Annotated in this window: 89 protein-coding genes, 18 pseudogenes and 1 riboswitch; of the genes and pseudogenes, 49 read left to right on the top strand and 58 right to left on the bottom strand. The window is 70.7% G+C overall.

Features of this window, described 5'->3' with window-relative positions:
- Positions 1–271 precede the first annotated feature (271 nt).
- Complete coding sequence (locus tag ACFY3N_RS20425) at positions 272–877, bottom strand: lytic polysaccharide monooxygenase (protein WP_390818078.1); 606 nt, start codon at positions 875–877, stop codon at positions 272–274.
- Between the two features lie 1,392 nt (positions 878–2,269).
- Between ACFY3N_RS20425 and ACFY3N_RS20420 the strand changes: the two genes are divergently transcribed.
- The 3 genes and pseudogenes from ACFY3N_RS20420 to ACFY3N_RS20410 all read left to right on the top strand — a co-directional run.
- On the top strand, positions 2,270–3,043 hold the full coding sequence (locus ACFY3N_RS20420) for a calcium-binding protein (protein WP_390818077.1): 774 nt from the start codon (positions 2,270–2,272) through the stop codon (positions 3,041–3,043).
- Positions 3,044–3,300: 257 nt separating this feature from the next.
- Complete coding sequence (locus ACFY3N_RS20415; protein ID WP_390818076.1) at positions 3,301–4,188, top strand: hypothetical protein; 888 nt, start codon at positions 3,301–3,303, stop codon at positions 4,186–4,188.
- Positions 4,118–4,364: pseudogene (locus ACFY3N_RS20410) on the top strand (IS5/IS1182 family transposase); the annotation flags it as partial. The gene ACFY3N_RS20415 and the pseudogene ACFY3N_RS20410, both read left to right, overlap by 71 nt.
- A gap of 166 nt (positions 4,365–4,530) precedes the next feature.
- On the opposite strand, the gene ACFY3N_RS20405 reads toward ACFY3N_RS20410, so the two are convergent.
- Positions 4,531–5,061: a hypothetical protein gene (locus tag ACFY3N_RS20405; protein WP_390818075.1), complete on the bottom strand. Its 531-nt coding sequence runs from the start codon at positions 5,059–5,061 to the stop codon at positions 4,531–4,533.
- A gap of 370 nt (positions 5,062–5,431) precedes the next feature.
- On the opposite strand from ACFY3N_RS20405, the pseudogene ACFY3N_RS20400 reads away from it, so the two are divergent.
- A pseudogene (locus tag ACFY3N_RS20400) lies at positions 5,432–6,142 on the top strand (IS256 family transposase); the annotation flags it as partial.
- A 771-nt stretch (positions 6,143–6,913) separates the two neighbouring features.
- Here the strand turns inward: ACFY3N_RS20400 and ACFY3N_RS20395 are convergent.
- Complete coding sequence (locus tag ACFY3N_RS20395) at positions 6,914–7,492, bottom strand: DUF6461 domain-containing protein (RefSeq protein ID WP_390818074.1); 579 nt, start codon at positions 7,490–7,492, stop codon at positions 6,914–6,916.
- A gap of 313 nt (positions 7,493–7,805) precedes the next feature.
- Between ACFY3N_RS20395 and ACFY3N_RS20390 the strand changes: the two genes are divergently transcribed.
- On the top strand, positions 7,806–8,273 hold the full coding sequence (locus ACFY3N_RS20390; protein WP_390818073.1) for an SRPBCC family protein: 468 nt from the start codon (positions 7,806–7,808) through the stop codon (positions 8,271–8,273).
- A gap of 915 nt (positions 8,274–9,188) precedes the next feature.
- Here ACFY3N_RS20390 and ACFY3N_RS20385 read toward each other — a convergent pair.
- The 3 genes from ACFY3N_RS20385 to ACFY3N_RS20375 all read right to left on the bottom strand — a co-directional run bounded on the left by ACFY3N_RS20385 (position 9,189) and on the right by ACFY3N_RS20375 (position 11,045).
- On the bottom strand, positions 9,189–9,455 hold the full coding sequence (locus ACFY3N_RS20385) for a DUF6199 family natural product biosynthesis protein (RefSeq protein ID WP_390818072.1): 267 nt from the start codon (positions 9,453–9,455) through the stop codon (positions 9,189–9,191).
- Positions 9,456–9,749: 294 nt separating this feature from the next.
- Complete coding sequence (locus tag ACFY3N_RS20380) at positions 9,750–10,184, bottom strand: transposase (protein WP_390818071.1); 435 nt, start codon at positions 10,182–10,184, stop codon at positions 9,750–9,752.
- Positions 10,185–10,757: 573 nt separating this feature from the next.
- Positions 10,758–11,045, bottom strand: coding sequence for a helix-turn-helix domain-containing protein (locus tag ACFY3N_RS20375; RefSeq protein WP_390818070.1), 288 nt, complete (start codon positions 11,043–11,045; stop codon positions 10,758–10,760).
- Positions 11,046–11,110: 65 nt separating this feature from the next.
- Here ACFY3N_RS20375 and map point away from each other — a divergent pair, with 65 nt between their 5' ends.
- On the top strand, positions 11,111–11,893 hold the full coding sequence (gene map, locus ACFY3N_RS20370; RefSeq protein WP_390818069.1) for a type I methionyl aminopeptidase: 783 nt from the start codon (positions 11,111–11,113) through the stop codon (positions 11,891–11,893).
- Between the two features lie 166 nt (positions 11,894–12,059).
- Here the strand turns inward: map and ACFY3N_RS20365 are convergent, their stop codons facing one another.
- Entirely contained in the window at positions 12,060–12,434 is a 375-nt protein-coding gene (locus tag ACFY3N_RS20365) for a winged helix-turn-helix transcriptional regulator (RefSeq protein WP_390818068.1), read from the bottom strand.
- Between the two features lie 77 nt (positions 12,435–12,511).
- On the opposite strand from ACFY3N_RS20365, the gene ACFY3N_RS20360 reads away from it, so the two are divergent.
- Positions 12,512–12,922 carry a RidA family protein gene (locus tag ACFY3N_RS20360; RefSeq protein ID WP_390818067.1) on the top strand — a complete coding sequence of 137 codons (411 nt, stop codon included), beginning with the start codon at positions 12,512–12,514 and terminating at the stop codon, positions 12,920–12,922.
- Between the two features lie 240 nt (positions 12,923–13,162).
- On the opposite strand, the gene ACFY3N_RS20355 is transcribed toward ACFY3N_RS20360, so the two are convergent.
- Together ACFY3N_RS20355 and ACFY3N_RS20350 are read right to left on the bottom strand one after the other, a co-directional pair.
- Complete coding sequence (locus tag ACFY3N_RS20355; protein ID WP_390818066.1) at positions 13,163–14,125, bottom strand: alpha/beta hydrolase family protein; 963 nt, start codon at positions 14,123–14,125, stop codon at positions 13,163–13,165.
- 142 nt (positions 14,126–14,267) lie between these two features.
- Positions 14,268–14,459, bottom strand: coding sequence for a hypothetical protein (locus tag ACFY3N_RS20350; protein ID WP_390818103.1), 192 nt, complete (start codon positions 14,457–14,459; stop codon positions 14,268–14,270).
- Here ACFY3N_RS20350 and ACFY3N_RS20345 point away from each other — a divergent pair.
- Positions 14,368–14,890: pseudogene (locus tag ACFY3N_RS20345) on the top strand (TetR/AcrR family transcriptional regulator). The gene ACFY3N_RS20350 and the pseudogene ACFY3N_RS20345 overlap by 92 nt on opposite strands.
- Positions 14,891–15,376: 486 nt before the next feature.
- Here the strand turns inward: ACFY3N_RS20345 and ACFY3N_RS20340 are convergent.
- From ACFY3N_RS20340 to ACFY3N_RS20325, 4 genes are all read right to left on the bottom strand, one after another.
- Positions 15,377–15,610, bottom strand: a complete 234-nt coding sequence (locus ACFY3N_RS20340) for a hypothetical protein (RefSeq protein WP_390818065.1) — start codon at positions 15,608–15,610, stop codon at positions 15,377–15,379.
- Positions 15,611–15,695: 85 nt separating this feature from the next.
- Positions 15,696–16,487 (bottom strand): hypothetical protein, encoded by a 792-nt coding sequence (locus ACFY3N_RS20335; RefSeq protein WP_390818064.1) that lies wholly within the window; start codon positions 16,485–16,487, stop codon positions 15,696–15,698.
- A gap of 184 nt (positions 16,488–16,671) precedes the next feature.
- On the bottom strand, positions 16,672–16,944 hold the full coding sequence (locus tag ACFY3N_RS20330) for an IS3 family transposase (RefSeq protein WP_390818063.1): 273 nt from the start codon (positions 16,942–16,944) through the stop codon (positions 16,672–16,674).
- On the bottom strand, positions 16,941–17,240 hold the full coding sequence (locus tag ACFY3N_RS20325) for a transposase (protein WP_390818062.1): 300 nt from the start codon (positions 17,238–17,240) through the stop codon (positions 16,941–16,943). The genes ACFY3N_RS20330 and ACFY3N_RS20325 overlap by 4 nt, the downstream gene beginning before the upstream one ends.
- A 44-nt stretch (positions 17,241–17,284) precedes the next feature.
- Between ACFY3N_RS20325 and ACFY3N_RS20320 the strand changes: the two genes are divergently transcribed.
- The 8 genes and pseudogenes from ACFY3N_RS20320 to ACFY3N_RS20285 all read left to right on the top strand — a co-directional run.
- Entirely contained in the window at positions 17,285–17,461 is a 177-nt protein-coding gene (locus ACFY3N_RS20320) for a hypothetical protein (protein ID WP_390818061.1), read from the top strand.
- A gap of 109 nt (positions 17,462–17,570) precedes the next feature.
- Positions 17,571–18,404 (top strand): ADP-ribosylglycohydrolase family protein, encoded by an 834-nt coding sequence (locus tag ACFY3N_RS20315; protein WP_390818060.1) that lies wholly within the window; start codon positions 17,571–17,573, stop codon positions 18,402–18,404.
- A gap of 83 nt (positions 18,405–18,487) precedes the next feature.
- A complete protein-coding gene (locus ACFY3N_RS20310; protein ID WP_390818059.1) occupies positions 18,488–20,689 on the top strand; it encodes a glycoside hydrolase domain-containing protein in 2,202 nt (733 codons plus the stop codon).
- Positions 20,690–20,716: 27 nt separating this feature from the next.
- The gene (locus tag ACFY3N_RS20305) at positions 20,717–21,034 is read left to right on the top strand and encodes a hypothetical protein (protein ID WP_390818058.1); all 318 of its coding nucleotides are present in this window, start codon (positions 20,717–20,719) and stop codon (positions 21,032–21,034) included.
- Between the two features lie 44 nt (positions 21,035–21,078).
- Positions 21,079–21,660, top strand: a complete 582-nt coding sequence (locus tag ACFY3N_RS20300) for a twin-arginine translocation signal domain-containing protein (RefSeq protein WP_390818057.1) — start codon at positions 21,079–21,081, stop codon at positions 21,658–21,660.
- Positions 21,661–21,752: 92 nt separating this feature from the next.
- Positions 21,753–22,271, top strand: a complete 519-nt coding sequence (locus ACFY3N_RS20295) for a hypothetical protein (protein ID WP_390818056.1) — start codon at positions 21,753–21,755, stop codon at positions 22,269–22,271.
- Positions 22,272–22,351: 80 nt separating this feature from the next.
- Positions 22,352–22,528 (top strand): hypothetical protein, encoded by a 177-nt coding sequence (locus ACFY3N_RS20290; RefSeq protein ID WP_390818055.1) that lies wholly within the window; start codon positions 22,352–22,354, stop codon positions 22,526–22,528.
- Positions 22,516–22,736: pseudogene (locus tag ACFY3N_RS20285) on the top strand (IS5/IS1182 family transposase); the annotation flags it as partial. The gene ACFY3N_RS20290 and the pseudogene ACFY3N_RS20285, both read left to right, overlap by 13 nt.
- 836 nt (positions 22,737–23,572) lie before the next feature.
- On the opposite strand, the gene ACFY3N_RS20280 reads toward ACFY3N_RS20285, so the two are convergent.
- Positions 23,573–23,938, bottom strand: a complete 366-nt coding sequence (locus tag ACFY3N_RS20280; protein WP_390818054.1) for a WD40 repeat domain-containing protein — start codon at positions 23,936–23,938, stop codon at positions 23,573–23,575.
- 55 nt (positions 23,939–23,993) lie between these two features.
- On the opposite strand from ACFY3N_RS20280, the gene ACFY3N_RS20275 reads away from it, so the two are divergent.
- Entirely contained in the window at positions 23,994–24,227 is a 234-nt protein-coding gene (locus ACFY3N_RS20275; protein ID WP_390818053.1) for a hypothetical protein, read from the top strand.
- A gap of 15 nt (positions 24,228–24,242) precedes the next feature.
- Here the strand turns inward: ACFY3N_RS20275 and ACFY3N_RS20270 are convergent, their stop codons facing one another.
- On the bottom strand, positions 24,243–24,623 hold the full coding sequence (locus tag ACFY3N_RS20270) for a transposase (RefSeq protein WP_390818052.1): 381 nt from the start codon (positions 24,621–24,623) through the stop codon (positions 24,243–24,245).
- 361 nt (positions 24,624–24,984) lie between these two features.
- Positions 24,985–26,082 (bottom strand): amidohydrolase family protein, encoded by a 1,098-nt coding sequence (locus tag ACFY3N_RS20265; protein ID WP_390818051.1) that lies wholly within the window; start codon positions 26,080–26,082, stop codon positions 24,985–24,987.
- Positions 26,083–26,271: 189 nt separating this feature from the next.
- Between ACFY3N_RS20265 and ACFY3N_RS20260 the strand changes: the two genes are divergently transcribed.
- Positions 26,272–28,185, top strand: coding sequence for an MMPL family transporter (locus tag ACFY3N_RS20260; protein ID WP_390818050.1), 1,914 nt, complete (start codon positions 26,272–26,274; stop codon positions 28,183–28,185).
- Here ACFY3N_RS20260 and ACFY3N_RS20255 read toward each other — a convergent pair.
- Complete coding sequence (locus tag ACFY3N_RS20255; RefSeq protein WP_390818049.1) at positions 28,127–28,837, bottom strand: metallophosphoesterase; 711 nt, start codon at positions 28,835–28,837, stop codon at positions 28,127–28,129. The genes ACFY3N_RS20260 and ACFY3N_RS20255 overlap by 59 nt on opposite strands.
- A gap of 113 nt (positions 28,838–28,950) precedes the next feature.
- Between ACFY3N_RS20255 and ACFY3N_RS20250 the strand changes: the two genes are divergently transcribed.
- Both ACFY3N_RS20250 and ACFY3N_RS20245 read left to right on the top strand, forming a co-directional pair.
- Positions 28,951–29,142: a hypothetical protein gene (locus tag ACFY3N_RS20250; protein ID WP_390818048.1), complete on the top strand. Its 192-nt coding sequence runs from the start codon at positions 28,951–28,953 to the stop codon at positions 29,140–29,142.
- A 496-nt stretch (positions 29,143–29,638) separates the two neighbouring features.
- The gene (locus tag ACFY3N_RS20245; RefSeq protein WP_390818047.1) at positions 29,639–30,280 is read left to right on the top strand and encodes a lipoprotein; all 642 of its coding nucleotides are present in this window, start codon (positions 29,639–29,641) and stop codon (positions 30,278–30,280) included.
- 9 nt (positions 30,281–30,289) lie between these two features.
- Here ACFY3N_RS20245 and ACFY3N_RS20240 read toward each other — a convergent pair whose 3' ends face one another.
- Together ACFY3N_RS20240 and ACFY3N_RS20235 are read right to left on the bottom strand one after the other, a co-directional pair.
- Positions 30,290–30,730 (bottom strand): Lrp/AsnC family transcriptional regulator, encoded by a 441-nt coding sequence (locus ACFY3N_RS20240; RefSeq protein WP_390818046.1) that lies wholly within the window; start codon positions 30,728–30,730, stop codon positions 30,290–30,292.
- 5 nt (positions 30,731–30,735) lie between these two features.
- Positions 30,736–32,094, bottom strand: a complete 1,359-nt coding sequence (locus tag ACFY3N_RS20235) for a transaminase (RefSeq protein ID WP_390818101.1) — start codon at positions 32,092–32,094, stop codon at positions 30,736–30,738.
- 138 nt (positions 32,095–32,232) lie between these two features.
- On the opposite strand from ACFY3N_RS20235, the gene ACFY3N_RS20230 reads away from it, so the two are divergent.
- The 4 genes and pseudogenes from ACFY3N_RS20230 to ACFY3N_RS20215 form a co-directional block, all read left to right on the top strand.
- On the top strand, positions 32,233–32,877 hold the full coding sequence (locus ACFY3N_RS20230; protein WP_390818045.1) for a TetR/AcrR family transcriptional regulator: 645 nt from the start codon (positions 32,233–32,235) through the stop codon (positions 32,875–32,877).
- Between the two features lie 7 nt (positions 32,878–32,884).
- Positions 32,885–33,667: an SDR family NAD(P)-dependent oxidoreductase gene (locus ACFY3N_RS20225; protein WP_390818044.1), complete on the top strand. Its 783-nt coding sequence runs from the start codon at positions 32,885–32,887 to the stop codon at positions 33,665–33,667.
- Positions 33,668–33,687: 20 nt separating this feature from the next.
- Entirely contained in the window at positions 33,688–34,728 is a 1,041-nt protein-coding gene (locus tag ACFY3N_RS20220) for an NAD(P)-dependent alcohol dehydrogenase (protein ID WP_390818043.1), read from the top strand.
- A 274-nt stretch (positions 34,729–35,002) separates the two neighbouring features.
- Positions 35,003–35,198, top strand: a pseudogene (locus ACFY3N_RS20215) (roadblock/LC7 domain-containing protein); the annotation flags it as partial.
- Between the two features lie 324 nt (positions 35,199–35,522).
- Here ACFY3N_RS20215 and ACFY3N_RS20210 read toward each other — a convergent pair.
- Positions 35,523–35,663: pseudogene (locus ACFY3N_RS20210) on the bottom strand (hypothetical protein); the annotation flags it as partial.
- 137 nt (positions 35,664–35,800) lie between these two features.
- Positions 35,801–36,523: pseudogene (locus ACFY3N_RS20205) on the bottom strand (transposase); the annotation flags it as partial.
- Between the two features lie 289 nt (positions 36,524–36,812).
- Between ACFY3N_RS20205 and ACFY3N_RS20200 the strand changes: the two are divergent.
- Positions 36,813–36,956: pseudogene (locus tag ACFY3N_RS20200) on the top strand (IS5/IS1182 family transposase); the annotation flags it as partial.
- A 115-nt stretch (positions 36,957–37,071) separates the two neighbouring features.
- On the opposite strand, the gene ACFY3N_RS20195 reads toward ACFY3N_RS20200, so the two are convergent.
- The gene (locus ACFY3N_RS20195; RefSeq protein ID WP_390818042.1) at positions 37,072–38,172 is read right to left on the bottom strand and encodes a serine hydrolase domain-containing protein; all 1,101 of its coding nucleotides are present in this window, start codon (positions 38,170–38,172) and stop codon (positions 37,072–37,074) included.
- Positions 38,173–38,786: 614 nt separating this feature from the next.
- On the opposite strand from ACFY3N_RS20195, the gene ACFY3N_RS20190 reads away from it, so the two are divergent.
- Positions 38,787–39,236, top strand: coding sequence for a hypothetical protein (locus ACFY3N_RS20190; protein ID WP_390818041.1), 450 nt, complete (start codon positions 38,787–38,789; stop codon positions 39,234–39,236).
- Positions 39,237–39,426: 190 nt separating this feature from the next.
- Here the strand turns inward: ACFY3N_RS20190 and ACFY3N_RS20185 are convergent, their stop codons facing one another.
- On the bottom strand, positions 39,427–40,593 hold the full coding sequence (locus tag ACFY3N_RS20185; protein ID WP_390818040.1) for an alpha/beta hydrolase family protein: 1,167 nt from the start codon (positions 40,591–40,593) through the stop codon (positions 39,427–39,429).
- 10 nt (positions 40,594–40,603) lie between these two features.
- Positions 40,604–41,584, bottom strand: coding sequence for a helix-turn-helix domain-containing protein (locus ACFY3N_RS20180; RefSeq protein WP_390818039.1), 981 nt, complete (start codon positions 41,582–41,584; stop codon positions 40,604–40,606).
- Between the two features lie 236 nt (positions 41,585–41,820).
- On the opposite strand from ACFY3N_RS20180, the gene ACFY3N_RS20175 reads away from it, so the two are divergent.
- Positions 41,821–42,123 (top strand): hypothetical protein, encoded by a 303-nt coding sequence (locus ACFY3N_RS20175; protein WP_390818038.1) that lies wholly within the window; start codon positions 41,821–41,823, stop codon positions 42,121–42,123.
- Positions 42,124–42,276: 153 nt separating this feature from the next.
- Here the strand turns inward: ACFY3N_RS20175 and ACFY3N_RS20170 are convergent, their stop codons facing one another.
- On the bottom strand, positions 42,277–42,468 hold the full coding sequence (locus ACFY3N_RS20170; RefSeq protein WP_390818037.1) for a hypothetical protein: 192 nt from the start codon (positions 42,466–42,468) through the stop codon (positions 42,277–42,279).
- An 80-nt stretch (positions 42,469–42,548) separates the two neighbouring features.
- Between ACFY3N_RS20170 and ACFY3N_RS20165 the strand changes: the two genes are divergently transcribed.
- On the top strand, positions 42,549–42,890 hold the full coding sequence (locus ACFY3N_RS20165; protein WP_390818036.1) for a hypothetical protein: 342 nt from the start codon (positions 42,549–42,551) through the stop codon (positions 42,888–42,890).
- Here ACFY3N_RS20165 and ACFY3N_RS20160 read toward each other — a convergent pair.
- Positions 42,880–43,683 carry a nucleotidyltransferase domain-containing protein gene (locus tag ACFY3N_RS20160; protein WP_390818035.1) on the bottom strand — a complete coding sequence of 268 codons (804 nt, stop codon included), beginning with the start codon at positions 43,681–43,683 and terminating at the stop codon, positions 42,880–42,882. The two genes, ACFY3N_RS20165 and ACFY3N_RS20160, sit on opposite strands and share 11 nt — an antisense overlap.
- Positions 43,684–43,758: 75 nt before the next feature.
- Here ACFY3N_RS20160 and ACFY3N_RS20155 point away from each other — a divergent pair, with 75 nt between their 5' ends.
- A complete protein-coding gene (locus ACFY3N_RS20155) occupies positions 43,759–43,896 on the top strand; it encodes a DUF5999 family protein (RefSeq protein ID WP_390818100.1) in 138 nt (45 codons plus the stop codon).
- Between the two features lie 411 nt (positions 43,897–44,307).
- Here ACFY3N_RS20155 and ACFY3N_RS20150 read toward each other — a convergent pair whose 3' ends face one another.
- The gene (locus ACFY3N_RS20150; protein ID WP_390818034.1) at positions 44,308–45,153 is read right to left on the bottom strand and encodes an NAD(P)H-binding protein; all 846 of its coding nucleotides are present in this window, start codon (positions 45,151–45,153) and stop codon (positions 44,308–44,310) included.
- 97 nt (positions 45,154–45,250) lie between these two features.
- Between ACFY3N_RS20150 and ACFY3N_RS20145 the strand changes: the two genes are divergently transcribed.
- Together ACFY3N_RS20145 and ACFY3N_RS20140 are read left to right on the top strand one after the other, a co-directional pair.
- Complete coding sequence (locus ACFY3N_RS20145; RefSeq protein WP_390818099.1) at positions 45,251–45,841, top strand: TetR/AcrR family transcriptional regulator; 591 nt, start codon at positions 45,251–45,253, stop codon at positions 45,839–45,841.
- 216 nt (positions 45,842–46,057) lie between these two features.
- A pseudogene (locus ACFY3N_RS20140) lies at positions 46,058–46,315 on the top strand (WYL domain-containing protein); the annotation flags it as partial.
- On the opposite strand, the pseudogene ACFY3N_RS20135 reads toward ACFY3N_RS20140, so the two are convergent.
- A pseudogene (locus tag ACFY3N_RS20135) lies at positions 46,255–46,554 on the bottom strand (Tn3 family transposase); the annotation flags it as partial. The pseudogenes ACFY3N_RS20140 and ACFY3N_RS20135 sit on opposite strands and share 61 nt — an antisense overlap.
- An 88-nt stretch (positions 46,555–46,642) precedes the next feature.
- On the opposite strand from ACFY3N_RS20135, the gene ACFY3N_RS20130 reads away from it, so the two are divergent.
- Positions 46,643–47,248, top strand: coding sequence for a dihydrofolate reductase family protein (locus ACFY3N_RS20130; RefSeq protein ID WP_390818033.1), 606 nt, complete (start codon positions 46,643–46,645; stop codon positions 47,246–47,248).
- 98 nt (positions 47,249–47,346) lie between these two features.
- Here the strand turns inward: ACFY3N_RS20130 and ACFY3N_RS20125 are convergent.
- The 3 genes and pseudogenes from ACFY3N_RS20125 to ACFY3N_RS20115 all read right to left on the bottom strand — a co-directional run bounded on the left by ACFY3N_RS20125 (position 47,347) and on the right by ACFY3N_RS20115 (position 49,428).
- Positions 47,347–47,870 (bottom strand): annotated as a pseudogene (locus ACFY3N_RS20125) (transposase).
- A complete protein-coding gene (locus ACFY3N_RS20120) occupies positions 47,867–48,301 on the bottom strand; it encodes a winged helix-turn-helix domain-containing protein (protein WP_390818032.1) in 435 nt (144 codons plus the stop codon). The pseudogene ACFY3N_RS20125 and the gene ACFY3N_RS20120 overlap by 4 nt, the downstream one beginning before the upstream one ends.
- A 137-nt stretch (positions 48,302–48,438) precedes the next feature.
- Positions 48,439–49,428 (bottom strand): aldo/keto reductase, encoded by a 990-nt coding sequence (locus ACFY3N_RS20115; protein WP_390818031.1) that lies wholly within the window; start codon positions 49,426–49,428, stop codon positions 48,439–48,441.
- Between the two features lie 691 nt (positions 49,429–50,119).
- Here ACFY3N_RS20115 and ACFY3N_RS20110 point away from each other — a divergent pair.
- Complete coding sequence (locus ACFY3N_RS20110; protein WP_390818030.1) at positions 50,120–50,917, top strand: DUF427 domain-containing protein; 798 nt, start codon at positions 50,120–50,122, stop codon at positions 50,915–50,917.
- Between the two features lie 21 nt (positions 50,918–50,938).
- On the opposite strand, the pseudogene ACFY3N_RS20105 reads toward ACFY3N_RS20110, so the two are convergent.
- A pseudogene (locus ACFY3N_RS20105) lies at positions 50,939–51,159 on the bottom strand (RidA family protein); the annotation flags it as partial.
- Positions 51,160–51,349: 190 nt separating this feature from the next.
- On the opposite strand from ACFY3N_RS20105, the gene ACFY3N_RS20100 reads away from it, so the two are divergent.
- On the top strand, positions 51,350–51,733 hold the full coding sequence (locus ACFY3N_RS20100; RefSeq protein ID WP_390818029.1) for a hypothetical protein: 384 nt from the start codon (positions 51,350–51,352) through the stop codon (positions 51,731–51,733).
- On the opposite strand, the gene ACFY3N_RS20095 is transcribed toward ACFY3N_RS20100, so the two are convergent.
- Both ACFY3N_RS20095 and ACFY3N_RS20090 read right to left on the bottom strand, forming a co-directional pair.
- A complete protein-coding gene (locus ACFY3N_RS20095; RefSeq protein WP_390818028.1) occupies positions 51,730–52,479 on the bottom strand; it encodes a 3-keto-5-aminohexanoate cleavage protein in 750 nt (249 codons plus the stop codon). The two genes, ACFY3N_RS20100 and ACFY3N_RS20095, sit on opposite strands and share 4 nt — an antisense overlap.
- Positions 52,480–52,526: 47 nt before the next feature.
- Positions 52,527–52,658: a hypothetical protein gene (locus tag ACFY3N_RS20090; protein WP_390818027.1), complete on the bottom strand. Its 132-nt coding sequence runs from the start codon at positions 52,656–52,658 to the stop codon at positions 52,527–52,529.
- Between the two features lie 622 nt (positions 52,659–53,280).
- Here ACFY3N_RS20090 and ACFY3N_RS20085 point away from each other — a divergent pair.
- The 3 genes from ACFY3N_RS20085 (at position 53,281) to ACFY3N_RS20075 (ending at position 57,282) form a co-directional block, all read left to right on the top strand.
- Positions 53,281–53,856: a hypothetical protein gene (locus ACFY3N_RS20085; RefSeq protein WP_390818026.1), complete on the top strand. Its 576-nt coding sequence runs from the start codon at positions 53,281–53,283 to the stop codon at positions 53,854–53,856.
- Between the two features lie 194 nt (positions 53,857–54,050).
- Positions 54,051–55,244 carry a serpin family protein gene (locus ACFY3N_RS20080; RefSeq protein WP_390818025.1) on the top strand — a complete coding sequence of 398 codons (1,194 nt, stop codon included), beginning with the start codon at positions 54,051–54,053 and terminating at the stop codon, positions 55,242–55,244.
- A 694-nt stretch (positions 55,245–55,938) separates the two neighbouring features.
- The gene (locus ACFY3N_RS20075) at positions 55,939–57,282 is read left to right on the top strand and encodes a DUF3500 domain-containing protein (protein WP_390818024.1); all 1,344 of its coding nucleotides are present in this window, start codon (positions 55,939–55,941) and stop codon (positions 57,280–57,282) included.
- 451 nt (positions 57,283–57,733) lie between these two features.
- Here the strand turns inward: ACFY3N_RS20075 and ACFY3N_RS20070 are convergent, their stop codons facing one another.
- The 4 genes from ACFY3N_RS20070 to ACFY3N_RS20055 form a co-directional block, all read right to left on the bottom strand.
- Entirely contained in the window at positions 57,734–58,711 is a 978-nt protein-coding gene (locus ACFY3N_RS20070) for a CU044_5270 family protein (RefSeq protein ID WP_390818023.1), read from the bottom strand.
- A complete protein-coding gene (locus ACFY3N_RS20065; protein WP_390818022.1) occupies positions 58,708–59,304 on the bottom strand; it encodes an RNA polymerase sigma factor in 597 nt (198 codons plus the stop codon). The genes ACFY3N_RS20070 and ACFY3N_RS20065 overlap by 4 nt, the downstream gene beginning before the upstream one ends.
- Positions 59,305–59,657: 353 nt before the next feature.
- A complete protein-coding gene (locus ACFY3N_RS20060) occupies positions 59,658–59,780 on the bottom strand; it encodes a hypothetical protein (protein WP_390818021.1) in 123 nt (40 codons plus the stop codon).
- A gap of 455 nt (positions 59,781–60,235) precedes the next feature.
- Positions 60,236–60,916: a TetR/AcrR family transcriptional regulator gene (locus ACFY3N_RS20055; RefSeq protein WP_390818020.1), complete on the bottom strand. Its 681-nt coding sequence runs from the start codon at positions 60,914–60,916 to the stop codon at positions 60,236–60,238.
- A gap of 101 nt (positions 60,917–61,017) precedes the next feature.
- Here ACFY3N_RS20055 and ACFY3N_RS20050 point away from each other — a divergent pair.
- Positions 61,018–61,982 (top strand): annotated as a pseudogene (locus ACFY3N_RS20050) (NAD(P)-dependent alcohol dehydrogenase).
- Positions 61,983–62,610: 628 nt separating this feature from the next.
- Here the strand turns inward: ACFY3N_RS20050 and ACFY3N_RS20045 are convergent.
- A complete protein-coding gene (locus tag ACFY3N_RS20045) occupies positions 62,611–63,039 on the bottom strand; it encodes a DUF5958 family protein (RefSeq protein WP_390818019.1) in 429 nt (142 codons plus the stop codon).
- A gap of 571 nt (positions 63,040–63,610) precedes the next feature.
- Here ACFY3N_RS20045 and ACFY3N_RS20040 point away from each other — a divergent pair.
- From ACFY3N_RS20040 to ACFY3N_RS20030, 3 genes are all read left to right on the top strand, one after another.
- On the top strand, positions 63,611–64,003 hold the full coding sequence (locus ACFY3N_RS20040) for a beta/gamma crystallin domain-containing protein (RefSeq protein ID WP_390818018.1): 393 nt from the start codon (positions 63,611–63,613) through the stop codon (positions 64,001–64,003).
- Positions 64,004–64,606: 603 nt separating this feature from the next.
- Positions 64,607–65,092, top strand: a complete 486-nt coding sequence (locus tag ACFY3N_RS20035) for a peptidase inhibitor family I36 protein (protein WP_390818098.1) — start codon at positions 64,607–64,609, stop codon at positions 65,090–65,092.
- Between the two features lie 261 nt (positions 65,093–65,353).
- Positions 65,354–65,917: a dihydrofolate reductase family protein gene (locus tag ACFY3N_RS20030; protein ID WP_390818017.1), complete on the top strand. Its 564-nt coding sequence runs from the start codon at positions 65,354–65,356 to the stop codon at positions 65,915–65,917.
- Positions 65,918–66,340: 423 nt separating this feature from the next.
- On the opposite strand, the gene ACFY3N_RS20025 is transcribed toward ACFY3N_RS20030, so the two are convergent.
- The 7 genes from ACFY3N_RS20025 to ACFY3N_RS19995 all read right to left on the bottom strand — a co-directional run bounded on the left by ACFY3N_RS20025 (position 66,341) and on the right by ACFY3N_RS19995 (position 76,172).
- The gene (locus tag ACFY3N_RS20025; protein ID WP_390818016.1) at positions 66,341–68,029 is read right to left on the bottom strand and encodes a thiopeptide-type bacteriocin biosynthesis protein; all 1,689 of its coding nucleotides are present in this window, start codon (positions 68,027–68,029) and stop codon (positions 66,341–66,343) included.
- 39 nt (positions 68,030–68,068) lie between these two features.
- Positions 68,069–69,991, bottom strand: a complete 1,923-nt coding sequence (locus ACFY3N_RS20020) for a TOMM precursor leader peptide-binding protein (RefSeq protein WP_390818015.1) — start codon at positions 69,989–69,991, stop codon at positions 68,069–68,071.
- Entirely contained in the window at positions 69,988–71,745 is a 1,758-nt protein-coding gene (locus ACFY3N_RS20015) for a hypothetical protein (protein ID WP_390818014.1), read from the bottom strand. Before ACFY3N_RS20015 ends, ACFY3N_RS20020 begins: the two co-directional genes overlap by 4 nt.
- A complete protein-coding gene (locus ACFY3N_RS20010; protein ID WP_390818013.1) occupies positions 71,742–72,902 on the bottom strand; it encodes a lantibiotic dehydratase C-terminal domain-containing protein in 1,161 nt (386 codons plus the stop codon). Before ACFY3N_RS20010 ends, ACFY3N_RS20015 begins: the two co-directional genes overlap by 4 nt.
- Complete coding sequence (locus tag ACFY3N_RS20005; protein WP_390818012.1) at positions 72,899–75,586, bottom strand: lantibiotic dehydratase; 2,688 nt, start codon at positions 75,584–75,586, stop codon at positions 72,899–72,901. Before ACFY3N_RS20005 ends, ACFY3N_RS20010 begins: the two co-directional genes overlap by 4 nt.
- Positions 75,587–75,702: 116 nt before the next feature.
- A complete protein-coding gene (locus ACFY3N_RS20000; protein ID WP_390818011.1) occupies positions 75,703–75,921 on the bottom strand; it encodes a thiazolylpeptide-type bacteriocin in 219 nt (72 codons plus the stop codon).
- 53 nt (positions 75,922–75,974) lie between these two features.
- Positions 75,975–76,172 (bottom strand): thiazolylpeptide-type bacteriocin, encoded by a 198-nt coding sequence (locus ACFY3N_RS19995; RefSeq protein WP_381224036.1) that lies wholly within the window; start codon positions 76,170–76,172, stop codon positions 75,975–75,977.
- Positions 76,173–76,833: 661 nt separating this feature from the next.
- Between ACFY3N_RS19995 and ACFY3N_RS19990 the strand changes: the two genes are divergently transcribed.
- Positions 76,834–77,109, top strand: a complete 276-nt coding sequence (locus ACFY3N_RS19990) for a hypothetical protein (RefSeq protein WP_390818010.1) — start codon at positions 76,834–76,836, stop codon at positions 77,107–77,109.
- 178 nt (positions 77,110–77,287) lie between these two features.
- Here ACFY3N_RS19990 and ACFY3N_RS19985 read toward each other — a convergent pair whose 3' ends face one another.
- Together ACFY3N_RS19985 and ACFY3N_RS19980 are read right to left on the bottom strand one after the other, a co-directional pair.
- Positions 77,288–78,820, bottom strand: a complete 1,533-nt coding sequence (locus ACFY3N_RS19985) for a carboxylesterase/lipase family protein (protein ID WP_390818009.1) — start codon at positions 78,818–78,820, stop codon at positions 77,288–77,290.
- A gap of 796 nt (positions 78,821–79,616) precedes the next feature.
- Positions 79,617–79,753: pseudogene (locus ACFY3N_RS19980) on the bottom strand (GNAT family N-acetyltransferase); the annotation flags it as partial.
- A 747-nt stretch (positions 79,754–80,500) separates the two neighbouring features.
- Here ACFY3N_RS19980 and ACFY3N_RS19975 point away from each other — a divergent pair.
- Together ACFY3N_RS19975 and ACFY3N_RS19970 are read left to right on the top strand one after the other, a co-directional pair.
- Positions 80,501–80,983: pseudogene (locus ACFY3N_RS19975) on the top strand (ATP-binding cassette domain-containing protein); the annotation flags it as partial.
- Between the two features lie 52 nt (positions 80,984–81,035).
- The gene (locus ACFY3N_RS19970; RefSeq protein ID WP_390818008.1) at positions 81,036–81,929 is read left to right on the top strand and encodes a hypothetical protein; all 894 of its coding nucleotides are present in this window, start codon (positions 81,036–81,038) and stop codon (positions 81,927–81,929) included.
- A gap of 369 nt (positions 81,930–82,298) precedes the next feature.
- Here ACFY3N_RS19970 and ACFY3N_RS19965 read toward each other — a convergent pair whose 3' ends face one another.
- The gene (locus tag ACFY3N_RS19965) at positions 82,299–83,513 is read right to left on the bottom strand and encodes an MFS transporter (protein WP_390818007.1); all 1,215 of its coding nucleotides are present in this window, start codon (positions 83,511–83,513) and stop codon (positions 82,299–82,301) included.
- 54 nt (positions 83,514–83,567) lie between these two features.
- On the opposite strand from ACFY3N_RS19965, the gene ACFY3N_RS19960 reads away from it, so the two are divergent.
- The 3 genes and pseudogenes from ACFY3N_RS19960 to ACFY3N_RS19950 all read left to right on the top strand — a co-directional run bounded on the left by ACFY3N_RS19960 (position 83,568) and on the right by ACFY3N_RS19950 (position 85,396).
- The gene (locus tag ACFY3N_RS19960) at positions 83,568–84,311 is read left to right on the top strand and encodes an AraC family transcriptional regulator (protein ID WP_390818097.1); all 744 of its coding nucleotides are present in this window, start codon (positions 83,568–83,570) and stop codon (positions 84,309–84,311) included.
- A pseudogene (locus ACFY3N_RS19955) lies at positions 84,233–84,577 on the top strand (DUF664 domain-containing protein); the annotation flags it as partial. The gene ACFY3N_RS19960 and the pseudogene ACFY3N_RS19955, both read left to right, overlap by 79 nt.
- Positions 84,578–84,811: 234 nt before the next feature.
- Positions 84,812–85,396, top strand: a complete 585-nt coding sequence (locus ACFY3N_RS19950; RefSeq protein ID WP_390818096.1) for an exonuclease domain-containing protein — start codon at positions 84,812–84,814, stop codon at positions 85,394–85,396.
- A 483-nt stretch (positions 85,397–85,879) separates the two neighbouring features.
- Here ACFY3N_RS19950 and ACFY3N_RS19945 read toward each other — a convergent pair whose 3' ends face one another.
- Together ACFY3N_RS19945 and ACFY3N_RS19940 are read right to left on the bottom strand one after the other, a co-directional pair.
- Positions 85,880–86,557, bottom strand: a complete 678-nt coding sequence (locus ACFY3N_RS19945; RefSeq protein WP_390818006.1) for a hypothetical protein — start codon at positions 86,555–86,557, stop codon at positions 85,880–85,882.
- Between the two features lie 691 nt (positions 86,558–87,248).
- Positions 87,249–88,508 (bottom strand): MFS transporter, encoded by a 1,260-nt coding sequence (locus tag ACFY3N_RS19940; RefSeq protein WP_390818005.1) that lies wholly within the window; start codon positions 88,506–88,508, stop codon positions 87,249–87,251.
- Positions 88,509–88,786: 278 nt separating this feature from the next.
- On the opposite strand from ACFY3N_RS19940, the pseudogene ACFY3N_RS19935 reads away from it, so the two are divergent.
- Positions 88,787–89,029 (top strand): annotated as a pseudogene (locus ACFY3N_RS19935) (IS5/IS1182 family transposase); the annotation flags it as partial.
- Positions 89,030–89,198: 169 nt separating this feature from the next.
- Here ACFY3N_RS19935 and ACFY3N_RS19930 read toward each other — a convergent pair.
- The 6 genes from ACFY3N_RS19930 to ACFY3N_RS19905 form a co-directional block, all read right to left on the bottom strand.
- A complete protein-coding gene (locus ACFY3N_RS19930) occupies positions 89,199–93,065 on the bottom strand; it encodes an NACHT and WD repeat domain-containing protein (RefSeq protein ID WP_390818004.1) in 3,867 nt (1,288 codons plus the stop codon).
- Positions 93,062–93,484: a hypothetical protein gene (locus tag ACFY3N_RS19925; RefSeq protein WP_390818003.1), complete on the bottom strand. Its 423-nt coding sequence runs from the start codon at positions 93,482–93,484 to the stop codon at positions 93,062–93,064. Before ACFY3N_RS19925 ends, ACFY3N_RS19930 begins: the two co-directional genes overlap by 4 nt.
- A gap of 650 nt (positions 93,485–94,134) precedes the next feature.
- Positions 94,135–94,530 carry a (2Fe-2S) ferredoxin domain-containing protein gene (locus tag ACFY3N_RS19920; protein WP_390818002.1) on the bottom strand — a complete coding sequence of 132 codons (396 nt, stop codon included), beginning with the start codon at positions 94,528–94,530 and terminating at the stop codon, positions 94,135–94,137.
- Positions 94,511–95,332, bottom strand: coding sequence for an ABC transporter ATP-binding protein (locus ACFY3N_RS19915; RefSeq protein ID WP_390818001.1), 822 nt, complete (start codon positions 95,330–95,332; stop codon positions 94,511–94,513). The genes ACFY3N_RS19920 and ACFY3N_RS19915 overlap by 20 nt, the downstream gene beginning before the upstream one ends.
- A complete protein-coding gene (locus ACFY3N_RS19910) occupies positions 95,329–96,342 on the bottom strand; it encodes an iron chelate uptake ABC transporter family permease subunit (protein ID WP_390818000.1) in 1,014 nt (337 codons plus the stop codon). Before ACFY3N_RS19910 ends, ACFY3N_RS19915 begins: the two co-directional genes overlap by 4 nt.
- On the bottom strand, positions 96,339–97,391 hold the full coding sequence (locus tag ACFY3N_RS19905) for an ABC transporter substrate-binding protein (protein ID WP_390817999.1): 1,053 nt from the start codon (positions 97,389–97,391) through the stop codon (positions 96,339–96,341). The genes ACFY3N_RS19910 and ACFY3N_RS19905 overlap by 4 nt, the downstream gene beginning before the upstream one ends.
- Positions 97,392–97,446: 55 nt before the next feature.
- Positions 97,447–97,623, bottom strand: a riboswitch (cobalamin riboswitch).
- A 64-nt stretch (positions 97,624–97,687) separates the two neighbouring features.
- Between ACFY3N_RS19905 and ACFY3N_RS19900 the strand changes: the two are divergent.
- A pseudogene (locus tag ACFY3N_RS19900) lies at positions 97,688–97,910 on the top strand (IS5/IS1182 family transposase); the annotation flags it as partial.
- A gap of 85 nt (positions 97,911–97,995) precedes the next feature.
- On the opposite strand, the gene ACFY3N_RS19895 reads toward ACFY3N_RS19900, so the two are convergent.
- Positions 97,996–99,597 (bottom strand): SpoIIE family protein phosphatase, encoded by a 1,602-nt coding sequence (locus tag ACFY3N_RS19895; RefSeq protein WP_390818095.1) that lies wholly within the window; start codon positions 99,595–99,597, stop codon positions 97,996–97,998.
- Positions 99,598–99,811 lie beyond the last annotated feature (214 nt).

Raw genomic sequence — 99,811 nt, 5'->3', positions numbered from 1 at the left:
GGATATTTACGGGGTGCTGCCATGGTGCTGGTGGTTCTCCTTCGCCAGGACCGTAACCCTGGCATCAGGGACTCCACAAATCTCAGTACAGCTCAGGGAGCCGACTACCGTGCGACTGCCGCGCGATCGAGTGTGTTCATACCAGGAGCACAGGGAGCCCCGTCGGAGCAGGGTGACCAAATGGGTCACCTGCCCCGACGGAGCTCGGTCGGCCGGGCGGCGGGTTACCGACACCCGGCCTGGGCCGGTGCCCTGTGCGGCGCTCTGCGGCTCAGCCGAAGTTCACGTCGCTGCACCACATGTAGGCCTGGTCGAGGTGCGAGGCCTGCCAGATCACGAACAGGATGTGGTGTCCGGTGTAGCCGGAGGTGTTGACGTTGAAGCTGATGTTCTGTGCCGGGGCGAAGCGGCCGGTCTGCGTGATGAAGTCGAGGTTGCCCCAGCCCAGGGTCTGAGTCTTGGGGTTGAAGCCCTGCTTGCTCACGTAGACCCTGAAGTAGTCGGCACCGTGGGACGCCTGGTCGTACAGCTGGACCGTGAAGTTGTTGCTGATGTTGGTCGTCTTCCACTGCCCGGGCTTGTCCAGGCTGGCGTTCCTCGAGAGGTTGTTGCTGCAGAGCGTCCCGTCGGGAGTCCGCGCCTGGAACTGGCCACCGAGGCCGTCGCGGAGCGCGCTCATCCAGTTCCACATGGTGTCGGGGTTGGCCTGGAACGCCTGATAGCACATGGGGTCTTCGGTCTGCATGGCCGGGCTCGTGTGGTTGCTGCCCCACGTCTTCCAGCACTGGTACGCGCGGGAGGCGGGGTTGACGATGGTGCCGTGAGCCTGGGCGGGGGCCGACCAGGTCAGTGCGCCGACAACCACGGCGAACACCATGACGAGCGCCTGGAGATACCTGCGGAGGGAAGACCGCGAACGCCCGGTTAACGGACTCTGTTTACGCATGTGGGGGAACTCCTTCCAGTTGCAAGACTGTCATGGGAGCGCTCCCAACGGTACGTCTTCTGGGTGAAATGTCAATGAAACAAACAGAGTTGATTACAGGGTGGGCTGTGAGCAGGGAATCTGCCGTGAGTCGGGAGTCGGAACCGCTCCCGGGACCGGAAAGCGAGGATTCGGCCTGGACCGGTGTGCGGGGCGATGCCGGGGAGGGGCGTTCACGGCGTGGCAACGGGACCCGTTTCTGGCGTGAGGGCTGTCCAGTTCCACAACGAGATCCCAGGTCTCGATGGTGTGCTTCCGTACACCCGAGTCGGCCTCGCCGGGCAAGTTGCCTGGTAGCAGCTGTGACTGTATGGCGCATCGGGCGGAGAACGCGACCGATGGCATGCAGCGGGAACGTGCCTGCTCCTCGGATCTGAACCGACGGCACTGGAGCATGGATGCCGTAGCGAGGGAAGCCACCAGCAACGCAGATCGGTCTCGGCGCGCTCCAACTCACCTGAGCCGCCACTGCGGCCCCAAGAAGCTCGCGGGCCAGGTGCCGGAACACTTCCCGGTGGACCGTCAGCCAGGCCATGGAGAAGAGGCCTGGCTGATCACGCCCGGGTCCGTTCCACGTTTGCTGACGCGGCTGTTCCATGCAGGGCTGCCCCGCGGTGAGTGGACGGCATGGGCTGCGGCTTGGCCGTCGCCAGTTCCCCGCTGGTGATGGTTCCCGCGCCGAGCCCTCCGTCCTCACCCACGTAGCGGCCACCAGCTCGACGATCCGGCGGTAGTCCACCGCGAGCACCTCCACGGTCGCCGCCTCGTGCCAGTGCGACACGACAGTCCTCGCGCCAAGGGCCTCTTCGACCACCGCCGATACCGCCCCGCGCACCCGCAGCGGGCACTCCCGCCGCGCCCGGAACGGCCAAGGCCTCGACGAGCTCCTCCCGGTCGATCACCCGACGCTCCAACACCGCTTCTGCCTCGGCGAATCCGACCGCGATTCGTTCCGCCCGAGGGCGAAGCTCCTCCGCCCGCACCCGGGCAACCGCCTTCCGCTCCTCCGGCAATCCCAACCATCGACCGCTTCGGCCGACTCGCCTTCGCTGAGCTGGAATTGAGCTGGCGAACCCTGCCATGGCGGCACCGGGAACATGCCTGATCAAAGAAGCCCGACCATCACATCCGGAGAGACATCGGTCTACCTCGACGCCGCGTCAATTCGCGGTCTTGCGGATCCTGGCCAGCAGGGGAGACTGCCTTTAGACCGGGTCCGCCCGGTCCCCGGCAGCAGCACGCCAAGCAGGTCGGGCCATCGTCACGCCACCGAGATGAGGTCTCATGAACCGAAACCGAGCCACCGTCGGCGCGGTCGCCGTGACCCTGTTCACCGCCGGCCTCGCCATCGGCCCGGCAGCCGCCGCCACCGCCGCCGCCGAGGCGAAGGCCCGCGTCGGAGCCGACTGGGCAACCCAGTCGATCGTCTTCACCGGTGCTGCAGCACAGACCAACAACCTCAACATATTCTCCATGTACACCAGCGACGGGATCCGGCGGATCGGCTTCAGCGACGTGGTTCCGCTCGAACCGGGCGACCACTGTGCGTACTCCAGACCCGAGGACACCACCTCCGTCGTCTGCGAACTGCCCGCCGACAGCCCCCGGCCCGACAGGATCGACGTCTTCCTCGGCGACGGCAACGACACGATCGCCGCCTTCACCCCCGGGATCGGCACCGTCAGCGGCGGCCCCGGCGACGACGAACTGCACGCCCACACAGCACGCACGGTGCTGGGCGACGCGGGGAACGACATGGTCATGGGACCCGCAGCCCTGCACGGCGGCGACGGCATGGACCACCTGATGGGTGACAGCAGCAACCAGCAGATGTGGGGCGGCCGGGGCGACGACATGATCGAGGGCTACGGCGGTGACGACACCGTGCACGCCGGCCCCGGCGACGACCACGCCATGGGCGGGGACGGCCGCGACATCGTCCTCGGTGGCCCCGGCAACGACACACTGGACGGCGAAGGCGGCGACGACCTCGTCTGCGGTGGCACCGGAAAGGACATCCTCGAAGGCGGACCTGGCCGCGACATCGTCCTCCCGTAAGTGCGCCTCCGTGCCCGAAGGCCCTGGTCCGCGGCGCGAACAGCGTCGCGGGCGCCGAGCCACCGCCCTCGGCGGCCCGCCACCCGAGCCGCGTCAACCGCGAACGCCGCAGACGGCAGGCCCCTGCGCGAGACTGACGGCACAGAGATCCGGGTCCGCCGGCCGGCAGCCGGGCGCAAGGACCGGGACAACTTCATCTCGGGCAAGAGCAAGCAGAACGCGGTCAAGACCACGGTCGTCACGGACAGGGAGGCCGCGTGCTCTTCTGCAGCCGGGCCAGGCCCGGCAACTGCGCGGACATCATCCACGCCCGCCAGTCAGGGCTGGTCAGGCTCCTGGCCAACGGCCCCGCGGTCGAGATCCTTGCCGACGCCGGCGACCAGGGACTGAGCGCCCAGACCGGCGGCCGGCGTCCACATCCGCTCCATCCCGGAGAAGATCACGCGCTGCATCGACAACGGATGGTTCGCCCCCCTCTCACCGATGCCGTGCGTCAGCTGCTCGAGCTCGACGGGCCGGCCTTCCGGCGGCGCATCGTCGCCGACGCCGCACGGCGGGACGCCCGGGACGATGCGCTGTGCCATCCGCCGGTCCTCAACCGGTGGCGTGACCAGCTCACCGAGGCCCTGGCCGAGATGGCTCCGAGCGCGGACAATCCTCACACCAAGTACCTGCACGACCTCACCCTCACGAGCCGGCCGCGAAGCGCCGCACGGCTCGGGCGACTTCACGATCGCCGGCGCCTGTTCGCCACCCTGCTGCAACGCCGATCGGAGGCCATCCGGCTGATCACCGCGCTCAACGACGGGATGTCCCTGGCCGAGCGCCGGGACCCCGGCTACGAGCTGCTGAAGAAGACCGGGGACCAGGCCTACGACGAGCTCGTCCGCCGCCACCCCGGCCTCTACCGGTACATCCGCACACGCCTGGCCCGGTACGAGACGCGCTACGGGCGCCTGCAGCTCACCGAGCCGAGGGCCAACTGCGTGCCCGGATCTACGACGAGCTGGACCGCATGCGCGCAGCACATCCGGCCTCGGTCCCGCACCGCACCGCTGACGTCCCGCGGGGGCCAGGTGTGCGAAGGACACCGTGCTCGTCGTGGACGGCACCCTGATCCCCGCCCGCAACCACTCCATCGCTGAGCGGTCGAAGAACTGCCGATACTCCACCCACCGCCAGGTCGTCATCGACGCCGATTTACGGCTGGTCGTCGTGGTCGGCCAGCCACTGACCGGAAACCCGCAACGACTGCCGGACGTGGGAGGAGCCCAATGGCCAGGACAGTCCCGGAAGCCTGCGGCCGGGCGGGGCCAGAGGCGGTCTTGAGCAGGGTGGCTGGCAGCGTCTTCCGGTCTCTGTTCCGCCGGTCACCGCTGTGTGGTCGGGCCGGTTCGACCGGCAAGGAGGGTGCGGTTTCGTGGCCCGCGGCTTTTCTGTCGGCGGCAAGCCGGGGTCGGCGGCGGCGCCGCCGCGTGTCGTGGCCGTCAGCCTCGTCGCCGGTCTCCCCACCAGGGAAGAATCGCGGGCAGATCGCCGAGCCCGCGAGAAGGTCTCTTGGGCATGGGCGTTTCGCCGTCATCGCCGTCCCAGCGGCGGCCGTACTGGTCTGGCAAGGTCCCCCAGCCCCAGTACGGCACCGGGCGAGAGGGGGTCTCGCCGAGTTCCTGAAGCGGATCAATGCGACGGTCCCCGACCGTGCACAGGTGTGCCCAGCTGTCCCCCAGGTCGAAGACGTAGGCGAACTGCTCGCCGACCTTCAGTTTGCTGAGCGTGGTGGAATGGCCGTCCAGCGTGTCCTCGGGGGCTTCGCCTTCCCACCACTGCAGTGGGCTGACGCCGGTCTGGTCGGCCAGTGTGAACATGTGCAGGTGGGCCAGGTCCCAGCGTCCGAAAGCCAGATCGATGGCTTCGGCGAGCTGGGCGAAGGAATGGGTGCGCGCCGCAGCGAGAACGCGGCCGGGCCACGGCCACAGGTCCGCTCCGTGTCCGGAGACCAGCTCCACACGGATGGACAACCAGGATCGTGACACGCTGCCGTGTTCCCCTTTTCGCAACCGCTGCTGGATCAGGAACGAGGCTACAGAAATCACCACCGGGCGGGGCCCGGGACGTCTGCACGGATTCACAGCATGATCATGACCAGGTGGTGTGGCGTTGTATGGGGTCAATACGGCTGAAGAAAGCTCCGATGAGGTCTCGACTGCAGGACGGGTGGGGGTGACCGTGGACGGCGTCCCGCTGTGTGGTGTAGGGGATCTCCGCGGTTGAGTGCGCGGGGTCTGCTCCCTGGAGTGCACCGTCTGCCGGTGTCTGCTCCCTGCTCAAGTGGCAGGCCACCGTACAACTGTCCGAGGTGAACGGGCAGTTCGAGCCCAGGGGTGCACGGTGGCCTTGTCCCGGCATGACCTGCTTCGCCTGCTTGAGTCACTACGTTCGGCCGATGGTCTTGAGCTCGTCCGCGAGGTCGCCGAAAGGCTGCTGCAGGAACTGATCGAGTCCGAAGCCACCGCGAAGATCGGCGCCGAGTGGGGCGAGCACACCGACACCCGCACCACCTGGCGCAACGGGCACCGCGAGAAGACGATGACCACGCAGGCCGGCGACCTCGAACTCGCGATCCCGAAACTGCGGGCCGGTAGTTTCTTCCCCAGCCTGCTGGAGCGCCGGCGCCGCATCGACCAGGCCCTCCACGCGGTCGTCATGGAGGCCTACGTCCACGGCGTCTCCCCCCGATCGGTCGACGACCTCGTCAAGGCCCTCGGCCCCGACACCGGCATACCCAAGAGCGAGGTCTCCCGGATCCGCACGGACCTGGACGAACAGCTGGACGCCTTCCGCACCCGGCCGCTGGACCACATCCGCTTCCCCTGCCTGTTCCCCGACGCCACCTACGTCAAGGCCCGTGTCGGCCACCGCATCGTCTCCCAGGCGATCGTGATCGCCACCGGCGTCACCCAGGACGGCGGCCGCGAGATCGCCGGCGTCATGGTCGGCGACAGCGAGACCGAAGCCTTCTGGGCCCAGTTCCTGAGTCACCTGCGCGAACGCGGCCTGAGTGACGTCCACCTGGCCACCGCGGTCCTCACCGAACTCCACGATGAATGGATCGCCTTCCCCCGCCGCCACCTCTCCAACGAGAGCACGGACGCCCTTCTACACCACGACAAAGGACATGGTCACGTCGAATACACCTACTTCGACAGCGAGGGCAAGATCGCCGGTACCGCACTGTTCGCCACCGCCCAAGAAGATGGACCTGTCCGTCACGAGCCTGCAGTAGAGCGAAACCGGCCAGCTCGTGATGCTGAAGTCGACGGGTGACCTCCCGCCGCTGACCATCACCTGGACCACCAAGTGCGCACCCACCTGCAGTCCCGGCAGCACCACATCGTGGACCAAGCAGCCGATCAGCGTGGGACAGCGCCTGGAGAAGGCGTACACGATCTCCGACACACCCGCGACAACATATGACTACCTCGACGTGACCTACGAACTCGACATCGACGTTCCCGACGCCGATCAGCTGGGACTCCGAAGTACGCTGCGACGACAAACTCTCCATCGCCAACACCTCCGGCTGTGTCGTGCTCTGGACCACCCCACCCTGTTCGTCTCCCGCGCCGACTACGGGTCATCCGTCGACACGATCACTGGGCGCAGCAGAATCTCTCCGGGCACCGGGACTCAAGAACACCGGCACACCATTGCACCGGCTTCAGAAGGACTCAGACCAGAAGGCCAATCGCCAGGCGATCTGCGGCACGACCAAGTTCACCAAGGAATCATTGATCGGTGCCTACGGAAACTTCGCCCAGAGCGCGCGTCTGGCTGAGGGTGACCCTCTAACCGGCAACCGCTGCCGGCTGTTCAGTCGGCCCGTACGGGAACGACGACCGTCGGCAGCGGCCCCGCCACTTCCCGCGGGTCCACCGCCAGGCCGAACTCACTCTCCAGCGCCTCCAGAGCGGCAGCCGGGTCGGAGAAGCCGTCATCCGGCTCGTCCAGGAAGAAGCCGACCCGCTCCAGGGCCTGGTTGAGCCCGTCTGGCTCCTTCCCGGACGCCGGGTCGAACCTCCATGAGTCGAACAGGGCGAGGATCTCCCCGTCATGGGCATGCGCCACGCGAACGGGACCGGCGATGAGCTGCCACACGGACACCGCTTCCGTACTCCTGGACAGCTCCTTGAGCACCGGCTTCCTGAACGGGACACCCATCTGCGGAAGCGCATCGAACACATACGCCCAACCCGCCCCATCCGGGCAGTACACCCGCACCGCCCAGCTGTCCGGGCCGAAGTGCTCAGCCACACCGTCGATGGGATACCGGGGCAGCGGATCCGGGCCGACGGCACCCAGCCTGGCCAACACGTCCGCCTCCCCCAGACCCCGGACCGCGGCCACACAGAACCACTCGTCCCCCAGCACATCGAACAACGTGGAAGCCATCACGACCCGCGCCTTCCCGGTCAGTATCCGCCTGGCGGCCGCCGACGCCACGACACACGCCTGAACTCCCGGTGATAAAAGCTGACGTCATGAAACCGGCAGGTGTCTGGTGGCCAGTCCTCCGGTTACCCGGCCACAGCAGACCACTTCGCTTCGATCCCCGTCCGCCCGAGGGCCAGGAGGAACAGTCGAGACCTGTGGATCGGCCTGTCATGCGACTTGTTGGTCGCCTCTTGATTCCTGGCTGGTTTCTTCGGCGGGTCGTTCGACGAGTGTGGGCTCAGCAGAACCTTTTGGGTCCTAGGATCGGGCCATGAGCAGGACCGACCGCGCCAGCCGGGTCATCGCGGCACCACCGGCGACTGTCTACGGCGCCCTCCTCGACAGAGAGTCGCTCGAGGCCTGGCTGCCGCCGGACGGCATGAGCGGGCGGGTCGAGCGGTGGGATCCCCGGCCTGGCGGCGGATTCCGGATGGTCCTCACCTACCTCGACTCCACCGACAGCCCCGGCAAGACCTCAGAGGCGACGGATGTCGTCGACGTCGGGTTCGCCGACCTGGTGCCACCGGAGCGTGTGGTGCAGCGGGCGGTGTTCGAGGCCGATGATCCGTCGTACGCAGGCACCATGACTATGACCTGGCACCTCGCCGCCGCCGGTGACGGGACCGAGGTGACCGTCACCGCCACGGACGTGCCACCCGGCATCGACCAAGCGGACCACGAAGCTGGGATCGCCTCCTCGCTGGCTCACCTGGCGTCGTACGTCGAAGCGGCCAGCTGACTCAAGTCGGCTGCGCCCAGGCCCGGCCACGAAACGTCGGCCTGCTCGGTGACCTTCAATCGATCACTCGGGAAGGTACGCCTTTCGCGCCAACCCGAACCCGATCCACAGGTCCTGAGCATCGCTCCGTGGCCGGTGCGGCCCTTGTCACACCTGTGACTGTTTGCGCCGAGCGGACCGGTTGGCGAGCAGAAGACACACCCACACCAGGACATGACAGGAGGACAAGGCAATGCCGGCTCCGCTGGCGCCCTCGGTCACCCGCCAGATCAGGAGCCCGAGGGCTATACACAGCATCGGCCAGTAGAGCCAGGTACTCCATCGCGCGCCCGGCATGGTCCATGAGGGCGGAATACGCGAACTCGAACGCCGCTGCATCAAGGCTCCCTTCTCGAGTCCCGTCCGCTTGTACGGGCTTCTTGCCTGGGAGGGGTTTGGGTCCAGGTGCCGAAAGGCGGCAGGAGACTGGAGGCGGGCCGGCCGAGGACGGCGCCGGGCAAGGGGCAGTCAGGCAGGCGGACGGCCGGTGAGGGACGGCAAAGTCGTTGTCCTGATCCGGCGGTAGGTCCTGAAGCCGTACCCGGTCAGTCCTGCCCAGATGACGGTACTGACCAGAGGCCACCACAGATCCCGTCCCCCCTCACCCCGGGCGAGATTGACGATCCAGTTCACCGCCCAGCTGACCGCAAGGACAAGCGCCACCCACCTGGCCCACCGCCAGATTCCCATGGTTCCCCGGGCACGCGCTTCCTGGGGGCTCCGCTTATTCTGCCGCAATCGTGTGCTATCCATACCTACCCGCCTACCCCCTGCCCGCCCCTTGCCTCCCGGCCTTTGACAGAGGGCCGAAAATGGACGGCCCCACCCGGCTTCAGAGATGCCCAAGGGGTGGTCTGAGGAGGGACTGGCTTGCGATCAGATGTTCCGGACGAGCATCCATGCGGCGACTGCCAAGAAGAGCACTCCGGTCACCCTTCGCACCGCATATCCCTTGCTGGTGGGCTCGGTCGCGTCAGGTTCCCTCACCCAGCCACGCTGGAGACGGCTGTTTACCCGCCAGAGCAGTTGAGGTCGTACGACCTGGACCAGGCCCATGATCAGGAAGAGGCACAGAGACAAGACGAGGACCGGGCTGGTGCCACTGTCTTCGGAGGAGGCCTGCACGGTCACATCATGATTCATGGAATCTTGAGTTCCCTGACGCAGACTCAGGAAGCGAGCGAGGCAGCCAGAGCTTCGCGATCAGTTTTGCTTTGCAGAGAGACTCGGGAACCGTTCTGGAGCATTGTTGGAGACCGTTGGATCACTTCAGAGGGTGTCTTCGTTCCCCTTGATGGGATGCTCCGATCTGGTCTCGATGGTCTTATCCGCAGTCGGCATGTGTCATCCACGTACAGGTTTCTATCGAGTATGCCCACCACCGGCTCAGTCGAGCAGGGGCAGGATCTGGGTGGCGTCACCTGCCGTTGCCACTGGTCAGCGACACCGCGAGCGGATGTCCTGGCCGTCGGTGATGATGTGGTCCTGCTGCCCGGCCGTGCGCGGTCGACCAGGCTGGGGCCGCTTCTGGGCCCCGTCGAGCAGCCCGGACGCGGGTGGGAGCGCCCCGGCGAAGCCAAGGGGAGAGCCGATCACCGCCCGCGACCAGTCCAGCTGGTTCTTCGGCCGCAGCTTGTTCAGCAGTTGTTCCCGGACGCCTGCCTCGTTCCAGGCCACCAGGCGCCGCCAGCAGGTCATGCCCGATCCGAAGCCGAGCTCCTGGGGCGGATACTCCCACTGGATGCCCGTATGGAAGACAAACAGGATGCCGCATAGGACCTGCCGGTCGGGCACTCGCGGCAGTCCCTCGGCCTGCTTCGGTGCCGGTTCGGGCAGCATCGGCTCGATCAGCGACCACAGTTCGTCCGACACGATCCACGGCCGTGACTGACGCCACCCCATGCACACCACCAATGAGCGACCAAGCCGACAGTCACACGATTAAACCGCTTTTGTCAGGGCCAGTAAGGAACGAGTCGACGGCTGAGTGGTTGCTCCTCATTGTTTCCTTCTGAGTGCGTTGGAGCGGTTGATGGCGGGGACCGTGGCGAGGCGGCAGGTCCCGGTGACCTGCGCGACCTCTTTTCGGTCCCAGGTCACCAGCCGGAAGGGCTTGTCAGTACTCGTGAGATGGGCGGGCAATTCCGGGCGGGTGCAGCCCTCGAGTTCGGTGTGGATGGAGGCGGCATCGAGAAGGAGGAGAGACCAGCTGGGCCGATCAGGGTGAAGGCCGGCAGGGGGACGGCGCTGATCTCCGGGTGGTGCTGGTGCTGGATGTGGTGGTGGACCGGGTCCATGCCGGACGGGCTGAGCACGGGGGCGGTGGAGCGGTCGCCGCACCACAGGCCGGGTACGAAGTTGGTGGCGTAGGAGTTCGGTGCGCCAGTGGTCGGCGTCGTCGTATTCGCCCAGCCACCCGACGACGTGACAGCGTCAGGAGTCCTGTCAGGCGGTGAGCTGTTCACGTGTGCTGTGACCGACCGTCGGGCTGACGCCGTAATCGGGCTTGTTGATCTCGGCCCACCCCGTGTCGAGGGTGTCGGCGATCGTTGCGACGGTCGGGAAGGCTGGGGTGGTCACGCGGCCCGACTCGATCTTCCTGAGTGTCTCCGGTGAGACGCGGGCGTCGAGCGCGATCGCGAGCATGGAACGTTCTCCCCGGGCCCGGCGCGGGAGGGCGTCGAGGCGCTGACCACGTGCGGCCCCTGCGGGGGTGAGCGGCAACCTGACCATGACCCCGACCCTAGACCGGTATAGTTTTACCGGTATAGTTATTGGATGCACGGGAAGAGCGTCACATGATCGAGATTCTGAACCCCGCCCTGCTGGCCCGAGCAAAGGACTCGGGCGCCCTGGTCGCGGACATCCTGCACACGCTGAAGGGCCGCACCACGGTCGGCACGAACCTGCTCGAGATCGACCGGTGGGCACAGAAGATGATCGCCGAGGCAGGAGCGCAGTCCTGCTACGTCGACTACGCGCCCTCCTTCGGACGCGGCCCGTTCGGCCACTACATCTGCACGGCCGTCAACGACGCCGTGCTCCACGGGCTCCCCCATGACCACACGCTCGCCGACGGAGATCTGCTGACTCTCGACCTCGCCGTCTCCAAGGGTGGAGTGGCCGCGGACGCCGCCATCAGTTTCATCGTCGGCGACACCAGGCCCCCGGAGAGCGTCGCGATGATCGAGACGACCGAACGTGCGCTGGCCGCGGGGATCGCCGCCGCCGGGCCCGGGGCCCGCATCGGTGATCTCTCCCACGCCATCGGCACCGTCCTCAGGAAGGCGGGCTACCTGATCAACACGGAGTTCGGAGGTCATGGCATCGGATCGACCATGCACCAGGACCCGCACGTCCCGAACACCGGACGGCCCGGCCGTGGGTACAAACTGCGTCCGGGACTGCTGCTCGCCCTGGAGCCGTGGGTCATGGCGGACACCGCCCAGCTCGTCACGGACGCCGACGGGTGGACGCTCCGCAGCGCGACAGGCTGCCGGACGGCACACAGCGAGCACACCATCGCCATCACCGACGACGGAGCCGAAATCCTCACCTTGCCCAAGCAGGCGCAGGCGTGAGACCTCAGAGCACTGTCACGTCGGCCGCCCGGACGAGGTGATCTTCGAGTCTCGGCCACAGGCGCAGGGGCACCCCCGACAGGTCGGCAGGGGTGCCCGTACACCTGGTTGGCGGCCGCGACGCGCCCCGGGGAGGCCGAGGCCGGCCTCTCCCGCGCGTGGTCCTTCAGGGGTGAGTTTCCTCTTCTCGCCTGTCGAAGTCTTCGCGTGCGCGTTCGATGGCGGGCATGTTCCGTGAGGCCCATGCCAGCAGTACGTCGACGGGGTGCCGGAGGGTCTTGCCGAGGGGCGTGATCCGGTACATGACCGCCACAGGGCGGGTGGAGACGACCTCGCGCTCGATCACGCCGTTGCGTTCGAGTCGCCGGAGTGTCGCGGTCAGCGATTTCTGCGTGACCTGGGGGATGGCCCGGCGCAGTTCGTTGAAGCGGCACGGGCGTTCGCAGAGTTCGTTGAGGACGCTGAGCGACCACTTGTCGAGGATCTGGTCGAGCAGTTCGCGGTGCGGGGCGTCGATGCGGAGTTCGTCGTCGGTATCCATGGCGAAACCTGGTCTCGTTGAAGTGTCCTTCTTCCACTAGGTAGCTTACGGATACTTATTTTGAAGGAGAGAAGACCATGACTGTTCAGTACTTCACGCCGGAAGGCATGCTGCAGCCGGTCCCGTACCACCACGTCGCCGTGGGCACCGGGACGAAGCACGTCCACGTCAGCGGGCAGATCGCGCGCCAGGCCGACGGGACCCCGGTCGCGCCCGGCGATCTGGCCGGGCAGGTCGCCCAGGCGCTGCGCAACACCTCCGTCGGGCTGGCAGGTGCGGGCGCGTCGTTCGCGGATGTACTGCGCCTGACGTTCTACGTGACCCAGTGGAGCCCGGAGAAGATCAGCGACTTCATGAGCGGCGTGGAGGCCGTCGCCAACGAGATCGGGCTCCGGCTTCCCCTGCCGCCGGCCTCCCTCATCGGTGTTGAGTATCTCTTCGAACCGGATGTTCTCGTCGAGGTCGAAGCGACCGCACTCCTCGACTGATCTTTGAGGCGATGCCGCCCAGCCGTGCCTTTACGCGGCCGTCGTAAAAGGGCGGCGGCGATTGGCCCGCTGCCGTCGGCTGCCGCCGGCGGCAGCCGATGACGGCTGAAGATCCTGGTGTCGAGGCACTCGCACCGCGGCAGCCGACTGCCCGGACGTCATTGTCAAGTGCCGGTCTCTGCCTACTCCCGGGCGCCGGCAGTGTGGACATGCAATGAAGGACGTGTCCCCAGCGGGGGTCTACTTGGATTCGACTCGTCCTATCGGATCGGGAGCGCTCGTCAGCGCCTCGCGTGCGGCCTGCCATGCGGGGTCACCCGGGTGAAGCCGGGTGCGGAGGTAGGCCGCGGTGAGCCGGGCGAGGGCGGCGACTCGTTCGGGGTTCTCGTCGGTGGTCTCGGCGGCGTCGTAGCCGGCGATCCCGCCGAGTCCGTGCTCCGCGCCGAACAGGGTGAGTAGGGCTTTGGGTCCGGGGGCGAGGGTGTAGGGGTCGGCGTGCCAGTCCGGACCCATGTCCGTGAAGTGCCGGGAGTCGTCCTTCCCGCCGGCGACGACCAGCGCGGGTGTGGTCATGGTGGAGAAGTCGATGGTCCGGAAGACCGGCAGCGCGTCGCCCATCGGTCCGTTGAGGACGTCGCCCCTGCCGGGCGCGGCGAGCAGCACGCCCGCCTTGATCCGGGGTTCGAGAAGGCTCACCTCTCCCCCTTCGTCGGGATCGGTGACCTGCGCGCCGAGCAGGAGGCTGGAGGTGAAGCCGCCGAACGAGTGCCCGGCGACGGCGACTTTGGTGTGGTCGATCCGTCCGGAGAGCAGCGGTACGGCTTTTTCGATCATGTCGATTCGGTCGAGGATGTGGGACATGTCCTCGGAGCGCGAGCGCCAGAAGAAGGGCGCCCCGGGTGCGTCGGCGACCAGGTGACTCAGTGTCCGGGAGGTGAGGTGGGTGGGCTGGATGACCACGAATCCTTGAGCGGCCCACGAGTTGACGAGCGGCGCGTAGCCGTTGAGCGAGGAGAGGTTGTTCGAGGGGCCTTGACCGTGGGAGAGGAGGATGACGGCGAGATCGGTTCCGGTCGCGGGTGCGGAGACGCGTACCTGGAGGTCCACGGGACGTCCCGGCACGGGGAGGATGACGGGGCTGAAGGACAGGACCGGGACGGGCGTGCCCCAGGCGTCGGCGCTGATGGCGGTGGATGTACTCACGAGTGGGTTCCCTTTCGGTGGCACCTGCTGCCCGCCGGTCTCCTGCGACCGACAACGGACCAGCTGGTCAGAGACATCCCGCTTCGACCGACCTGAAGCGGAACGGCGCTCCACTTAGTATCCGGATCACTGTTCCGTTTTGTCAACCGGCCTGGAAGGAGCGTGTGATGACCACCGGCAGCCCTATGGGCGAGCCGCCGTCCCGAGGCAGGCGGGCCGACGCCCAGCGCAACCGGCAGACGGTGGTCGGCGCCGCCGCCGAGGCGTTCGTCACCTCCGGCGTGGACGCGCCGATCCGCCAGATCGCGGCCCGGCCGGGTGTCGGGACGGGCACGATCTACCGCCACTTCCCCACCCGGGCGGATCTCGTCACCGCCGTCTACCGCCACCAGATCGAGGCATGCGCCGAGGCCTGCCCGAACCTGCCGGCCAGTGCCGACTCCCCCGTTCGAGGCACTGCGCCAGTGGATCGACCTCTTCGTCGGCTTCCTCGTCACCAAGCACGGGCTCGCCGACGCCCTGCAATCCGACGACGACCGCTTCGCCGCGCTGCACACCTACTTCCTCGATCGCCTGCTGCCCGTCTGCACCCAACTGCTCGACGCGGCGGTCGACGCCGGCGACATCAAGCCCGGCACACAGCCGTACGAACCGATGCGCGGCATCGGCAACCTCTGCACCGGGCGCGACAACGACCCCCGCTACGACCCCCGACACCTGATCGCCCTCCTCCTCCAAGGACTCCAGCGACCCCAAGCCTCCTGACGCCGGCAAGCGGTATTGCAGCCTGGCTCCTCCGCGCATCCACGCGATCCGAGCGGCCGCACCTCAACAGCCGGTAGACGCCGGCAGGCAACTGAACCGCTCCGGGAGGGAATGCAACAGCCGCGGTGGTCACCATGGAGTACCTCCGACGGACGGCGACCCGCAGCTCGGGGGCGGTACATCCAGCACACCGCGCCGACCACCGGCGCGACGATCAATCCTCCTTTCGCGAAAGGCGTCTGCGCGTCGCGCAAACGGTCTTCCCACGTCCGGCCGGTGCCCGCCCCCGTAGGTGCGGTGCGGGAGGGACGCGTGCCCGTTGTCCCACTCCGGAACAGCACGACAGCACTGAGCCTCTGCCAGCTCAAAGAGGCAGGTCGAAGGGCTGGTGTGACCCGCACTCGGGGAACTCGCCCCGGCCGTGAGCGGCAGTCCAGGGAGAAGACCGTTCGTCAGGGGCCGCTCTCCTTGGAGCTCATAACGCGTTCACGGTCCGGTCTTCTTGAGGCGTGCCCAGCAGATGAGGCTGCAAGCCAACGAGACGAAAGCCTCATGGAGTTCGATACGTCGTTCCCAGCGGACCGCGAGGCGTTCGAACCGGTGGAGCAGGGCGAAGGTCTGCTCGACGACGTAGCCGAGCTCGCCCAGGCCCTTGGTGTTCGGGGAGTCCTCGCGGGAGACCACCGCCTGGATGCAGCGGCGTCGCAGCTCACCGCGCACAGCCTTCGAGCTGTACGCCTTGTCGCCCAGGAGGCACTCCGTCCGTCGCCGCCGCGGCCCGGCCGCGGCGGCGACGGACGGGATGTCATCGACAAGGTCGAGAGACTGGGTGCTCGGTCGTGCTGACGTGCAGCGTGGTGCCCTTGCCGTCGTAGATCAGATGGTGCCCGCTGCCCGTCTTCCGCCGGTCGACCGGCCGCGGCTCCCCCTCTTTCGCGCGCACGTGGAAGCCATCCACGCATGCGCGGATCGTCGGCGGTGCGTGCCCCGAAGGCGCGATGTCCTTCGGGGCACACGGCAGGAGTACGGGTTCAGACGTTGTAGCCGCCGTGGGCGTCCAGCACCGCGCCCGTGCCATACGACGCGGCGGGGCTCGCTCGCCGCGGCCGTCGACCGGCACCTGGCCATCCACGACGGAGCCGGCTCCCGTCCCCACCGCTCCGACGCGGCGCACGTCGACGCGCTCGCTTGCGCCGGAGTTATCCAGGTCACCTATCGCATCATGGCTGCCGGCGACCTGCGCGAAGCTCTCGTCTCGCTCACGCCCGAGGAGAACCGGAGCCGAAGCGGAATCCCGCCCACGCGGCACCTGATCCGGGGCAACAGCTTCAAGAAGCAGCGCAGCGCATGCTCCGAGCGCTTCCAGCTCGCCGCCGATACGATCGTTCCCACCTCCCGGCGCACCGGCAGGGACGGACTCCGCCTCCCCTCCCCCGGCGTCGGCTTCCGGCCCGGCGTCCCAGTCGGCGGGCTCGGTGGCCTTCCACCGTTCGTCGGTGAGCCTGGTGCCGCAGCCGGCGCACACCGGGCGGCGGGCCCCCGGCTCGGCCCGCTGCTGTTCGGCCGCGCAGCGCAGCTGCTTCTTGCGCTCCCGCATCCGGGCTTCATGCTCGGCCCGCTGGCGGGCGTCGGCCGCTTCGCGGCGGGGGTTGCCGATCGTCGGTGTTCGCCTGGTCCGCGGTGAAGTCGCGGCCGATCAGGTCCGGGACCTTCGCCGCGGCCGCGTCGGGGACGGTGGTGCGGTGCCTGCGGCGCAGGCGGAGCCCGGCCGGCCCGATCGTCTACATGATCCGGATGACGCGCCTGTGATTCACCACCTCGCCGTTCACCCGGAACTCGGCGGTGGCCCTGGGGACGCCATAGGTGCCGTCCGAGGCCTGACGAAGCGTGCGTATCCGGGCAGCGAGCTTCGCGTCGACGGCCTGGCGGGCCACCCTCACGGTCGCTGTCCTGCACCAGTAGGAGAAGCTCGAGCGGGCGATGCCGAGGATGGTGCACAGCCGCTTCACGCCGTGGCGGCGGTGGTGGTCGGCGACGAACTGGAAGCGGTTCACCAGCGCGTCTCCCCGGCGAAATACTTCGCGGCCTTGCGCAGGATCTTGCGTTCTTCCTCCAGCTCACGGACCTTCTTCCGCAGCGCGGCGCTCTCCGCCTCCAGCGACGTGGGCGGCCCGGCGGGTGTCTCCGCGCGGCGTCCCTGCGGCCGGCTCGCACCGGCCGCCCGGACCCGGTTCCGCAGGGTTTCCGGGTTGATGCCCGAATCGGCAGCGACCTGGCGGATCGTCGCCTCGGGTCGCGACTGGTACAGCGCGACCGCGTCCGCCTTGAACTCCGGCGGATAGTGCTTCATGACCACGATATGTCCGTTCTCAGATCCTCAGGATCCAGTGTCTCGTGTGTCCGAGATCAGGGGGCAAGGTCCGTTTCCAGACCCGCGCCGTGCTGGGCGCCCCCGGAGCGCTGGGCGCGGCGATGCTCGACGCGGCCCACCCCTTCACTGCCGGCAACGACCGCAGCGTGGGGAACCGCCCGTTGATGCGCACCGGCGTCGTCGCCCTGGGGCATCTCTGAGACGCCGCCGAGGTGGCCCAGGCCGCCACCGCCGTCAGCGCGCTCACCCACCCGGCCCCCCGACTGCGCCGACGCCTGCGCGCTGCGGTGCTCCGGTATCCGCACCGCGGTGCTGCACGGGACCTTCGAGGACGTGCGGGCCGGCCTGGACCTGCTCCCCCGCCGACCGCCGGGAGGTGTGGGCGCGGCGGCTGGTCGAGGCGGAGGCCGAGCCACCGCACCACTTCGCCCACAACGGCTGGGGCGTCGACGCGCTCCAGGCCGCCTGGTCGGCGATCACCCGCACCGCCGTTCCGAAACTGAATCCGCCGAGAACAGCTTCTCCGCGCGGCACTTGGGCCTCGCCCTGGAGGCGGCGGTACGGACCGGGACGGACACCGACACCGTCGCGGCGATCGCGGGCGCCCTGCTCGGCGCGCGCTGGGGCTGTCCGGCATCCCGCCGGCCTGGCAGCAGGCGGTGCACTGCCGGCCCGGCCTCACCGGAGCCGACCTGGTCCGGCTGGCGGTGCGCACCGCCCGTGGCGGGAGCGACGACACCCAGGGCCGGCCCTCGGCGCCGCGCATGCCCGTCGGCGGCCACCGGGGGTCGCCGTCCGGCGGGGACGCTCTGGGAGTGGCCGTTTCGAGTGACGCCTGTTGGGGGGCGAGGGGCCGTCCGGGTGGGCGGCGAACCGGCGGCCGGCCCAGGACGCAACCCCGGAGGCGGTCCCGCCTCGGCGAAGGCCGCCGGGGCGGGCGTCCGGGGCGGCGGCGGGCGTCATGTCCGACGGGTGAGATCCGGCCAACGGGCGTTGATCGCCGCTGCCGCCCTGGTCCCTCGCTTCACTTCCGTCGCACAGGAAATATCTGGGTTCGGCACTCAGCTGCCGTCCCAACCATGCGTTTTGTCATGCCATGATCATTCAGCCACGTTTCCCTGCCGGTCTTGCCTTGGTCCGTGAGGCCCTGCCTAGAGTGATCGTCACGTGACCGGCTTGACCGGTCCGCCAGGGGACGCGTAGATCAACGGGGGGGTTGCTTCGGCATGGCCGACGAAATGGTGCTCAGGGCACAGAGATTCATCAATCTGACCTACAACAACGGCGCGGCGCTGGGGATATCCAAGCTCGCCGAGGACGGCAGGACCGGCTGGCCCGTCATGTACGCCCTGACCCGGGCATTGCAGTACGAGATGGGTATCACCAGCCTCTCGGATTCCTTCGGGCCGACCACACTGTCCACGCTCCAGTCGAAGTACCCGGAGCTGAACGACTCCACGGTGCCGTCGGCGAACTTCTGCCGCATCCTGCAGTCGGCCCTGTACTGCAAGGGTTACGACGGCGGTGAGATCGACGGCATCTACAACGGACGCGTCAAGGACGCGGTGGCCAAGCTGAAGGCCAACATGGGCGTCGACACCGTCTACGCGGGCAGCTCCCTGGAGCCGAAGGTCGTCAAGGGCCTGCTCAACATGGACGCCTACGTCACGGTCAGCAACGGCTCCGAGGAGATCCGTTCGATCCAGCAGTGGCTCAACAGGCGTTACGTGGGCCGTAGGGACTTCTACCTGATCCCGTGCGACGGCCATCACTCCCGCGACGTCGCCAAGTCCATGCTCTTCGCGATCCAGTACGAGCTGGGCATGGCGGACGGCACCGCCAACGGCGTCTTCGGCCCCGGCACCCAGTCCGGCCTGAAGAACCACACGGTCGCGGTCGGCACCACCGGCACCTGGGCCTCCCTGTTCACCGCGGCGATGATCCTGAACAAGCGGAACGTGCCCTTCGGCAACTTCACCGGGGACGTCAAGACCGGCGTGGAGTCCTTCCAGTCCTTCGCCAAGCTCCCGGTCACGGGCGTCGGCGACTTCCAGACCTGGGCGTCCCTGCTCGTCTCCTACGGCGACCAGACCCGCAAGGGAACCGCCTGCGACGGCGTCACCAAGATCACCCCGGCCCGCGCGCAGGCCCTGAAGGACGCCGGTTACAAGTACATCGGGCGCTATCTGTCCAACCCGTCCAGCACCAGCCTGCCGGAGAAGCAGATCCAGCCCGGCGAGCTCGCGACCATCAAGCAGTACGGTCTGCGCTGCTTCCCGATCTACCAGACCTGGTCCCGCTCGGCCGACTACTTCAGCTATCCCCAGGGCTGCATCGACGCGACGAACGCCATCGAATGGGCCCAGATCCACGGCTTCAAGCCGGGCACGATCATCTACTTCGCGGTCGACTACGACGCCCAGGACGGCGAGATCACCGAATACGTCCTGAAGCACTTCCGGGGCGTCTACCGCACCGTCGGTGAGAACTCCGCCTACGGCGTCGGCGTCTACGGCCCGCGCAACGTCTGCCAGCGTGTCTCCGACGCCGGATACGCCTCCGCCGGCTTCGTCTCCGACATGTCGTCCGGGTTCTCCGGCAACCTCGGCTACCCGCTGCCCACCAACTGGGCGTTCGATCAGATCGCCACCATCAAGGTCGGCTCCGGGGACGGCGCCATCGAGATCGACAACAACATCGCCTCCGGCCGGGACATCGGACAGGGCGACTTCGACCCCGGGGTCCCGGTCAACTCCGACCTCGACGTCGACTTCGACAAGGCGACGTACCGGGCGGCGGCACTCAAGGACGTCCAGGCGTATCTGACGTCGATCGGCGTCCCGGAGACCGGCGGCGAGGGCTGGACCGTGGACGACGACTGGGTGACGTACGACGTCATCTCCACGACAGAGGCGTTCAACAAGGTCATGGACGCCGACTGGCTGTTCACCAACCTGGCCAGGGCCCTGAAGCTGCGCAAGGCGCTCATCCAGGCACCGGTGCTGTGGGAGCTGCGCAAGCTGAACCCGCTCGACGCGCTCGCCGACGAGGCGGTGAAGGCCGGGCTGAAGGACGACTGCAGCACCGGCTGGGGGCAGATCTTCGCCTGGGTGACCATCGCCGCCCGCAACTACTGCATGGACCAGGGCATCATCCACGGCACTCCGCTCACCGGCTCGGACACCCGCGCGGTGTGGGACAACCTCCAGGAGCCCGAGTACAACATCCCCTCGGTGGCCTACCTGACCATCTACAACGCGCACCAGCTCGGCATCGCCCGCCCGTCGCTCACCACCAGCCAGGCCGACAGCCAGAAGCTGCTGGCCCGCTACAACGGCACCGGCGACAAGGCCGAGAAGTACGGCCGCGAGCTGATCGGGCTCTACAACGTGCTGGAGAACTACAACAAGCTCAGCCGCGCCCAGTAGGCCGGACTGATCGTGAAGAATGAGCGCATGCGGAAGCTCTGCGTCCCCTTCGTCGTGAACCTGTTGTTCGGGGTCCCGGCCGTCGTTCCTCTGTTCCTGGCGTGGTACATCCTGGCCAACGGGCCGCTGGCGGCGGCCGGCTGGACCATGCAGGACCCGAACGAGAACGACGGGATGCTGCTCTGGCTGGTCATCGCCGCACCGGTGTTCTGCCTGTTCGGCCTGGCCTGGGGGCTGGCCAACACCTGGCTGCGGCGCCGGACACCGGTACGGGGCTCCCGCTACTGGCCGGTGTGTGCCGCCGCTTCCCTCGCGCCGTTCTTCGTGATCTTCGGTCTGTTCTGACAGCTGATTCAGCTCATAGGGAGACAGGAAACGTGGATCACGACATGACACGGCGTACGGTCGTCAAGGCCTGCGCCGTCATCGGCGGGGCCGCGGCCGTCGGTTCGGTGCTGCCCGCCACCACGGCGGTGGCCGACGAACGACGCGGGCCCCGGCGTCCGGCGACTTCCGCGAACGGCTGGACGATCCAGCCGAACGCGGACCTCGACTCACAGGTGTGGACCCGCCCGGTGGCCGGCACGGGACTGGCCGTACCGGTGTGGATCGGCGACGTGGAGACGGTGCTCGTGCACGTCGTGCGCCGCTTCCACTACGAGGTGCAGGAGCTCGCGGCGGTGGACCTGGCCGGCTGGCACCCTGCCAAGGGCCTGCGCCGTGGCCTCCCGGACTCCAACCTGGCCTCGGGCACGGCCGTTCGGATCCGGCAGGGCGCCGGTGCGGAGGGCTCGCTGTTCCCCCTCCAGGTCGCCGCCGTACGGGACATCCTCGCGGACTGCCAGGGCGTCGTCCGCTGGGGCGGCGACGACAAGCCGGTCGACGAGTCGCTCTTCTACATCGCGGTCGGCCCGCACGACGAACGCCTGCCCCGGCTGGCCACCACCCTCCGCGAGGCGACGTTCCGCTAGGCACGGATCGCGGTGGGGCTCCGTGCCCCGCCGCGACGGCCGCTTCGAACTCCAGTTCACATCATCGATGCGTATGACGGAAGGAACCGACCATGAAGCGAATACTGGGCGTGCTCGCCGCCACCACGGCCGCCATGGGCGTACTGCTCACCCCGGCGTCCGCCGCCGGGCAGTCCGTCGCCCCGAAGGTGACGGTCGCCGCCGACGCCGACGGCGAGACCAGGGCGTGGGCCGCCGCCAACCCGCAGGAGGCCGTTGCCCAGGCCACGGAGTGCGGCGGCAACTACAACACGCTGGTCTACGTCGACGGCGACCTCCCCGGTGACGTCAACGGCGACGACGGCAGCATGGCCGCCTACGCGGGCGGCGGGCTGCTCTGCGTGATCTTCAAGAACGAGACACCGGGCAACGCCAACTACATGTTCCTCCAGGCCTGTCCGGGCACCAGCGCCAGCAGCGCATGCGGCACCGACGACGGCTACTACAGCAAGTTCGCCGGCCCGCTCTACATCAGCCAGGGCACGGGCGGCTGCTGGACCGCCTCGTACAAGATGAAGACCGAGGCGGAGGACCGCTACCTCATCAACGGCAAGCGCAGCTACAGCTGCTGACAGCAGATGAGAACCCGCAGGCCGGGTGACGCTCTCACCGGCGCCGCCCCGGCCACCTCCCGGCGAGCTCCCAGTCCGACGTGATCGCCCCCGGCCACAAGCGCGCGAGCACCTACTACGTGGACAACGGCGCCACGGGCGCGATCACCGAGGAACTCCTGGAATCCCCGCTGATCCACGGGTGGGGTGACACGGGACGACGGGCTGTCGGGGGCCGGCTCGCCGGGTTCCGGCAGTCGCTACCGACGTCGAAGTAACCCGTCGCGCCCCCGCCAGAAGGACTCCAGGGTGATTCCGCGGCGCCGGGCCACCGGGCGGGCCTTCGGCCGGCTCATGCGCCACCGCCGTCTCGCCCGCGGCTACGAGACCCACCCCCACCGCGCCGAAGCCATGATCAAGGTGGCCATGGTCGACCTCATGAGCCGACGGTTCACCCACGAATCCACACCGAACCGGCGCGCCTCCTGTATGCGCCAAGTTCAGGAGGCGGAACCCCGAGCAGGATATTGCCAGTCGGCCGGGGCGATCGCATTCCCTTCCGTGTCGCCGAGGTGGAAGCAGTTGCCGTTGACCCACACCGTGACCGATTCGGGCCGATGGCCGAGCTGGAACGGTTCGTCCCCACGCGGAGGCCCGGACCATGGTCCATCCGCTGCAGGCACGTGGGTGACAACGACCCATATCCGCTTCGGGAGAATCTGACGCGTTTCCGCCCAGGGCTCCACGGTCAACTCCAGCGCGGCCTCATCACCGTTACCGAGCAACAACCGCGCTGTTCCGCGGCGACCATTCCCGGCACCCCTCCTTGCCTCTACGGACGATCCCACCTGCACCTGCAGGCCCTACGGGCCCACATAGCCCGATCGCCACACGCACGATCGCCTGATCCAAGCGGCTTTGTCGCCCGAGTTATCAAACAGCCCTGCCGGGACAAAATACTCTTTTATTTGCTGAAAGGTGCTTCCCAAGAAGGTCACCGCCGGTGCACTCGCTGCCGAGGGCTGCACAGCCTGATCGACCAACCGGCGGGCTTGGGCGGAATCTCTTTACCCAGCTCATGGCCTCTCGGACTTCAGGCGGTGCTGGTCCCGTGGGCGGGCCGCCGCATCGCTCCGCCCGCCCACTGCGTGTCGTCATGAGGTCCTGCACAGGTTCTGCTCCACCGGTGCCCTCGAGGGCCGGATTCCCGCCGGCGTGTGCGCGCGGCGCCGGGGCAGCCGATGTGTCCGTCGGTCCGGGATGGTCGACCGTGCCGAGCCGGTCGGGGGAGGGAGGCCGGGCCCGTACCGGCGCACGTCCGCTCAGGACGCCGAGCAGAGTGCGCGGGGGGCAGGGCCCGGTGGTACGTCGTCACGCCACCGGTCGGTGGTGAAGGCGCCCCTGGCCCATCTGCACAGTGACCGCACCGGGCCCACCGTCGCCTCGACGTTCCACACCCGTGCAGTGTTGTCACTGCCCCAGCTGACCATCGTGCTGCCGCCGGGGCTGAAGGCCACACCGGTGACGTCGGCGCTGTGTCCGTCGAGCGGATCGCCGATCTCGCGCCCGGTGGCGACGTCCCAGAGCCTGACCGTGCGGTCCATGCCGCCGGTGGCCAGGGTCGTCCCGTTAGGAGCTGTCCGGGCGATCATGTGACCGCCCCGTGCCTGGGCCGTTGTCGTGGGCATGGGGCGGGGCGATCCGACAGATGCCGAGTGGGAACGGCTGCGGCCGTTCCTGCCGGTGAGCAATGGACGTTGTGGCCGAGGACGGGATCCTCCCGAGGAGTACGGCCCCTGGAAGACCGTCTGTGAACGCCACCGCCTGTGGCCGGCCGACAGCACCTGGGAGCGTCTGCGGCAGCTCCGGGCCGCCGCCGACGCCGCGGGCGAGATCGACTGGGCCATCCCGGTGGACTCCACCATCGTACGGGCCCATCAGTGCGCGGCCGGTGCCCGGGCCGGACCGCCTCGGTGATCAGCTCCAGGCGGGTCAGGTCGCGCACTGCGGCCAGGACGTGGGTGGAATCGGTGCGCTGTGTGGTGCGCCCGCGCACCGGCCGGCCTCCATGAGACGGGCCCGCGCGAGGTCGAGGAGACGGTCGGCACGGTCCTCTTCGGCGAGACGGTCACGGAAGTCGGCCAGCACGCTGTGGTGGAAGCCGGAATCCTCCGGCTCCATGGCCATGGCGTACTTGAAATCGATGCGGCAGCGGACCGCCTGGGCTGCCGGTCGGTCCGAGAGACCGAGCGGGAACTGCAGCAGACAGACGGTGGCCAGTTGAGCAGGCGAGAGACCTGACCGCCCATCCCGGGGACACCAGTCGGCGAAGTCCTCGTCGCACCGCGGTCCATCCAGCCGGTCACGCACCATATCGCCGCGACGGAGTCGGCATCGCCCAGGTCCAGCCGGGAGCCGCCGAAGATCTCCCCGATGGTCGCCGGCATCGGGGGGAACACGTCGGCTCCGGTGCGGCGGGCGGCGTCCGCGGAGAACTCGCCCGACATGCTGCCCGCGGCCAGGAACTCGACCCGGGCGGCAGTTCCGGTCCGATGTCGTCCTGGATGCCCCCTGCGGTCAGCAGGGCGACGTGGTGGCCTGCCTCGACCGCGGCCTCCATCAGCGGTACGAGCGGCAGGATGTGGCCGTAGGCCGGGACCGCGCTGAACAGCAACCTCATGGTCTTCCTCGATGTCTCATGGTCGTACGGCGGTGCGCCTCGGGGGGACGCCGCTCAGTCCTTCTTCGTCCCGGTCAGCCGGGGGAAGAGCTGCGCGGCGTTGCCGGAGAACATCTGACGCTTCTCGGTGAGGTCCAGGGTGTCGGTGGCGGCCAGTTTCGCGGCGAGGGCCGTGGCCACGGGTGCGCTGGTGAAGGGGTAGTCGCTGCCGTAGAGCAGCCGGTCGGGCGACACGAGGTTCAGCAGCGCCGGCAGGGCCCGGGGCAGGGCGAAGCCCGCGACGTCGTAGTGCAGCTTCGACAGCGCTTCGATGACGTCCTTCGGCGGGATGTCCTCCATGGTCGCGAACGACGCGATCCGGTCGGCGAGTACGGGGAGTGCCGCGCCCGCGTGCGGAATGATGAAACGGATGCCGGGATACCGGCTCAGCACCCCCTCGTAGATCAGCTGCAGCACGGCGCGGGTGGTGTCGAAGAGGAACTCGACGATGGGGCGCGGCCGGTTCAGCGCGGTCGACTCCCAGCAGGCGGGTGAGGTCGGGTGCAGGAAGACGACGGCCCGCCGCCGGTCCAGTTCCGCGAAGAGGGTGTCGCCGACCGCGTCCACCAGGTACGTGCCGTCGTAGTTGGTCTTCAGGACCACGCCGTCCGCGTGCAGCACGTCGAAGGCGTGCCGTGTCTCCGCCAGCGCCGCCGCGGTGTCCGGCAGCGGCAGTGAGGCGAACAGCCCGAAACGGTGCGGGTGCCGGCGGACGAGGGCGGCGCCCTCCTCGTTCACCTGGCGCACGAGCCGACGCGTCCGGGCCTCGTCGCCGAGGGCGAAACCCGGCGAGGACACCGACAGGACCGCGGACCCGATGTGCGCGGCGTCCATGAACCGCAGGGCCTCTGCGGCATTCCAGTCGGGGATGCCCGGCATGCCGTCGGGCTGTTCCTGACCAGCGTCGATCAGCGCCTGCCGGTAGGCGGGCGTGATGTAGTGGGCGTGTACGTCGACGGCGCCCGTGAGCTCGAACTTCCGCCCGTCCTGCGCCTTTTCCGTGTCCGGTGTCGTGGCGAGCGCGGTCGCTCCGGCGGCGACGGTGGCGGAGGCACCCGCCACGGCGGCGACGCCGAACGTGCGGCGGCTGAGTCTGCGTTTGCGTTCGGACACTGTTTCTCTCCTTGCCGGGCGGCGCCACCGTGGCGCCGCCCGGCCGACATTAGGGCGGCCCGTGAACGGATCGGAAGCTCGACCCGCCCGTTGCCGGGAACCGTCAAGGAACGCGCAGGTGTTCCGTCAACTCCTGCGGCTTCCATGTCGTTTCGCTGACCGTTCCCGACAGAGAAACGAGCTCTGACCATGGCTGTACCGCTGCATCGATGGGGGATGTTCGCGGCGCGCCGACGGCGCGCGGTGCTGGCCGCGTGGCTGGTGCTGATGGCCGCGGTCATCGCGCTGGGCGTCCGGGCCGCCGGTGAGTTCACCGCCGAGACGGACATTCCCGGTTCGCAGGCGCAGAGCGCCCTCACCGAGATGAACCGCCACTTCCCCTCGTCCGAGCACCAGAGCGCCCAGATCGTCTTCGAGACTCCCGAGGACACCTCTTTCAAGTACCCGGCCATGGCCGAGGCGATGGGCAAGTCGCTGACCGCCGCGGCCACCGTGCCGGGGGTCACCTCGGTCACCGACCCCACGGCCACCGGCACGGTGTCACCGGACGGGCGTACGGCGGTGGCGCAGGTCCGGTTCGGCGCGGCCGAGCACGAGGCCGTTCCCGAGGACGATCTCGACGCGCTGAAGGACACCGCGGAGAGCAGCCGCGCGGCCGGTATCGACGTCCTCTTCGGCGGTGACGCCTACCGCGAGTCCGGATCGCCGGGCGGACCGGCCGAGGCGCTCGGCCTGCTGGTGGCGCCGCTGGTGCTGGCCGTCACCTTCGGGCAGCTGCTGAGCGCCGGCATGCCGCTGCTGATGGCGGTGCTCGCGGTGGGCACCGGCCTGGCAGCGCTGACCGGCCTGGCCGCGACATTCGACATCTACGAGAAGGCGCCGTCGCTGGCGCTCATGCTGGGCCTGGCGGTCGGCATCGACTACGCCCTGTTCATCCTCGCCCGCCACCGGTCGGAACTGCCGGCGGGCCGGGACGTCGAGGAGGCCGCCACACGGGCCACCGCCACCGCCGGAAGCGCCGTGGCGTTCGCGGGCCTGACCGTGATCATCGCGCTGGTCGGGCTGTCGATCACCGGGGTCCCGGCGCTGACCACCATGGGGCTCGGCGCCGCCCTCACCGTCGCCGCTTCGGTGGTCATGCCCCTGTTCCTGATGCCCGCGCTGCTGTCCGTGGCCGGCGGCCGGCTGCGCCCCGCGGCCGACTCGCGCGCCGCGCGCCGCGAACGGCAGGCCGACGACTCCGCCGCCGAGCCGCCCATGGGGGTGCGCTGGGCCGAGACCGTCGTACGCCACCCCTGGCGGGCCACCGTCGCCGTCGTCCTGCTGCTGGGCGCGCTCGCCCTGCCCGCCACGCAGCTGGCCCTGCCCGACGACGGCAGCGAGGCTACCTCGACCGCGGTACGGCAGAGCTATGACAAGGTCGCCGACTCCTTCGGTGCCGGTGCCAACGGCCCGTTGGTGGTGCTGGTGAGCGACGCGGCGGACGGCACCCTGAGGAGCACCGGTGAGCAGGTCGCCGCCGAGCTGGACGGGGTCGACGGCATCGCCCGGATCAGCCCCGCCGAGTACTCGCAGGACGGCGCCACCGCACGGGTCCAGGTCATTCCGGAGACCGGTCCCCGGGACGCGGAGACCACCGAGCTGGTCACCGAGTTGGAGGACCGTCTCGCGCCGCTGGCCCGGGCCATCCGGCTGCACGCCCCCGATCCCGTGCACGTGACCGGGGACGCGCCCCGGCTGCAGCAGGTCCTCAACAACCTGATCGGCAACGCCCTTCAGCACACCCCGGCCGACGCCGCGATCGACGTCACCCTCACGGGCGGTCGCGACGGCCGGGCCGTCCTGCGGGTCGCCGACTCCGGTCCGGGCATCGCGCCCGAGGAACTCTCGCGCGTGTACGACCGGTTCTGGCGGGCCGGGACCAGTCGCGGCCGCGCCGGCGGCGGCTCCGGCCTCGGCCTGTCGATCGTCCGCGCCGTGGTGCACGCCCACCACGGAAGCGTGGACATCGCCTCGGAACCGAACAGCGGCACCACCGTCACCGTCACCCTTCCCGCCCGCGTGGCGGAGAAGTCGTCCGCCGCCGGTCCGGTAAGGGACTGAGCGACGACACCCGGGGTTCCGCCGCCCGGCAGGGTCCGACGACTTCGCGGCCGGCGCGGCGACGTGGTTCATCGGCCGGAGCCGGCCGCCGTGGGGGTGGCCCGGCAGGTGCAGGTCCACGCCGTGCCGTACGGCCTCGGCCACGAAGACCGGCCGGTGGGCCGGCAGTACCGGCGTGCGGGCCGGGTCGCGGTCCGCCGGCGCCGCCGCGAGGCCGGGGCCGTCGTCGTGGGTCCTCGCCGGTGACCTCGTTGCCGCCGGCCATGTCGAAGGCCGGCGGCTCCACCCGCTCGCCGGCCAGGAGCCGCAGTCCCGGTTCCCGTACGTGCGTCGTCCCCTGTTCCGCGCCGCAGATGTAGTCGTGGTTGCCCGTCACGTAGTACGCGCCGTGCCGCGCCCGCAGCCCGCTGAGCGGTTCGACGGCCGGTCCGAGGCCGTCCACCAGGTCGCCGACGACGGCGATGAGGCCGGGCCGGGGCGCGTTCACCGTCGCCACGACGCGCCCGGTGAAGCTGCGGCTCAGGTGGACGTCGCTGACCACCGCGTTCCAGAGGCCGCGCGCCGACCTGGGCAGCCTGGCCAGTGGCACCGTGACCCGCTTGACGCGCGGGCCGCGCAGGACGCCGTAGATGTCGTAGCCGACCGCGGCCATGGCGGTCGCACCGCCAATCGGCCGGGCGGTGAACAACCGGCGGTGCAGCTCCGCGGGCGAAGTGGCGGGGGCCGTGGTGGGGGATGTGGCGGGAGGCGTGGCCGGAAGACGGCGTGCCGCCGGTCCTGCTCGTCCTGCTCGACGAGCAGCGCCGGTTCCGGGACCTGCTGGACCGGGGCCGACGGGTGGTGTCGCGGCCCCGGTTCCAAGGGTCTCTGAACGAAGGGGACTTCGCCTATCTGCTCGACACGCACGGCCCGCCGCGGAACCTTGTCGCCGGGCAGTCCTCGCGGAAGGGTTCCTGACGCCGGGCGGTCACGCGGCCGGGGTGCGGTGGCGGGCGGACCGTCAGCCGTCCGGTGCGGTACAGCTCCAGGCCCTGGTGGCACAGCCGCTCGAGGTGCCGGGTTGCCGTTCAGGACCGGGCGGCATCAGGTGGCGGCCTCGTGGCAGGTCCGGTCGGGCACGACGGCGGGCCGGGACTCCTGCGGCGGGCGCAGACCGTACGGGGACTCGGCGGGCACGGCGAACACACCGAGCAGGTCGATGCCGGAGCCCGATGGGCGAGTCCGTAGGCGGTGGAGCCGACGATGCCGGACGGCGGGACGTTCGGGACGGTCGTGGTCGGCCGCCTTTCCTCCGCCTTTCCTCGGAAGCGGACAGCGCGGCTGCCGGCCGGTCACCGGGGCAGGTCCTGCAGATCACTGTGCTGATCTGTGACGACGTACGGCATCTGGTTTTCGTCCGGCTGTCGGTGGCCTCCGCCAGGGTGTGCGCCTGGAGCGGGAGGGGGACGGCAGGATGCCGGTCGGGGTGGGGAACGCGGGGCGTCGGCCGGTGGGCGCGGCCGTGCTGGCGGTGCTGCTGGCGGGATGCGCGCAGTCCGGCGGGACGTCCGGGCAGGACGGGCGCGCGAAGCCTCCCCCGGCGAGCGCGTCGGCGAGTACGTCGGCGAGCGAGGGCGGTTCGGTCGGCGCGGAGGGCTCGGCGTGCGCGCTCCCGGTCTCCTTCGGCCTCGCCGCGCGATGGGAGGCCGAGGCCGTGGAGGGCGCCGGGGAGTTGGCCGCGCTGCTGCGGCAGGGGCCGGTGACGGCGGTGTGCGAGATCGACGCCAAGCCCGCCGGGCACATCGGCTTCCTGCGGGTCTTCACGGCCGAGCCGGGCGAGGACGACGCCCGGACGGTGCTGGAGGCGTTCGTGGCCGCCGAGGACGGGGTGGACGACGCGCGGTACACCTCGTTCGAGGCGGGCGGTCTGGCGGGCGTCGAGGCCGTCTACGCGTACACGAGCGAGCTGCTGGAGGAGACCAAGCAGGAGCACGCCTTCGCGGTCGTCACCCCGGACGGGCCGGTCGTCGTGCAGCTCGGCGGGATGGACACCGAGGAGCACCGGGCGATGCTGCCCGCCTACGAGTTGGCGAGGACGACCCTGCGCACGGCCTGAGTCGGCCGGTCAGCCCACGTCCCACAGGAACCGGTGGGTGTGGATGCCGAGGTAGGGGAACGACCGGACCTCCCGGACGCCTTCGACGGGCCGTACGACGTCGTTGACGAAGTCCAGGAGGGCGCGCGGGCTCGGGGTGACCACCTCCACGAAGAGGTCGAAGCCCCCTGCCGTCAGGACCGAGTAGACGACCTCGTCGCGGGCGTCGAGTTGGGCGGCCACCGCGCGCGGGTCGCCGTCCACACCGATGGCCAGCAGGGCCATGGTGCTGCCTCCCATGGCCATCGGGTCGGTGACCCCGACGATCTGCACCGCCCCTGCGTCCAGGAGCCGTTGGAGGCGCTGGCGGGCGGCGGACGCGGACAGGCCGACCCGGGGGCCGAGGTCGGCGTAGGCGATCCGGCCGTCGGTCTGGAGTTCGCGCAGGATGGCCCGGTCGATGTCGTCCACGCCGGTCAGCCCCGCGCGCCGGTCAGTTCGGCGAGGGCGGCGGCGAAGACCTCGGTGTGGGTGTCCACGTCGGCCTCCGTGGTGTCGGGGCACATCAGCGCCATGTTGTGGAACGGGGTCAGCAGGATGCCCCGGTTGGCGAGATAGAGGTGGAGGAAGTCCTCCAGCTCCTCGTCGGCGGCGGAAGCGGACCCGGTGCCGGTGCGGGGCGCGGGTGAGGCGAAGCGGTACTCGGTGCGGGCGCCGAGCCGGCTCACCGACCAGGGCAGCGCGTGGGCGTCGATCCCGGCGCGGACGCCCGCCTCGAACCGCCGGGACAGCCGGTCCATGCGGGTGAACGCCGCGTCGGTCAGGACGTGTTCCAGGGTGGCGCGCATCGCGGCGACGGAGAGGGCGTTGCCCGCGAGGGTGCCGCCGACGCCGCCCATGTCGATGAGGTCGAGGTCGGCGCGGTCCAGCAGCCGGTCGGCGAGTGCGGCGGACAGGCCGTAGGCCCCGGCGGGGACGCCGCCGCCGATCGCCTTGCCGACGGTGAGCAGGTCGGGCTCCAGGTCCCAGGCGGCCGTGCAGCCGCCGGGTCCGGCGGAGAGGGTGTGGGTCTCGTCGTTGATCAGCAGAGTGCCATAGCGCCGGGTCAACTCCCTTACGCCCGCCAGGTATCCGGTTTCGGGCAGGACGATGCCGATGTTGGTGAGGGCCGGTTCCATGAGGACGGCGGCGACGTCCTGGTGGGCGAGTTCGCGCTCCAGCTGCTCCAGGTCGTTGAACTCGGCGACGCGGCTGGTGAGCGTGACGTCGCAGGGGGCGCCCACGTTGCCGGGCCGGGGGGCGCCCCGGCCGTCGGGGCCGACGACGATGAGGGACTCGTCGACGCTGCCGTGATAGCTGTAGCTGTTCACCAGGATCTTGGGGCGGCCGGTGACGGCGCGCGCGAGCCGGATCGCCCACCGGTTGGCGTCGGTCGCGGTGAGCGAGAAGCTCCAGCGGGCCAGGCCGAACCGGCGGGTCAGTTCCGCGCCGACCCATTCGGCGTCCTCGGTCGGCAGCATCGCGGTCGCGCCGCCCTGTTCGGCGAACCGGCGGTGGACCGCCTCGGCCACCGGGGCGGGCGAGTGCCCGGCCATGGCGCCGGTGTCCCCGAGGCAGAAGTCGATGTACTCGTGCCCGTCGAGGTCGGTGACCCGGGCGCCCCGGGCGGTGTCGAGATAGCGGGGGAACGGTCCGGCGGTCTTGTTCATCCAGGTCATCGGCACCCGGCCGAAGAGATGGCCGGCCCGTGCGTACGCCTGTCGGGAGCGCGGACAGGCGCGCTCGGCCTGTGCTTTCTCGCGGCTCAGGAGGCGCTGGAGATGTTCGCGGTCCATGGGCACTCCGAGCGTGAGGACGATGGAAAACAACGTCATCAGCATCCATGGCGACGGATTCACGCGTCAAGACGACCTAAACAAGTGTCTCCATGGGTCATATGTCCCACTGGGACATTCAGGTGTACAGTCGAGGGCATGAACGAGGACGGGCGGCAGCGCAAGGCTCGGCGGACCAGGAACGCCATGGCCGCCGCGGCCGTCGACCTCATCCTGGAGCGCGGCCTCGCGGACACCACCGTCGAGGCGATCGCCGAGCGCGCGGACGTGACCCGCCGCACCTTCAGCCGACACTTCACCGGCAAGGAGGACGCGGCCCTGGACTTCGTGCGCGGCGACGGCGACCGGATCAACGCGCTGCTGCGCGAGCGCCCCGCGGCCGAGCCGCCCCTGCTGGCCTACCGGCGGGCCGTGGCGGCGTGGCTGGCCGACGAGGAGAACCCGGCCTGGCATCTACGTCCCCGGATGCGCGCGCTGCTGGTCCTGGTGGACCGTGAGCCCGCCCTCTTCGCCGCCTATGAGCGCATCCGGGTCGACGCCCAGGAGGAGTCGATCCGCATCCTCGCCGACCGGCTCGGCACCGACGACGTCCGGGACCTGCGCCCGGCCGTCGTGGTCGACACCGCCGCCGGCGTCCTCACGGCCGCGCTGCGCGTGTGGGCACGCCGCCCCGCCGTACCCGACTCGGGAGCCGCAGACCTCACCGCCCTGGTGGAGCAGGCCTACGACGCCCTGATCTCGGAGGCCGCGGCCGCGGCGTCCGACACCCCTCCCGAAGAGTGAGCACATCATGAGCACCACCCCCGTGACCGACTACGCGACCGAGTTCGCCGGCCGGACCGCCCTCGTCACCGGCGCCGCCTCCGGCATCGGCCTGGCCACCGCCCGCCGTCTCGGCGCCGGCGGCGCCAACGTGGTCATCGCCGACCACAACGCCGAGGGCGCCGAGAACGCCGCCGCGGCCCTGCGCGCCGAGGGCTTCCAGGCGAGCGCGGTCGCGCTGGACGTCACCTCCTCCGCTTCCGTCGAGGCGGCCGTCGCCTTCGCCGTCGAGACCTACGGCGGTCTGGACCTGGCCGTGAACAACGCCGGCATCGGCGGCCCCAGCGCCCCGACGGGCGAGTACGACGTCGAGGCGTACAGCCGGGTCGTCCGCACCAACCTGGACGGCGTCTTCCACTCCCTGCGCTACGAGCTGCCCGCGATCGAGGCGACCGGCAACGGCGGCGCCATCGTCAACGTGGCCTCCGTCCTCGGCTCGGTCGCCTTCGCGGGCTCCCCCGCCTATGTGGCCGCCAAGCACGGTGTGGTCGGCCTGACGAAGGCCACGGCCGCCGAGTACGCCGCCAAGGGCGTCCGGGTCAACTCGGTGGGCCCCGGCTTCATCGAGACGCCGCTGCTCGGCGCGTCCATGGACAAGGCCGCGCACGACGCCCTGGTGGGCCTGCACCCCGTCGGGCGGCTGGGCCGGTCCGAGGAGGTGGCCGAGCTGATCGTCTTCCTGCTGTCCGCGCGCGCCTCGTTCGTCACCGGCAGCTACCACCTGGTCGACGGCGGCTACACCGCCGTCTGAGCGGGAGAAGGAGTCATACCATGAAGGCGCTTCAGTACCGCACCATCGGCGCGGCCCCCGAGGTCGTCACCGTGCCCGACCCCGAACCGGGCCCCGGTCAGGTCCTGTTGAAGGTCACGGCGGCCGGTGTGTGCCACTCCGACATCGCCGTGATGAGCTGGCCCGCCGAGGGCTTCCCGTACGCGCTCCCGCTGACCCTCGGCCACGAGGGCGTCGGGACGGTCGCCGCGCTGGGCGCCGGGGTCACCGGTCTCGCCGAGGGCGACGCGGTCGCCGTCTACGGGCCCTGGGGCTGCGGCACCTGCGTCAAGTGCGCCGCGGGCAAGGAGAACTACTGCCTGCGCGCGGGTGCGCTCGGCATCTTCCCGCCCGGCCTCGGCCGCCCCGGCTCGATGGCCGAGTACCTGCTGATCGACGACCCGCGGCACCTGGTGCCACTCGGCGGGCTCGACCCGGTCGCGGCGGTGCCGCTGACGGACGCCGGGCTGACGCCGTACCACGCGATCAAGCGGTCGCTGCCGAAGCTGGTTCCCGGGTCGACCGCGGTCGTCATCGGCACCGGTGGCCTCGGGCACGTCGCCATCCAGTTGCTGCGGGCGCTGACCCCGGCCCGGGTGATCGCCCTCGACGTCACCGAGGAGAAGCTGCGGCTGGCCCGTGAGGTCGGCGCGCACGAGACGGTGCTGTCCGACGCGCAGGCCCCGGGCAAGGTGCGGGAGATCACCGGCGGGCTCGGCGCCGAGGCCGTCCTCGACTTCGTCGGGGCGGACCCGACGGTCGCCACCGCGGGGGCCGTGGCCGCCGTGGAGGCCGATGTCACCATCGTCGGCATCGGCGGGGGCTCGCTGCCCGTGGGCTTCGGGTCGCTGCCCTTCGAGGTGTCGGTGACGGCGCCGTACTGGGGCAGCCGGGGCGAGCTGGAGGAGGTGCTGGCGCTGGCCCGGTCCGGTGCCGTCTCGGTGCACACCGAGACCTACTCCCTCGACGACGCCCCGCTCGCCTACGAGCGGCTGCACGAGGGCAGGATCAACGGCCGCGCGGTGATCCTGCCCAACGGCTGACACACCGTCCGGCGACGGGAACACAGTGGAGGGGAAGGCGTCGACTCGCCTTCCCCTCTTGGCATTTACGACAGTCGGCGCAGAAGTGCACAGGGATCGGGCCCGATCCGGAGCGAAGTGGCGAGCAACCGTGGGAGACGGGGTGATGACGGTGTGTACCGTGCGGCGGGCGTCGCGGCGCGGGACCACCGGCACCGCCCCGCGCACCCGCGCGAAGCCCTGCCCTCCGCCCATGCCCGACTCCCCTTGGAGACCGATTCCGTGATCGAGTCACCGGACGGCCGTCATCGAGTCGGACCACGGGTACGCCCTCGTCGTACCGACCGGCCACGGCACCTGCGTGGCCGTGCACGGCGACGACGAGGTGCGTCTGGACCTGCTCGCCCATCGCATCCACTCCCAGGTCGCGCCTCGGTGAGGAGACGACGACCGCGGCGTCCCGAGGGAGCGACACCGGCACTCCGGCATGACCGGACCGCCCCAGGACCCGCCGGGCCGGCCGGCCGCTGGTCCCCGCGATCTGTCGACCGGCGGCGTCGCCCGGCCCAGCCGCGCCCATCCGGAGCGGCTGTCGCTGCCGACCGGCAGCGGCGCCGTCCGGGCTGCCCGCCGCGGATGGTGAGTCCGGTGTGGGCGAGGAAGGACCAGGGCAGCTGATCGTTCTGGCTGATGCGACGGATGATGCCTCGTTCAGTGGCGTCGGCAACGTCTGCGAGGTGGTCGCCGACGAGGTTGGCGCGTTCGCGCGTCTTGATCGCCGACCACAGCGGTTCCACCGGGTTGAGCTCGGGAGCGTAGGCCGGTAACCGCTCGAGGGTGAGCCAGTCCTGTTCGGCGACCCAGGTGCGCATTGCCCGGCTCCAGTGGGCGGACAGCCCGTCCCGGACCAGCACCACCGGATCTTCGGCGTGGAAGACCTTGGCCTGCTCGAGCACCTGAATGAGTGCGGCGGTGTCGTAACTTCCGGGCTTGAGGTGGAAGCACAGCCGCGGACCGCGGGCCTGATCAGCGGCGTGATACCCCAGGGCCGCGGCCAGTGAGGCACGTTTCCAGTCCAGCTCGGGGTGTCGGCGGGCAGGCTGGACAGCCAGTAGTCGATGGGCGCCTCGGCGCCTTCGGGCCACTCGGCCAGCAGCCGGCAGCCGGGCAGCACTCCATCCCACCAGCCCTGCTCGGCCGAGGCGGCCGCCCGGATCGGACGCTCGACGGCCTTGCCGCCCGGGCGGACGCGCACGGCGGCGAAGCGGGAACGTAACTCGCCGCGTAAGCCCTGCCGCCAGGTGAGGGAGGTGAACGCCTCCTGCCCGAGATCGTCGGCCAGGGCTGCCACCGAGGGGGCCCGGTGCCGGTAGCGGGGCTGGGGCCGGCAGCCGACGGGGCCCTTGCGGTCCGGAGCCACGGGCTGGGCGTCGAACGGGTGGGCGCTCACGTCCGCGCGGACGGCGAGCACGTAGTCGATTCCCCGCTGGCCCAGGCCGGCCCCCGGGTGGGCATGGGTGCCGTGGGCAGCATCGGCCACCACGACCGGCGGCCGCATGTCCCAGTCGGCCGGCGTGCCGAGCATGTCCGGCGCCAGCCGCCCCTTCTCGCGGTGCGTGATCTCGGGCGGAACACGGGTGATGGTGCGGCGGTCGGTGTCCGCAGCCCACTCCTTGGGCAGGAACAGCCACCACTGCAGCGGACAGGAAGCGGTGTCACTGGCGGCGTGGACGCTGACCGCGACCTGGCAGTTGGCGCGTTTGCCCAGGGCCCCGCAGTACTGCGGAGCCACGGCGACCGACGTGCGGGACGATCGGCGCCGCCGTCCATGCCGTCGGCGCAAGCGGCCGGCTGCTGCAGGCGTTCGCGGCGGTGCTGAACGTCACCGCCCGCCGGTGGAGGGAGGCGACGACCGTGCATACGGTGCGAACCGCCCCTCCCGGATTCTCCCGGCGCCGCCCTGGGTGCGATGCCGGAGGACCTGCGGCAGCAGGCCCACCTCACCTTCGTCCAACTCGCCGAGCGCACCGCTGCACTCGGCGATCCGTCCCTGGCCGTCCCGGCAGCCACCCTCAAGCGCGCGGCCGGCTGTCACGCCCTGCCGGCGGAATACCGGTCGGATCATGGTGCACCACCGTCTCGCCCGCGACCACGAGACTCTCACGGTCGGCTCCGAAGTCATGATCCACATCGCCTCGGTCGACAACCCCGCCAGGCGCATAACGGAAGAACCCGCCTCCGCCTGGTGAGGAACTTGCCAGGGCATCAAAGGCAATCCGCCTACTTCAAACGCCCTCTGAGACCACTCTCTGGGTCCAATTCGGGCCGAAGAAGCGGGGACAACTCAAGCCGTTAATGCCAGCCCTACCGGTCCTGGGCGCACAGGGCCGCGTCCACCGCCTGCTGGAGATGGTGCAGACTGTCCCCCTCGGCCGCCCGGGTCGTGGTGTAGACGGTCACGGTGCCGCGACCGCCCGTGGCCCTCCCGCCGCCCACCGAACCGCCCGGCAGGTCTCCGCCGTGGCCCCAGTAGACTCCGCCGCAGCCGAGCGGGATCGAGGCGACGCCGTAGCCGTAACGGCTGCCCGCCGGATAGACGTCGCGGCCGCCGACGTCGGTGGTGTCCCGGGTCATCAGGCGCACCGCCCAGCCGGGCAGCAGGTGCCCGCCGAACAGACCGTCCCAGAACGCGTTGAGGTCCTCGGGCGTGGAGACGAGCCCGCCGGACGCGCCGAACTCGTACCCCGGGAACTCGGTCACGTCCACCCGGCCCGCCTGCGGGTACGCCGGGTGGATACCGTAGGTGCGGGCGTGCGGTCCGCGCAGGGGGAGCTCGCCCTGCGCGGGCCAGTAGGTGTCGTCCAGGCGCAGCGGGCGCAGAATCGTGCGTTCGACGTACGTGCGGAAGTCGAGTCCCGACACCCTGTCGATCACCATGCCCAGCACCAGGTAGTTCGTGTTGGAGTAGTCCCAGTCGGCGCCGGGGTCGAAGACGGGTTCTTCCTTCAGGGCGAGGGCCAGTTGGTCCTCGGACGTGCCGGGCCGGCTCCAGTCGAGCAGCGTGGAGTACTCCGGCAGGCCGCTGGTCTGTTTGAGCAACTGCCTTACAGTGACCGCGTGTTCGGCGAGTTGTGGCACGTAGGTGCCCGCGCGGTCGTCCAGCCTTATCCGTCCGTCCACCACCAGGCGCATCACGGCTGCCGCGGTGAACGCCTTGGTGGTGCTGGCCAGCCGGAACCGGCCCTCCGGACCGACCATCGCACGGCCCGACTCCAGGTCCGCGACGCCGGCGGTACGCGTCCCCCCGCCGTCGTGCGCGAGGGCGCCCGGCACCCCGTCCCGCTCGACGAGCAGATCCAGCTGCCGCTGCACCGGGTCGTGCCCGCCGGCCGCCGCCGCGGGCGCGAAGGCCCCGGTGAGTGCGGCGGCGAGCAGAACCGCGGCGGCAAGGCGCTTGCGCTGCATGTTTCCTCCCCTGGTGGTGGCCGACCGACGCGGCCGGATCGTTCGCTCACCCACGACCCTGCCAAGCCCCCACCCGGAGATCACTGCGGCCAGAACCCGGATCGGACGGAGGCCAACCCCCTTGACACGGAACGACGTCCAAGGGACCGCCTCACCACACCGGCCAAGGACGTGAGGGGCGGCCGGGCCCGGCCGCAGCCGGTACGTCCACAAGCAGGGCATCCTTGCGGAGTTGTGCTTCATCCTCCTTGTACCAAGGCGTGGCATCGTCGCCCGCTCAGGACGGGAACGCCGGGTCCTCTTCGCCGCTCCCTTCGGAAGGAGGTTCCGGGGTGTCTCGAGCAGGTGATGCCGCAGGCGAGTCCGAGCAGGCCGAGACGGAGGCCCTCCGGCGACACGTGGTCCCGCCCAGCCCGGAGTCATGGACGATGCCCTTGCGGGTGATCCTCGAAGCGATGCCGCACGCCGGGGACAAGGAGACCCGGACGGAGGCCGGCGTCAGGCCGCGACGCGTGGCTCCCGGTTCACTTTCGGCCGATGTCTGTGCAACGGATGAGGCAGACGCCGTCAGCTTTCCCGCCCCTTGATGCAGCATGTTGATCATGCCTTGCCCAATGGCGCATACGATCGGTTTCGACGATCCAACTGATTTGATACGGGGAAAATTTGACGGCACACGGGACATACGAACGGCGGCACGGCTCATCGGGCGCCGAAACGCCCTGCGCTACCTGACGATCGGGGCAGCCTCCGCCCTGGTCGCGGCCTGCACCAGTGAGGGCAAAAAGCCGGCTCCCTCGGTCAGTACGACGGACGGGCCCACCGACCCGACTGCGACGCCGGTCTCCCCGCTACCGGTCCCCTCCGAACCGTCCTGGGAGGCCTCGCCAACGACTCCTTCGAAGACCACGGCCGGCGTGATGGGCCGGGCCTTCGACGTCTTCATCAAGGGCAGTCGGACCGTGGAGTCCACGAGCCCCGGGAACCAGACGGTCAAGGGCACGGCAACCGTGATGGCGGACGGCGGCGGCAACGGCGGCTTCACCACCGTCGCCCGCAGCTGACCGGCGTCGACGGGACGGTGATCCCCTGGCGGCCAAGGGCCTGACCACCGGTGTGGTCCGGGCCCGTCTCGCGGAGCGGGCGACTCTCAGCAGCCCGCCGGTAACCCGGCCACCCCAGTCGCGTCGTTCATGTGACAGACCCGGGCCCGGCAGGAGCCGCGGTCCCGTTCTGCCCTCACCCTCCGCCCGGTCAGCCCTCCGTGTGGAAGACCACCTCCGGGTGTGCGGCGGTCGGCCCGTCCAGCAGCTTCCGGTCCACTCCCTTCAGATGCAGGTCGAAGAACGCTGTCACATATGCACGAGTGATCTCCTGCGACCGCTTGCCCGACAGGGGCTCCTCCGGCGGCAGGAGGCCGAGTTGATCACCGAGGACGGGCACGTCCGTGAACGTGAAGTGTCCCGCGCCGGTGACGTCGATCCAGCGCTTCCAGCCGTCGAGGAGCGGCCAGTCGCGTATCCAGGAGCGGTCGCCGTCGCCGGTTCCCAGCATCATGAAGGGGCGCCCGCCCAGGCCCTCCGCCGGAACCGGCTCCATGAAGGAACCGTCCATGTTGGCCCCGGCGCGGACCCGCCGGTCACCCGCCATGGTCGTTGCGGCCGAGGCGCCGCCGATGGAGTGGCCGGCCATGCCGATCCTCGTGGGGTCGATCAGGTGGGCGAGCCGCCAGGCGGGGTGCCGGTCGGCGAGCAGCCGGTCGAGGAGGAAGGACACGTCCTCGGCCCGTCCCCTGGGCACCACGCCGTACCCACCGGAGGTGGTCTTCTCGCAGGCGACGCAGTTCAGGAGGCGCCCACCGGGAAAGGACGTGCCGACCGACTCGTAGGCGTGGTCGACGGCGGCGACGACGTATCCCTGACTGGCCAGTTCCTCGGCGAGCAGGGTCAGGGTGGAGCGATTGACGGTGAATCCGGGCGACAGCACGACGAGCGGGTGCTTCCCGCGTGCGGGCGGGGCGGCGGGGCGGGCGTTGGTGCGGGTGCGGCTGAGCGTCCCGGCGGACACCACGCCGGTCAGTTCCCGGTCGTCGATGAAGGCCTGGGCCTCGGCGGCGGTCATGTACGGGGCCGTCCGGCCGCCGCCGGGCCGTGCCGGGTAGTACATCGACACCATCAGCTCACGCGCCCCGGCCTCCGGCACCCAGGGATCGGGGCGGCTCCTGTCAACAAGGTGCACGGTGTCCCGGCCCACCGCGTACGCCCCGGTGGGCGGTGGCAGTTCGAGGCGCACGCGGGCGGCCTCGGCGGCCGACGGCGCCTCCGTGGGCGCGGGTGACGCGGCTCGGGCCACGCCCGTGCCGAGGAGGGCGAGGGAGAGGCCGAGTAAAGCGGCGGCTGCGCCGCGGGGCAGATGACTCATACCGGTGAGGCTAGGCAGCGGGCCCCGCACGGAGCGTCAGCCCACGGCCTGAACAGTGTCCGCCCCAGGGCGTATGCCGGTCTCCGCCCGTGGACGGACACGGGCACTTCCGCGTCCCTACGGGATGCGGGCTCGAGCGGTGAGAGCTCGTGGGGCGGCAGCACTTCCCAGGGCCGGACGAGTTGCCGAGGAAGCCGCCGGCCGGACCCTGTGTCGCTACGTCGTCGGCCCGGGAGACGGCGTCGAAGGCGTCGGTGTACTTCGTATCCCGGTCCCGCAGCAGAAAACACAGCGAGTCCATTCGGCACTCCGACGTCATGGCGAGATTCCTCGCCTGCTGGACGGTCCACTGCGTGGTGGGGTGGACGGTGACGCCGGCGAACTGTAGTCGGCGAGTGCCGTGCTCGACGAAGACCAGGGCGCACAGGCGCTCCAGCGCCACGGTGGCAAGGTGCGGGAAGCCGGCGGCGATGACGCCGTGGGCCTGGGTGGTGAGGAACTGGCGCCTGGTGGGGCCGGAGCGATGCGGGGCGGGGTCGGCTCCCGCGGACTGCAGGATCTCCCATACGGTGGACGGGGCGATGGAGTAGCCGAGGCGGGCGGGCTCGCCCTGTATGCGGCGGTGGCCCCAGGTGCTGTTCTCGCGCGCCAGACGGAGGATGAGCTGCTTGACGGTGGGCGCAGTCGGGGGCCGTCCCGGATGGCGGCGCCCGATGAATGTCCACTTCCAGAAGACCAGGCGTCGGTGCCAGGCCGGCAGCGTGACCGCGAAGACCTGACGCCGGCGCTCCCGTGGGATCGGCCGGGAAAGGACGGCGAGCCGGATCCGGTCGGCGGGCTCATAGCGGACCCGAGCGATCTGGCGGCACAGCACTGCGTTCTCGTGCCGCAGCGCCGGCACCTCCGCGTCCTTGACCACCCGGCTGCGCAGCACGGCAGCGGGCACCCTGATCGGATTCCGGACCAGCGCGGCGACGATCGACAGCGGCATCGAAGAACATCCCAGCCGCCGCGGAGGCCGTTGCCCCACATGGAGAAGCCGCAGGCCCCACTCAGAATCGTGTGTCCGAGCGGGACACGGTGTCCCAGGCGCTCGTGCTGATCTCCTTGCGTTGCTTCACCGGGATCCCCGCATCAGGCACCAGGAAGCCCGTCGTCAGTGGGCGAAGCTGTCGTTGTTCGCGAACCGGCGCATGCTCGACAACGCCGAGGGACGCTCTGCGGGAGGTGACTCAGCAGGAGTTCATGCTCCGGATGTGGGTGATCGGCCGGCTGGGCCCCGACGACAGGGACCCTGACTGGAGTCCCGAGGCGCTGGCGTCCGACACGCTCGGCGCACTGGCCTTCACGCCCCCACAGGCCGCTGGTCTCGCCGAGGGCTGGTGCGACCTTCCCATCGGGCAGATCCGCGAGCTGCGGTGGCACAAGAACCTGACGGACCATTTGGAAAGCCTGGTCGGTTACCTGGCGCCTGGCCGGGTCCGTGAGCGACTCGTCACCTGGACCGCGCTCCGACCGCTCCTGCCTTGACCAGCCCTCAGCGTTCAGGTCGCCTCAACTGAGGCACTTCAAGGCAAGGTTCAGCCAACCGGCGGTCGGAAATCAAAACGGAACCGACAGACCGGCGTCACGCAGTCGGGCCAGAACGACTGGCATGCACTGCTGGGCAGTCCTCCTGTCAGCTCACATCCCATGCGCGAACGGGCCGCCGCCAGCGAACGTCCACGCCGGCGTGCTGCCAGCCAGCCTCTCGGCGTCCATCCCGATCATGGCGTTCACGCCCTGCCCGCCCAGCCACTCCAGGAGCAGGAGCGTCATGTCCTCGACGCCGCGTTCCTCATCGATCTTCGGCAAACGGCCTCGGTTCCCGGTCATCACCCCGACTCCATCGAGGCCCCGGAAACGGTCGAGGGGCCCCAGTCGGCGAGTTCGGAGAAGCGTGCATCCGCTGCCCGATGCTCCAGGTCAACCCGAAGATACTGCCCCGCCTCGCGAAGATCGAGAAAAACCTGCTCCTTCGCCGCAAGCGGGCCCAGGAGGAGTTCTGGCTCGGCGAAGTCGAAGGCATCGACTCGCCCCTGGCCTTCCTCTGCGCCAAGCAGGACAAGGCCGCACGCCCCGTCAAGAGGCCGGTCACCGGCCTCGGCATCCTCCGCCCCGTCCCGAGGAAATGCAGTGATCCGCAACGAACCCCGGCCCTGCGAAGGGCACAGACCTCGCGGCGGCCGCACCAGCCGGTCGTTCTCAGCGGTGGCCGGCTGGCCGACTACGTCACCGTGGCTCTCCTCAGGACGTGATCTGTCTGCATACCTCGGCAGCCAGCCCGTCAGCGGCATCGAGCACGGCGGACAGAACATCCGGGGTCGTGCCGGACATGGTGAACAACCCGTGAGCGCGCGCCGCGAAGTCCGCAGGGGCAGCCGTGAGTTGACCCGCAGCCTGAACAGCTCCCTTTTCGTTCAGCACCCAGCAACCCGCGTGAGCATGCAGGCCCTGCACAAGGAGCCCCACCACGCGGAAGAGGCAACCGGCGACATAAAAGGCGTCTCCGCGAGCCGCTCCCTTGCGTGCGTTGGCCAGGGTGAAGGGAGCCTCCCACTGCGCGTCGGCGACCAGCGCCTCGCGCAACGGCTCCGGATAACGGCGGGTCTTCTCCTGCAGGGCCCGCAGTTCGCCACCGAGATCAGCAAGAACGCGTCCAACGGCCACCTCGCCGACATAGGCATGGGAGTACACCCCCAGCGGGTGACCGGCCTGAACGCCTACTTCGAAGCGCCCTGCCTTGCACTCTTCCCAGATCCGGTGAACGCGGTCCAGATCGCGGTAGATCCAGTCAACACGGCAGCCGTCGACGGTCAGCCATGCTCCACCGTCCACCCACGGCCCCCAACCGCCCGGTTCCGTCACCTCGACCGACTCACCAGTCAGCTCGGACGCGAGGAGACGCAAGGCGGCAGTGTCCAGCGGCGGCCGGTAGTACAGCCCCAGATCGAAATCGGAGTCAGGCCGGTGTGTTCCCCTCGCCCGGCTGCCGCCCAGACACACGCCGACCACTCCGCCGACATCGGTCAACCGCTCCGCGATCTCCATCAAACGATCCACAGCCCAGAGTCTGCAGAACCGGACCACTCACTACGACCCCATTTCTCAACGCCCTCCACCCCCATATCCGCCCATTCGGGTGAAGTGCAGAGAAGGAGCCTGCTGTGCAACGGCGTCGTCCTCTTCGAAGACACCGGCGAGCTGCCCCCCTCCGACGGCCGGGTTGTCGCTCCGCACCCGCCCCTTGTGGTCGTGGCCTGACGGCTGCCTGATCCGCCCGCACCGACCGCTCGCACCGGCACCACGGAAGACCTTGACGCCCACGTCACACCGGCCCTCCGAGCCGGACGGTCGGCACCGCACGGTCTGCCGCGGGACGAGCCGGCCGCCGGACAGCCTCGCGTCGTCCACGGCCCGCCGGAGGGAGCGAGGCGGCTCCGGCACTTATCACGGCGTGATGATCCGGCCCCGTGGCATCGCCCCGGTGGTCCTCGCCGTGAGAGTGACAGCAGAGGTCCACCACTGCCGGAGGGCACCACTGTCCGGCGGATGCCGCACGTGCGCAGGCCGGGGACGAAGGCGATGAGGTCCTGGACGGAGCGGCCGAACAGATCGAGCGGTTGCCCCTGTGCGTATCCCATCAGGTCGTCGGCTCGTCGGGCCGGGCAGGTGTTACCGGAAGACCGGCAGGTTGCGGGCGACCCATGCGCCGAAGGGCCTGGCCGGACGGCCGAGAACGCTCTCCACATCGGGGCTGATCGCCTGCTCGGCCGGCAGTGGGGCGCCGAGGATGTCCAGGGTTCCGTCGATGACCTCTTCGGGCATGAACTGCGCCATGTGGGCGTGGGCCTGTTCTCGGGACAGCTCCACGAAGGCGATTTCCTCGCCCAGGGCCTGGGAGATCACTGCGGCCTGCCGGCGCGGGCTGACGGTCTCGGGCCCGGTGAGTTCGTACGTACGGCCCGCGTGCCCCTCTTCACGCAGCGCGGCTGCGGCGACCGCGGCGATGTCGGCCGGGTCGATGACGGGCAGGGCCACATCGCCGAACGGGGCGAAGACGGTGCGTTCGGTGCGGACGGGTTCGGCCCAGGCGAGGGCGTTGGAGGCGAACCCACCCGGACGCAGGAGGGTGAAGTCGGCGCCGGAGGCGCGCACGGCGGCCTCGAAGGAGCGCAGACGGGTGTGGGAAAGGGCCTCGGGGCGGGTGGAGTTGATCTGGGAGGAGAGTAGGACGATCCGTTTGATCCCGGCGTCCGTTGCGGCGTCGATCAGGGCGCTCGGGCTTTCGCCGCGGCCGTTGAGCTCGCCGCCCAGCAGAAGGAAGAAGGTGTCGGCGCCGTCGAGGACGGGGCGCATGCTCGCGCTGTCCCCGACGTCGGCCCGGGCGGGCCGGACGCCGGCCGGGAGTCCCTCGGGCTGCGGGCGTCGCGAGACGGCTACGACCTCCTCACCCCTCTCGGCCAGCAGGGGCACCAAGGTCCGTCCGATGTTGCCGGTTGCGCCTGTCACCACGATCATGACGATCTCCCGAAATTAGTTAGTCGACTAACTTAGTTCGAAGACCGTAGCACGGTCCCACGGGCCGCTGTCTATAGTGAGTCGGGTGACTGACTCAATGAAGCCCCGGGCGCGTGCGGCCGACAAACGCCGACGGCTCACGACCGAAGCGGCCCGGGTCCTGCATAAGCAGGGCGTCGAGCGCACCACTCTCGCCGACATCGCGCGCGCGGCCGACGTTCCCGTCGGCAATGTCTACTACTACTTCAAGACCAAGGACGAACTGGTCCTGGCCGCGCTCTCCGAGCACCGTGCGCACCTGGACGAGCTCACCGGTCGTCTGGACCGGTTGCCCGACCCGCGCGACCGCCTCAAGGCCCTGATCGAGGCATGGATCGGCCAGCGCGAAGTCGCAGCCCGCTACGGCTGCCCCACTGGCACCCTCGCCGTCGAACTCGACAAACGCGCCGACGGCACCCTCGATGCGGAGGCCGGAACAGTGATCCGGCGCCTGCTGGAGTGGACCGGGTACCAGTTCCGCGCCATGGGCCTGCCCGACCCGGACGACCTCGCCGTCACCCTCATCTCCGCCTACCAGGGCATGTCGCTCCTGACCAACGCCCTGCGTGACCCGGACATCACGGCCCGCCAGGGAGCCCGTCTCCTCTGCTGGCTCGACTTCCTCGAGGCCCCGGACCGGACCGCCTGAACCGCTGCTGCTCGACGCCGACGAGGCCGTCACCGTCGTCGGCCTGCGCACGGCGGCCGGCGGCTCGGTCGCCGGGATCGAGGAGTCCCCGCCGCGTACGCTCACCAAGCTCGAGCAGATGCTGCCGTCCCGGCTGCGGTACCGGGTGAACACCCTGCACACCGCCGCCCCGGGGCCGGCACGGCCCCGGCCCTCAAGGTCTCTGCGGACACCCTTATGCCCCTCGCCGAGGCATGCCGCCGACGCGAGCGACTGCGCTTCGACCACGCCGGCCCCCGCCACGGCGCCAGCCCACGTTCGACCGAGCCGCACAGCCTGGTGATCTTCGACCGCCGCTGGTACCTGGTTGCCTGGGACATCGACCGCACCGACGTCTCGGCGAGGAGGTTGTCGATGACGGTGTCCATCATGGTGCCGACCACCGCCGCCGCCGACCCGTCACCCCACGCAGCCGTCAGGTCCAGGCCGACGTGGGCGTTGACGACATCGGCCCCGCACCGGTTGAGAACCGGGATGATGAAGTGGCGCTTCGCGATCACGCCGAGCTCGTGCGCGGCCACGCTGCCTCGTATGTGGCGTACGGCCCGGGCGGGGCCGAGCCCGGATCCGTGGACGGACGCGGTGGTCACGTAGCGCGGCAGGCCGGTCCAGTCCCAGCGGCCGTCCCCTCCGAAGCGGTGCCGCTCCGCCGGCCTGATCGGCTGCAGCGTCATGGGTTTTCTCGTCACTCCACAGCGCGGCCGATGAGTTTGCGGCTCCCGGCCGGTCCAAGCTCGTGACACCCCAGGAAAGGACACCGCCGTGTCGGAACTTCTCGTCGACTTCATCACCTCCCTCGACGGCCACGCATCGGGAGAGGGATGGCCCGGGTTCTGGGGCCTGGAGGGCCCGGAGTACCTCGCATGGCTCGGCGAGCAGCCCGAGGCCACCTACCTGATGGGAGCGAACACCTACCGCCTGATGTCGGGCTTCGCCGCAGGCGAGGTCCCGAACGGCCAAGACGAGTTCAGGTCCGAAGAAGAGGCGTCCGTCGACGAGCTCACGCAAGCGTCCAAGGTGGTGTTCTCCTCCTCACTCGAGGAGCCACTGACGTGGGCCAACTCCACGCTCGTCCGCGACGACGCCGTCGAGGCGGTCCGCGCCATGAAGTCGAGTGGCTCGGGGCTCCTCAGCACGATCGGCAGCCTCAGCCTGTGCCGGTCCCTGCTGCGAGCCGGACTCGTCGACCGCTTCCGGGTCGTGATGTTCCCGGTGATCACCGGGGTCACGGGCGAAGAACGCATCTACGACGGCTATCCGGACGTCGCCCTCGAGATGATCGAGCACCGCACCTTCGACGGCCGCATCCAGCTGGTCGAGTACAAGCCCCGCGTGCTCGACCACCCGCCGCTCGGCGTCCCTGCGTGACGTCGCCCCGTCCGCCGGTCCGGACGGCGGCCGGGCCGGCGCCGGCGTGCGCGGAGCAAGACCTACCGAGGTTGAACTCGTGATGTCGTCTTCGGTGATCAGGGGCTGATGGTCAGTCCTGTCTCGGTGAGGCAGCCGTCCATGAGGTGGCTGCGGTACTGGACGTGGCGGAGACCGCGTCGGATGGTCTGGACGAGGTGTTCGGGGGTGCTGAAGGCGACGTGGGAGGGCCAGCCGCGCCGCAGCGACCAGACACCTTCGACGGGGGTGAGGTCGGGTGCGTAGGGCGGCAGGTAGTAGATGGTCGGCCGGTCCTGGGCTGCCGCCCATTCCCGCAGGTCGGCGGCCTTGTGGACGTGGAGATTGTCCCAGGCCTGGACGATCGGGCCGCCGAGCTGCCGGTGTGCGGCGATCGGCAGGTCGCGGTAGTCGCGCCAGGAGGAACTCTTGCGTCCGTCGTGGTTGCCGTCGTCGCGGCGGGGCCGGTGGATCAGCTTCGAGCGGTGACAGGTTGTGCAGCAGGTCAACGCTGCGATGGGATGCGTCTGCGGGAGCGGCCGCGGACCCGCACCACCGGGGTTCGACCACGCTGTGACCAGGTCCTCGCCTGCGGCGGCGTCATGGAGAGGCCGGCTTCGTCCTCGAAGACGAGCCAGGCTCCACAGGCCGCCGCGAGTCTTCCGCGCAGGGCCGGGTCTCCTTCACCCAGCCGGCCACGGCCTCGTCGTCGTGTTCCAGGGCCCGGCGGGCGGGGACCTGGCAGGACCAGCCGCCTCGCACCAGCAGCTTGCGCACACGCTGAATGGTGTAGGTCAGGTGGAAGCGCCGGCCGATCACGGTCTTGATCCGGCTCAGGGTCCAGCGCTGGTCCTGCCGGCCGTGCGCGGCCGGCCCCTTGGCCAGCTCCGCCTCCAGTCGCGCGAACTGCTTCTCGCTCAGTCCCGGCAACGACGTCGGCCCCTGCGACCGCAGCGCACGCGGCCCGTCCTCCTCCCACGCCTGCCGCCACCGCTGCACCGACCGGACGCCGACGCGCAGGTCCTTGGCGATCACAGAACTCGCCTCGCCCCGGGCGAACCGCCGGTCCGGTCCGCGGTCGGCGTCTCTCCGCGTGCGGTCCGGCGTTCAGGAGATCGATAACCACCCCGCGCTCCCTACGGAGCCCCCTCGGGTGTGCGCACCTCCTCCGTCTACCGGTTGACGGACCGCATGCCTGCCTCGTCGTACCGCTCACCGGCCGCCTCGGGCAGCTCCGCGTCGATGCGGGCCAAGTCGTCCTCCGTCAGGTCGACGTCGACGGCGGCGGCGTTCTGCTCCAGGTAGGTGCGGCGCTTGGTACCCGGGATCGGCACCAGATCGTCGCCCTGAGCCAGTACCCACGCGATGGCCAGCTGAGCCGGCGTCACGTCCTTCTCAGCGGCGATCTCCCGCACCTTCGCCGCCAACCGCAGATTCGCCTCCAGATTGGCGTCCTGGAAGCGCGGGTTCTGGCGGCGCCAGTCGTCGGCGTCCAGGTCGTCCGGCGAGGTGAACCGCCCGGCGAGGAAGCCGCGACCGAGGGGCGAGTACGGTACGAAGCCGATGCCCAGTTCCCGGCAGGCGGGCAGCACCTCGGCCTCTACGTCCCGCGACCACAGCGAGTACTCGCTCTGCACAGCCGTGAGCGGGTGCACGGCGTGCGCACGCCGGATGGTCCGGTCGCTCGCCTCGCTCAGACCGATGTAGCGCACCTTGCCCTCGGTGACCAGTTCGCCCAGCGCGCCCACCGTCTCCTCGATGGGCACGTTCGGGTCGATCCGGTGCTGGTAGTACAGGTCGATGTGGTCGGTTCCCAGGCGCTTCAGGGAGCCGTGGACGGAGCTGCGGACATGTTCGGCCGAGCCGTCCTGCGGGCCGACCGTGCTGATGTCGCCCGGTACGGCGTCGTCCATCCGGTAGTTGAACTTCGTCGCGATCACATACTCGTCGCGGTGCCCCCGGATCGCCTTGCCGACGAGGGACTCGTTGGTGAGCGGGCCGTACATCTGCGCGGTGTCGAGAAAGTCCACCCCGAGGTCGAGGGCGTGCCGGATCGTCGCGACGCCCTCCTCCTCGTCGACAGTCCCGTAGAAGGCGGACATGCCCATGCACCCCAGGCCGATGGCCGATACCTGCAATTCCCGCAGACTGTGCTTCTGCATGTCGTGTCCCAGCCTTCCCCGCACGCTTGATCGTCCTTCGGGCGGCACGAAGTCCCCCGTCCATCCAGACACAGATGCCACCACCCGGCATCTCCAGGGGGGTGGGCGCTGAGACGGCCTCGTACGCCGTTGCGTCCTCGACGCCATGACTTCGAGCGCACTCCCTTGCAAGTGACGGGTGAGGAAGGCCTGGCTCCTGGTCGTGTCACTACTCCCGTGTGGCCCTGAGGCCTGGAGGGGACGTGCCTGGAACCGTTCGTCCTCGCGTGCGGGATGCGGCGCCCGGGGACACCGGTGGTATCAGCAGCCGCCGGTGCGCAGGACGACGTCGCCAGCGACCGCCGGCCACGTCCGGGTCCGGTGCCCCACTGCCACAGATTGTCCGGTGTGCCCGCCCTCCCCTACGGGTGGGCACACACCCGGGATCGACCGCCTGGCCGCTGATCCCCTCCCAGACGTTTTGACCGTGGTCACTTCCGGGTGGCGCATGCCTCCGGCGTGCAGGGTCGCCGCTGGGGACGGAGTGTCCGGTGGCCTGCATCTCCTGTGCGGAGTCGGGGCGAAACAGGGGGGAGAGCAAGGACCGCGGAGGAGGGAACGTGACCGACACGGGCGTGGACCGAGGCGCAGTGCTGCCGAGAAGCATGATGTCGAGAGGCTTGATGTCGAATGGACAGGCCGGTGATCACCGATGACGAGATGGACACCCCGGCCCGACGGCGGACGGCCCTCGGGGAAAGCCTGCTCCCACACCTGGACGGCGGACCCACCCCCGCTGGGTGAGACGTGCGCGTCCTGCGCGGCGCACGAACGCACACCGGCCGACCTGCTGCTGTGCCTGACCTGCGGCCACGTGGGCTGCAGCGACAGCTCTCGTGGCGCTCACGCCACGGCCCACTTCGACTCCAGCGCTCACCCGGTGGCACGCACCCTCGCGAGCGACCGGGAATGGGCCTGGTGCTACGAGGACGAGGTATATCTGGACCCGCTGGAAAAGCCCGTGCCGCGTTTCACCCCGCGGACGCCCGAGTCGGTCTGGGACTACCCGCGGCCGCCCGTCATGCGGGAGGACGACCGCGACGTGCGGGTGGAGTGCGCCGGACAAGTGGTGGCCGAGACCCGCAGGGCCGTCAGGGTACTGGAGACCAGCCATCCCCCCGTGTTCTACATCCCTCCGCAGGACGTCCGTACGGAGTTCCTGTTCCCGGCGGTCGCGGGCCGGACCTGGTGCGAATGGAAGGGGTCGGCCCGGTACTGGGACATCATCGTGGGAAACGACGTGCGCGCTCGCGCCGCCTGGAGCTATCCCCGTCCTGAGCCCGGCTACGCACCCCTCGCCGACTTCTTCGCCTTCTACCCAAGCCGCATGGATCGCTGCACGGTCGGCGGAGAGGAGGTCACGGCTCAGAAGGGGGACTTCTACGGCGGCTGGATCACCGCGGAGGTGCGTGGGCCGTTCAAGGGCGCCCCGGGGACCCAACTGTGGTGAGGCGGCGACGGTGGGAGCCGCTCAGCCGAGGTTCGCAGTCGCCTCCACCTCGACCAGGGCGTCGGGCTCGAACAGGGTGGTCGAACCCGATCAGCGAGGAGGGCGGGTGCGGCACCGTCAGCCCGATCTTCTCCACCACCCGCCCCACCCCTGCCACGGACGCGTCGATCTTCTCGGGCGCCCAGTCCATGACGTAGAACGTGGGGCTCAGGGACGTCGTCGAACGACGCACCCGCCTCCGCGGGGGGCCGCTCCCCGGCGTTCATCGGCGCCGGGCGCTCCGGCGAAGGCGTGGGTCCGGAGCGGGTCGAGGTGCAGTTCGTAAGGCCCGGAGCAATCTGCAGCAAGTGTCGCGATTCGGGCTCCGCAAGGACATGCTCGGTTCGCTCCTTCGGTTCCGTTCGGGCCGCAGCGTCCAGTGCTGTTCTCCCAGTGCGGCAGGGGCTGCGGCGCGGCGGCATCGTCGGGGTGCAGAAGGATCCGCCCGGCCGGCAGCCGGTCGATGGCCGCGCGGACGCGTCGCTCGATCTGGTCGCGCTGCTGGTGACCCAGTGCCATGTCATCCGGCCTTTCCGGCTGCCTTGTCGATCTCTTCGAGGATCCGCATGGACCGCTCGTGCTCGGCCCGCAACCGGCTCTTCTCCACTGGGGGATGCGAGGGCCGGCCAGCAGGACGGCGCCGGATCCCGGGCCGGCGGGCACCTGCCCCTGCTCGAACTGCCGATACGCCTCGGCAGTCCGCTTGAGTTTCTGCTTCGCTTCCGCCTTCCTCCATTCGTGGTGGAAGACGGCCCGGGCGCCGCCGGGCCGGCCTAATGGTGGAGTCGGGTATCAGAACTCCCCGATGTCTGCTGGATGATCTCTCGTGCCGCGTGGATGAGGTCGGCGTTGGTCTCGACCGGGGTGCCGTCGGGTAGCTGGAGCACGTCTTCCAAGCCGATCCGTGTGTCCAGCCGACGGGCGGCGGCCAGGCGGAGGATGGGCCAGGCGGTTTCGTCTTCGCCGTGCAGAAGGATCGGTGAGGGCGCGGCCGGGCGGAGTTCGTCCAGCAGGTCGACTGCGGAGTGAACCGCGGTCTGTGGGCCGGTGTCGGTGATCTCGGCCAGGACGCGCAGGACGCGGTGGGACTGCGACCAGTTGAGGAAACGTTGTGCTGAGGAAGTCCCGGAGTAGATGCCCGCTTCGATGCCGATTCCCCGGTCCAGCAGGGCGGTGGCGACTTCGGTGGCGCCGTCCTCGTGCCAGTTCACGGAGGCGTGATCCGGCAGCACCGTCCAGGATCGGACCTGGGCCGCGCGCGCTTCGGGATCCGGTGTGGCCCAGGCGCCGGTGGTGACACCGACAGTGATGCCTGGGACGGCGGCCCGTACGGCTGTGAGGGCCGCGGCGACGGTGGTGGGTTCCAGCGTGTCCCGGCCGTCGCGGTTCTTGGGGTGAAGGTGGATGTCCTGGGCGCCGGCAGCGGCGGCCCGGCGGGCTTCCATTGCCAATTCTCGTGAGGTCACTGGGAGGCGAGCGCATTCGGCACGGCTTCTGGCACCGTTCAGGCAGGCTTGCAGCATGGTGTGATCTTCTCAGGCGGGTCTGACGTGCAAAGACCATCTTGTGCTCACTGCGAGGTGGTGTTGCGGCGGCTGATCCCGGCCGCGTAGGCGGCCCGGTCTCCGGCCGATGCCTTCTGCCACTGGACGGCGACCTTGATGTGGACCCCGAGCATCCGGGCGAGGACCGCGGCGGGCATTTCGGTGGCGCGGGTGAACAGCGCGGTGGGGCGGTCCTGCTTGGGCCGGATCCCGATCTTGTGGAGGCGCTGGTCGATCCGGTCGTCCCCGGGGAAGCGTCCCGGCCGACCTCTGGGAAAAAGCCAGGGGGCATCCTCCGGGGTGCCGATCTTGGCCTTGCCGCGGCGGATCGCGATGAGCTCGCGGACCAGGCCGGCCGGCGGTGCGGGGAGGGCGACCGGCGAGGTCCCACTCGCCTCGGGAGCCCAGCTCGTCGAGGACCAAGCGGTGGAGCTTGGCCCGGGCCCTGGCCCTCGTCCACTCGGTGAACCTGCGGTGGGCCGTCGCGCCGGACGACCCGAACGACGCCGCGGGCAGCTGCTGCCACGTACCGCCGGGCGTGGCCACGACCACGGTCGCGGCCGGCGCCTCCCGGCCACCATGCCGGCGATGGACGCCGCGACAAGATCGTGCCGGTCACGAAGCTGCACCAGCCGATGGGCCTGAGCCTGCCGCCGACACCACTTCACGGACGTGCTGTCCGGGCGGAGCCTGTACCACCTCACTGCCCGCACCAGCAGCTGGTCCGCGACGGCAAGATCACCTGCATCGGCAGCAGCACCTTCGCCGTAGGATGCGGGCATGTACATGCAGGGGCGCAGGCTCAGACTCACAGCGGTGTCGGTGATGGTGGTACTGGCCCTGACCGGCTTCTCGTCGGGGCGTGACCAGGGAGACAGCAGCCGGGACAGCAGCGACGAGGGCGGTTGCAGCAGCTCCAGCCAGGACCACGACGGTTCGACGCCGGGCGGCGGCGACCCGCTCGGCGGTTCGTCCACCGGCTCGCCCAGCGGTGACTCCCACGACTCCGGGACGAGCAACGACAACAGCGACGGCAGTTCACAGCCCACGCCCACGGTGTCCCCCTCCAGCAGTACCGCCCTGCCCCTGGAGGACGGCACCGCCGTGCTCGTGCAGTGCGCAAGCATGGAGGACCCGTACGCGACCGTCGAGATCAGGAATCCGAACGGACGTGACGCCGTCCTGAACGTGAAAGTCGGCTTCGCGGACAAGCACGGCTACACCTTCCTCGAGACCGGCAGTCAGGTATCGGTCCCCGCGAAGGACAAAACGACCTACCGGGTGCCCGCCAAAATGAGATACACCGACAGGATCGCGCAATGTGAGGTCGATCCCGTGGCAACTGCCGTCCGGTGACGTCCAGTCGGGTCCTCCCCTACGCCAGTGGTGTCCGGCCCCGGTGATACATCGGCGAGGGCCCGCCGTGCGCTTCCTCAGCACCCGCCGCCGGGCCTTGAGGTTCTCTCAGTGACCGCGACGTTCAATTCGCTTGCCGGCCGGGCGCGTCCGGTTCCACTCTCACAAGGATCAGGAGCAACGGAAGGGCAGACATGGCCAGTCACGGCACCGTCAAAGCCATCAACGGACTGACCACGCGGTGGGCCGCGGCCCTGCCCCACGACGGCACGGTACTCGCCGCAGCCGGGGTGTGGCCGTTACTCGGCCTTCTCGCCGACGGTGCTGCGGGTCCCGCCCGGCAGGAACTCTCGGATGTGCTCGGCATCCCGGCGGACGGCGCCGCAGCAGCGGCACGAGACCTGCTCTCCACGCTCGGGGCGATGCGTGGCCTGAACACAGCTATGGGACTGTGGACTCGCCACACCCTGCCCGTCGAACCGGCCTGGCTGGACCGGCTGCCCGCCGACGTGCACGGACAGCTCACCGGCGACCCCGTCAACGACCAGTCGTACCTCGACACATGGGCAGCCAAGTGCACTCAAGGACAGATCGACGCGATGCCGGTCGCTGTGAACGACGGGACTCTGCTGGTGCTGGCCAGCGCCCTGACCCTCCGCACCGACTGGATCCGGCCCTTCACTCCGGGCGGAATGGAAGCCGAGGCAGGGCCCTGGCGCGACATGGACCTGGCCGGCCTGCACCGAACCACCAGTCTCCTGAACCGGGTCGGCGTCGCGGACACCGCAGCCGGCCCCCTCACCGAACTTCAGATCATCGGCACCCATGGCATCGACGTCCACCTGTACCTCGGAACACCTGAAGCAACCGCAGGCCAGGTACTGGCTGCCGCCGTGGGCGCCCTCCACAACCGCCGGGCAACGGTCCCCGGCGATCACCTCCCTTACGGCACTCCGGGCCCCGGGCTGTCCGTGACTCGCGTCCCCAGTGTCGACGGCGAACCCGCGCTCCACGTATCCACCGTGCCGTTCACCGTCACAGCCCACCACGATCTGCTCAACCACCCCGACCTGTTCGGCCTGCGCACGGCGACGGACGCCTCGCGAGGCCACTTTCCCGGCATCAGTGCCAAGCCACTCGCCGTCCAGGCCGCCGCACAGTCGATGACGGCGACGTTCGGCGCACGGGGCTTCCGCTCCGCGGCCGTCACCGCCTTCGACATGATGGCCGGTGGCATCCCGCGCCACCCCTTCCGAGCCCGCGAGATCAGCGCCCGCTTCGACCGCCCCTTCGGGTTCCTCGCTCTGCACCGCTCTTCCCGACTCGTCCTCAACGCAGGTTGGGTCACCAACCCCGACGCCTTCGAGGAAGCATCCTGGGACTGGTGAGCGCCCCATGAGACGCAGAGCCGCAGGGAACTCGGCAGGCGGCACGGTCATGGGGCGAACGCCTCCCGTCAGTACCGCCGCCTGCTGCTCGGTGCGCGTCCATCGACTGCGCACTGCCCTGTGTGATCCCGCCGACGGCTTTGCGCAGGGCTCGCTCGTACTCCAGCCGTAGATCATGATCATGTGGAGCAGGCGGCTCGGTGCGTCCGGCACCGGCAGGCACGGATACCAGTGGAGAAGCAGTCGCCGAGCGGGCGTGGTGGCCGAACGGCCGTCAACGCGGAGGAGGGACCGTGGCTCGTTGGAGGAAGAATGCCACCGAACAGCAGCAGTACCACTGTCGCGGCCGCACGGTCCCCGGCAGGGGGCGCCGGGGCGGGGCGGTCCCGGTCGTCTCCGCTCTCATCGCCCGCCGGCTCGTGTCGGCGCCCGGTGACCCTCCTGGCCCGGCGCCGGACGGCCGCCGGAGCCGACCCACCCGCCGGCGACCAGGACTGGCACCTGGTACCTGGCTCGGACCCGCCCGCAGCGAGAAGGAGCCATTGTTCCGACGCCGGACGACGGCATGAGCCGGCGGGCGGTGGCAGCCGAACGGTTCACTCCGATGGGCCCCCGGATGCGGCCTCGCGGTCTCATCCCTGATTCACAGGGAGTCCTTACGGAAAAATAAGGATCATGGGCGAATCTCACGCTCATGAACGCACACCGTCCCCGTACCCCCGCCACCGAGCGCACCCGCCGCTGGTTCATGAACCGGTCGCTGCTGCTCGGCGGCGCCGCCGCCGTGGCGACCATGACCGGCTGCTCCACCGGGTCGTCGGACGCGACCGGCTCCGCGTCCGGTGCCGCTCAGAGCGGGATGCCGTCCGGTGGGCCCGGTGGCGCCGGGGGCATGGGCCCCGGCGCCACCGAGGTGAAGTACGCCGACTTCAAGGGCGTCACCACCGACGGGAAGGTCGTCGACGACCTCTTCTCGATCCACTCCACCGGTGTCTCGACGGATGCCGTGGTGAAGGCCGCGCAGGCGTTCCTGGACGGGCTCAGCGCCAAGGTGCGCCGGGCGTCCGTGTTCGACGTGGACGACGACGAGTGGCTGGCCTGGAGCAACGTCGACGGCTACGAGCGCGAGGGCGCCCGTATGGGCGATCTGACCGAGAAGCAGCGGAACCTCGGTTACGCGCTGCTCGGCGCGGCGCTGTCCGCCGACGGGCTGACCCTGACCCGGAACATCATGAAGCTCAACGCGTTCCTGGGCGACTACAACGGCGGCGGGAGGCAGACGCTGACCGAGGGGCACTACTACTTCACCTTCATGGGCACTCCGTCCACGACCAAGCCCTGGGGCTTCCAGTACGAGGGCCACCACCTGGCCGTCAACTACTTCGTCCTCGGCGACCAGGTCGTCATGTCCCCGACCTTCATGGGCTCGGAGCCGACCTCGGCCACCTACAACGGTGAGAAGATCACCACCTTCAAGCCGGAGACCGAGGCCGGTCTGGCACTGCTGCGGTCCCTGACCTCCGCGCAGCGCGAGAAGGTGATCTCCGCCGACGAGAAGGGCGGCACGAACATGGTGGCCGGCGCCGGCCAGGACAACCTGGAGCTGGCCTACCAGGGCCTCGCCGCCAAGGAGTTCACCTCCGCCCAGCGGCAGAAACTGCTCGACCTGGTCGGCGTCTACGTCGGCTACATGGACGACGGTCACGCCGCCGTGAAGATGAAGGAGGTGGAGGACCACCTCGACGACACGTACTTCTACTGGATCGGCGAGACCGAGGACTCCTCCGCGTTCTACTACCGGGTGCACAGCCCGGTCGTGCTCATCGAGTACGACGCCCAGTCCCCGCTGGCCTACGGCGAGAACGCCCAGATGGGCGGCGGCGGTGGTGCCCCCAGCGGCCAGCCGTCGGGCATGCCCAGCGGGGGGCCGGGCGGTGGCACCCCCACCCAGCAGCACATCCACACCATCATCCGCACGCCCAACGGCGGCGACTACGGAGTGGACCTGCTCAAGCTCCACCTGGAGACCGACCACTGACGCACGGCTCCCGCTGCCTCACGTCCGGCCCGCGCTCTCCGTGGCGTAACCCGCCGGCCCGGACGGTGCGAGTGGACAACGCGCCGGGGAGGGTGCGCCGCCGGTTGACAAGGGGACGGGACCATTCTGTTTCCGTGTCCCCGGCGCCTTCGGGTGGGCTGCACGTATGCGCTCGACCAGGCGGGTGCCCGGGGCCGGTCCTTCCACCGCGATGCGTACGACCGTCCCGTGTGTCAGCGGAGTGGGTACCGCTCCCTCGTCCGAGCGGACGTCCCCGTGCGCGTACCGGACGGGATCACCGTCCAGTGCCTCCGCAGTGGTTCCGATGGCGTCCCGTGCGGGCGTGGAACGCGCGGGACTCCGGGGCCAGGCCGCGGACGCGGCGGCCCGGAGGCCGGTACGACGACGCGGGGGCGCCCGGTGTCACACCCGGGCACCCCCTCGGGGGTGCTCAGGGGCGGGCGCCGGGCTTGCCGACGACGCCCCAGGCGGCGCGGGCGCTGACCATCTCCCCGTCGTCCCGGGTCTCCCCGAGGTAGGCGTAGCTCTCGGGATCGAAGAAGATCTCCTGCTTGCCCTGCCAGCCCGAGGGCGTCCTCTCGGCGTAGGTCACGCTTACGCCGATCGCCGGGCGGCCGAGCGGGTCCTTCACACCGGTCGTCACCCGGGTGCCGGGGATCTTCGCGAGAGCCCGGAACAGGCCCGCCTGGACGTTCGGCGGGATCAGCACCGACCGGTACAGGACGTCGATCTCCCGCCAGTCGCGCTGTGCGCGCGTCTCCCCCTTGACGGAGCCGATGGCGTGCTCCTCACGGATGCGCTTCATCATGCGGTCGGGGTCACTCGGCAAGGTGGCGAGGAAGCGGTAGAACTGCCGCTGGGAGCGGTCGTCGTAACCCTTCTTCTTCCACTCCTCCTCCCGGTTGGGGCCGTACCGGACCTGGAGCTCGTCCGGGTCGAAGTCCGAGACGTCACCGGCCGGGGGGATGCCGGGCAGATTGGCGTGCCCGGTGCCGTCCCAGCGGGTCCACTCCTCGCTGCTCTGCGGTTTGCCCTGGACGAAGACGGTGCTCTTCTCGTACACCCACTGCTTCGGGCCGGGTTCGGTGCCGTCGTGCTTCTCGACGGTCGCGGCGGCCAGTTCGAGGGCGTCAGCGGAGGCGCCCGCCGACAGCACCTGGGGGCCCTGCCTCACGGAGGCGCGGGTACTGTCCTCGGGCAGGATCGCGACGATCCCGGCGGTCACGGCGAGGGCCCCTGCGGTGGCGGCGCCGATCAGGATCATCCGGCGCCTGGGAAGGGCGGCGCGCTCAGGGCGGGTCTCCTGTCGGAACGCCGCGGTGAGCCGGGCCCGCGGCGCGGCGAGCCGATCGGCATCGGGAAGGGGTGCGTCGACGCGCAGGCCACGGAGTTCGGAGAGCTCGTTCATGCGGGGTCGCTTTCGTGTGTGCGAGCTTCGATGAGGAGGCCACTGGCGGCGCCGGCTGCGGTGCGCAGCTTCCGGCGGGCGCGGTTGAGGCGGGAGCGGACGGTGCCGACGGGAATGTCGAGGGCTTCGGCGATCTCCTGGTAGCCGAGGTCGGCCCAGGCGAAGAGCAGCAGGACGTGCCGGTCGCCCGCGGAGAGACGGGCCAGCGCCCCGGCCAGTGGGCGGGCGGCGGCCTCGGCGGCGAGGCGGTCGTCGGCGGAGTCGGTCCAGCTGTCGGCGACCGGATCGTGGCCGGTGCGGGCGAGCAGTTTCAGCGCCCTGACCTCCTCCCGGCGGTGCCGGCCGATCTGCTTGGCGGCGATGCCGTACAACCAGGGCCGGACGCCGGCGCGGGCCGGGTCGAACCGGGCCCGTATCCGGAAGGCCGTCAAGAACGTCTCGGCGGTGACGTCGTCGGCCGCGTCCCGTCCGAGCCGCCGGGCGACGTACTGATGGATCGCCGGGGCGTGACGGTCGAAGAGCGCAGCGAAACGCTCGGGTTCCTCGAGTGAGGCCGCGATGAGCTCGGCGTCGCCGCCGGCCAGGTCGGTCATGGACAGTCCGTCCGTCGGTGGGGTCGGTGGGTGTCAGGATGGTGGGTGGTCACACCCTGTACTTGCCGAGTCGCCGCGAACGGGTTCACGCCGCCGCCTCAGGCGCCGTACGTTTCATGACACCCACCCGATGCCCGATGAAAGAACAACGACGCCCCTCACGGACTGGGTGGTCAGGTACGGCGCAGGGGAGCGGCCGTCCACCTCCGTGACACAGGGGCGGTGGAGGGACTCCGTCCTCATCGGCGAGAAAACGGAGGCTCGACCGCTCGCTGTTGCACGGTGGCCATGGAGCAGTCCGGAGAGGGAGCTGGGCGGTCTGGTGCCCAGTGCGGGCACCGGTGGCCGTTCGGTCAGGGGCGGGCGGGGATGACGTCGAAGAGGAGGGCGAGCGGATCGTCCTCGTGGCCGACGACGAGACAGCCCGTGGCAACTGGTCCCCGGGAGAGGTCCACGAGCCGGGCCAGTACTGTCACCTCGGATGGCACCCCGGCTGGGTCGAAAGCGAGTGCCTTGGCCGCGCGGTCGCGCCGTTCGCCGATGTCGGGCATGTCCTGCGCGCAGAGCGCGACGAGACGCGACGCCGAGCCCGGCGGCCGGCTGTCCGCCTCGGCGTTCCCGCACGCCGCCGTCCGCAGGCGTCGGAGTGGCCTTCCCTGGACCGATGCCTGGAAGCGACCGGCTGTCACCGAAGAACGACGCTCACGCCCCGTTCCTCGAAGATCTCCAGAAGCAGGTCGAACAGCGCAACCTCGCGATCGCCGACGGGCACGCGTTCCGCCAACCGTGTCCTGGTCCCGGCCGAGGACTCCCCGCGCAAGGTGAACGGCATGGTGGCGCCCAGCCGCCTCTCAGACAGTCGTGGTGCAGGGCCTGTTGCGGAAGTGGAGTTGCCGGACGGGATGTGCCCTGCGGCCGATACCGTTTCGTGTCAGGCCCCGGGGGGCCGCTGTCTCCGGGGACTGTCAGCTGCGACCGGGAGGCTGCGCAGTGTCAGCGCAGTAGGCGGGGGCAGCGGCTCGTTGGCCGTGTCGGTGCGGAACGACTGGAGCAGATAGGCCACCAGGCGCCGGGACGCCGCACCGTCATCCGGTAGGGCGGTCACCAGAGCGCAGTGCGCCAACAGGACCACGACGAGGTCGGAAGGGTGAAAGTCGGCCCGCAGAGCGCCCGACGCCTGGGCCCTGCGTACCAGGGTCGTGAAGTCCCGATCGGCCCGTTGCCGGGACTGCGCGTGTTCCGAGGTGCTTTCCGGGAAGGCCGCGAGGAACGCGGCCGGGAATCCGCGTTCCTCGCGTTGCAGAGCGCAGGCCGTCTCGATCAGCTGCTGGAAGCCCTGCCACGGGTCGGGGGCGGCCAGAGCCTCGGTGAGCGCCCGCGTGCAGGTCTCCATCTGCTGCGCGAACGCGCCCCGCACCAGGGCGTCCCGGGTCGGGAAATGCCGGTACAGCGTCGCCACGCCGACCCCGGCCCGACGGGCCACGGTCGCCATCGGGGCGTCGATCCCGTGCTCCGCGAAGACCGCGCGGGCGGCGACGAGGACGCGCTCCCGGTTGCGCCGGGCGTCCGCCCGCACCCCGTCCCGGGCTGTGATCCGAGAGGATTCCGCCATCACTGTCTCTCGCTTCCGGTTCAAACGGACGATTGCGTCCGCTTGAGAGCTTACGGTCGGTGCCAGACCCCTGTACGGCCCCCGGCGGCAAAGGCGGAACGATGGACGACCGCATGATGAAGGCAGTGCTCTACGACCGCTACGGCGGCCCCGATGTGCTCTACGCGGGCCGCGTACCGCGCCCCGAGCCGGCCTCTGGCGAGGTCCTTGTGCAGGTGCGCGCGTTCAGCGTCAACGGTGGCGAACTGGCAGCCCGTGCCGGTCGTCTCCGCCTCCTGAGCGGCCGGAAATTCCCCAAGCGCGTCGGCTTGGACTTCACCGGCGGGGTCGCCGCACTGGGTGCCGGAGTCACACAGTTCGCGGCCGGCGACCGCGTAGGGGGGTCTTGAGCCGCGCCTCCGGGTTCGGCAGCGCCGCCGAGTACGTGACCGTGCCCGCCGAGCGGATCGGCCTGGTCCCCGACGGCCTTGACCTGGTGGACGCCGCCGCGCTGCCGGTGGCCACCACGGCCGTCACCGCCCTGCGGGACAAAGCCGGGCTGCGCCCCGGCGAACGACTCCTCGTCCGGGGCGCGGCGGGCGGTGTCGGCAACACGGCCGTCCAGCTCGGACGGGCGTACGGCGCCGAGGTCACGGCCCTCGCCCGCGCCGCCAACCTCGACTTCGTGCGCGGGCTCGGCGCGCACGAGGCCGTCGACCACCGGAGCGTGCGGCCGGCGGAACTGGGCCGCTTCGACGTGGTCCTGGACACCGTGGGCACCGACCTGCGGACCTTCAGACGCCTGCTGAATCCCGGCGGGCGCATGGTCACCATCGCCTTCGACCTGGAACGGCCCGCGGCGTCGCTCGGCTACCTCGCGGCCAGCACGGTCCACGGGCACGGGCGGGTGCGCTTCTTCAGCGGCAACCCCACGCGGGCGGACTTCGACGACCTCGCCCGCCATGTGGTCGAGGGGAAGCTGAGCCCCGCGGTGGACACGGTCTTCCCCCTGGAGGAGACCGCGGCGGCGCACCGGGCGCTGGAGGCGGGCGGCGTCCAGGGCAAGTACGTGGTCAAGGTCGCGTAGGACCCCTGTGAAGGTGCTGACCACAACCGCTCGTCGACGGCAGCGACGAGGGCGGTCGCGCACCTGGTCGGCCTTGTCCGGGAGGGTGCAGCGGATCCCGCGACGGCGCACGTAGGCGCGGTTTTCACGGAAGGCGGATGCCTTTGTCGGCGCGGACCCGCTGGGGACGGACACGTGGCCGCCTCGGCCCGATGCGGGGCACGTGGATCTCCTCCAACACGGGTTCGAACTGTGGAGGGTCCCCGCGCTGCCCGGCCGTGACCACGATCGACATGGGCTTTCGGCCCTGCTCGACGGCCAGGTGCAGCTCGGTGGTGAACCCGCCACGCGAACGTCCCAGCCCGTGATCACCACGGCTCGGCGAAGATGCCGCCTGGCGGTTCCTTCTGTGAGTCACCCTGCTTGCGGGCCCCGGGCGCGGAGGGTGTGTGCCGGTCGCCGGCCGCTGAATGCCACGGGCGTGCCGCGCGGTCGTTGCCGGGGCGGGTACGGGCGCGTGGCGGGTGGGGGCGGTCCGCGTCACGAACCGTCTCTGTCGCCGTTTCCTCCGGTCCGCCCGCCGGTGGTGTGCGTGGCTGTGGGAGGGATCGCCCGATCGCCGGCCCAGCCAGGGCCGGGACGGCCGATGCTATGGCTGCTGGGTCGCCGCCGGCAGGTTGTGCCATTCATGTCCGCAGGTGCCTGTGCAGTACGTCTCGCGGCGGCGAGTGTCGGCAACGGCGAACACGGAGACAAGGACGCGGAACGCCTTGACGTGTTCGGCGGCGGGAAGGCCCGCGAACCCGTAGCGGGGCGGGTCCATGCAGATCATGACCGCGGGGTTGGCCGTGGGCCTCACACCGGACCGCGCCACCCCGACGCGGCCGTCCGCGGCTGTGACGTGCGCCTGCACGGCATAGCCGGCGACTTCCTGCAGTACCTTCTGCCGGCGTGCCGGGATGAGAGCGGCAAACCAGCCCACGCCGGTGTCCACCGTGCGCAGTCCTTGGGCGATCTCGTTGACAACCCGCTCGGTCTCGCGCCGGAAGATGCGGTCGTCGCTGCTCGTCTCGGTCACCGTTCGAGGGTTTCACGATGCCGGTTCCGGGCGAAAGCCGGTGTCCGCTCCCCAGAGCCGCGCGGACGGTAACCGGGCACAGTCCGCCCCCGCGATCCGGCAGTGCCGCAGGACTCCCGCTCCGCGGCCCGCCGGGTGCCTCAGCAGCACTTGAGCGACATCAAAAGCCGCTGACGTCGATCACGAGGCTCGCCGCCGAACGAATCCCGAAGGAGCTGACACAGCCGGCCCGCTGAAGCGGCTCGCCGGCTCATGCGCGTAGGCCCTGTCCCTGTCTCGCCGTCGTCAAGGGCAACCACCCCGGCCTCCTCAAGCCGCTGAGGAGACCGCCGTGGCCCGATGCGTACGCCGACAAACGCCCCCGAGCGCGCCTCACCGCGGCTACGCAAAGGGGCGGGAGACCTGTCCCCGGTGGGAGCTACGCCCGAGTTGGCTCTGTGCGGTGACGCCTGCGGCCCGCGGTCTCCGTAGCCTTCCACCTGGGCCGCAGCGCTCGCGCGGGACCGGTGGCGAAGAGGTCCGACAAGTCCACATGATCATTTCCACTCCTGTCCCATAGAGAGGAACAACCTTGACGCACGTAGCCAAGAAGGTTCTCGTCGCAGCGGTGGCCGCTGCCGGCTTGACGTTCGCAATGCCGGCGACCTCCGCCTCCGCGGCCAACGAGACTTCTTGCGGAGACCCCACCCTCCCTCCGCGGACCGACCTCGCATGGGTGGAAACGAGTACCGGAAATCGCATGTGTTTCGCCAACGCCGGCAGCTTGAGGGTGTCCTTCAACGATGTCAGACATTTCCACTCGGGCAACAATGTCGTTACGTTCAGTTACATCATCGAGGAGAACAACTACGCCACCGAGCGCACCTTGCGTAAATGGGAGGACTACACCATCGACTGGGGTCTCCACGTCCGCGTGTACAACGTGCGCATCTGCGGAGGTCCCGTGGAATGTCCGGTAAGTTGAGGCGGGGATCGGTGAGAGTCTCCTCGGCAATGCCGTTCATGGCGCAGTACGGCAATGTCCTGATCGCGGACAACGAGGGGATCTCCTTTTCCGATTCGAGCCCGGTGGTGGCGAACCAGGGACATTGAACGTTTTCCAATCCGCCGGGCGAACCGGAAAGCGGGACCGACAGGAAAACGAATCCCTCAGTGGACGGCTTTTCGACCGAGAAACCCATCTCCATCAGAGGATTCGTGTGCTTGTCCGCCCCCGTCCGGCGTCGACGTGTCCGGCTCCGCCCCAAGCCTCCCGTCGAGCAAGCTCCGCCGAAACCGCCGGGAGCACCGACCGGAGCCACGACCCCGCAGAGGCACCGCTCACGACTCCGGCCCGGGAAAGACCCGCTGGGGAATCGAGCTCACCTTCGCCCGGCGCCACCGGTTCAAACGGCTACGGCCCCGCTACGAAATACGTGCCGGCCCCCACCCCGGCCTGCTCCGACTCGCTTGCGGCATCATCTTTCCGCGACGGTTTCGAGCGTCATGCTGAAGCGATCAGTAAGCCGCGAGAACGCCACGTCCATCTCTTCCGGAGACTACGACCAGCGTCATCTCTGTGAACCGCATGCGCGCGGCAACCGTTTTACGACCAAAATCCCTCGAGAAGCAACGGCTGGACGCGGCGGCCATGACCGCGCTTCCACGGGCGGCAATGGAAAGGGTACTCATGAAACTGACAGTCAGAACCGCGGCAGTAGGAGCAGTCCTCGCCTCCACCACCGTACTGGCGGCTCCGGGAACCGCATTGGCCGATGACCCCAAAGATGGGTCCGTGATCAGCTGTTCAGAAGGCAAGGTCTGCCTCTTCGACGGTCACAACAACACCGGGGACGTCCTGCAGCTCGATCCGGTGGACATCCCCAACATCGGCTGGGCGTGGAACGATCGGGCCAGCTCGGTGTGGAACCGCAGCGACAAGTTCGCCTGTATCTGGACCGATGCCGACTACTACGGCTACTGGTTCAGCATCCCGCCGGGCGCGAAGCAGGAGCTTCTGTTCGCCTACGACAACGCGGTGACCGCCCTTGGGTACGGTGGCTGCGGGGGCTGAGCCGGCTGACCGGCCGCATCCCGTCATCCGCCCGCGTTCCGAGGGAGGATGGCGGGATGTGGCCGAATGGGATCCCGCGTGAGACACCGTTGGTGACTTCAGCGATGGTCGCCACATGACCTCGCCGGGAAGCGTGACCACTGAGGTTTTCTCAAGGAAATGATCTCGTGAGGTGACTCGGCCCAGTGGATCTCGCGTCGCGATGAGTCCTGCGGCGTCCGGCGGTTGTACCGTCGAAACCGCTACCGAGGAGGACTTCTGATGCGCAGCGTGACGTATTCGATGAGCGTCTCCCTGGACGGCTACGTCGTCGGGCCGGACGGCGGCTTCGACTGGACGCCGCCCGACGAGGAGGTCTTTCGCCTCGCCACCGACGAGGTGCGAGAGGCCGGTGTCCACCTGTTGGGACGACGGCTGTACGAGACGATGCTGTACTGGGAGACCGTCGACCAGAATCCGTCGCTCGACTTCTCGACGCTCGAGTTCGCCGCGGTCTGGAGGGCGCTCCCCAAGGTGGTGTTCTCCACCACGCTGTCGGCGGTGCAGGGCAATGCCCGCCTGGCCTCCGGCGGCCTGGCGGAGGAGATCGAGCGATTGCGAGCCGAGCCGGGGGACGGCAACATCGCGATCGGCGGTGCGACTCTCGCCGCCGAGGCGGCCGCGTTGGGTCTGATCGACGAGTACCGGGCCAGGGTCTACCCGGTGCTGGTGGGCGGCGGCATTCCGTTCTTCCCCCAGCACGAGCGCCGGGTGGATCTCGAACTGGCCGAGACCCGCACCTTCGACTCAAGAGTCGTCTACCTCCGCTACCGCGTGGCGCGTTAGCCGACCGGTCCGCCGAACCCTGGGAAGGACGGGCTGCCAGTGCTGTTCACTCAGCGAAACGACCTACGCGAAGCGGTGTGAACCACCGTCCGGCGAAGCCGAGCCGGACGGACCACACCCGACCGCAGACACGTGCAGAGCCCTTGGCAGGACAGGTCTCGCCACGAGATCACCGCCGCACCCACCAGAGGCTTCACGCGGGTCACCTGCATCGCCTCACTCGACGCCTCGCGCCACGTCGTGGAGCACCTGGCCCGGTTGTTGGCCCCGCACCGTCGGCGGATCCACCAGGTGGGCGATGCGCGGAGCGTCGTACCGGCGTCCAGCGCCACCGGGATCCTCGGGTCACCAGGCCACCACTGGCCGTCGCCGGCGTGCTGCCCGACCGGCGACGGCGTCCGCCGGCCACCGCGGGCCGTGCCGTCAGCCGTCCGTGCGGCGCCCGAGCGGCAGCAGGTACTGGAGCGGCTGGTCCATGTCGTCCAGGCCCAGCAATTCATGTGCCAGGTCGTCGTGGAAACCGCCGAGCGGCGTGCCCGCGAGCCCCAGGGCCGCGGCGGTCAGCAGCAGCGTCTGCGCCAGGTGCCCCGTCTCCAGCAGCCCGAGGCGCAGCGCCCGCAGGCCGTAGCGCCGGCGCAGCAGACCCAGCTCCACGTACAGTCCGGCCACGACCGGCGCGCCGTCGACACCGATCCGGTCCGGGTCCTCCCCGGGACGGGAGAAATAGGTCGACAGCGCCTCGACTTCGGCCTTCTCCGGCGCCGGGCCCACCCGGCGCAGCGTCCGGTGCTCCGGCACGCAGTCGTACGTCGCCGCGGGGAGCCCCTCCACGTCGAGGACGAGCAGCCGCACCCGTGCGGTGTGGAGGGCGCCCGCGCTCGGGTAGGGGCGGTGGGTGTGGATCCGGTCCGAGCCGTCCGGGAACCGCCTCCGGGTCCGGCTGCTCTCCGCCAGCGCGTTCCACAGCAGCGCGCCGAGCGTGCCGGCGTCCAGCGGCCCGCCGATCTCACCGCGCGCGGACGACCGTGCCGCCAGCGCTGCGGACAACGACACCTCGGGCAGCGGGTCCGCCGGCAGCGGCGTCTCGGGGCCGTCGGTCCGGACCGCCGCGTCGGAGGGAGCCCGGCGCAGGGCGGAGTCCTCGTTGCGGCCGATCCGGATCTGACTCCTCTCCAGGTACTGCCAGTCGGGCGCGCGGTGCCCCTGCGGGAAGTACGACACCGGCTCGTCCGTGTCCAGCAGCGTGCGGGCGGCGAGCCGGCACACCGCGCGCTCCTCGTCCGGGGAGACGCCGAGCCGGTTGAGGAGCATGTGCAGCTGCGACGCCCACACCCACCGCAGCACCGCGTCCATGTCGGCGGGCGCGGACTCCGTTCGGGCTCGCAGTGTCCCGTCCGCCGCGCGGACCCGGTCCGCCCACTCCCCCAGCCAGGGTTCCCCGGCCCCGCCCTCCGCCAGTCCTTCCCACAGGGACGCCGCCCGGCGGCCCAGCGCGGAACGCTGCGCCGCGTAAACGGAGTTGACCCGCATGTGCACGGCCGCGGCCGGGAGCAGGGGCACCTCGGTGACCCAGCGCCAACCCGCCGCGTGGCCCCGCAGCCACTTCGCCGCCGCGACCCGGTCCATGCCCAGGGCGTACGCCGTGGCGTGTGCCAGGTCGGCCGCGAGGACGAGCCGGCCCGACCCGCCGGCCGGCTGCCGCCGGAGCGCGCGCAGCGCCGCCACGGCCACCCGGGAGGAGACCGCGAAGACGTCCTCGGCCGTGGGCAGCGCCCGCGGCCCGCCGTAGCGGCGCGTTTCGGGGACGTACTCCACCATGCGGACCTCACCGTGGTGCGAGGGCCACGGGCCGCTCACGGACGGCACCGCCTTGGCGGCCCGGGCCAGCGTGGACGGCAGCTCCGCGGCGGCCGAGGGGCTCAGCCCCGCGACCCGGATCCGCAGGTGCGGTCCTCCTTCCCCGTACCGGATGAAGAACCACTTCGCGGCCTGCCCCGAGGCGACCAGTCCGTCCAGCAGCCCGGCCGCCTCCTCGGTGAGGAAAGCGTCGGTGTCCTCCGTGCTCGAGTGCAGGAAGAGGTGGTGGCTGTGCCAGGTGCCGGTCGTCGTCATGGAGGCCCTCGTTCGTTCGGGGGTCGGGAAGGAGCGGGGTCAGGGAAAGGGGTGGGGGTGGATCGCAAGGTCGTCCGGGCGCAGCGGCCGGTCCGTGCGGCCCAGCCGGTACGGCGTCCGGAGCAGGCGCGGCAGGCCCCTGGTGCGGTGGTTGACGTGACCGAACGTCATGGGCAGCGAGCCCGGCACGACGACCTTGGCGCAGTGCAGGCCGAACCGGTCCCTCAGCCCCGGCTCCGTCTGGTCGACGGCGATGACCTCCAGGCCCTCGCCGGTCAGCCGCCGCACGGTCGTGTCGAGCAGCACGCCGAGGTCCGTCACCGGCTCCGGCGCGCCGGGCCAGGCCTCGGCGACGGAGCGGGTCGGAGTGTCGGCGAAGAGGAACGCCAGCCGCGGGGCCGCCTCGGCCAGGGAGTTCACCCCCACGTGGTCGTCCAGGGTCACCACGAGTTCCGGGTCGTCGAGCATCGGGAGCAGCCGCGCCGGGTCCCGCAGTCCGTTCCCGGGACCGGAACGGTGCGCGGACTCCAGGACGTTGGTCACCACCTCCGCCACCGCCGAACGGATCGCGACGCGCGGATCGTGGTGGGCGCCGGCGGCCAGCAGCATCCTCGGAGCCCCGGGGCGGGAGCCCTCGTACCGACAGACCGCGACGACCGCCGGGACGCCGAAGTCGTTCGTGGCGTCGAGGAGCACGAGGCGGTAGCCGGCCAGCTCCGCGCGGTCGGCCAGCAGGGCCGTCTCCAGGTCCTCGGGCGGCGGCTCCACGCGGGTGAGCGGGGTGGAGGCGTACCAGGCCATCAGGAACGCGTCCCGCTCCGCGACTTCGAACAGCCCGTAGAGCACCGCTTCCTCCAGGCTGTTGCCCAGCCCGCAGCCGTTGGAGGACTCGTACACCACGCGCGGCCGGTCGCCCGGCACGTCCCAGTACGCCACGTGCTCGGGCACGGCCACGGCCCGGCGCCGGGTGAGGGACCAGCCGTGGACCCAGTCCAGTTCCAGGTCGGGGCTGTACGGGACGGTCCGCGAGGCGGGATGGCCCTGGTAGGCGGGGTCGGGCAGCCCCAGGCGCACGGGATCCACGGCCCGGTCCGGCCCGAGTTCACCGAAGGAAGCCCGCAGTCGGGTCCGCCGGCCGGTCGGCCGCATGCCCGCGAACCGCTCGACGCTCTCGAAGAGCGCCACGCGCTCGCTGGTGCGGAAATCGCCGGCCCGCCCGTACCCGCCGTCGTCCACCACCCGTCCGTCCGTGACGAACGCCGTCGTCAGGCAGAAGGCGGAGTCCTCGCTGCGGAACAGCCGGCGCACCGGGCCGAACCGCTCGTCGTGCAGCACCGCGCGCAACTCCGCGACCGCGGTGCGGGGGTTGGCGCCACGGAGCACCGCGGGGTCGGGCAGCGGACGGGGGCCCGACGGCACCGGTACGACGTCGGCGGCCGAGTCGTCCGGCAGTGGCCGGCAGACCGCGCAGCCGCCGACCGGACGGACCCGGTGGGTGGACCAGGTGGCGCGGCCGTGATGGACGAGGTGCACCGTGGCGGTGGCGTCCGCGCCCGGCCGTGATCCCGGCGACTCGCCGTCGGCCGCCTCCAGCAGCTCAAGGGCGAGTGCGCCGGTCGCCCCGCCCAGTGCGGCCGAGGGAGCCCCTGCCAGGGCCAGGGCCGGACTGTGCCACGGCACCCGCCCGCCCGTCGTGGCCAGCCGCTGGTATTCGGCACAGGACAGACAGGCGGCGGCGCCCGGACGCAGGACCGGCCCCACGACGGCCAGGGCTCCGTCGAACCGCACCGGGACGAGGCGCACGGGGTGGGCCAGCGCGTGGCGGCTGAGCCGTTCGGCGAGTTCCAGCGTCCACCGGGGCAGCAGGACGACCGCCGGACCCGCCGTCGCGGCGAGCGCGGCCCCGGCGTCGAGCACCGGCACGGGCAGCGGGCCGAGGACCGGACGTCCGGCGTGGCTCACCGGTCCTCCCCTTGGCCGTACAGCACCGAGAAGCCGAACGCGCGCAGTCGCGCGGCGAGCGGAGGGGCGGCATCGCCGGACTCCCGGACGCGCAGCCCGGTCAGCCGGCGCAGCACGGTCTGCAGTGCGGCCTCCCGGAGTGCGAGGTCCGCCAGCCAGCCGTTGGTCCAGCCCCTGTCCTCCCAAGGGGCCGTCCGGGCGTCCGCCGTGGCCAGTGCCGCCACCGCGCCGTTCGCCCGGCAGAGGTGCCCGACGACGAGCCCCTGGGCGGCCGAGTCGGCCGCGGCGGCGGCCGACAGGGCGGCGAACGCCGCCGCGTCGCCCGGCGTCGCCTCCACCGCGTCGCCGAGGACGGGCCCGTGGGCGGCCGGATCCGTTCCGCCGCGCACGACGGCCAGGTAAGCCTCCTCGTCGACGAGAGGACGCACCTCGAGTCGGGCGGGCGTGCCGAGGCGTCCGGTGAGGGCCGTCCACCAGTGGTCGGCCTGCGGATGCTCCCGCCAGTGCGCCTCGGGCAGTACCGAGTCCGCGGCCGGGAAGGCTTCCGCCGCGGCCTCGCGCAGGGCGCGGCCCAGGGCGTGCGCCGGATCCGCGCCCACCGACGCGCGCCCGACGCCGGGTCCCGCCAGCCGGAGCTCCGCGGCCCGGCAGAACGCCTCCAGACGGGCCAGATCCAGGCGTGCCGCGCCGGCCAGCACGGCGCCCTCCGGCAGTGCGCACGAGGCGAGCGGCACCGGCGACTGACGCAGGGCTCCCGGCGCCGGGCGCGGCAGGACCCCGACGCGTTCGTCGGTGAGGGCCGTCACCCGTCCCAGCACCTCGGCGAGCGCCCGGGCCGGCTCCAGGCGGGCGCCGCGGTCGGCGTCGATCAGGCCGGGCCCCAGCCAGCTGCGGTAGCCGGCCCGCAGGGGCCGGGCGTCGGCCACGAGGATCGCGGGCAACCCGGGCACCAGTCGCGGGTCGTCCCCCTCGCCCGCCGGGTCCGGCAGTCCGCCGACCGCGCACAGCAGCCGCTGCACCGCCGAGCCGCCGAGCAGCGCGACGAACGCGGCCGGACCGGCTTCGGGGGGCTCCGGCGGCCGGTGCGCGGCGAGCGCGGCCGCGTCCGAGGAGACCTGCTCCGGACTGCCGGGGGCCGTGACGTATCCGCGACCGCCCCGGACCCCGACGGCCACGGCCCGCCGGCCGCCTCCGGCTTCGCGCAGCAGGACCACCTCCTCGGGCAGCGCCGCGTCCACGGCGTGCGACCAGGCCACCCCGGCGTCCGACAGCGCGCGCGAGACGGCCTCCGCCAGCGGGCGGCCCGGAGTGCCGGACGCGACCTCCACGCGGGCCGCCGCCAGCGCGGCGGCGGTGTCGGCGGGCCGCTCCGCCGTCGCCGCGACCCAGTCGGCGGCGCGTCCGGTCGGTGCCGACACCACCAGGTCGTGGGCCCGCAGACGCTCGACGAGGGTGTCCAGCGCCTTGCGCACCTGGGTGCCGGGCGCGGCCCTGCGGTCCAGCTCCGCCGCGTCGCCCGTGCGCAGGGGCTCCTCCAGCAGGCGCCACAGGGCGGGCAGCGCCGTGCTGCCCTCGAGGGTGACGCTGCCGCGCCGTCCGCGCAGGTGCAGGCCGGCCCGCAGCGGGGTGACGGCCACGTCGGGGCGCAGTCGCGGAGGGGCCGGCTCCGTCGTGTCGCCGGCGGCCTCACCGGTGGTGTCGCCGCCGGCCCGGGCGTTCACCGGAAGGGTTCCGGGCGCCGAGGGAGGGATCATGCTCCGCGCTCCCTCGCGTCGACGGCCGCCGCCATCTCGGCGCGCCAGTCGCACCCGGTCAGGCGGGGCACCGTGCGGATGACGAGATGGGCGGCGAGGTAGCGTTCCAGCGGCGTGACGTCGCAGATCGCGAGGAGCCGGTACAGGGCGTTGGTGCAGGCCCGGTGGACCAGGTAGTCGGGGCGGCTCCACATCGTCCCCTCGGGGTCGGAGCGCCGCAGCAGCCGGTGGAACTCGCTGTAGCGGGTACGCAGGTCCCGGCTCCACCGTTCCGTCGTCTCCGCGTCCCCGGTCGCCGCCGCGCGCTCCCGGTACTGGAGCGGATCGCCGTGCAGGTCGGCTCCCGCGTCGTGGCGGTCCTGCGCCAGCCGCCGAGCGGCGGCCGACCAGTGGGCCCAGTCGCGCTCCCACCCGCGTGCCGCGCCCCCGGCGATCCGGCCGACCAGGGCGGTCACCGTGTCGCCCGCGCTCTCCCAGCGCCGTTCGAAGCCCTCCCGCAGTCGGCCGTGGGGGTCGTCGTGGACGAGGAAGTCCTCCAAGTGGGACACGTACGACCAGTGGCCGCCGGCGAGCCCGCCGGGGTGGGCGGCCGCGTGCGCGGCGAGCGCCGTGACGGCGAGCTGCACGCGCGCCTGCGCGCCGTCGCCGTGCTCGCCGAGGAACCCGGCGCCCGCCCGCAGCGCCTCCAGCCCGCCGCTCAGCAGGTCGTCGCGGAGCGCCGCGCCGTCGTCCCCGAGCAGACGCCGCAGGGGAGCGGGGTCGACCGGTTCGAGGCGCACCGTGTTGTCCGGCACGATCGGGTCGTAGGGCGGCGCGACCAGCTCGGCGCGCCCGTTGCGGGCGGCCCGCTCCAGTAGTTCGGCGTCGGTGAGGTCGCGCCGCGAGGGGTGGGCACCGACCCAGTCGCGCAGCGCCTGTGCCGCGTGCTCGGCGGCCGGCCCGAGCCGTGCCGGGGCGCCCCGAAGGCGCAGCCTCACGTGCGGGCCGTGCAGCCAGTGCCGTTCGACGTGGGCGGCCAGGCCCCGGTCCCGGCACTCCGTCGTGAGCGGCAGCACCGCCTCCCCCAGCAGCCGTGCCTTGACCGGCTGGTGGTAGTACGCCACCACGTCGAGCACCTCGTCGGCGCCGCCGTCCGCCGGGATCGCGGTGGACGTCATCGCGACCTCCCCGCCCGGTACGTCTCCGTGACGAGCTCCACCGCACGGGTCGGCACGGCGGATCCGCCCGGCGCGGGCAGCGCCTCCTCGAGGACCGCGCCGCCGGGGTGGCGGGAGAGCCACTTGGCCAGGCAGCGCAGGTGGAGCGGGTTGCCCAGGTCGACGAACTGGGGCTTGGGGCGGCGCAGATGCGCCAGGAAGTCCTCGGTCACTCGGCCGGTGGGGGCGGTGGGCGCGGGGTGCAGGAAGAGCTGGTCGGGCAGGCCGAGCAGGGCGCGCCAGTGCGCCACGGGCTCCACCGGGGTCCCGGGGGCCGCCGTCAGCTCTGCGTGCAGGGCTCCCACCACGCCGGCCGGCAGGCTCCACCGGCGGCGGTGCAGGACGACGTGCCGGTGGCGCAGCCGGGGAGCGAGGACCACCTCGCCCCCCGGGGCGTCCACGGAGTGCCGGGGCGGCAGCGGCCGGAAGTCCACCACGCCGTGCGGGTGGTCGGACAGCAGCGCCGCGATGCGCCGCGGCAGCATGGGCGGGGCGAGGAAGCCGGGGTAGAGCACGTCGAGCGGTTCGCCGGTGGCCGTGACCCGGAACCGCACCTGGTCGCCGGCCTCGTCGTGGAAGAGTTCCACGTCTGCCTCGGCCAGCGAGGTCCAGCGGCGGTCGGGCCCGATGTCGTCCGGGACGAGCAGCGGGTGCAGATTGGCGTTGAACCCTCCGACCGGTCGCATCTGGGCGGCGCGTGCGCCCGGTCCGAGGCCGCGGCGCAGCTGCGCGGCCACGTCCTCGGTCACGCCGGGGTCGAGCGCGTCGAGGAACCTGCTGGTGAACCGGCCCCAGCCGCCGTACACGCGGTTCACGCAGAGCATCCCGCCGTCCGGATCCCGCTGGAGGAAGTACGCGTAGCTCAGGGGGCGCTCGACGGCCCAGCGCGGCAGCCGCTCGCCCAGTCCCTTGACGGCGTCGGCAGGCAGCAGGACCTCCGTTCCGTCCGGCGATCCGGCCGCGGCGGTGCGCACGGCGTCGGTCAGTTCGGCGCGCAGGGCCATGAGTGTCCCGACGCCGGTGGGGAACCCGGCCGGATCATCCCGGCCCGGGGCGGTGACGCGGGCGGCCCGCTCCCATGCCTCCTCCATCTCGGCGCCGAACTCCCAGGGGTGCGGGCAGTTCCCGCCTGCGCCGTACCGCTCCACGAACCGGTCGCGGGCGGCCCGCCGCATCACGTGTGCGAGGTCGAACAGCTCGGCCAGCGCCGTGACTTCGCCCAGGGCCTCGTGGTCGGCCCCGTCGAGGAACCCGTCGAGTGGCACCGGCCGTGGGGCCACGACGTCCTCGGAGAGGACGTTCAGCGGTGCCGAGCCCGTCGGGACGGGCCGTCCGGCGTCGGCGAGCAGCCGGGTCCAGCCGTCGGCGAGCCCGGCGAGGAGGGCCGGGCGCCGCGGCGCGGGTGCGGAGGCGAACGCCGAGGTCTCACGGGACAGTTCCGCCAGCCGGTCCGCGAGGCAGCCGGCCGCCTCGGGGCCCTGCTCACCGACGCCGGGGAGCGTGCGGAGCCACGCGGCCAGCCGGCCCGCCGGGTCCGGGTCCTGCGGCGGGACCGGATGGGTCGGCACCAGCAGACCGGCCTGCCGGAGGCGTTCGAGGAAGGCCAGCGCCGCCGCGCGGTTCGTGTCGGGCGCCCCGGGCAGGGCGGAGGCGAGCAGCTCCGCCATCTCGTCGAGCGGCGCGGGAGCTCCGGCGTACGGGGCCAGGAGCCGCAGGGACCCGTTGAAGGCCACCTCCGCCGCGTCCTCGTCGGTGACGAGGTAGCGGCCACCGGCGAAGGCGACCCGGTCGCGGGCGTACGTCGCGCGTCCGTCGGAGACGCGCGCGGTGCTGGTGACGCGGTGCGGAAGCCCGGCGCCGTTGCGCGGGTCGGCCAGCAGGGCCTCGGCGAGGGCGGTCGTCAGGGCGCGGTTGACCTTCACCGACGCGTGCAGAGGGCCGTCCAGGAGGGGCTGTTCGCCCCACGACCGCACGCGCGGGCGGCCGGCGCGCGGTGGGGCCGGCCGGCCCCAGCCGACGGCCGTGAACCACGAGAAGGGACTGGTCTTGGTGCCGGCCCGCAGGGCGTGGCGCAGCACCGTGGGCTCCTCCTTGCGGGCTTTGCGGTCGTCGGCCCGGCGGCCGGCGCGTTCGACCGCGCGCAGCAGGTCGCCGCTGGTGAGCGCGACGGCCCGGGCGAGCGCGGGTTCCCGGCACAGGGCGGCGAGGGCCGCCCGCTCGGCCGCGAGTGCCGGTTCGGCGGCGTCGCCCAGCTCGGTCACCAGGGCCCGGCGGCGGTCGCGCAGCTCCAGCCAGGACGCGAGCCGGGGGACTCGCCGCGGGAGGTCGTCCAGGCGGTCCAGCACGGCGGGCCGCGGCTCGCGCCCGTTGTGCAGTGCGCGGCGCAGCGGCAGGACGACGTCACGGTGGTACTGCTCGCCGTGGCCGGAACGGCTGGCGTACAGGTCGTCGCAGAGCGGCTCGCGGAGCGCGCGCAGCGCGGCTTCGAGCGAGGTGAGGCGGGCGAGGGCGGCACGGAACGCCGCCGTGGCCGGAGACTGCGCGGGGCAGGTCAGCACGGTGGCGCGTACCAGGGCGTACGGCGCCGGGTCGACGGGGTAACTGTCGTGCCCGGGTGGTGTGTCGGCGCTCGCGGTGTACGGCATGGGCTGTCCCGTCCCTTCGTGCCCGTGGTTCCCGTGGTGCGGTACCGTCGCGGGCCGGCCACCGGGGGTGGGCGGCCCGCGACGCACGCCGGCCGGTCAGGTGCTCCCGTGGCGTGTCACGGGTCGCGCGGCGGACGGCTCGGTGTGACCGGGACCCACAGCGGTACGGGCAGCTGCGGCTGCGCGCACGAGGACGAACTGCAGGAGCAGTGACGGGCACCGTTGGAAGCGCCGCCCTCGGGAAGCGCGACGGTGTCGCGCATCGAAGTCACGGTGAGGTCCCCGAGGTCGAGGTCCGCAGGGCCGGGGCCCGGGATGACGCTGGTGCCGGACATCGGCTTCTCCCTTCCGGCGTCGCGGTCCGGTGTGCCGTGGGTGCGGGTGCGGATCAGCCGGCGTCGACGACGCCGGTCTGCAGCTGGGGCTCGGGCTGGGCGCAGGACGACGAGCCCTGGCAGGAACAGGATCCCCAGGACGCCCCGCCCTCGGGCAGCGCGACGGTGTCGCGCATGGCCGTGACGGTGAGGTCGCTGAGGTCCAGGTCGAGGTCCTGGAGGTCCAGGGCGGTGCGCGCGAGGTCGGACATGGGATCTCCTCCATGCGGGAAAGCGAAACCGAAAGTGCGTTGAATGGGCCGTGCGAAACGGGGCCTTGCGGTCCGTCGGTCATGCATTGCACGACGGAGAGGCGGCGCAAGCGCCGCCTCGGCCCGTCTTTATCGATCGCTTTTTGCGGTCCGACTATAGGGCTCGCGTCGGCCCACAGATGAGCTTTCCGTCGTCCCTGGCGCAGATTTGGCCGAGATACGCCACTGGCGCGTACCTTTCGGTGCGGAATTCGTTGTCGGAGGGGTCTGCAGGATACATGAAGAGGAGGGGAATCCTCCGGAAAAGGCGGAGGGGCAACCCTCTTTCCATGCGGCCCTCCACTGCGTGCACCGGGTGCGGTGCGCCCTATTCCGCTTTCTTGCTCCGGACGGTGCTTTCGCCGGCTCCGAACGTCCGCGGCGGTGCAGCGGGCCGATGGACCCTGCTCGGTTCGGCAGGCCCGCCCCCTGCCCACGAGGTCCTTGAGCCCGTTGCGCACCACGGTGGCCCGCACGGTGCGGTCCGGGCCCACCCGGACCGCACCGTGCGGGCCACCGAGACGGAACGCGGTCCGCTCTGCTCGGCAGGACGGCGACGGACGAGTCGCGGGCGAGGACAGGGCTGCGCCGGCGCGCCGGCCGGCCCCGACGCCGACCCGACATGCTCTTCGCCGACCGCGGCTACGACCACGACAGGTACCGCCGACTCCTTGACGGGCGAGGCATACGCCCAGTGATCGCCGAGCGCGGTCAGCCCCACGGCACCGGCCCGGGCACCTTCCACCGGGTCGTCGAACGGACGATCTCCTCGCTGCACGGCCTCCGCCGCCCGCGCATCCGTTGGGAACGACGCGACGACATCCACGAGGCCTTCCTCGGAATCGCCGTCTGTCTGATCACCCACCGCCACGTCCAGAGGCGTTGCCGGGGCCGGTGAGCCGGCGGCGCGCTGTCCACGGACGACTCCTCCCGGCCTGATCCACCCGAAGATCATCCCACTCGATCAGCCAACGCGACAGCGCCGTCCGAAGTGATGCGAAAGGTGCGGGCGGTCGCGCTGGACTGCGCTGATCCGGTACGGCTCGCGAGGCGGTACCGGCTGACACGGCCGGCGGTCATGCACTGCCCGGTACGGCATCCCGCAGGGTGTTCCACAGCCGGCGCTGGTCCGCAGCAGGGTCCTGGAGCACAAAGGGTGCCGCACCGTCGTTCAGACGCATGACAGACCGTCGTCCGGCGTAAGCCGGCCAATGCGGCAGCCCGCCGTCAGGAGTGCGGGTTCCGGTGGGGTGTCCGGTACGGGCGAAGGAGATCCAGGCTTCGCGCACGCGGTCGGAGAGTTCGTGCGGGGCGTCGGGACCGGCAAGGGGATGGGCGAGATTGCCGAAGACGAAGCCGATCTCCGCCGTGTGACAGGCGCCGAGAGCACCGTCGAGAGCGGGCGACGGCCACGCGAACTCGTAGACGAACGTTTCCGCTCCGTGCGCGGCGCGGGCCTCAGCCACCCGGAGGGCAGGGATCCGGTAGGCGTAGTCGGTCATGGCCGCCGCCAGCAGGTCGCCCGGAGTCGCCCCCGGATACGCGTAGGCCTTGCGGGCCTCGGCGGGGTCGAGGCCGAAACCGGCGAGGAAGCCGTGCAGCACCTGGTCGGTGATCCGCGGGCCGATTCCCAGCGGAACGAGGAAGAGGCGGAACTCGTCGCTCGTGGTGCCGGTGAGCAGATCGATGTCCCGGCTCGCTCCGCCGACGAGGGCGTCGATCGGACGCCGTGGCAGGGTGGCTCCGTCCACGACGGGCAGCACGGTGGTGCCGCCGCCTGCCGACTCGCCCCACTGTCCGGGATCGGCCGCCTGCGCGATCTCCCGGCCCAGGGCGGCATTGGCGGCGATGAGCCGCTCGGGCGGCACCGCAGCCAGGCTCTCGCGTGTCGGCTCCGCGCCGGCAAGGGCGGCCAGCCGCTCGGTGACCCGTCGGGCGATGTGCTCGGGGTGACTGTGGTGGCCGGCGCCGCTCTGCGTGATCGCCCGGCGGAACAGGCCCCGGGCCGACGGCATGGTCATGAGCGCGGTGACGCTGATGGCCCCGGCGGACTGGCCGAAGACAGTCACGTTGTCCGGGTCGCCGCCGAAGCCTGCGATGTTGTCACGGACCCATTCCAGCGCGGCAATCTGGTCAAGGAGGCCGAAGTTGGAAGAGCCGTCCGGCAGCAGCAGGAAACCCTCCGCGCCAAGCCGGTAGTTCAGCGTGACACAGACGACGCCGTCGGCGGCGAGCCGCGCGCCGTCGTAGGAGGGCAGGGCACCGGACCCGTTGCGGAACGCGCCGCCGTGGATCCACACCATGACCGGAAGCCGTCCTCCGGTGCGGCCCGGGGCGGGCGTCCACACGTTGAGGTTCAGGCAGTCCTCCCCCTGCACCGCCGCTTCCTCCAGCAGGGTGGCCATCGCGGGGAGGTACCCGGGCTGGGGCGCACCGGGGCCGGGAACGAACGCGTCACGCACTCCGGTCCAGGGCTGCGGCGGCTCGGGAGGCAGCAGGCGTCGCGGACCGAACGGCGGTGCCGCGTAGGGGATACCCATGAACGCCGCCACTTCCCCCTTCCACTGTCCGCGTATCCGGCCTGCAGAGGTGGGGACGGTGATGTGCATGGGGCCTCTCCACGTGGTGCTCGTACCCGGCCATCCTCACCGGTCTCCGGACGGCAGACAACTCAATTGCCGTGCGGGGCCTCGCAGTCGGCAGCGCTCAGCGGGCCCGCCCATGGCCGGTTCACCGAACAGCCGGGCGGGGCTGAGGCCGGCGCGAGATGTGCGTCAGCCCGCACCACGCCGCTTCCTGTGCGCCCCCTTTCCCTGGGCTGGTCACCGGCGCATGCGAGGCGCGCCGCACCAGCGCCGGTCCGTGCGCCGGGACGCTCAGGGCTGACGATGCGTCGTCGAGGAGGGGCGGGTCCGGGAAGAGCCGGACGAGGGCCCGGTGACTCAAGGGGCGTCTCGGCAGCCACCGCGGACCGGGCACGGCTTGAGCCGTGAGCGCGCCGGAGAGGGAGCCCGCACCCGTGGGCAGCGCCGGAGACCGGACCTCGTACCGTCGCCCCGGCAGTGCGCCTACCGCGACGGCGACTCCGGTACTTCTTCAGGCGGGTCGCCACCGGCGCCTGTCACCCGGCGCATCGCAACCGAGCGCGCATGACCGCGTGCGCCGCTCGCAGCCGATCGGCCGCTCCTGCCGGAAGCGGACAGATCTCCCGCGCCTGTGCCGGGGCGCGCCCGTTCACCGGCCCGCGCGGCGGGCGCACCACCGTTGCGCGCGACGCGGCGCACCGGGACGCCGTGGTCCTGACTCGTCCACGGGCATCTGTGTCATCACGGCCCGGGGGACACCGGGCCGACCCGGCCCGCCGATGTGCCGGCCGCGGCACGCAGGCCGACCGGAGCTCCGCGCAGTCGTCGGGCGCGGCACCCCGGCGGGGTCCGCCGCGTGGTCGGGGACGGCCCCGACGGGGTCCGACCGGAGGAACGGCAGAGGTGCTCGGCCGGACTGCCGGTCTCGGTGTCCAGGTGCAGCGGGGCAGGGCCTGCCGCGCTCGGCCCCGGGTTCGGCCGGCCGCGCACCGAGCCGGACGTCCACGGAGTCCGGGGCCGGCTCGGTCTCATCGCGTTCTACGTGCGGGACGACGTCCCGCGTCCGGGACGACCGGTGAGGCGGTCACCGGGCGGGAGCATGGGGGCGGGGTCCGACGGTTCTGGTGAGGTTGTTGTGGAGCCGCCGCAGATGTTTGGCCACGGGACACTGGACGCCGTCCGCGTCGCATTGGCGGCAGGTCCGCAAGTGGTGCTGGTAGTCCTGGTGTGCCTGTTCAAGGCGGTCGTACGACGGCTGCATGTGGCTTCCTGGGATTCGTCCGGGGCGCCGCGGATCGCGTGCGCCTGAAAGGTCGGTTCGCCTCAACTGGACGCCTCGACCGGGCATCCCAACTGGTTGCCCGAGGCGCGTACATCAACTTTGATCTTGTTACTCGCAGTACGGCAAACCGGGCCGAGGGCCCGCGCTTTCGGGCACCGGACTCGGCGGGCGGGAAGCCGAACACCCGTTCCTTGCACTCGACTTGGCCTTCGCACGGAGACAAGGCCTTCACTCCGGTCAGGGAGGTGGCCCCGATGACCATGCCGAGGGAGCACACGAACACGGTGCGGACTCCCGAGGGGCTGAAGCACAGCGACTCGACGGTGCGGCCGCGGGCAGCCCCGGCGTGCCGGTGATCACGCGCCCGACCGGCACGAGCGCCCCGTCCACCACCCGTATCAGCGCCGCGACCCGCAACCGAGATGGCGTTGGTCCTATGGATTCGGCTCCTGGTACGACAGGTGTCGTCCGGGAGGAGAGCCGCGGGGGTGCGAGCAGCCTTGCCGGCGGTTACGCGGGTGAGTCGCGCCTTCGGTGAGCGCGAGGTGCTCAGGAAAGTCGACCTGGAGGTCGCGGCGGGTGAACGCGTGGCCCTGGTCGGCCCGAACGGTTCGGGGAAGTCCACCTTGCCGCGTATTGCGTGTGGGCGTGACCGGCCCACCACCGGCTCGGTCGAGTTCGACGGCGAGCCGATGAGCGAGGACGACGCGCGGGTCAGGGCGCGGGTCGCCGTCGTCGGCGACGCGCTGAGCTGCTACCCCGACCTGACGGTCCGCCGGCATCTGGAGCTGGTCGCCGTGGCCCACGGCGTACCGGTGCGCGAAGTCGACCGGCTCCTGAACGAGCATCGGCTCACCGGCCACGCCGGTTCGCTGCCCGGTGCGCTGTCCTCCGGCCGGCTTCAGGCCATGCTCCTCGCGTCGGCGCCGCTGCGCCCCCGTGACCTGCTGGTCCTCGATGAGCCGGAGCAACGCCTCGACCCCGGCGCCCGCGTCCGCCTCGTGGACGTACTGCGCGCGGAGGGCGACAACGGCGATCGTCCTCGCCTACGCGGGGAAGACCGTCGCGGAACTGCCCACCACCGTGCTGCGGTCACGAGCCCGCGCCTCCGGCGGTGTGCCGGCCGGCATCCTGGCCATCGACATGCGCTCGGCCCGGCTCGCCATGACCGGCGGCCCGGAGTCCCGCAGCCGTGGGCGCATCGAGCGGTGGGCCGCCGGGCTCGCCCCGCCACGCTCCCCCCGCCTCCTCGTCGCCCGGCGCGACACAGTGGCCCTCCTCATGGCCCCCCGAAGGGCCGCCCTCGTGCTCCTGCTGCTCGTTCTCGCCGGGGCCGCCGCGGTCGCCTCGGCCCGCGCCCGGGGCGGCACGGCCCACCTCGCGGCCGCGGTCGCCGCCCTGCTCGGCTACTTCGCTGCCTCCAACCTGATGGAGCCGGCCCGGCTGGACGGCGACGGCGCACGGCGCGCAGCGTGGTCTCCACGACCCTACGAGCGCATCGCGCTCGCCCACGCCCTCGTTCCGACCCTCGCGCTCGCCGCCACCGGTTGCGTCCTCGCGGCGCCTCTCGCCCTGTCCCGCCTCCCCTCGGCCCCTCTCGTCTTCGCCGCCGTCCCCGTCCTCGTCGCCGCCGGCCTGCTGAGCGCCTACCGCCCACCCGTACCTGCCTGGATCCTCTACAGCGGCCCGCTCCTCGCCGACGCCGGCCCCATCATCGCCGTGCTGTGGTACGCCGTCGGCCCTCTTACCGGCATCACCGCCCTGATCCTGTCCGGCCCCCTCCCGGCGGACCTTCCCCCGGCGGCGGCCCCTGGGCCCGCCTGGCCACCTGCTGGGTCCTGGCCGCACTGATGCTCCGCCGAGTGGTGGGACGGGCGCGGAAACGGGTGCGTCCGTAGCCGTGCAAGCCGCGAGACGCGCAGTAGGCCGGTCACCTCGATCCCAACGGCATCGCTCTCCCCCAGCTCCTTGCGCAGTCCCTCAGCCCGCTCGGCCGGCGTCGTCCTGTACCGCTCGGAAACTCGTCGCCGCTGGTCAGACTGCGTACCCGTACTCGTTGATGACGCCGCCCGGTACTCGGGCGCGAAGGAGTCGGTGTACTTCGCGTCCCGGTCGCGGAGGCCGCTCGCCTTCCCAGCCCGGAGCGGGCAGTGGTCCTGGGCGTCCGGTGCCTGCGGACTCACCGCAGCGACAGGACGACGGCCTCGTCGTAGGGGCCGGTCATCGGGAGTCGGCAGGGGTGGGACTGGGGGCGGCACCGGTGTCGTCTCCCTTCGCAGATATCCCGGTCTGAGGCTGCGGCACGCCCGGTTCGGGCAGGGTGCGGAAGAACAGCCAGCTCAGCACGGGCATCAGGACGAGAGGTGCCAGGGCGGTTTGCAGGGACGTGGCGTCGGCGAGACCGCCGATGGCGGGGTTGGCCAGGCCGCCGATGCTGACGGTCAGGCCGAGGGTGATCCCGCTGGCGGTGCCGACACGGGAGGGCAGGTAGTCCTGGCCGAGCGTGACCTGCAGTGAGAAGGGCACATACAGGCCGCCCGAGGCCAGTGCCACGAACAGGTAGATGGCTGGGCCGGGCACCCACACCACGCCTGCGATGGCCACGGCCGTGATCAGGTACGACCGGCGCGAGACCGTCACCCGGTCCCAGCGGGCGGCCAGGGACCCGCCGAGTACCGAGCCGATCGCACCGCCGAGGTAGAGCACGGACAGGGCTGCAGTGCCCGCGGCCGTGCTGCCGCCCAGGCGCTGGCGGGCGTACAGCGAGATGAAGGTGCTCAGACCGATGAACGCGATCGATCGGAAGGCCACGGCCAGTGACAGTTTCACGAAGGAGGCGGTGTCGTCGCTTCCGGCGGGCACCGTCATGCGGGTTCCTGCGGCCTGCCTCTGCTGCAGGGCGTGCACCACGGGCAGGCACATCGCGGCACCGGCGAGAGCCGGCAACACCAGCAGGGGTGTCCAGCTCAGTCCTCCGGTGGCCATCACTGCGGCGACCATGAACGGGGCCAGCGCGAAGCCGATGTTGCCGCCCGTGGAGAACCAGCTCATGGCGCGGTGACTGCCCTGGCCGGCGATGCGGGCGACGCGGGCGGATTCGGGGTGGTAGGCGGCCACGCCGATCCCCGATACCGCAACGCATGCGAGGGTGAGCGTGTACGAGCCGCTCAGGCCGCTCAGCGCGATGCCGGCACCGCCGAGCAGCGTGCCGACCGGCAGCAGCCAGGGCATGGCCCAGCGGTCGGTGAGCGCGCCGAACACCGGCTGCGCCACCGAGGACAGCAGTGAGCCGGCCAGTACGACGCCCGAGGCGACCGCGTAGGTGTAGGCACGCTCGGTGACGAAGAACGGCACCAGGGCCGCCACGGCACCTTGGTAGATGTCGACACAGGCGTGACCTACGGACAGCAGGACGATCGATGTGTTCCTTCGCATCCCGCCATGTTCCGGACTCGGCATCATGTCGCGCTTCCGATAAACTGCCACATGATGATGGAAATCCGCCACGATCCCGTAGCCCCGACCCGCACCCAGTCGCTGGCGTCCGGCGGCTCGATCGATGCCCACAGGCACGACGACCACCAGATCATCTATGCAGGCCGCGGGGTACTGGCCGTCACGACCGGCGAGGGATCCTGGGTCGCCCCGGGCACGCGTGCCATCTGGGTGCCCGCCGGCACCGTGCACGCACACCGGGCCTACGGCGAACTCGACCTGCACCTGGTGGGGCTGCCCGCCACCGAGAACCCACTCGGCCTCGACGCACCGACCGTGCTGGCTGTCAGCCCACTGCTGCGCGAACTGATCATCGCTTACACACGTGCCGAGGACGACGACAGCCCTGAACGGGCCCGCCTTCGCGCGGTGCTCCTCGACCAACTGCGGGCGTCCCCCCAGCAGCCGCTGCACCTGCCCACTCCCACCGCACCCCTGCTGCGCGCTCTGTGCGACATCCTGCAAGCCGCCCCGGGTGACGGCCGCACCCTCGCCGAACTCGGCCGCCAGGTCGGGGCGAGCGACCGCACCCTGTCCCGGCTGTTCCGCAGTGATCTCGGCATGACCTTCCCGCAGTGGCGCACACAGCTTCGCCTCCACCACGCACTGGTCCTCCTGACCGAGCGGACGCCGGTGACCGCGGTGGCACACCAGTGCGGATGGTCGTCCACCAGCGCCTTCATCGACGTCTTCCGCCGCACCTTCGGCCACACCCCGGGCTCCCACCCGACGGGCTGAGGGCCCTCAGAAGCGCGTTTTGCCCTATCGGGAATGCCTTACAACCGGCGCGGTGTCAGCCGCTTGGGGCGGGCCGGGCTCACGTTGTGAGGATCCGTCGGTGGAGTGCGATGTCCATAAGCAACGAGGGCGTGAACGCGGCCTTTTCGGATGACGTCGGCCGCCACCCCGACCGCCACTCCGGCAACGCCAACCTCCGCCGGATGCTCATCCATCTCGTTGAGGAGACCGGGCGGCACGCGGGGCACGCGGGCATCGTGAGGGAGCCGCTCGACGGGACGAAGGGGTACTACTGGCTCTCTCCAGTGGGTCGCGACCGGAGCCGAAGTCGGATCGAGGCAACGGCGACTCCTCGGAAGTCGACCGACGTCGCCCACGGTTGCCACCGATCAGCGACACCGCGAGCGGGATGCCCCGGCCGTCGGTGCAGAGCGGATCGGCGTCAGGGCAGCCTAGAAAACTACGTGCTCCAGCCGTTGCCTCTCCCTACGCTTCCTGCCATGGACAGCACCCGGACCCAGAATCTCGTCAACGTCGTGGACGTCGAAGCGACGTGTTGGGCTGGTTCCCAGCCGTCTGGCGAGGTCAGCGAGATCATCGAGATCGGGCTGACTGTCATCGACCTGGACGCCGGCGAGCGTCTCGCCCGACACCGGATCCTGGTGAGGCCCGCCCGGTCCACTGTCAGCAAGTTCTGCACGGAGCTGACCGGCCTCACTCAACACGAGGTCAGTCAGGGGGTCACCTTCGCCGAAGCGTGCCGACTACTGGCGGCCGAGCACCGCGCGGGCGCCCGACCGTGGGTCAGTTGGGGCGACTACGACCGCCGTCGGTTCACACGGCAGTGTCAGGCCACACGGACGCCCTACCCTTTCAACCGCCGTCACATCAATGCCAAGGTCGTCTTCACCGAGGCATACGGTCTGCGCAAACGCCCCGGCATGGCACAGGCCCTGGAGATCGCCGGGCAGCGGCTCGAAGGCCGTCACCACCGGGGGGAGGACGACGCCTGGAACATCGCGGCCCTCGTGCTTCACCTCTCTGAACGGGGAGTCTGGCCGGCCACGGTAGAACACCCCGCCTGACGCACCCGCCCGGCTTGAAGGACATCCCGCAGAGGCCTTACCACTACAGGTCAGCGGCGCTCCTTCTTTGATCAGACTTCAAACGTCCCGTGAGTTCCGAACGGTCCGCCGACGTTCTCCCGGCATAAGCTCTCTGGGATGAACGCACTGGTCCGTGTTCCGTGAGACGGGGCAGAGATGCCTTTCGGATACTCCACGGGTCGCGCAGTACGGGACCGCGCAGTGAGAGTCGGGCTGAACAGCGAAGTGGGACACTGCAGATGAGCCAGAACGCCGTGCCGCACACCGCCACGACCGGGGCCTGGAAGACCGAGCAGGTGTCGGTACAGGGCCTGGGACGCGGAGCGGCAGGTCTGCACGGTGGCCGTTCGGACGCAGGCGTACGGCGCTCCCGCTCGACGGGAAATCCCCGTGGTGAGCCGGGTCTTGCTGGTCCGAGGGCCGGGGAGGAGGACGAGGCGGCCGACGGTTCGCACAGTGAGGTCACACCGCCTGGTAACCGGCCATCCCGGCGATCCACTCGATGAAGTCGCCGGCGTCCTCGTTGGCGCCATGGCCGGCGTCCCAGTAGTAGAGGTGGCTGACCTCGTCGCCCAGCTGGTGTGCGGCGGCGGCAAGGTTCGCGGAGACCGTCAGGGAGGTGTCGGAGTCGGAACTGCCGAGCCGGATCCACCAATGCCTGGCCCGGCCGGGGTTCGGCTTGTCGACCAGGTGGTACATCGGGTTCACCAGACGCAGCTTCTCGGGGATGTCGCTCGCGAGCCGGGCGCCCGCCCCCTTCTCCTTGCGCAGACTGTAGAGGGTGAAGTGGCGGTACTGCTCGGTGCCCGCGCCGAACTCGTTGTTGATGTCGCCGGCCATCGCGTCGGAGGAGCCGGCGGGGGCGGTGCCGTAGTACTCGCCCTCGGAGTCCTTGAGCGTGCGTCCTCGGGCCCCCGGCTCCACGACTACGTACCCGGCGGCCAGCCCCAGCCGGGGCAGGCTGATCGGCTTGCCGCCGCCGAGCTGGGCAGAGCTGCCGGACTCGGTGCCGGACGCGGAGGGTACGCCCTTCGTGCTCTCGGCCTGTGCGGTGAGGGCGACGCCGCCGACTGCCGCGACGCCCGCGGTCGCGCCGATTCCGATCACGACGCTCCTGCGCTTGACTGCCCTGTGCTTCACGCGGATGCCCTCCTCGGCTCCTGGGTGCTTGCGTCTTCGAACACAGGGCGATCGCCGACGAAATTGTTAACAATATGTGGTATTCACAGGAGACACCCAGGCTTGCCCTCACGCCGCAGCCGAACGCGGTTGCCCCACGTCGACGACCTGAGCCGCCGGCCACGAACGGCCGGCGCTCGCGGCTTCCGCGAATGACCACGGGGTCCGGGTGCAAGGCCGTGCCGGCTCGCGGCAACTGCGCGGGGAGGCAGCGCCCCCGGACACCTACGCCTCCGGCATCGGCCGGGGAGAACCGTGCGGCTCCGGGCCTGCAACCCGTTCGGCTCCGCCACGTGATCGGCGAGGGGCAATCCGTAGCGGTTCACCGGAGGAGACGCGGTGGCGGAGGAGGACGAGCCCGGCTCGGCCGGGCATCCGTCTCATGATCCTTTCGGTGCACGTGTCGGTGCCTTCCGGCCATTGTGGCGCTCGGCGGTCGGGCCCACGTCGACGGCCGTCCGCTTCGCGATCCGGGACCGGATCACCGGCACTGCCGGCCGGCCACCGCCTGACCACAGCCCCGGGCCGCGGGCCCGCACACCGCGCCGCACCATCAAACCGCCCCGGGCCCGGCAATGCGGCCGTTCCCTCCCTCCACCGATCGCTGCGGCGGCATGCTCGCCCGGCCGCGTGCGGGGCCTTGCGTCGGATCTCATCTGCGGTGCTTGCCGCGGTGCGGCCGGGAGCGGATGCCGTAGGTGAGGGCGCAGGCGAGTCCGAGGCTTTGCAGTACCGCGCAGACGGTGATCAGTGTCCGTATGGCTGCCGGGTCGACGAGGGCCATGAGGAGACCGGCGAGGGGGTAGGGCAGGAGCAGGAGCAGCACGGTCACGGACAGTGTGCTGCCGAACACCTCGGCGGGGATGAGGTGGGACCGCAGTGTGCGCAGTACGACGGCCAGGACGCTGTCGCCGGCCATGAAGACGGCGATCAGTACCAGGTACGTCCGGTAGGAGTCGGCGTGCGCGATGAAGAAGCACGGCACGCTTGTCACCAGGGCGGCGCAGCGGCCCACTCTCGGCAGTCCCCACCGGTCGATCATGACGCGGCAGGTGGCGACCGCCAGCAGTGACGCGGCGGCCGCGCAGGACCAGATCACGCCGACCGAGGCGCTGGATCGGCCGAGGTGCTTCACCACGATCACCGGGGTCGCCGCCTCCACGAGGGCGAGGGCGAGGTTGGAGAACGCCAGCCCGGCCACCAGCCATGCGAGAGCCGGCAACCTGCGCAGGGTGGACCAGCCGGTGCGCCACCCTTGTGGCACGGGCACGGTTGCCTTCGGCGCTTGTGGGGGCGCCTGGCGTATGTGCGGGGATATGGCTGCCGACAGGATCGACAAGCCGCCGATCACGGTGAGCATGCCACTGGGGCCGTCCCACTGGAGAAGGACGCCGCCTGCCGCCGGGCCGACCAAGGCGGCTGTCTGATCGATGCCCAGGAGGACCGACTGGACGCGATGAGCCGCGTCGCCCGCGTCCCTACTGGCGACCGCGCCGACGCTTTCAGCCGCGATGTAGCTGAACTGGGTCAGGCACCCCGCGCACGCAGCCAGGAACATCACCAGACTCAAAGCCCTGTCGTCATCGGTCATCGCCAGGGCGGGCGTCACAAGCCCGATGACCAAGGCCCGAGTTGTGGCGGCCAGCCGGAACACCCGCGCGGGTCCGTAGCGGTCGACAGCCATACCGGCCAGACCGAACGTGCACAACCGCGGCGCCCACGTCAGCACGAAGGCGATGCCGGTCAGGGAGGACGAGTTCGTCGTGCCCAGCACCAGCAGCGGAATGCCGTAAGTGACCATCGAGGACGCGGTCGCGTCCGCCAGACGGGGCAGGTAGACGCCCCTGGTCCGGCCGTGGGTGACGGTGCGGGCGTGCCGGGGCGCGGCGGGCCGGACTTTCTTGGTTATCAAAGACAGCAGGCTCTTCTGTGGGTTGTGGCGGCGGTCGATGAGCGATCTGGGCGGGAAGGGCGCAGGGTTCGACGGAGCGGGTTCAGGTGGAACTGGGCGGAATGTTCGCAGTCCGCACCAGCGGTGGGGAGCTACGAGATGTTCACCGGTCAACGACCGGTACATCTGGAACAGCGTGATCAACTCGCCAAGTGTTACGCGAGGTAAGTCATGGCCTTGCGCACCGAGATCGTCCCGTCACCGGTGCGTTGACCGGGCATGGGTGGGGTGACTTCAGCATCGTCGACGGCGCCCTTGCGCCCACCCGCGACCGCGGCATCGCCGCCTCCCGCAAGAACTACCGCTACTCCACCAACGTGCAGGTCGTCATCGACGCCGACAGCCGCCTGGTCGTGGCCATCGGCCTGCCGCTTCCCGGCAGCCGAACATGCAGCGAGTCCGGCGTCGACCGGGCTTTCCGCGGCGCCCCGGTCATCGCCGACGGCGGCTGCCGGGGCACCGGCCTGCTCGTCCCGCACCGCGTCGGACCGGGCACCGGGCAAGCTCGGCAGCGCCTCGCACGCACGACTCGGCGATCTTCCGCGTCGTCACCCCGTTGAGCGGTACGCGATGCCCGCCAAGATCCGCGCCCGCCCGCTGCCCGGAGCAGTGGCCGCGGGTGGAGGCATGCCGGGAATCCGCGAGCCGGTGTCATCCGCCGCAGGGCGGGTCGTAGGCCAGGTCTGGTGACACGTACTTCTTCCACAGGGCAGGACTCATGGCCTCACGCGTCGATGCGCACAAGATCGCACGGGCGCGGACGGGGTCGGTCTGCCAGAGTCGTACGGTGCCGTCCTCGCCACCGGTGATCAGTAAGCCTCCGTGCGGGCTGAACCTCAGTGCCGCGACCGAGTTGATGTGGCCCGTGACCGGGAGCCCGTAGGCGGCCGCGTGGGCGGGGTCGGAAACGTCCCACAGGCGGATCTGCCCGAGGGCGTTGCTCCCCGCGAGCAGCCTGCCATCCGGAGCGAAGCCGACGCCGGTCACGATGCCGCCGCTGAGCAGCGGTTTCCCGATGGCTTTCGGGGACATCGGCCGGGATACGTCCCACAGCTTGATTCTGCTGTCTCCGCTGCCCGTCGCGATCAGCCGCGAGTCCGGGCCGGCCGCCAGGGACCAGACCACTTGGGCACTGGCCACCCGCTCGACCAAGGAGGGGACGACTCCGTCAGCAGTCCGCCACGCACGGACGGAGCCGTTGATGTCCCCGCTGTAGATGTACCCGCCGCGGGGCACGGCGGCCAGGCCCCTGACCGGCCACCGCTGTCCGCTCAGTTCGCCGCCGAGTGCTGCGGGGCGCCGTGGGTCCGACACGTCCCAGGCGCGCAGCCCGCCCACATAACCGCCCTGCAAGTTCATCGAGGCCGCGACGAGCGTGTGCCCGCCGGCGTCGAAGGCGAGGGCTGAGACCGGCTTCGTCTGCCCGGGCAGTGCCCCACCGGTCTCCACCGGACGGGCCGGCGCAGAGACGTCCCACAGTCGCACGCCACCGCCGCTGTCTCCGGTGGCCAGGACAGTCGTCCCGGACTTCCCTGGTCTGATGGCCAGCGCGTCCACCCTCGTACGGAATGGCGGAAGCGCGCCAAGCCGGGTGAGTCGGCTCGGGTCGGAGACGTCCCAGAGAGTTACGTGGAGGCCGGAGGCCACCGCGAGAAGCCGTCCGTCACCGGTCTGCGCCAGCGCGCCGACCCCCTGACCGCCATCGGTGACGGCCAGTGTCGGAGGCAGCCGCCAGAGCAGCACCTTGCCGTCCCCGCCGGCGCTGGCGAGGGTTCGCCCGGTGGTGTCGAAAGCCAGACGGCTGACGACGGTGGTGTGTCCGCGCAGCAGGGGGGCGATCGCCCTTGTCTGCGCCGCGGCACCGATGTTCCAGAGGGTGATGCTCCCCGAGTTGTCGCCAGTGGCGAGGACCTGCCCGTCCGGGCTGAAGGTGAGCACGTCGACGGTGGTGCTATGGAACAGAGTGGTGGTCACCTTCGGCCGCTGTCGGTCCGATACGTCCCAGACGAGCACCTTGCCATCGCCCCCGGCGGTGGCCATCACCTGCCCGACGGGACTGAACGCCACCTGGTGGATCACGCCCTTGTGACCGCCCAACTCGCCCCCCAGCGCTTTGGGAAGGGACGGACGCGATACGTCCCACGACCGCAACAGCAGTCTGCGGTCGGTCCCCGGGCCGGTGCCGCCGCTGACCGCGAGGGTGGCGCCGTCAGGGCTGAAAGCGACGGAGGTGATGCCCTGCCGCTGGACGGATACCACGGTGCTCAGCCGTTGCGGACGCCTCGGGTCGGAGACGTCCCACAGCTGCACATCGCCGGTCGACGTGCCGTTGGTCTCGAGTCTGGTGCCGAGAGCCAGCACCCGGTTGTCGGGGCTGAGCTCCAGGCTCACCACCTGGCCCTCCGAAACCGCCACCGGATCCGACAGCGCCACCGGGTGACCGGCGTCGGAGACGTCCAGGATCCGTATGCTGCCGTCCGAGCCGCCTTGGACCAGCAGGTCGCCCCGCGCGTTGTATTCGACCGGTCCCACGTTGACCCCCTCCCCCGCGCTGAGTGCGGAGGTCACCGGGGCCGGGTGGACTGGGTCCGAGGCGTCCCAGAACCGCACCTTGCCGCCGGCAGTGGCCAGTCGGCCGCCCGGGCCGAACGCCACTGAGGGAAAGGCGCCGAACTGCCCTGGCAGCGGCGTGGACAGCACGGAGGCCGTCGCCGTCATCAGCCGCGTGCGCAGTCCGGCCGTCGGCCGCATCCGGTATGCGACGAGGTCGAGCTGCGCGGCGAGCGCACCGTTGGTTTCGCGTTGACGATCCGCCTCCGCGCTGACCCGGTCGAAGATGGCGTTGTCGCGCTGTTCCAGAGCATTGCCCCTCTGGACGAAGCCGAAGATCGCGAACCCCGAGGCGAGCAGCGCCAGCACGACGACGGCAGTCACCGCGCCGCGCCGGATCCGTCGGACCCTGCGCTGGTGGCGCCGGGAAGCGGTGAGGAACCCTGTGACCAGCGGGGTGAGGTCCTCGGGGCTCGCGCCCGACGCCCAGGCGCGGGCCACCTCCAGCTTGGCCCCCTTGTACAGCACCGTCGTGTCGTTCCGTCCGCCGTGTTTCCAGGCGACGGCTGCCTCTTCCAGCTCCTGTCGGACCGGTACACCGCTCCTGCCCGCCCCTATCCACTCCTGGCGCAGCCGTGGCCAGGCCCACAGCAGTGCCTCGTGCGTGACCTCGACGGTGACGACGCCGTCCTCCCGCTCCGCGCTCTGGGTGAGCAGGCGTGCGCGGGTGAACCGTTCGGCGACTTCTGGGACCGCCTCCGGGTCGGCGGCGGCCAGCAGCAGATCGGCGCGAGTACGACGGCGGCGGGTGACTTCCCCGTTCTCGCCGATCCTGATGAGGCCGAGGAACATGAGCCGCGTCGCCTGCTGGGCGGACGGACTCAGCTTTCCGAACTCTTCCTCGGCGGTGGCCGCTACCGCGCCGTCGATGCCTCCCGTGTCGCGGTAGCTGTCCACGGTCAGCGTGTTGTCCCTGCGTTCCAGCCAGGTGGCCCGCAGCGCGTGTCCGAGCAGCGGAAGCCGCCCGGCCTCGTACGCGCCCTCCTCCGGTCCGGCCGCGCCGCGCAGGTCTCGCAGAATGACGTCCACCAGCCCCGGCGCAAGTAACAGACCGCTCCGCGCGGCTGGTTTGATCACCGCCTTGCGCACCTCGTCGTCACTCATCGAGCCGACGATGACCTGGCGGTTCATCAGGGCGTCACGCAGGTGGGGAAACGCGGTGCAAGAGCTGTAGAAGTCCGAGCGCAGACCGTAGACGGCCAGGATGACGGGCTCATCCGTACCGGCCAGGCCGACGAGCACGTCAACGAAACTGCGGCGTACGGAATCGTCCTGGCAGAGGGTGAACAGCTCCTCCAGCTGGTCCACGACGAGCACCACCCGGCTCTCCGGCGGAAGTTCGAGCCGCTCACGTATCAGAGTGCTCAGGCTGCCGGGACCGGCTTCCATGGCATCCGCGACCAGTGCTTCCTCGGATCCGGTGAGTCTGCTCAGGCCGGAGACGAGCGCCTCGAGCGGATCAGCGGTGGGGGTCAACAGCAGTTGTGGCCAGCGCCGGGATCCGGGCAGCTGGCCCTTGGCCAGCTCGGGAAGCAGCCCGGCACGTAGCAGCGAAGACTTGCCCGCACCGGAGGGAGCGACGACGACCAGCGGACTGTGATCGGTCAGACAGAGCTCAAGCTGGTTCATGATCCTGCTGACGAGGACTTCCCGGCCGAAGAACCACTCCGCTTCGTCCCTGCCGAATGCGCGCAGTCCGGGGTACGGGCACTCCTCGACCGTCGAGGGGGTGGTGGTCCGTACGGACTCCTCGCCGCCTGAGTGATGGTGCTCGTGCCGGTGGTGGTTCACGCCGCCGTGGACGACGACCATGCCCCCCGCTGACTGATATACGGTGCCACGCTGAGTGGCCCAGGCATGCAGCTCGACGTCCCCGGCCATCTCCCCGCCATCCCTGCGGGACGTCATGGAAGCCTGATGTTCGTCATGTCGCGGCCGGACTGGTACACCTGTGCGTCGCCGCCGGCTTGCGCCCGCATCTCCGGACTCCGCTGGGCTTCCCACTCCTGCGTGCCGTCTTCACCTGTTTCGGCGGTGAGTTCGGCGACAATCTCGGCAAGAGCCCGTGCCGCCGTCTCGTCAGCGGCGAGCAGTTGACGGAACCGCAACCGCCAAGCGGCGGCGAGGTCGAGCGCGTCGTCCTCATGGGCCGGGCTGAGGAGCAGTTCACGGGCGTCTTCCAGTTGCTCTTCCACGGCGGCCACCTGCTCCGGACGGTGCCACAGCTGTCCGACCAGCGTCCGCACCCGTTCCCAGGCATCGGTGGCGAGTGAGTTCATCACCGTGGTTGCGGCTGCCGTCGCCAAGGCAGTCAGTTGTTCGTCCATACGCACCCCCGTGTTCAATTACCGTGTTCTATAGGCAAGGTGATGCAATCGAAAGTGTTAATGCAAGTTTCAAAATTGATCAGAATTCGATTGTCGCGGGCTGATGCTCCGCCAAGCTCTTTTCCGCAGTTCAGTGGGACCGGTGTGATGCGCCGGTAAAGTCCTCACGCTAGCAGGCGGGGTGATCGTTGGCACGAGATCGTCTGGCGCGGGTGTTCTCGCGGGTTCCGGAGTGAGGTTCGGGGGGCACCGCGTAGTTTCCGCGCCGGAAGGGATGTTCATGGCGGATGTGCTGACGTGGACGATCACTGGGTGCTCTCATAACGCGTCCGGGTGACCTTCGAGTCACATCCGTGTACTTCCTCGACAGTTGGGGCGGCCCTCTTCCCGCGCTGTCCAACGAGCTCGTGCACGGCAAGCAGGGAGGCGTTGAGAATCGCGGCGGGGCCCGGCGTTCACATCGGTCGTGCTGATGTCAGGTCCGCGGTCTGCTGGGGGGACAGCAGACCGGCGATGGCCTGGACGGTGTGACCCATGTGCTCGCGGCGGCCGAGATGGCGGGTCGGAGCACGCCAGTTCTTCGGGTGAGCGATACCGTGCTCGACACGGATCCGCCTCGATCGACGCGATTGACCGCCGACGGACCGCCCTCACGCTCCTCGCGCTCTCCGGGGCGGGGTGAACACGTACAGATCAAGAATGTCGGGGCAGGGAGCGACACCAGGGCCGCCGGCCTGTATCCAGGCGGCGATGTCCTCGGTGGCGTCACAGTCGTTGACGAGACCGAGCCAGACCGGACGAGCGCCGGCGGCCCGTGCGGCAGCGGAGGGCTGGACGACGATCACGTTGGCGTGTTCGCACACGTCGAGGCAGTCCGAGACGCGTACGAGTACCTCCTCGGCCAGGCGTGCGAGCTGTCGGTCGTGATCCACGCCGGCGACTTTCGGGGTTCCGCAGCAGCAGCCCCGGCAGACGACGGCACGGCACGGTACCGGTTCGGCGGTGGTGTGCTTCGTGCCCGCTGCTTCAGGGCGCTGTCGAGGCATCGCTCGTCACATTCCTCTTCGGGGGGTGTCCGTCCCGGACCGCCGGGCGCAGGAAACGGATCACGGGGCGGTCGGGGACATGGGTGACCTCGGCGCGAACGCCGTAGACCTGTTCGATGAGAGCGGGAGTGAGGACCTCGGCCGGGGTGCCCTCCGCGACGGTGCGGCCGTCGCGCAGGACGAGCAGGCGGTCGCAGTACATCGCGGCGAGGTTGAGGTCGTGCAGGGCGATCACCGTGGTGACGGGCAGGCTCGCCACGAGGTCCAGCAGGTCGAGCTGGTGCTGGATGTCGAGGTGGTTGGTGGGTTCGTCGAGGAGGAGTTCGCGGGGTTCCTGGGCGAGGGCGCGGGCGATCTGGGCGCGTTGGCGTTCGCCACCGGAGAGGGTGTGCCAGGACTGGTCGGCCCGGTCGGTCAGTCCGGTGCGCCGCAGAGCCTCGGCAACGGCTTCCGCATCGGCCGCCGTCGGCGGCGACCAGGCGCGGCGGTGCGGGATGCGGCCGAGGGCGACGACGTCCCGGACGGTCAGTTCGGTCTGGGTGTGGGCGTGCTGCTCGACGGTGGCGATCCGGCGGGCGGTGGCGCGGCGGCCGACCTCGGCGAGTGGGCGCCCGTCCAGCGTCACGACTCCGGCGGTGGGTGCGAGGACCCCGGCCATCAGCCTCAGCAGCGTGGATTTTCCCGAGCCGTTGGGGCCGAGCAGGCCGACGGTCTCGCCGGGGCGCAGGGTGAGGGTGACGCCGTCGACGACGAGCCGGTCGGCGAGGCGCCGTACGACGCGGTCCGCGTCCAGGCCGGTCACGTCCTTCTCCGTCCGCGGTGGAGCACGGCCACGAACGCCGGCACGCCGATGAGGGACGTCACCACGCCCACGGGGACCTCCTGGGGGTCGAGGACGGTACGGGCGAGGGTGTCCGCCCACACCAGGAAGACCGCCCCGGTCAGCGCCGTGACCGGCAGCAGGCGGACGTGGCCCGCGCCGGTGAGGGCACGGGTGGCGTGCGGGAGGACCAGGCCGACGAAGCCGATCGCACCGGCACAGCTGACCAGCGCGGCGGTGAGCAGTGCGGTGGCGCAGAGCAGGACCAGACGGGTGCGGGCGACCCGGACCCCGAGTCCGGCGGCGGCCTCGTCACCGAACGCGAAGGCGTCCAGCGTGCTCGCGTACCCGAGGCAGACGACGAGGACCACCGTCAGGACGACGGTGCAGAGCAGTACCTGGCCCCAGTCGGCGCCGGTGAGTGAGCCGAGCAGCCAGAACAGCACGCCCCGGGTGGTCTCCGCGTCCGCCGAGGTGAGGACGATGAAGGAGGTCAGCGCCGAGAACAGCTGCATGGCCGCGACCCCGGACAGGACGACCCGGTCGGTGCTGCCGCCGAGGGTGTGGCTGAGCAGCAGCACGAGCGCGAAGGAGAGCAGCGCCCCGAGGAAGGCACCCGCCGACAGGGACACCACCCCGCCGCCCACCCCCAGCACGACCACGGCGACCGCGCCCGTCGAAGCGCCTGAGGACACCCCGAGGACGAAGGGATCGGCCAGCGGATTGCGCAGCAGCGACTGCATCACCACCCCGCACACCGCGAGCCCGGCGCCGCACACGGCGGCGAGGAGGGTGCGGGGCATGCGCAGGTTCCATACGATGCCGTCCCGCAGCGGTGCCGGCGCGCTCTCGCCGAGGCCGAGATGGGCCGCCACGGACGCCCAGACGTCACCGGTGGAGATGTCGGCGGGGCCGATCGTCACGGCCACGGCGATCGACGCGAGCAGCGCGGCCAGTCCGCCGGCCGGCAGCAGCAGGGTGCGGACGCTCACTCGGCGAGCCCGAAGCCGCGCAGACCGGCCGCGACCTTCTCGATGCCCTCGATGGTGCGGATGGACGGGTTCATCGCCTGCCCGCTCAACAGGACGTACCGCTTCTTCCTCACGGCGGTCAGATTGCGGGTGGCGGGGTTGGTCTCCAGGAAGCGTATCTTGGCCGCGGCGGTCTCGGCGGTCTGCTGCTTGCGGGTCAGGTCGCCGATCACGATGACGTCGGGGTCACGTTCGGCGACGGTCTCCCAGTTGATCCGGGGCCATTCGTCGTGGGTGTCCGCGAAGGCGTTCTCGGCACCGACGGCGCGGGTGATGGCGCCGGGTGCGCCACAGCAGCCGGCGAGGTAGGGCGACTGGGAGTTGGCGAACCAGTACATGAGGGAGACGTCGGATGCGTGCAGTCCGGCGGTGGCCGCGCTCACCCGGTTCTTCAGCGAGGCGACGAGCTTCTCGCCGCGCTCCTGCACGCCGAACGCGCGGGCCAGGTCGCGTATCTCGCCGTAGACGGCGTCGAGGGTGAGCGGTTCGCTGCGCGATCCGTCACCGCCGCTGTCATTGTCCTTGCCCTCGGAGCAATCGGACGGCGAGACGTACGTGGGCACGCCCAACTTCTCGAACTGCTCGCGGGTGGCGACCCCGCCCTTGCCGAGGGTGGAGACGAACGAGGCGGTGACGAGGTCGGGTTCGGCGCCCAGGACCTCCTCGAAGGAGGGGTTGTTGTCGGCGAGACGCGGCACGGACGCGTTGGCCTTCCCCAGCCCCTTCATCACCGGGTCGGTCCAGGTCGCCGTACCGGCCATGCGGTCGGCGAGTCCCAGGGAGAGCAGAATCTCCGTGGTGCCCTGATTGAGGGAGACGGCCCGCTTCGGCACCGACTTCAGAGTGACCTCGTCACCGCAGTTGTCCAACGTCACCGGGTAGCCGGCGGCGGAGGTCTCCTCGGACTTCGCATCGTCGTCGCCGGAGGAGCCGCAGGCGGTGAGCAGCAGGGCGGACGCGAGGAGAAGCGCCGGGGTGCGGAGAAGGGCGGGGGTACGGAGCACGGGCATGCCTCTGGGGTCGGGGCTCGTACGCGGAGCCTGGCCTACGGACGTCCCTCCGCGCCGGGGGCGCGAAGGTGCCAGCAGGTCTTCGGACTCGGGTTCGTCCGGTCGGGGCGCCTTCCCGGTCTCCCAGTGGCGTCGTGCCCCGCCCGTCCCCCTCACCGCTGCGCGTCAGTTCCGGATTCGCACCGGATTCCCTGGCCTCGGGTGTGGCTCGACTGGCCCATGGAGACTATCAAGTCCGTCGTACGGTCGGCTCGTGCGCTCGGTCACGGGACACAGCACCAACTGATCATTTCAGCGCTCGTGGCATCACACCGAAGACCGCGCCCAAGGGCGCCGCCCACGGGTCCGGCCTGGACAGGGCCGGGTGGGTCGTCGAGCGCCGTCGCCTGGCTCCACCGGTTCAAACGCCTGCGGACCCGCTGCGCGATACGGGCCGACCTCCGCCTCGGACCGCTCCAACTCCCCTGCGGCATCATCTGCTTGCGACGGCTCCGAACCTCATTCCGAAATGATCGGTGAGTGGGTCGAGGGCACCTGCCGTCGCCTCACCCCGGCCGAGGGCTGACAGCGTCCCGGGCCGGTCGTCGGAGGGCTTTCCGTGTCGTCACCGGTGCTCGTGTCGGCGGTCTCCCCGGGCGGGCCGTGGGTCGCCAGTTGCGGTCAGGGTCAGAACGGCGAGGTCGTCGCGCAGCCGTTCGCCCCACCAGCGGTGGGCGTCGTCCATCAGTGCGGTGGCTACGTTCTCGGCGGGAATCGGCGCATCGGTCGGCGGCAGGGAGGCGACGACGGCAGCGAGGTCTTCCGGGGTCCGCTGGTCTGCGGCGCCGGCTCCCTCGGTGAAGCCGTCGGTGTAGAGCACCAGGGTGTCGCCGGGTCGCAGTTCCGCTTCGGTGACCGGGTGGCGTGGCGTCTCCAGTACGCCCAGCAGGGCGCCTCGTGTCTCCAGCGGTGCGGTCTCGCCGTTCGCTCGGCGCAGGAGCGGTGCGGGGTGGCCGGCGCTGGCGATCCGGAGGCGGGTGGGCGTGTGGGTGGTGTCGATGACTACGTAGATGAGGGTGCAGAAGGGGGTGTTCTGGCGGCGCAGCGCGTTGTTGATCAGGCTGAGGACGTGGGTGGGGTTGCTGGTGTGCTGGGCGGCGGCCCACAGGGTGTGGCGGACCAGGCCGGTGATGGCGGCCGCGTCGGGGCCCTTGCCGCAGACGTCGCCGAGGACCAGGACGTGGCGGCCGTCGGGAGCGGTGAAGGCGTCGTAGAAGTCACCGCCGATGTGCAGACCCTCACTGAACGGTTCGTAGCGGGCGGCGAGGTCGAAGCCGGGCAGGTCGGGCAGCCGGGGTGGGAGCAGGGGGCGTTCGAGGGCACGGGTCGCCTCACTGAGGCGGTTGAGCAGGCGGTCCTGTTGCGTGCCGATGGCTATCTGGTCGGCGATGTTCTCCAATGTGGCGAGGACGGTGCCGGGCAGCGCCAAGCGCGTGGTCAGCGACAGCACGCCGAGCAGTTCCCCACCGGAGACGAGAGGGAAGCCGGTGAACGACACCCGGCTGCTCGTCAGCCGACCGGCGTGCGAGTCGGTGCGGAACGGGGTGTCCAGGTACGGACGGCGTGCCGCGACGACCTGTTGCGCGAGGGCGCGCTGAGCCGTCTCGCAGAAGGAGGTGTCGGGGTGCTCGTCGTTGTCCTCGGTGCAGATGGCGTGGACCAGTTCGCCGCGGGTGTTCAGGTTCCAGATACAGACGCGGTCGGCGCCCAGGCGGTCGGTGGCGGCGCGCACGCACCTGTGGAGGCGTTCGTCCAGTGGTCCTGGCGCCGTCATGGCCGCGGCGACTTCGGCGGTGAGCAGGGCGTGGCTGGTGCGTTCGGCGAGTTTGCGCTGGGCGTGCAAGCGGTCGGTGACGTCCTCGGTCAGGACGAGGGTGCGGCTGCGTCCCTCGGTGTCCAGGACCTGCCGCACAGCCATGCGCAGGGCCTGAGAGGTGCCATCACCGCGGACGCGTTCGAAGATCGCGTCGGGCTCGGCGTCGCGGCGTTGCCCGGAGGTGGTCAGATAACGGTGCAGCGCGGTTCGTTGGTCTTCGGGGAACAGATCGGTCACCGGCCGGCGCACCGAGTTCGGCTCGGTCAGCTCCAGGACGCCGGCGGCTCGTTGGTTCCAGGCGATCATCGCGTCGCCGTCCAGCATGAGCACACCGACCGGGGCCTGGGTCAGAAACTGTCCCAGCAGCCGCTGCCCCAGCTGCCGGTCGATCGAGACGCCCGAGGACAGTCGCTGTTGGGCCGCAGCCCGCGCTGCGGCGTGCGCTCGGCGGTGGGGGGGGGGGGGGGGGGTGGTTTTTCATCACCCCACCCAATTTTTTAAGCCAGGGCCGCCCGCCCCCCCCCCCCCCCCCCCCCCGCACCGCGGGGGATAACAACCCGGGGGC

Origin of the sequence: Streptomyces sp. NPDC000348 (genome assembly GCF_042898795.1) — a bacterium.
Taxonomy (GTDB): domain Bacteria; phylum Actinomycetota; class Actinomycetes; order Streptomycetales; family Streptomycetaceae; genus Streptomyces.
This window is presented reverse-complemented; position numbering and strand designations above follow the sequence as displayed.

Bases quoted from the DNA above. Each gene is read 5' to 3' on its own strand.
- ACFY3N_RS20425 (WP_390818078.1), bottom strand. From the start codon at position 877: ATGGTGTTCGCCGTGGTTGTCGGCGCACTGACCTGGTCGGCCCCCGCC.
- ACFY3N_RS20420 (WP_390818077.1), top strand. From the start codon at position 2,270: ATGAACCGAAACCGAGCCACCGTCGGCGCGGTCGCCGTGACCCTGTTC.
- ACFY3N_RS20395 (WP_390818074.1), bottom strand. From the start codon at position 7,492: ATGGCTTCCACGTTGTTCGATGTGCTGGGGGACGAGTGGTTCTGTGTG.
- ACFY3N_RS20390 (WP_390818073.1), top strand. From the start codon at position 7,806: ATGAGCAGGACCGACCGCGCCAGCCGGGTCATCGCGGCACCACCGGCG.
- ACFY3N_RS20385 (WP_390818072.1), bottom strand. From the start codon at position 9,455: ATGAATCATGATGTGACCGTGCAGGCCTCCTCCGAAGACAGTGGCACC.
- ACFY3N_RS20375 (WP_390818070.1), bottom strand. From the start codon at position 11,045: ATGGTCAGGTTGCCGCTCACCCCCGCAGGGGCCGCACGTGGTCAGCGC.
- map (WP_390818069.1), top strand. From the start codon at position 11,111: ATGATCGAGATTCTGAACCCCGCCCTGCTGGCCCGAGCAAAGGACTCG.
- ACFY3N_RS20365 (WP_390818068.1), bottom strand. From the start codon at position 12,434: ATGGATACCGACGACGAACTCCGCATCGACGCCCCGCACCGCGAACTG.
- ACFY3N_RS20360 (WP_390818067.1), top strand. From the start codon at position 12,512: ATGACTGTTCAGTACTTCACGCCGGAAGGCATGCTGCAGCCGGTCCCG.
- ACFY3N_RS20335 (WP_390818064.1), bottom strand. From the start codon at position 16,487: ATGCGGGAGCGCAAGAAGCAGCTGCGCTGCGCGGCCGAACAGCAGCGG.
- ACFY3N_RS20325 (WP_390818062.1), bottom strand. From the start codon at position 17,240: ATGAAGCACTATCCGCCGGAGTTCAAGGCGGACGCGGTCGCGCTGTAC.
- ACFY3N_RS20310 (WP_390818059.1), top strand. From the start codon at position 18,488: ATGGCCGACGAAATGGTGCTCAGGGCACAGAGATTCATCAATCTGACC.
- ACFY3N_RS20305 (WP_390818058.1), top strand. From the start codon at position 20,717: ATGCGGAAGCTCTGCGTCCCCTTCGTCGTGAACCTGTTGTTCGGGGTC.
- ACFY3N_RS20300 (WP_390818057.1), top strand. From the start codon at position 21,079: ATGACACGGCGTACGGTCGTCAAGGCCTGCGCCGTCATCGGCGGGGCC.
- ACFY3N_RS20295 (WP_390818056.1), top strand. From the start codon at position 21,753: ATGAAGCGAATACTGGGCGTGCTCGCCGCCACCACGGCCGCCATGGGC.
- ACFY3N_RS20280 (WP_390818054.1), bottom strand. From the start codon at position 23,938: ATGCCCACGACAACGGCCCAGGCACGGGGCGGTCACATGATCGCCCGG.
- ACFY3N_RS20270 (WP_390818052.1), bottom strand. From the start codon at position 24,623: ATGGTGCGTGACCGGCTGGATGGACCGCGGTGCGACGAGGACTTCGCC.
- ACFY3N_RS20260 (WP_390818050.1), top strand. From the start codon at position 26,272: ATGGCTGTACCGCTGCATCGATGGGGGATGTTCGCGGCGCGCCGACGG.
- ACFY3N_RS20255 (WP_390818049.1), bottom strand. From the start codon at position 28,837: ATGGCCGCGGTCGGCTACGACATCTACGGCGTCCTGCGCGGCCCGCGC.
- ACFY3N_RS20245 (WP_390818047.1), top strand. From the start codon at position 29,639: ATGCCGGTCGGGGTGGGGAACGCGGGGCGTCGGCCGGTGGGCGCGGCC.
- ACFY3N_RS20235 (WP_390818101.1), bottom strand. From the start codon at position 32,094: ATGGACCGCGAACATCTCCAGCGCCTCCTGAGCCGCGAGAAAGCACAG.
- ACFY3N_RS20230 (WP_390818045.1), top strand. From the start codon at position 32,233: ATGAACGAGGACGGGCGGCAGCGCAAGGCTCGGCGGACCAGGAACGCC.
- ACFY3N_RS20225 (WP_390818044.1), top strand. From the start codon at position 32,885: ATGAGCACCACCCCCGTGACCGACTACGCGACCGAGTTCGCCGGCCGG.
- ACFY3N_RS20220 (WP_390818043.1), top strand. From the start codon at position 33,688: ATGAAGGCGCTTCAGTACCGCACCATCGGCGCGGCCCCCGAGGTCGTC.
- ACFY3N_RS20195 (WP_390818042.1), bottom strand. From the start codon at position 38,172: ATGCAGCGCAAGCGCCTTGCCGCCGCGGTTCTGCTCGCCGCCGCACTC.
- ACFY3N_RS20190 (WP_390818041.1), top strand. From the start codon at position 38,787: ATGGCGCATACGATCGGTTTCGACGATCCAACTGATTTGATACGGGGA.
- ACFY3N_RS20185 (WP_390818040.1), bottom strand. From the start codon at position 40,593: ATGAGTCATCTGCCCCGCGGCGCAGCCGCCGCTTTACTCGGCCTCTCC.
- ACFY3N_RS20180 (WP_390818039.1), bottom strand. From the start codon at position 41,584: ATGCCGCTGTCGATCGTCGCCGCGCTGGTCCGGAATCCGATCAGGGTG.
- ACFY3N_RS20170 (WP_390818037.1), bottom strand. From the start codon at position 42,468: ATGACCGGGAACCGAGGCCGTTTGCCGAAGATCGATGAGGAACGCGGC.
- ACFY3N_RS20165 (WP_390818036.1), top strand. From the start codon at position 42,549: ATGCTCCAGGTCAACCCGAAGATACTGCCCCGCCTCGCGAAGATCGAG.
- ACFY3N_RS20160 (WP_390818035.1), bottom strand. From the start codon at position 43,683: ATGGAGATCGCGGAGCGGTTGACCGATGTCGGCGGAGTGGTCGGCGTG.
- ACFY3N_RS20150 (WP_390818034.1), bottom strand. From the start codon at position 45,153: ATGATCGTGGTGACAGGCGCAACCGGCAACATCGGACGGACCTTGGTG.
- ACFY3N_RS20145 (WP_390818099.1), top strand. From the start codon at position 45,251: ATGAAGCCCCGGGCGCGTGCGGCCGACAAACGCCGACGGCTCACGACC.
- ACFY3N_RS20115 (WP_390818031.1), bottom strand. From the start codon at position 49,428: ATGCAGAAGCACAGTCTGCGGGAATTGCAGGTATCGGCCATCGGCCTG.
- ACFY3N_RS20110 (WP_390818030.1), top strand. From the start codon at position 50,120: ATGACGAGATGGACACCCCGGCCCGACGGCGGACGGCCCTCGGGGAAA.
- ACFY3N_RS20095 (WP_390818028.1), bottom strand. From the start codon at position 52,479: ATGCTGCAAGCCTGCCTGAACGGTGCCAGAAGCCGTGCCGAATGCGCT.
- ACFY3N_RS20090 (WP_390818027.1), bottom strand. From the start codon at position 52,658: ATGCCCGCCGCGGTCCTCGCCCGGATGCTCGGGGTCCACATCAAGGTC.
- ACFY3N_RS20085 (WP_390818026.1), top strand. From the start codon at position 53,281: ATGTACATGCAGGGGCGCAGGCTCAGACTCACAGCGGTGTCGGTGATG.
- ACFY3N_RS20080 (WP_390818025.1), top strand. From the start codon at position 54,051: ATGGCCAGTCACGGCACCGTCAAAGCCATCAACGGACTGACCACGCGG.
- ACFY3N_RS20075 (WP_390818024.1), top strand. From the start codon at position 55,939: ATGAACGCACACCGTCCCCGTACCCCCGCCACCGAGCGCACCCGCCGC.
- ACFY3N_RS20070 (WP_390818023.1), bottom strand. From the start codon at position 58,711: ATGAACGAGCTCTCCGAACTCCGTGGCCTGCGCGTCGACGCACCCCTT.
- ACFY3N_RS20065 (WP_390818022.1), bottom strand. From the start codon at position 59,304: ATGACCGACCTGGCCGGCGGCGACGCCGAGCTCATCGCGGCCTCACTC.
- ACFY3N_RS20055 (WP_390818020.1), bottom strand. From the start codon at position 60,916: ATGGCGGAATCCTCTCGGATCACAGCCCGGGACGGGGTGCGGGCGGAC.
- ACFY3N_RS20035 (WP_390818098.1), top strand. From the start codon at position 64,607: ATGCGCGCGGCAACCGTTTTACGACCAAAATCCCTCGAGAAGCAACGG.
- ACFY3N_RS20030 (WP_390818017.1), top strand. From the start codon at position 65,354: ATGCGCAGCGTGACGTATTCGATGAGCGTCTCCCTGGACGGCTACGTC.
- ACFY3N_RS20025 (WP_390818016.1), bottom strand. From the start codon at position 68,029: ATGACGACGACCGGCACCTGGCACAGCCACCACCTCTTCCTGCACTCG.
- ACFY3N_RS20015 (WP_390818014.1), bottom strand. From the start codon at position 71,745: ATGATCCCTCCCTCGGCGCCCGGAACCCTTCCGGTGAACGCCCGGGCC.
- ACFY3N_RS20010 (WP_390818013.1), bottom strand. From the start codon at position 72,902: ATGACGTCCACCGCGATCCCGGCGGACGGCGGCGCCGACGAGGTGCTC.
- ACFY3N_RS20005 (WP_390818012.1), bottom strand. From the start codon at position 75,586: ATGCCGTACACCGCGAGCGCCGACACACCACCCGGGCACGACAGTTAC.
- ACFY3N_RS20000 (WP_390818011.1), bottom strand. From the start codon at position 75,921: ATGTCCGGCACCAGCGTCATCCCGGGCCCCGGCCCTGCGGACCTCGAC.
- ACFY3N_RS19995 (WP_381224036.1), bottom strand. From the start codon at position 76,172: ATGTCCGACCTCGCGCGCACCGCCCTGGACCTCCAGGACCTCGACCTG.
- ACFY3N_RS19990 (WP_390818010.1), top strand. From the start codon at position 76,834: ATGCTCTTCGCCGACCGCGGCTACGACCACGACAGGTACCGCCGACTC.
- ACFY3N_RS19985 (WP_390818009.1), bottom strand. From the start codon at position 78,820: ATGCACATCACCGTCCCCACCTCTGCAGGCCGGATACGCGGACAGTGG.
- ACFY3N_RS19970 (WP_390818008.1), top strand. From the start codon at position 81,036: ATGAGCCGGAGCAACGCCTCGACCCCGGCGCCCGCGTCCGCCTCGTGG.
- ACFY3N_RS19965 (WP_390818007.1), bottom strand. From the start codon at position 83,513: ATGCGAAGGAACACATCGATCGTCCTGCTGTCCGTAGGTCACGCCTGT.
- ACFY3N_RS19960 (WP_390818097.1), top strand. From the start codon at position 83,568: ATGATGGAAATCCGCCACGATCCCGTAGCCCCGACCCGCACCCAGTCG.
- ACFY3N_RS19950 (WP_390818096.1), top strand. From the start codon at position 84,812: ATGGACAGCACCCGGACCCAGAATCTCGTCAACGTCGTGGACGTCGAA.
- ACFY3N_RS19930 (WP_390818004.1), bottom strand. From the start codon at position 93,065: ATGACGTCCCGCAGGGATGGCGGGGAGATGGCCGGGGACGTCGAGCTG.
- ACFY3N_RS19925 (WP_390818003.1), bottom strand. From the start codon at position 93,484: ATGGACGAACAACTGACTGCCTTGGCGACGGCAGCCGCAACCACGGTG.
- ACFY3N_RS19920 (WP_390818002.1), bottom strand. From the start codon at position 94,530: ATGCCTCGACAGCGCCCTGAAGCAGCGGGCACGAAGCACACCACCGCC.
- ACFY3N_RS19905 (WP_390817999.1), bottom strand. From the start codon at position 97,391: ATGCCCGTGCTCCGTACCCCCGCCCTTCTCCGCACCCCGGCGCTTCTC.